This window comes from Allobosea sp. OK403 (assembly GCF_900113835.1).
Lineage (GTDB): Bacteria > Pseudomonadota > Alphaproteobacteria > Rhizobiales > Beijerinckiaceae > Allobosea.
Genome location: NZ_FOQV01000013.1, coordinates 1 through 115,343, shown reverse-complemented (window position 1 = coordinate 115,343; position 115,343 = coordinate 1). Strand labels below are relative to the sequence as shown.

The following is a 115,343-nucleotide window of genomic DNA, read 5'->3' as shown; positions in this document are numbered from 1 at the left end:
CTGCGGATCCGAACACGACGGCTACGAGGAAGCCGAGGGCCACGAGTTCAACGCCATCTTCGACTATGTGGGCGAAGCCTATCGTGCGACAACGCCTCGGCTATCCGGACCTCGCCCGGGCCTTCGCGCTCGAAGGCGGCCTCTGAGACAGGCAACCCCGCCCTCACCGGGCGGGGTTTTCTTTTGGCCGATTGACCAATTCCCACCCAAGACTTTGCGCACACGCAACCGTTGGACAGAGCGGCAATGCCGCCGGGGCCTCCCGATTCATACGCGCTCCGCAGCCGACCGACACGGTCGTCTGACTTGCCTACCGGCACCTCGATATGCCGATTCAGCGATGTCGCTCACGCGGCTCCAGGACCACCGATTCACCCTGTCGCGATGGCCTGACGGCCGCCCCTCGAATGCATCAATCCGTTCGCCAGTCCGCTGTGATTCACCGCGGATTCAGCGCTACGGATTCATGCCCGACGACGAGGGGCTTTCGCCCGGAGGGACATACGATCCCCCACCTACGCTAGGTCCCCATTTCCCGGGCTCACTTTCAGCGCCTACCGGCCCCGTCGTTTCAGCGTGGATTCAACCAGCGGACATACGATCCCCCACCTACCTTATGTCCGCATTTTCAGGCTTTGATTCACGCCCAATTCGGGGCCGTTTTCCACCCCGGCTTTTACGAGGTGGACATACGATCCCCTACCTACCTTATGTCCACCTTTTCCAGGGTTCGCTGAAGAGCTGACCTCAAGACGGAAACAGCTATGGGCCCAATACCGTAAACGTTACGCGTTCCGCGTATCCTTTACAGCCTTCGGCTTTGGGCTCTGCGAGGCTTATCCTTCCCAAAATGGGAAGGATGGAAAAACCGGGGATGAGCCCCGTTTTCCCACCCAATCAAGTCTGTCCTGCCACCGCGTTTTTCGTCGGCCCGGAAAAATTTCCGGCCTCGGAAAAAGTGCGTTCTCAGGCTCGACGGGGTTGCGTTCCGGGGGCGCGCCGGACGCCTTTCCCAAGGCCATTGTGGCCACCTTGGAAAAATCGGAATGGTATCTCCGCGCGCCCCGAAGGAGGGTCGCACAGGCAGCCGGCGGCGGCCTGTGTGCGGAGGTCAGAAAACATCCCGATATGTCGCTGGCCGGTTCGGATCACGATGCTCTCGGCCAAGGCCAAGAGGTCTCTCCGGCTCAGCGTCAAGGTATCCCGCGCGCCCCTCTCACGAGAGGCGCACAACGCGGCAAAGCCTTGTCGTGGCGGGTTGCCAGGTTGGCCGCTTCCTATGGCTACTGCAGCCAAAAAAGGCCCAGGAAACCTGAGCCTTAATCGTTGCAATCACGGTCTGGATTGCATCAGCGCAAGGTATGTCCGGTCTCATCGATGAGCTTGGAAGTTCCGAGACGGGTGATGGAGAACGGCCCAGCGAGTCATGATTAGTGGGTTCTTAATCATGACCGCATGCGGAAACGCGATACTCTACAGGCAGCTTTGGAGGCGATCGGATTCGAGTTTTAATTGAAGCATTGCTGAGAATCCGGATTCGCTTTCAGGCCATTGCATGCTCGATCTCGACGACATCGCCGCCAGGAAGCGCATCGCAGCCGAGCAGCGCGCTACAAAGTCCCGCGCGACACGGGAGAGCAAGCGCGCGCAGCGCGAGCTCGAAGCTGATCGAGAGCGCGAGATCGATGCGGGAGAGCGTGCGGCTGCTCGTGCTCTTCATCGGGTCAACGCCCTTGAGCAACAGGCGCAGCGGCGGATGACGGACGTCTCCCGCGGTGGATCTGGCGTTGCCGACATAGCCCGTATTTTGGCCAAACCCGGCGTTCGGACCGCAAGCGGCCTACAGAGCCAGAAGGCACAAAAGCAGACAACCAGGCCGCAGGGTCAGAGCGGCGCAGTCTCCTTCCACTTCTCGGTCACGACCTTCTCCAAGGGCGGCCAACTTGCTGACGTCCTAAAAGGGCGCAAGAGCGCCTCGGCAGCCCTCAGCGGTGGCGGCAAGCATCAGCGCTATATCGACCGCGAGGACGCCGTCGAGGTCGTCCAGTCAAAGGCGATGCAGGGCTACATCGACGAGCCATCGAAGCTCGAACAGGTTGTCAGCGCTGGCATGGAGGTCTCCTCCTTCGGCAATATCGGTGCGACCAAGGAGGAGCGTGATGCCTTCTGGGACGCTGTCGATGATGCCGAGGATGCTCCTCGGAAAACCAAGGTCATCTTGGATCCCGAAAAATACCCTGCGGTATGGGTTCGCCTTCGTAATATGACCCGACACCCGTCTGCGCTTCCTCCGACGCTCTCGTTAGCCCTGACCACGAACCAGGCGATCTCGGAGACCGTTACGGAGGCCGAAGGCCTCAAGCTCATCGATATCTTTCAGAAGGCCGGCTTCACGAAGATATCTGCCGAGCAGAGTGTCGACGATCTGCCCGATGCGCCCATCGCCTTCCTGGTTGGGCGCGGGGGCCGCGTCCAGACGCGCCTCGTCATCGAACTCCCCCACGAGATGACGCCGGTGCAGCGCCTCGTGCTGACGAAGGACTTCTGCAAGTCGTACGAGGGTCACGGCCTCCCCTACTGGGCGGCCATCCACGCTCCGAACAAGCACAACGATAGCCGCAACTATCATGTGCACATCAATCTCTACGATCGCCCCGCCAAGAAGATCGAGCATCCAGAGAAACCAGGCTCAGGCGAGATGATTTGGGACTTCACCTACACCAAGGAGAACCGGGACAAGCACCGGAATAAATGGACCTCTCGCCCATTCCAGCAGAAGAAGCTCCTTGCGATCGGTCAGGAGAAAACCTGGATCCGGACCGAGCGCGCGCGCTTCGCCAAGCTCGCCAATCAGCACTTGGCTGCTGCGGGGGCTGAGAAGCGCCTCGACCCGCGGACCTATGTGGAGATGGGTGTTCCTGAAAAAGCTCGCGAGCGCGTCAATCCGGCTTCCTATGCCCGCGAGCGCAAAGGACTGGAGACGACGCAGGGCCTGAAGCTTGCCGACCAGCAATGGGCGACCAATCTTCAATCCGTTGCTGCAATCGCCAAGGCGGATGCCTCATATGAGGCCTATCGCCGAGCCTGGCTGGCGAAGGCACTGGCTCCACAGCATGGGCGTCAGGCTGCCGAAGCGCGCCTTGCGAACAAGACCGCCAATGAAATCGTCCGCCTTTCGGCTCGGAAGGCCGAACTCGTCAACGAGCGCAATGCTATCTCGCACGTGTCGGCAAAACTGGAGTCACGTTCACGCCTCAAGACCCGGAAGAGCCGCGACGATGCCGATGAGGCTGCCATTGCTGTCGCCGGCGAAATGAAGCAGGCGGTCGACGACGTCGATAATCGGATCCGGCTACTTCTCGGGCAGATCCAGAAAGCCGAGCGGCTGCTCGTCAAAGCGAAGAAGCTCGATGACGCGACCATTCGCGCTGAAAACTACGCCGCCCTGAACAAGGCCATGCGCGGCATGACCGAGCGCCTCACGGCCGAGCCTGCCATCGTCGTGCCGGAGGAAGCCAAGGTCCAGGGCCGCACGGCTACGACCAACCGGACATCGCCATCACGCGCTGTCCAAGCCGAACGGGGTAGGCGCTCCTCTGACCTTATCAACCAGGTCCGAGATACGGCAAAGGCCATCGCGGCCGAAAGAGCGGCAAGCTACTCCAAACCGCCAGCAGCGCCGACCGAGCCCGCAAAGCCACTCGAGGCGCCCATGTCGGCGGCTGTCGAGCCGCGCGCCCTCGCAAAGGAGCCGCAGCCAGGGACACCCGTGGCATCCAATCCGACGAGGCCGAAGCAGCTCACCGACGAGGAATTGCGCAGGAACGAGGCCGAGCGCATCGCTCGGTTGCAGAAGCGCTTGGCGATCGCACGGCAGCGCGGACGCGGTGGCCCGGAACGCTAGAAACGGTAGGCCTTGGCATCGAATCCCGCCAGCCGTTTCAGGTCTTATCGTCGTTGTCCGGCTCTGGCCGCACGAGGTCGAGGAAGCTTATCCCGAGCGATTGGGCGATCTCCGACAGGGTGCCGATCGTCGGATTGCGGCGTCCAGCTTCCAGGCCACTGAGGTATTGTTGACTAAAACCCGAAAGGCGTTCGACGTCTTCCTGGGTGAAGCCCTTCTCGCGTCGAATTCTGGCGAAATTTTTGCCCACCACCTTGCGCATATCCATGCGCGACCATCGGAATTTTCCGAGTTTGAGTTTATCAACTATAGTATGTAGACGGGGCTCTTCCGAAACGATCTGGATCGAAACGTTGAATTGCTTTGTTTGGTGCGTGCCCGGGTTTCCCGAAATTTCTCTGAATGTGGAGATTAACTGGGCTTTTGGGGACACATACGACGTGGTGATGAAGGCGTGGGGAGAAGCAGAAGAACGTGATGCGTGGCAAAGAGCGTTTGACCTTTGGTGTGGCTCCTGGGATCAGAATCCTCGCTTCACAAGAGGAAATGTGAGGACGAGGCGCACTCAGGCTCACGTCGTTCTGGTGGGCGCTCCGTCAGTTCTTGGCCTTCTAAAGGAATGGATGGGGCTCGATGGCCTGCACGTTGCTCATGGGTTAGACGCCCGCGTAGCAGATTTGGAAAAGCAAGTTTTTCGTCTTCGAGAACAGGCTATCCACGTCCAACAACAGCACCGCTCAACGGCGCGTACTCAGAAACCTAGGCCGGAGGATTTGGCACAGCTTGCTAGGATTTTCCGCCTCTATCCAAACTTGCCAGTGGAGTTGCGATTGTTTGAATAGGAACGATGACGAGGCCGCAACGCGATCAAGCCTGGGCCCTCGCTAGAGGCCGCCGATCTGAAGAAGTGGAGCGATATCCATGGTTGAAATCTCAGATGCCGAAATCGACGCGGCCCTGAAGCGCGGTCGGACTGCACATATGCATGAACCTCGAGCTGCATCCGCGCGATACGATCGTCTTTCTGGTCGCATTGTGGTGGATCTGGCCAACGGCTGCACCTTCGCCTTTTCAATCTGCCTAGTTCCGAGACTGAACAGCGCTACCGACGAGAAGATCGCTGCCGTCGAGCTCCTGGGAGCTGGGTATGGCTTACATTGGGAGGCGCTGGACCTCGATCTGTCGTTGCCGGGACTGATGGCCGGCAGATTGGGCACCGAGGCAGAGACGGCTCGGCTTGCCGGCCAAGCGACAGCCGCAAAAGCTTCCAGCGGCCCGTCTCGCGGCACGCCCGTTCTGTAGCGTTGAGGCAGATTGCAACGCCGGTCGGATCGTCGGCTTGAAGGGCGGCGTGTTCCAGAGCGCCAGCGACTCGAAGCGGGCATCGCGGATTCGAGGGGTTTCGAGCTTTGGCGGGGTGCGGCCTCAGCGTTTGTCATCGTCCCCTCCCCTCCCCTCCCCCTCTTCCCCTTTCGGATCGGGGTCAGCGGTCTCACCGAAACAAGCTGGATCCGAGCCCTCGCCGACGAGCCATTGGTTTGGTGGGCCTTTCCTCCTCGATGTTGATCTCGGTCAGCGCGAAATTGGCCGGCGGGATGGACAACCGCAGCTGGCGCCTAAGCAGGTAACCGGCGTCTCACGCGCCGCGATCAGCAAGATCGAGCGCACGGAGATCAGACGAGAGCGCGACGTGCGTCCAGATGGGCGATGACCTCGATAAGCCCGGTCACAGTCTGCAGCTTCTCGATGGGCCGGGCATTGAGGAAGGTGTTCGGACTGGCGAGCCAGCTTTCCGAGCGACGCCAACGCCTCCACAAGGCGGATTGGCTTCTGCGTAGACCGCGAATGCTGTTCTCGACATCGAGCAGCTTGGCCTGAAGGAAGCGCCGGCCGCTCAGCAGTGCCCTGATCTTCTGGCTGGCCAGCGTCTTGACGTGGACCGGGCGGTGGAGCCCGACCCGCATCATCTGGGCGATGCCGCGTGCATCGTTGCGGTCAGTCTTGTTCGGCGAGGCGCTCAACGCCGCCTGGGCATGGCGGGTCTCGATACAGATCACCGGAAAGCCGGCTTTGGCCAGTCCGGCATAGAGCCATTGGCAAAGCGGGCCGGCTTCCAGGCCGACCCGAGAATAGCGGTCACTGCACGCTGACAGGAACGCGGCAATCGCCTCCGGCGAGCTATCCGTCTTGCCTTCACGGACAATCGTCCCGCCTGCGTCCATCAGGCAGCCGCTTGTCGTCTTCACCGAAACGTCCAAACCAACAAAGCACTTCATCGCTCTTCTCCCTGATCCGCTGGGCTGGATCGGTGGAGCCTAGAACCCATCGGCCACCGCCGCACCGCACCGCATCCGCGACGCGAGCCCAATGGCCCAACCTTTTTGGTGAGTATGCCCTCGGAGTGATCGCGGGGCGACATTGCGACCGTTGTCTGCAGACAACACCACCCCGGGGACGTTAGGAATTTGTTAACCTTAAATTTCTTGCCACCAAAGCAGAATCATGGCGTCTTCCTGAGACGGAAAGAGAGCGTCTGACGTTCGTAATCCGTCTTGAGTGAGAACTGACATGACCACCGCGGCTCCTTTAGCACAAATCGAACTCGCATCGTCGCGGGTGTCCCGGCATGCCGCGGCGTTGTCGAACCAATTGCGCTCGCTAGGCACATCGCTCTTTCCTCCGTCTGCACGTAAATCGCTACGGTCCTTTACCTCGGGCGAAGTCTCACGGATCGTTGGAGTGTCGGACGGCTATCTCAGGCAGTTGTCGATTGATGGCCTCGGCCCTTCCCCTGCGATCGGGTCGGCTGGCCGCAGATCCTACACTCTTGGCCAAATTAACGAGTTGCGCGGCTATCTGAGCTCGGCGCGTCCGCGCGAGGCCCTCCAATTCTCGCCCGGTCGGCGAAACGGCGAAAAGCTACAGATTATCACTGTCGCGAATTTTAAAGGCGGTTCGGCCAAAACAACGACGGCGCTTTATTTGACGCAGTTTCTCGCACTCCAAGGGTTCAGGGTGCTAGCGATTGATCTCGACCCCCAGGCTTCTCTGTCGGCGATGTTCGGTTACCAGCCTGAGTTCGACATTCCCGAGAACGCGACGCTCTATGGAGCGATTCGATACGATGATCAGCGCAGGCCGATGCAAGAGGTCGTCCGCGAGACATATTTTGAAGGTGTCGGGCTCGTGCCTGGCAATTTGGAGCTCATGGAGTTCGAGCATCATACACCGCGCGCCATGCTCGATCGTGGTGTGAGAGGTCATGAGCTTTTTTTTCGCAGAGTCGCCGGCGCAATCGATCAGGTCGCGGATCAGTTTGATGTTGTCGTCATCGATTGCCCGCCACAACTCGGCTATCTGACCATGGGTGCGCTAAACGCTGCAACTGCGATGCTGGTAACGATCCATCCTCAGATGGTCGACGTCGCGTCGATGAGCCAATTCTTGCTGATGACGTCCGATTTGATGGCGATCATCGAGAACGCTGGCGGACGACTCGACTATGATTTCATCCGCTATGTTGTGACGCGGCATGACCCGAATGACGTACCGGAGTCACAGATCGTCGCGCTGCTGCGAAATCTATTCGGTGATGATGTGCTCAAGGCAACGGCTTGGAAATCGACAGCGATCGCCAATTCTGGCCTTACCAAGCAGTCGCTCTACGAACTCGACCGCGGCTCTGTCGGTCGCGCAGCTTATGACCGCGCGCTGGAATCAGTTGATGCAGTGAACGCTGAGATCGCCACCCTCATAAAGGAGGTCTGGGGCCGATGAACAAGCGCGCTGACACGATCAAGTCGCTTTTCGCTAGCACCCCCTCGCCCGTGTTGTCTGCAGACAACACGGCGTCAGCGCTGCCACGCGTTGCTTCTGGTTCGATCCGCTCGTTGCAAAACACGTTCTCCGACGTCGAGCGCGAGAACGAAGAGCTTCGCCGACGTATTGGCGTGGGGCAGACGATCGTTGAAATCGACCCTGAGCTGATCACCCCTTCGCCTTTTCGCGACCGGTTTGACGATCAGGATACCCAGTCGTTCGAAGCGCTGAAGGAATCGATCCGCGAACAAGGGCAAGCTGTGCCGGTCCTTTTGCGCGAGGAGCCTGCCAATTCAGGCCGTTACCAAATCGCGTACGGGCATCGGCGGGTGCGAGCCGTGCGCGAACTAGGCCTTCCCGTGAAGGCCGTCGTTCGGCTTTTGTCGGATGCGGACCTCGCCGTTGCACAGGGCCTCGAGAACGCTGCGCGGGAGGACTTAACCTTCATCGAACGCGCTGCTTTTGCCTTGCGGCTTGAGGAAGCGGGCCACGATCGGCTCGTCACTCAACGAGCTCTGGCAATAGACCGGGCGGAGGCATCGAAACTTATCGCTGTCGCTCGCAACATACCTGCCGATCTGGTGGATGCGATCGGTCGAGCGCCCGGAATTGGACGAGGGCGATGGCTTGCACTTGTCGATGCGCTGTCCGGCTCAGGTGCAGAAAAGCGCGTTGCGCAAAAGATCGCAGAGACGGGATTCAGGAATCTACCGTCAAACGATCGCTTTCTGACAGTTCTTGCCGCCGCCCTGGCTAAAATGAACCAACCGCGCACTGGCGGAGAAGCATACCGGGTTGTGGCCGTGGCCGACATCGAGGTGGCACGCGTAGCGACCTCAAAAACCCGTACCGTTATTTCGATTGGGCATGATGCAAATGGTGATGCCTTTGCCGCCTTCGTCGAAGAGAAGCTTCCAGAAATGTTCGCGGCTTTCAAGGCGAACCGTTCAGGATGACACCGCAGAGCCATTGGCTCTGCCCTCTGCAACCACCGAAGGACTAGGCATCGGCGAAAGAAAAAAGGCCCCCGAAACGGAGTTCCGGAAGCCCTTCTCTTAGTGTGGCAACTCTGAGAATCGCACTTCCTCGAATCACCGTCAAGAGTCTCGTGTGAGATTCAGCGCCGTTTCGGCGAGCAGGATTTCTTTGCCCAAAACAAGGCAAGGATCATGGAATCACACTCTCCAACGACGCCCTTTGGGCGGCGATCGCTGACGCTTGCCCATGTTGCAAGCCAGGCGAACGCGAAAGAACGTGCGCCTGAGAAGGCGGTTCATAAATGGAACATCTTCCGGGCGATCTGCACGGCAAAGGCTCGTATCGGTGTAACCGAGCGGGCGCTGGCGGTTTTGGATGCTCTCCTGACGTTCCACCCGGAAACCGTGCTGACGGGCGAGGGGTTGATCGTCTTCCCGTCAAACCAGCAGCTCTGCCTGAGGGCGCACGGCATGCCGCCGGCGACGCTGCGGCGCCATCTGGCGGTCCTGGTCGATTGTGGGCTGGTCATCCGTCGCGATAGCCCCAACGGCAAGCGCTATGCGCGCAAGGACAGGGCAGGGGAGATCGAGGTCGCGTTTGGCTTTGATCTGTCGCCGCTTGTCGTTCGCGCCGAGGAATTCGAGGCTTGGGCTGAGCAGGTCCAACTCGAGGAGCGAGCGCTGAAGCTGGTGCGTGAGAAGATCACCATCTGCCGGCGTGACATCGCCAAGATGATTGCGACCGGCCTGGAGGAGGGCGTCTCGACCCACCGGGGAGGGCAGGGCCCGGCCGACTGGATGGAGATCCACACGCTCTATCGAGGCATTGTCGGCCGGATTCCGCGCTCTGCAACGCGCCAGGTCCTGGAGCCGATCGCCGAAGATCTGTCACTGCTGGCTGATGAAGTGCTCATCCTGTTGGAAGATCACATTAAAACTCAAAATATGAGCGGCAATGAGTCTCATTCTGAGCGTCACATACAGAATTCAAATCCAGACTCCCTTACTGATCTTGAACCTCGCTTTCCAGAAAGCAGGGGGGTGATCGTCGAGCTCGAGCCTGAGCCCGCGAGGATGCCGGAACGGACCTACCCGTTGGGGATGGTGCTCGACGCCTGTCCCGATATTATCGATTACAGCCGCGGGGGGATCCTGAACTGGCGTGACTTGGCCGCGACGGTTGCTGTGGTTCGGCCGATGTTGGGAATAAGCCCGAGCGCCTGGGCCGATGCACTGGGAGCGCTCGGTGAGATCGAAGCCTCTATCGTGGTGGCGGCTATTCTACAACGCGGGGAGGCAATCAGCAGCGCCGGTGGCTATTTGCGCAGCCTGACGCGGCGCGCTGAAGCGGGCGAGTTTTCGCTCGGGCCGATGCTGATGGCGCTGATCGGCAGCCGCAAGCGCGAGAAACAGCGAGCGTGAGCCAGGTGAAGGTGACTCCATCCATAAGGCGAGGACCTGCTGACCCGTCAACAGCATGGGATCTGACGCGGTCGTTATGTCGTGGGGGCTGGGTTCCGGGACACATCAACTATGTGAATCGACACCGGCTGATTGATTCAAGCTATGCGTTGGACCGATCCTGTCGCGGTGCGCCAGATGTCGTGCATGAACAGCGCGCGAGAGACCGAGCCCGGAAAGCTGCAAATGCTGGTGCTGGAGCGCCGGGATGATAGCTGCAATTTGGCCCGCTTCTACGTGCTGGCGATCGAGCCGACGCTGTTTGGCGACACTGCCTTGATCCGCGAATGGGGGCGCATTGGCGCCAACGGCCGGCGCCGCCTCGATCTTCACGCCGATCATGAAACGGCGGCTGAAGCACTCGACGTCTGGCTGACGCGCAAAGCAGCGCGCGGCTACCGGCTCCGCTGTCCATAGCCGGTAAGAGCAGGGGAGGGGCCTGGTTTTGGACCGGCGACCGGGGAATGCTTGCTCTCTGGCCAGTTTCAGCTATTCGGGGCGCGCTTTCCCCCTGAATCAACGAGGTTTTCGATGACCAAGAACGAACTCATTGCGGCTGTCGCCGAAGGCACGGGCAAGACCAAGGCTGATGTCGGCGCTATCCTGGCGTCCGTTGCAGAGGTCACGGCCAAGGTCTTGAAGGAAGGTGGCGATGTCACCCTTGGCGGTATCGGCAAGCTCGCTGTCGCCAAGCGCGATGCACGCCAGGCTCGCAATCCTTCGACTGGCGCGATGATCGACGTTCCGGCCAAGACCGTCGTCAAGTTCAAGGTCGCTAAGGATCTCGCCGAGACAGTTGCTTGATCCTGATTGCTGCCGAGTGGAGGTGCCGTTCCCGATGATCTTATCGCCAGAGCTGCACCTCTTCAGCTCTTATCGCAAACCGAAATCAAATAGAATTTGCTGACTATTGGAGATAGTTCTGCAATTGAGGGATGGTCTCACTCTTTCCTCCTGGAGAGCGGAATGTCTGGCAACAAGGCCGAGCTTCTCGAACTGACGACATCGGTCGTTGCAGCCTATGTCTCAAATAACGACGTTCAACCATCAGACCTCGTTGGCCTGATCGCGAGCACCCATTCCGCACTAGCAAAGCTTGGCACCGAGTCGGAGCCTGCTCCTGCGGTCGCCGTTCCCCTAGTTCCAGCTGTCCCGATCCGAAAATCGGTCACGCCTGATGCGATCATCTGCCTTGAAGACGGCAAGAAGTTCAAATCCCTGAAGCGTCACCTGAGCACATCCTTTGGCATGACGCCCGAGCAGTATCGCCTGAAGTGGGGCTTGCCTGTCGACTACCCGATGGTGGCTCCCGCCTATGCCGAAGCGCGTTCCGCTCTCGCCAAGTCGATGGGCCTTGGGCGCAAGGCTGCGCTGGGCGCTAAAAAGAAGCCCGCAGCGCGCGCGAAAGCGGTCCGCGTCAAAAGCTAGGCTCAGCCTGTAGGCATGAGAGAGCGGCGGGAGAGGGGCGTTCTACGAGCGCTTTGGTCGGTGGGTAGAGCCCGGCGGCCTTCGTCAGATTGACCCGGAAATACTCGCGGGGGCGTTGGTCGCGCCGGGTCATTTCGGCGCTGACGTGACCCAGTTGCTTTTGGACATCGCGCTCGCCTACCTCGGCCGGGTGCGCGCTCGGCGCGCAATGAGCGTCCGGGCAACTTCGCCGCACGTTCGCCTTCAAAGAGATCGCCGCGAACGCCGTGCGCATTGCAGGTGGCAGTCGCGGCGCCAGAGGCTTGGGCCGTGACGTTGAGCCCGACAATCTGCGGATCCGGGGGAAGGGGAGTTCGCCCTTCGCGTCGGCGCCAGGCGCAAAAATGCTTCCAGTCGGAGGTATCGCTTCTCGACCATATCAAGGGGATGATCGCGAGGCGCGCATCGACAGCGATGCAGGTCAGACCGCTCTCGCCGAAGCATTGTGCGTCGGGCGCCAGCGACGCGCCGGGGAGGATCGGCCGCCTCGGCACAGGCGAGTTCCTCGCTCTCGAACCGGAGGTGATGATATGTGGCTGATGCCGCTTAGCGTCACTGTGACGGTGAGAAAAACCCGGACAGCCTGGCAAGCCGCTGTCCGGGTCCAGATTCTAATCTAAGTCGCTAAAGGGCGGCGGCTGTTGACGCATCCGCGGTCCACTTCGACAAATTAGCGCTTGGTGGCCCGATCTGCAAGTTCGGACGGAAAGTTGTGACGATCGCATCTGGCTACCTACCGTTGCGTTAGGTAAAGCTTCCTGACCCGCTCGATGACGAGTGGCTTAGGAGAGCGATATGCACAAACTGCTTCTGGTCAGCGCTGCCTACCTCGCGCTGGCGGCGTGTACTTCAACCGGCGCGCCGAGCCCGAGCCCGAGCACCGCCAGTATGAACGTAGCGTTCAAATGGTGCGGCGCGTCGCCGGAGTTCACCATCGGAAATGTCCCGGCCGCGACCAGGTCGCTCAACTTCCGCATGCTCGATCGCATGGCGCCGTCCTATCAGCACGGCGGCGGCACCGTGCCCTACACCGGGAAGGGCAGCGCCTCGGTCCCATGTGGCGCGCTGACCGGAGGCTACAACGGGCCGAGCCCGCCGCCGCCCCAGGTTCACGAATACGAGTGGACCGTGACCGCACTCGATTCCAGCGGGGTCACGCTCGCCGTTGGCAAGGCGATGCGGAAGTTCCCTGAATAGAGGCACGCAATGGCTCGACAGCCCTGTCAGGGGGCTGCCGAGCCGCTCGTCGATGCCGCGCTATTCGCGGATGTCGTCTTGGACTCAGGTCTCCGGGGGCTGAGGCGCCACCAAGCCCAAGCGGCGTCCCTGATCCAGCAGAGATTTCACTGAAGAGGCGGCCCACTGTCGCCCGCCGCGAGGTGTGCGTTCTCGCATCCGCTCGCGGATGGATAACGGGCCAAGCTCGACTTGCGCTATCATCAACAGTGATCAGCATCTCTCGCTTTTCTTTGCAAAAAGCGCGCGCCATAGTCCGTCGGTTGGGTTGATTAGGGGGCGGCTATGAATCAGCTTCGCGTGTCTGAGGCTGTCGAGGCAGCCGCAAAGGCTCTGCACGAGTCTGTTCGTGATCCTCATCAGTTCCGGTGGGAGACAATGACTGAACATTGGCGTGTCGAAATGCGCGCCTATGTTCGCCCGTGCGTCCTGGCTGCGCTGAAGGCGTCAGATGAATTCGCTGCGCGCCCCACCAATCGGCGTGTGCTTGGGACGCGGCCGCGTCTGGAGATGGTTTCGCGCTGAAGGCTTGGTCCGGAAGATTTGGCGCTTGCCAGGCCGGTCCGGTGACCGCCTCAATCAGGTTTCCGGTCTTTGCGTGCCTTTGGCAGGATTGCTGCTGCTGCCTCGCGCTCTTGCGTCTCTTTTTGCAGGCGCAGTTCTCTCAGGCGGGCTGTGTTGGTATCTCGTGCCTGGGCGATCGTGTCGCTTTCGGACAGGATGCGCTCGCGAACCATCGACTGCGTCTGCGTTCTCAGAAACGCATTATCGGCGTCGATCCGCTGCTTCGACTTTTCATTCATGCGGGAACCTTCGAGTCATTGCTATGGTCGCGTCGACGAGCGAGGCACCAGCTCGACGAGGATAGACTGTTTCACGACCCCACGTCCCGTTGCTTGGTTAGATAGACGCGGAGGTCGAGTGCGACGGCGTCTTGCCGCTGGTTGTGCGGTGGAACTGTTGATAGGAGCCGGAAGCGGCGCTAACGGGGAGACCATGCCTCATCGCTTGTCGCGTACTGCCCGAAATGTCCTGTTACACGGTCGCTACGCCCATATGGGCGGCCGGAGCTTGAGCCAGCGCGCCGTAAAACTCAGCCTGATCGCGGCAGCTTATTCCGCGGCCGAACTGCTGGCTGAGCCAGGGATCGGTCCGTCGCGCGCGCTCGAGATCGAGACGTGGCTGAAAGAGCAGGGCTGGACGTTTCGCTTGTCTACGTCGCATGCCGCCGACCTGCGAACGGGGCAAGATGAGACCGCAAGCGAATAGCCGAGACCGGATCTCGCTCCCCGCAGTCGTCTGACCCGAGCGACATCGGCTGCAAACGCCACGCGGCTGGCCTCAGCAGCTGACGATGGCAGCGGACGAGACCGGCCCGAAGTGCTGGCAGGTCGCGTCCGCCCTCCGCCAAGCTGCAAGGGGATCGCCTTAGATCGCCAGCCGCGCGGCTTTTCCGAGCGCCTGGTCGGCATCGTTATAGTAGCGCGCGGCTTGCTGGACCGAGCGGTGCTGGGACTGGCGCATGGCTGCGGGCAGGGCAACGCCGTTGCGCGCTGCCTCGGTCAGATAGCCCGAGCGCAGGCCATGCGCGGAAAACGCGACCGGATCGAGCCCGGCCAGGGCGCAGCGGCGTTTTAGGATCAGGTTGATCGCCTGGGGCGTGAGCGCCCGGTCGTCGATCGCCTCCCAGCGGTCGATCGCCCGAAACACCGCGCCCTTGCTGATGGCGGCGCGCTCGAGCCATTCGCGCAGAGCCTCGACGGGAGGCCCTATCAGCAGCACCCGGGCATCGTCGTCGGCTTGGCTGTTTTTGGTTCGGCCGAGCGCGATCGCCATGCAGGGCAGGCGCGCGGAGTTTGGATCATCCGGATCGAGCGGCACATCCGCCTCAAGGGTGAGCTGCTCGAGGCGTAACCGGGCGACCTCGCTGCGCCGGCGTCCGCCCGAGGCGAAGGCAACAAGCAGGATGGCGAGATCGCGTGTGTCGGCGAGACGGTCCGACTGGCAGGTCGCGATCAATCGGTCCAGAATGTCGCGCGTGACCGCGCGCTTGCTTTTGCGTCGGCGCGGTTTTGCACTCGCCCTGACCGCCAGGCGCACGCTGGTGCGGATCGCTGGCGTGCCGAGCGGGCTCTCAAGCCCTTTCCAGCGATGCAGCGTCGCCCAATGCGCCAGGCGGCGTTTGACCGTCGAACTCGCATGGGGACCTGCGCTGCGCAAATGGTCGCCGGCACGCAAAACCTCATCGACCTCGGCTGGCATGCCGTGAGCAGGATCGCTTTCGCGTTGGGCCGGATCCCAGAGATGATGGGCGACGAATTTCAACACCAGCGCTTCGGGCGCCGGCCAGGGCAGGGCAGAGCCCGTCGAAGCGAGTGACCAGGCTTCGAGATAGGCCAGGTCCGAGGCCAGCGCGCGCAGCGAGTTTTCGCCCATGCCCTCCCTGGCCAGGTGCCGAAGCGTCGCGACATCGTCGTCGGTCAGGATGTGCGCCAGCTTGTCTCGGCGCTCGAGCGGCAAAATCCCGGCGAGTGCGTCGAGCTGCAGGGCGCGCCGCGTTTCTGTCTCGGTCGAGAGCAGGGCGATCGAGGTCACGGGCGCTCCTGGTGCGGCTCACATGGGCCGATTTCGTCGACCAAAGGCCCGGCTGACGTCGCCGGCGGCGTTTTGGAGCGCCAGAATCGCCGATTTCGGATCGCATGTCCATCACTATCGATAAGAGGTAATTATCGATAGTGATATGCACGTTCCAGCGGGTGTCGATGTGAAACAAGCCAATTGCTATTTGACTTGGCTATGATAGATTTATAGGCGTGAATTTAACTCGCTATGACATATCGCGCAGCGAGCGCCAGGCGCTGATTTCGGACTGCGCTACAGCCTCCGAAGCCGCGGCGATCGCGCTCGCCCGCTGCGACGAGCGCCTGGCGCGGGCCGAGCCCGTCCTGGCCGAAGGGGCGCGCCAGCGTGGCCACGCCTTTGAAGCCCAAGCCCTGATCGGGCTCAGCGGCGGCCTGTGCCCGCTCGAGGATCTCGTCCTGCACGACGCCGGCATGGATGTGCGCAGCCCGACGCGCGAGATCGCCCGCGCCGCCGCCATTTTTGACGAGCGCCGGCGTCTGGCCCGGCGCGAGCCAGGCGAGATTCTGAACCCGATTGCCCTGCGGCTGCGGCTCGGGATCGAAGGACTAGAGAAACCGGACCAGACGGACAGGGCGACGATCCCGTTGGTGCTCGCGAAACAGGTCGCGGCGTCCTGGGACCGGATTGGACGGGGCGACGAGGAAGACCAGGTCGATGACGATGACCTGGACCTGGAGGACGAGCGTGATCATGGCGATCCGGCCTTCGCCGAAATCGATGCATTGCTGGTGCGGACGCGAAAAAAGCTCGACGCCTGGAACGATTTGTCCTCCGACGCGGGCCGCAAAAACCTGATTTTGCGCGATCCAGCCTATGACGCCGCCGGGAGGTTTGAGGGCTGGCTCGCCATTCTGGAGGAGGGGAGGGGGCTGCCGGCGACCCTCGCGGCCGCGCTCGCGCTCGATGCCTGGCTTTGGCTCGAACCCTCCGAACGCGCGGGCGAGCTCGGCTTTGCGCTGGCCGCGACCCTGTTGCGTCAACGCGGGCTGGCGGCTGCGCATCTGCCGGCGCTTGGGCTTGGGCTGAGACGGGAAAAGTTTCGGTGGAGCCCGCATCAGGCGCTCACTGTCCGGATCGCGGGGCTGCTCGGCGCCCTCAGTGAGGCCGCGACATTTGGCCAGACGGATCTCGATCGGCTGTCGCTGGCGCGGACCCTCATGATGCGGAGGTGTGTCAATAGAAGGGGGAATTCGAAACTGGCGGAGCTGGTCGACCTGTTCGTGTCGTCGCCGCTGGTCACGGTGCAATGGGCGGCGGCGCGGCTGCAGGTCACGCCGCAGGCGGTCGAGGCGATGCTGAAGGAGCTTGGCGGCAGCCTGCCGCGCGAACTCACCGGCCGAAAGCGCTATCGGGCCTGGGGAATTATATAGATTGTCCACCTGCTTCTATGGCGGGGAGACGGCGGCTCATCATGCTGCCAGTAGAGAAGGGCCGGTTTCTGTTCCTGCGTTGCGCGGCAATAGCTTCTTGCTTCGTCTGGGCGCTGCGAGCCTCCCCACAACTCAAGCCGCAGCCATTCATAACGACCTGCTTCAATGGCTCAAGGAGCTTCAGGCCGCGGGATGGAGGCCAGACGGCCCAGGGCAACGAGTGCCGGCCCCTTAGAGTCCGTCGCCAACCGATCACCGCTACACGCATGTGAATGTTCGCTTCCTGGCAACCGCGCGATGTCCGCTTTTGGCGCGATGCCGAAGCTCCGCGCACTGGTGAGCAGGGAGGCCCGCTACGACATTTCTGCCATTGCCACGCGTGTTGCTCCTTTCATACCATCTACTGGTTGCCTTTGGACGATCGACGAGCACGGCGTGAGGTACTTTTCCATACATCTGATCTTCGTAGGCGCTCTGCTCTCAGCTGGAACTCAGCACGCTGCAGGGCAGGATGCTGCCCTCAAAGCGGTGCAGCGGCAATTGATTGCGAAGGGTTATAAGCTCGGAACACCAGACGGGTTCATAGGCAAGCGTACGGAGGAGGCCCTCCGGAACTTTCAGCGCGATCGAGGGCTTGAGCAAACTGGGCGCCTGAATCGCGACACAGTCTCAGCGCTGCGAGACGTTTCACCGGCGCCACCACCGATGATGACGCCTTCTCCGGAAACCGTGCCGGCCCAGGTGGTGACGCCACCAGCGCCATCATCGTCGAACTCTATTGATAGCCTTTCGTCTCTGCCGGCTCCTGCGCCTATGCCTGCTCCCCCAACGGCCGACGACGTCGCGAGACCGTCCTTCAGCTCGAGGAGCGTGGCGGGGAAATCAACAGGCATTCCGCTTCCCGGTTGGGGGTGGTGGTTGGTCAGCGGACTCGCGGGAGCGATTATTGTACACCTCCGACGGCTCTCACAGAGGCCAATTTCCGCTGTTCAATTGACGGCGACCAGTGTGCCTCTGAACGAGAACGCATCGAAGCTTCCGGCCCATCCGGAAAGTCCCGCTGTCGCTGTCGCCTTTAATCCGTTGAGGCCGGCTGTCTCGCCCACCGATCAGCGCTCCACACGACCATCTTCGAAGATCGCTTCCCATGTCTCGGTCAGCAACAACGCAGCCGTGGCTTCAGTATCGGCTCATAGGGTACCGGAATTCTATATATCCCCGATCATCGACGCCCCAACCCGCCAGGGATCGGGAAGCGCCCCAGGAGGAGCTGGATTGGGAGGCGCCAAGGGGCAGGCTCATGATGGTACGGCTTGGCTCCACCCTGGCAAGGAGGTGTGGGTCAAGGATATCGCGATCCGTGGCGGCTTGTTTTATCTGGGCGAAAAGCTTGGGACCGAAACGTGGAGCGAGGAGAACTGCCTTGTTCGCCCCTCGCTCCCAGTCGCCAAGCCTGGAAAGGCCTCGGCGATCGAGTCCGGTTACCACCGGCACTATTCTCATGCCCCTCCAGAGGTACGGCGTGCTTATCTGGAATGGCTTGCGTCTGGACGCGATGATCCAACGACGCCGGCAGGCTTGGTCGCGCTGTATTTCTTCGGGCTCGAGTATCGGATGTTTCGGGATGTGCCCGGAGAGGAGGCACCGGCGCTTGTCGCGGAAGTCGAACGCTTGCGGCAAGTGTATGGTGGCGAAGACTGGCTTTGCAGCTATTTCGATGCATTTCTCGTCGCTGCCCGCGTTGGACTGCGGGGTGCGCCAGTGCCCATTCTGGCGCATGAGCGGGCGAGCTACCTCTACGAAATCCCCTTCGACCTGCGTATGCATCTCGGAGCCAAGATCGCCGCCAAGCAGCCCTTCGATGCCGACGACGCCCTGCTCTGGATCGCCAATGTGCCCGACGTCCATCTTCGGACGCCGGCTCTGCGCTGCCGGGATGAGTTCAAGGTGTTGTGGACGGTTCGCTTCGGCGAACTCTATCCGGGCGGGCTCAGGGTCAAAGCTCCCAAGAGGAGGCTGAAACTCCTCTACCAGGCGGCAAGCGGCACCTTCGAAACGTCGATTACCGGCCCTCATGAAGCGCTTCCTGATATCGTCGCTGTGTCGGGGCCCATCGCCAAGCTGCGCGAACTCGTCGATGCCTGCACGACTGAGCTTGAGCCCTTCAGCCGTTTGATTGGCCGCAGGCCACTGGCGAGGGACAGCTCTCTCGCCCTCCTGCTGCTGCCGGAGCCACTCCGCAAACCTGCATTGAAGGGCAAACTTTCAGAGGGCGTCGACCGGCTGGCCGGTCCCGCACGGGGCGCCATTGTGCCCTACCGGGAACTCCTGTCGCTGATAGATTCCGAGCTCGCGGCCTCGGACAAGCCGCACGCTGCCATACAGGATCAGGTGGCACGAATCCTGGGTGAGCTTGATTTCGCGGTCGAGCCCGATCGCCGCTACGGTGGACGCGCCGTCGACGCTACCACCCACGTCGCTCTATTCAGCGCCATCGGCGGGGCGGCGGTCGACCCCGACAGCGGTGCCTATCAGAGCATGCGAATTCTGGTTGAGGTCGCGGTGCTCGCTGCCGCGTCCGATGGCGACATAACCGACGATGAGATCGCGGCGATCAGGAGAACCATCGAACGACAGGGGCTGACGCAGGCCGAGAAGCTGCGCCTGATCGCCTTTGCAGCTTCGTTGCGTCTAGATCGTCCCAAGCAGCAAAATGTACTGCGAAAGCTACAGGAGCGTCCGAAGACAGAACGCGCGGTCATCGCCCAGTGTGCTCTTGCGACCGTGATGAGCGACGGTATCGCGTCTGCCGCAGAGGTCCGATTCCTTGAGCAGCTCTACCGTGCGCTGGGCCTTTCGACCGACGATGTCTACGGCGCAATCCACCGTTTCTCACCGGATGGCCACACGCCGACGAGGCCCATTTCGAACAGCACAGGCGAACGGACGGAAAGCAAGGTTGCGGTCGACCCCGAGCGCCTGCGAAAGCTCCGACAGGAGACGCAGGAGGTATCGCGACTGCTGTCGGATATCTTCGTCGAAGACAGCGTCGATGAACCGTCGAAGACCGCCGCCGTCGAGGCCTCGGCCTATGCTGGCCTCGATCAGGCTCACGCCGCCCTGCTGGACGCGATCGACGAGGCCGATGGAGGGTTGTCCAGGCCTGCCTATGACGAGTTGGCGCGCCGGCTTGGGCTGCTGCCCGACGGCGCCATCGAGACGCTCAACGACTGGGCCTTCGACCGCTTCGACGAGACTCTGATCGAGACCGATGTCGAGATCATGATCGTTCCCCATCTGCGCGCGAACCTGCGCGAGGCCAAGGTATCCCTGCGATGACGAGCGCTCCTCCACCTATCCGTCCCAAGGATCGCGACGGTATCCTCCAGGCGCTGGCCGCCGGCGTCGTGCCGCGTGCGGGTCTCCGCCACATCCAGGTCGGGCGCGCCGGCGAGATCGGCGTGCTGGTCAAGGACATCGACCGCATCGCGGATGGCGGCGCAGCGATCCGCTTCGTGATCGGCGAGTATGGAGCGGGCAAGACGTTCTTCATGAACCTCGTTCGGCTGATCGCGCTCGAGAGGCGGCTGATCACGATCCATGCCGATCTCGCCCCGGATCGCCGGCTCCATGCCAGCGCCGGCCAGGCGCGCGGGCTCTATGCCGAGGCCGTCCGCAACATGGCCACCCGGACCAAGCCCGACGGCGGCGCGCTCGCCAGCGTCGTCGAGCGCTTCGTCACCGAGGCCGTGAAGGAGGCGCAGGCCGCGAACCGCCCGGTCGAGACCGTCATCGACCAGCGGCTCGCCCATCTGCAGGAGGAGGTCGGCGGCTACGACTATGCGGTGGTGCTGAAGGCTTATTGGCGCGGCAGCGAAGCCGGCGATGAAGGGTTGAAGGCGGCCGCGCTGCGCTGGCTGCGGGCTGAGTACACGACCAAGACCGAGGCGCGCCAAGCGCTCGGCGTCCGCACTATCATCGACGACGACAACGTCTACGACGCGCTAAAGCTGCTGGCAGCCTTCGTGCGCCTATCTGGATATGCCGGGCTGCTCGTGGCGTTCGACGAACTCGTCAACCTCTACAAGCTGCAGAACGCCCAAGCCCGCAGCCAGAACTACGAACAGATCCTGCGCATCCTGAACGATGTGCTGCAAGGCAATGTGCAAGGGCTCGGCTTCATGCTGGGCGGAACGCCGGAGTTCCTGCTCGATACGCGCCGCGGCCTCTATAGTTACGAGGCCCTGCAGAGCCGGCTGTCCGAGAACGCCTTCGCGCGCAACGGTCTCGTCGATCTGTCCGGCCCGGTCGTCCGGCTGTCGGCGCTGACGCCGGAGGATCTGCACATCCTTCTGTCCAACATCCGCCACGTCGTCGCGGGCGGTAATCCGGCGACGAACATCGTTCCCGACGAGGCGCTCGACGCCTTCATGCATCACTGCGCGCAGCGGATCGGCGAGGCTTATTTCCGTACGCCTCGGAACACGATCAAGGCCTTCGTCCAGCTCCTGGCGGTGCTGGAGCAAAACTCAACGGCCGATTGGCGAGAGCTGCTCGGCCATGTCGAGGTGGCGCGGGATGACGGCGCCGCCGCCTCTAGCGAGGCGGCGGACGTCGGCGCTGGAGATGACGATCTGGCCACGATCAGGTTCTGAGGCCGTGGACGCCTATGACCGCCTCGATCCGCAAATCCGGCGCTGGATCCGCGAGCAGGGCTGGGCCGGCCTGAGGGATATCCAGGCGGACGCGATTGGCGCGATCATGGAGGGTGATGGCGACGTCGTGATTTCGGCCGCGACCGCCGCCGGCAAGACCGAAGCTGCATTCCTTCCGATCCTCACATTGGTCAATGGGCGGAAACCCGCAGGATTATCTGTTCTATATGTCGGCCCACTCAAGGCGCTGATTAACGACCAGTTCAAGCGCCTCGACGAACTCTGCGAGCGCATGGAAGTACCCGTCGTGCGCTGGCATGGCGACGCGCCGCAATCCGCCAAGTCCCGGACGCTGAAGCAGCCCTCCGGGATCGCGCTGATCACGCCCGAATCGATCGAGGCGATGCTTATCCGACGTCCGAGCGACGCGGTCAGGTTGTTGAGTGAGCTCGATTTCATCGTCGTCGACGAGCTTCACTACTTCATGGCCGGCGCGCGCGGTCTGCATCTGGCGTCGCTCCTCAAGCGCATCGACGCCATGGCGACGAGGCCGGTGCGTCGGGTAGGCCTGTCGGCCACGATCGGAGACCTCGATGCTGCGCGAGCCTGGTTGCGGCCGGGCGCACCGGAACGCGTAACCCTCGTCGAGAGCAGGGGACGTAGTGGCGAGCTCCAGCTTCAGATTAGGGGCTATGTCGATCATGGCGATCCGCCCAGCGAAGACCCTGATGGTGATGAAGTCCATGGCGAGGGCCCTGTAGAGGGCGAGGGCGCAGAGGAGGCTGATGACGAGCAGGTCGCTCGTCCAATGCCACCGCCGCCGGTCAACGCTCGCATCGCCGACCATCTGTTCGCGACGCTCAGGGGGCAGAACAATCTGGTCTTTGCCCCCGCGCGCAATCTCGTCGAGACCCTCGCAGACGGCCTGCGATCACGCTCAGAAGATGCGGGCCTGCCCAACGAATTCTTCCCCCATCACGGCAGCCTGTCGAAGGATCTCAGGGAGCCACTGGAAATCCGCCTCAAGGAGGAGCACCTGCCGACGACGGCCGTCTGCACCTCGACGCTGGAGCTCGGGATCGACATCGGTTCGATCGCGTCCGTTGCTCAGATCGGCGCGCCGCGTTCGATTGCGGCGCTTCGCCAGCGCCTGGGCCGCACGGGGAGGAGGGAAGGGTCTCCTTCGGTGTTGAGAATCTATGTCAGCGAAGCCGCCATCGAAGACACGACCTCGATGCTGGACCGGCTCCGTCCCGGCATCGTGCGCGGCGTGGCCGCGATCCGCTTGCTCGCGAAGCGCTTCGTCGAGCCGCCGGCCGCCAGTGCAGAACTCGCCACCGGCCTGCTCCATCAGACGCTGTCGATCATCGCCGAGAAGGGGGGAGCGCGGGCCGATGCGATCTTCAGGACGCTGTCTGGTCCGGGGCCTTTCGCGTCGGTGACGAGCGCCGACTTCGTCGCGCTCGTCAGGCATGTCGCGAGCAAGGAGGTCCGACTCGTCGAGCAGGCTTCCGATGGAACCCTGATGCTTGGCGAGCGAGGCGAGCCGCTCGTCCAGGCGAAGGAGTTCTATGCCCTGTTCGAGAGCGGCCCCGAATGGAAGCTCGTCGTCGGGGCGAAACCTCTCGGCACGATCCCGCTCACCAATGTTGTGGCCGTCGGCAATCTGGTTGTGTTCGCCGGCCGCCGCTGGCAGATCGAAGGCGTCGATGAACGGCGCAAAGTGCTTCAGGTCGTGCCGCACAAGGGCGGGCGCGTCCCAATGTTTGACCGCAGGCAAAGCGAGGCCAGCCACGATGTGCTGGTTGCTGAAATGAGAGAGGTCTACCGGAGCGACGATATACCCGCTTTCCTCGATGCCACCGCTAAAGAGCTTCTGGCGGAAGGCCGACAGGCTTATCGGCTGCTGAAACTGGATGTCGTATCTACGGGATCCGATGGCAGCGACCTGAATCTGTTCCTGTGGCGCGGCACCGAGTTTTCGGCGGTTTTCGCCGTGGTTCTCGCGATGGTGGGGCTGAATGCCGAGCCTCACGATTTTGGTGTGACGATCGCAGACGCAACCGAAGCGAGGCTTGACGCGGCTCTCGCGAAACTGCGTAGCCTGCCTATGGCCGAATGGGACCGATTACCGGACTTCATAACAAACATCCAAGCCGGCAAGTTCGACGAAGATGTGCCTATCGAGCTTCTCAAACGGTTTTGGCTTCGCCGGAACAAGGCCCTGATCGATGATGTTCGAACTAGCCTCAGGTCCTGGACGAGCCATGGGCGAGGGTAGGAGCGTGACAGCCTGATCGACCTATCAAGCCGCCGCACATGGATTATTTGTTCAGACGGATGCGTAACTCGATCTCGGTCAAGCAGGGCACGAACACTCTTCTGGTTACGGGCTCGAGCGCGCTCTTCGGAAAAAAGTTGAACTCTGCCAGAGCTGGCGGCGCGTCGAGACGGCGGAAGTAGATCGGCCGGTCGCTGTCAATTTCAAGTTCCGTCGCCAACCCGAAATGCAGCACGGTCGGGTCCTCGAGGGTCACCGCATGGATAAGCGCGCCGATCGCGAGGAGTTCAATGTTCCGCACGAAGAGAGGAAGCCAACCATCCCGCTCAAACTCTGAGCGCCGGTTCCTGAGCTTTGGTCGGCCCTCGGCGTTGAAAGGGGAGTATTTTTTCGACGCATCGGTGCATGGATGCTTCGTCCACGGCGGGCCGAACTGTTCGAAATAGGCTCCCCCGCCATTGCGCGGCGCCACGAAGAAAACGCGGGCGTAACAATGAGGACAACTCGCATTCGGCCCGGATGCTCGCCGTCGAGCGACAGTCGGACTCCATCGGCCCCACCTTGGCACACGATCGGAGGCCAAGCGGCCGCCTTTGAAGCCGCACTGGCAGTCGGGAGGATGGTTGTGTCCATTGCAAGCCATGGCGGCTTCCTCTGCCGGAAGTGCAACGTGGGATTTATCTGCGAAAGCGTCACAGCTTTTTGGATCGCGTCATCCTTGCGGTGCGAGATGCGCCTAAAGAATGTTCGGAACGCCGCAGCCCACCTAAACCAAGGCCGCCTTGGCGGGTTCCTCAAGCGCATTGCGGATCTTCGCGGTCGCGTTACGCCGGTTCTTGTAATTTGCCTGAAAAGTGTCGAGCGTCTGTATGTCCGCAAGCATTTCCTTGGGATTCGGGACGGGGATGTCTCGGCCGGCGGGCATGTCGTGGCCGGATCGCTCCGAGACGTGTTTCATAGCAAAGAAGATTGCCTTGTAGTCCTCATCGGACACGATGACGCCGCTGAGCCGCTTCGTCATGACGTCGGGCACCAGGCGCTCGACAGTCTTGTTCAGCACTACCTCCTCGATACTCCGCTCCCACGTCTCCCGTAGATCGGAGTAGAAATCCTTGGCTTGGCGCCGGTACATGTCGGAGGTGAAATCGGTCGCCCCTGAGAGTTGCTTGGCCCTGGCTCGAAGGTCCGTGATCCGAACGCTGACGCTTCGGGCGAGCCACGGTTCCGTGTCCTCCTCGACCACACCAAATCCCTGGGCCTCTGTCTTCCTGATGACCATTTTGATCAATGGCGCCGCATCGCCGACCTTCGCAGCTTGGGCGACGACCTCGTTGAAAAATACGAGACTGTGAGTGAAGACGATTACCTGTCGCCCCTTGGCAGCCTCGTGCACAAGCCGTTCGGCGACGAGCCGGATCCTGCGCTGATCCAGCGACGACACGGGGTCATCCACGACCAAACCATAGCCTTCACCTTCGTCAGCGATTTCCGCGAGAAAGCACGCGAGGGCCAGCGCCCGCTGCTCACCCTCACTGAGAATCTGATTGTTTGCGATCTTATCGATGCCCTGCAAGCTGACCGAGAAACGGCTTTGACCTTGTTCGCTGGTGTCGCTGACTCGGAAAGGAATGTGGTCGAGGTCGAGCTTTGTGATCTCAGCCTGAATGCGGTTCTGCAGGCTCTCAGTCACCAGTTTGCGACGAAGGGCGCTGATCTGAAGAGAGATTGCTCTGGTTTGCACCTGCGCCTGGCAGGCCTTTGTCGCCGCGAGCTCCTGAAGCTCGGCGAGGCGCTGAAGCACAGTAGGGAGATCATGTTGGAGTTTGGCGCGGTCCTTCAACGAGGCGATTCGAGCGCGATCCGCGTCGAGCGCCGCAGCGTGCGTCGCGCTTGCCTCCAGCTGTATCGCCTCGGCGCCAAGTTTTTCGACATCGGCGGACAGAGTTGGTCGCAGAGACGATGGCAGCGGAGCCAGTTCTTGATCGTCTTTGGCAATGCTTGCGAGGAGACTGCTGCGCCGCGCTGTATAGGCTGTGAGGGCAGCTTCAATCCGGATCAGCAAGCTAGCACGCTGAGCGTCCAGCCCTGCGTAGGCGGTTAGAGTTCCGGTCACAACGTCAGTTGTTGGAACGGTCAAGGTTTCCAGCGTTTCCCTGGCCTTTCCGAGCGCGTCTCGCGCAGCGTCCGCGCGCTTTGCCGCTTCGCTTTGAACGAACGCGTTGAACCGAGCCATACGTTTCGCGGCCTCGTGGACGAGTGGCTCCTGGCATAAGGGGCAGGGTGTACCGACCTGGTCGGAAATCCTATCAACAGGCCCGCCGGAAAGGACGGCAAAATCGCGAGCGGCTTCATAGAGTAGGCGCCACGCTTCGCCTCCGACGTGCTTCAAAGGCTCTGCTGCAAACTGCTGGTTTGCCGCCAGTCCGGCCGCCGCGGCTGTCGTGCTGGCGTTTTGCGCCAAGCTCGCTAGTTGCTTTGCGACATCGTCCGACAATCCCTCTTCAAGAGCCTTCAGCACGTCGTTGAGACGGGTCAGGATCTGCACCGTGCGCCGGCGGGTCGCAGCCTGCGCCACGGGATCCTGTGCAAGCTTCCGCTCAAGCCCCCTTAACTCTTCCAGTTCCGCTTCGCTCAGGCCGGCCAGCTTTTCGAGTTCTGATTTTTTCGGAAGCGTCTGGGACTTCGCCTCGAGCTGAGCCAACAGCTTTTGCGTCGTCCCACCCGGCGCGTAGCCAGCAGGTAGGGGCGTCTTGAGGCGCTTTTCAATCGAGGTCTGCTGGGTCGTAAATTCGGCGCCAAAGGCACTGCACAACTGCCCATGGTGCTCAAGAACTGCGATCTCAACGGGAAGGTACGCTATGCGGTTTTGTTGGTCGACGTAGAGGCGAGCATTGCGACTGTCGAAGACCGAAATCTGCTTCAAGGCCCCCGGTGGCTTGGTGTCCGGCGCCCAATCTAATTCCGTAAGGGCGGCGTCTCCAAGCTGGAAACGAAGCCTGACTTGCATTGGACCGTCAGGCTTGGCCTTGAACACATCACCCTTGAGCTCGTCGATCGATAGGCTGCGGCAGAGGCGTTTCGCAATGCGTGCATAACCACTCTTCCCACTGCCATTTTCACCAAAGATGAGCGTGATTCCGCGCGGCGCGAAGCGCAGCTGTTGGTCTTTGGCCAAGCGATCGATATTTTGCAGCGGTCCGATTGATGCCAGCACTGCGCGGGGGCCGGCATCAGCGCATTGGGAAAGGTGTTCCGGCGCGATCGGTTCACAGTTGGGCGCTGTTCCCGTTCCGCTAGCCGCATGCTTGAGCCGCTCTAGGATTGCAGCGCGATCTTCCTCCCCAACGATAAACTCGGCCGTCGTAGCGATTCGGCGCAACGCGTCACGCGCCCAGCTGGGCTGGTTTGCCGCCCATTCGATCAGGTTTACGTCCGCCATAGCCCCCCACAGTCGCCGTTGTAACTCGGCAGAGTTTTCTGGAGCTTAGCCGTGTGGAGTGTGTCCGTCACGCGGCCAGGTTGTCGACGGTTGAGATAGTTGGTGGGGGCCTGAATGAGTTAGGGTTGTTGGTGTCGACGCTGCGGCGGACCGTCCGTGACGATCGAGTTGCTTAAAGCCTTGGCGCTCGGCGAAGCGATGGCCGAGACCTGATGGCAGCGAAAGTCTGCTGAATTACAGTTTGGGCGCCCACTTGGCGATTTCAGCCAGGATGCCGTCGAAGGCCGGCTGGCCGCGGAAATAGAGCGCGCCCGACGCGGCATAGGCCTTCTGCAGGGTGGCGCGGGTCGCGGGGTCGCTCAGGACGAAGGCCTCGTTCTCGATGATCACCGGGTTGTCCGCCTTGGGAAAGCGCTTTGCCTTATGGTGGAGGTAGTCCTGCGTGCCGACGAACGCCTGCACGGTCGGGTCCTGGAGCAGGGAATAGACGTCGTAGTAGTGGCGCATGAAGTTGGGCGGGAACGCGCCGGTCTCTTGCTGCTGGCGGAACTTGGTCGAGATCGCCTGCAGCTTTTCAACGAGCGTATGGCCTGGGTGGTAGCAGGCGACGCCCCGGGCGCGGTTGTCGATGATCTCGACCCGGCTGGCGGCGAAGTCATAGGCCCACGAGCTGATGTCTCGCGCCTCGTTGGGCGCAACATCGTCGAAGCCGACTTCGAGCAAGACCCCGTCCTTAAGGCCCTCGATCGATCCATTGATGCTGGCATAGGTCAGGCGAATGCCCGCGCTGCGATATTGGCGGGGGTCATCGAACGCCGCGTCCCGCTCGACGGATGTGATCCCGTCGATGGCGATGGTCTGCGCCAGGCGATCATAGAAATCCTTGCGGCTTCGGACGTGGGCCGGTTTGTCGTGGTTGCGGCCGATCATCACCGCTGGATTGGCGGGAGGCTCGATGCGGATGTCGATGTCTTCCGAGAACCGGCTGATCAGACCATAGCCCTTGGACAGCGACGTGCCGCCCTTCAGCTCGAACGTCATGCCAAGTTGCTGCAGGCCGTAAAGGCTCTGCATGATCCAATAGTCCTTCTCGACCAAGGCCGGCGCGATGCCCTGGTCGTCGGCGACGATCCGGATCAGGTCGGCGAACTGTGGATGATTGTGTAGGAAATCACGCGGCATCCTGGGTCCCCACCTCGGCCAGAGCGCGGGCGAAGAACTTCTTGGCCCGCTCGGAGCCGTAGGACTGCGCGGCCTTCTTCACCCGGGCTCGGTCACTGGCAGCCAGGCGCGCCTTGACGCGCTCGAGCACCTCTTCGGCGCTCTCTCCGAGCTGGTCGAGGTTGTTGACCAGATCGACCATCAGAAACTCAGCGGTGAGCTTCTTCGGGAAGGCGGGCTTCATCCGAAAATCATATGTGCGTCCGCCCAGCGCGAACTTGCCATGGCGCTTGTGGTTATAAACCACGGTCTTGTTGTGGAGCTGGGTCGTGCCGACGCCGAGCGCATTGTAGGCGTTCGGCGAGGCCAGCAGGAACGGGCCGCCTTTAAGGAAGGTGGCCACGAGGATGTCGTCTTGGGGAGGCGCCTTTCCGAAGACGGTCTCTTTGGGCGCGTAGTAGAGGCCGCCGGCGAGCTTGGTGAGGACGCCGGCCTGCACCGCTTCCTTGAGGTGACGATCCACCGCCGTCGACCATTGGACCAGATCCGCCCGGCGGTAGGTCTGCCCGGGTCGGAGCTTGGCCTTGAACTGATCGAACTTGCTCATGGCTACAATCTAGGCCTCCGCGGTCAATTTGCAAGGAATGTCATTAAAAATCCATGCAAAGACCGATGAGGCTGCCGTGTGGTGAGAGAGGTCTTCGCGACGATCAGCCGTGGCGCGTATACCGGGCTCGCCGCCCAGCCTGAGAAGGACGGCGAGATCCTGATCGCGCTCGCAGCCGGCGGTGGGTCAAATGAAGTCGCGGAGCTATCGAAAGGCACACGCTTCCAGCTCTATCTCGCGCTGCGCGTCGCCGGATATTACGAATTCGTCGCCTCTCGGCAGCCGGTTCCGTTCATTGCCGACGACATCATGGAGACCTTTGATGATTTCCGGGCCGAGGAGGCGTTCCGGCTCTTCGGTGAGATGGGGCAGGTGATCTACCTGACGCATCATCCGCATCTTTGCGAGATCGCGCGGCGGGTGTGCCCGGGTGCTAGGATTCATGAACTGACTGCACGCCTGCAACGATAGTAAGATTGCTTGCGCACGTCCGGATCTGGACGCTAATCACATGCACTTCCTTGCAGAGCCCGTCTCTGCTTCGGCGCCGTGTGTTAGCGTCTGCCATCTTCTTAGACCCAGGAATCCGAATGTCCGAGAATCATGAAGAGCTACTGGAACTGACAGCTTCTATCGTCGCGGCCTATGTGAGCCACAATAATGTTCCTGCCATAGACGTAATCGGCCTCATCGCCAGCACTCATTCCGCGCTGGCGAAGCTCGGCAGCGCGCCGGCCGCCGCGCCGGCTGAGCCGCTCGTGCCCGCTGTCTCGATCAAGAAATCGATCACCCCGGACTTCCTGATTTGCCTGGAAGATGGCCAGAAATTCAAATCGCTGAAGCGTCATATCGGGAATAAATATGGGCTGACGCCGCAAGAGTACCGCGTAAAATGGGGCTTGCCAGCCGACTACCCGATGGTCGCTCCCAGCTATGCCGAGGCGCGGTCAGTATTGGCAAAATCGATTGGGCTTGGGCGCAAGCCAGCGGCGGCCCCAGTCCCGGCCCCCGAGCCGGTTAAGCCAACCAGAGCGAAGCGTGTGACGAAGGCCAAGGCGCCAGTTTAACGGGCCCTATGCCGCCGCTTTGTCGCGAGCGCATTGCGCTCGCGACCGGGCCCTAATGCCATTTCATCCAATTCGATCCGCGCCCCGATCGCGCGGGATTGGACGGCTCACCGCCAATGCGCTCTCTGAACCATGCAGCGACCGCCGCGACGATATGAGGGGCGTCTAGTGAAGCCAGCAGCCAAGGCTATTCCCGCGGGAGGCATCGCGGCCGATCTGATCGCTGTTCTGGTCGCCGTGACGAATGGCGCGCCTCTGGCCCTCACCATCCAGGACGGGAACGCGCTGCCGTCTGGACCGTTCGAGCTCGGTCACCGCTCGCTGCAAACCGGCCTGCGCGCCTGGGTCGAGGAGCAGACCCATCACCCCCTCGGCTATGTCGAGCAGCTCTATACATTTGCCGATCGCGACAGGGCCGAAAGCGAAGCCGCGCAGCGCGTGATCTCGATCAGCTATCTCGGCCTGACCCGCGAGGCGCAGCGCGATGGCGTGCGGGAAGCAGGATGGCGCGACTGGTACGACTACTTTCCCTGGGAGGATCATCGCACCGGCGCGCCGTCACTGATCGCCGATCTCTTGACGCCGAGATTGCGCGAATGGGCGCAGGCAGCCGGCGGGGCGGGCCTGCGCGAGGAGCGTTGGCGCCGCGTCGCCTTCGCCTTCGGGCTCGAGGGCAGCAGCTGGAACGAGGAGTTCGTCCTGCAGCGCTATGAATTGCTCTACGAAGCCGCGATTGTTCCGGAGGGACTGGGCGAAGGGCTGGCGGGCGGCAGGTCTCCCGTGCCGGGTCGCGCCATGGCGGCCGATCATCGCCGCATCCTCGCCACGGGTATCGCGCGGCTGCGTGCCAAGATCAAATATCGCCCGGTGGTTTTCGAGCTGATGCAGCCGGCCTTCACGCTGCTGCAGCTCCAGCGCACGGTCGAGGCCCTGGCGGGCCGGCTGGTGCACAAGCAGAATTTCCGGCGGCTGATCGAGCAGCAGGAGCTGGTCGAGGAAACGGGCGCGACCGCATCCGATACCGGCGGCCGGCCGGCCAAGCTGTTCCGGTTCCGCTACGCGGTACTCGCCGAGCGCGCCGCCGCCGGCACGAAGCTTCCGCTCATTCGCGCTTGACAAGCCTTATGCTCAGGGTAAGCATATGCTCATCTTATGCTCAATTGGAGTATATACGATGGCCGCGCATTCCACCGCCCTGTCGCGCACTGCCCCCCTGTATGACCGCGTTCGCCGGGTCATCCCGGCCGTCGAATGGCCCGCCTTCGCCGACGATGTCGACGCCATCCTAGAACTGAAGCGCAGCCGCAACGCCGTCATCCTGGCGCATAACTACCAGACGCCGGAGATCTTCCACTGCGTCGCCGATCTGGTCGGCGACAGCCTTGCGCTCGCGCGCAAGGCCATGGCGGTCGAGGCCGATGTGATCGTGCTCGCCGGCGTCCATTTCATGGCAGAGACGGCCAAGTTGCTGAACCCGGACAAGACCGTACTGATCCCGGATCTTGAAGCGGGCTGCTCGCTTGCGGATTCGATCACTGCCGCGGATGTGCGCCTGATGCGCCAGCGCTATCCCGGCGTTCCGATCGTGACCTATGTCAACACCTCCGCCGCGGTGAAGGCGGAATCCGACATCTGCTGCACCTCGGGCAATGCGCGGGCGGTGGTGGAATCGCTCGGAGTCGGGCGCGTGATCATGCTTCCGGACGAGTATCTGGCGCAGAACATCGCCGCCGAGACCGATGTCGAGATCATAGCCTGGAGAGGCCATTGCGAAGTGCATGAGCGCTTCACGCCCGAGGACATCCGGCAATTGCGCGAGGACCATCCGGGCGTGATCGTCCTGGCCCATCCCGAATGTCCGCCGGAGGTGGTCGCCGTGGCCGATTTTTCCGGCTCGACGGCGGCCATGTCGGACTATGTCGCGGCGCGGAAGCCGCCGCGCGTCGTGCTGATGACGGAGTGCTCGATGAGCGACAATGTCGCCGTGCTGCACCCCGAGGTCGACTTCATCCGCCCCTGCAATCTCTGCCCGCATATGAAGCGGATCACCCTCAAGAACATCCGCCGCGCGTTGGAGGAGAACCGGCACGTCGTCTCGATCGATCCGGCCATCGCCAAAGGCGCGCGCCGGGCGGTTGAGCGGATGCTGGCGGTATGATGCCGCGTCCGCACGATCTGCAGGACCGCCCCGTCATCATCGGCGGCGGCCTTGCGGGGCTGTTGACGGCGCTGCATCTGGCCCCGGAGCCTGTGTTGCTTCTGTCGAAAGCGCCGCTGGAAACTGAGGCATCGAGCGCCTGGGCGCAGGGCGGCCTTGCGGCCAGCATGGGTGACGACGACAGCCCCGCTCTGCATCGCGCCGACACGCTTGCCGCGGGTGACGGGCTCTGCGACGGCGCCATCGCTGGCCAGGTCGTGCAGGCTGCGCCTGCGGCGATCGAGGCTCTGGTGCGATACGGCGTCAGGTTCGATCGCGCGCCGGACGGAGCGCTGCGTCTTGGACTGGAGGCCGCCCATAGCCGCCGTCGCATCATCCATGCGGCCGGCGACGGCACAGGCCGCGAGCTCATGCGCGCTTTGGCGCAGGCCGCGCGGCTGACGCCGTCGATCACGATCCTGGAGGGCGTCGAGGCGCGCCGGCTGCTGGTCGAGGACAATGCGGTCGTCGGCGTGCTCGGCTGCGACGCGTTGAACCGGCCGATCATGCTCGGCACGTGCCGCGTGGTCATCGCCACGGGCGGCATCGGCGGCTTGTTTCGCGACAGCACCAATCCGGCTGGTTCGTTCGGGCAGGGGCTGGCCCTTGCGGCGCGGGCTGGTGCTGAACTCGCCGATCTCGAATTCGTTCAGTTCCATCCGACCGCGCTCGACGGTCCGGTTCGCCCGATGAAGCTGGTCAGCGAAGCGGTGCGCGGCGAAGGCGCGACGCTGATCGATGAGGCGGGCGATCGCTTCATGGCGAATGAGCCGGGCGCGGAACTCGCCGCCCGCGACGTCGTGGCGCGCCGTGTCTGGCGCCATCTCGACGACGGCCATCGCGTCTTCCTCGATGCGCGCCAGGCGCTCGGCAGCGGCTTTGCGCGACGCTTCCCGGCGATCGCGGCCTTCTGCGGGGCGGCGGGTATCGACCCGGCGACGCAGCCGATCCCGATCCGGCCGGCGGCGCATTATCACATGGGCGGCATCGCCGTGGATGCTTCCGGCCGCAGTTCCGTCGCGGGGCTCTGGGCCTGTGGCGAGGTGGCCTGTACCGGTCTGCACGGCGCCAACCGACTGGCCAGCAATTCGCTCACCGAAGCCGCCGTTTGCGCCGCCTGGGTCGCAGAGAGCGTCGGCGGGGCGGCTGCACACCGTCCCCGCCGGATCGTCACGCCCGTTCTTGCGCCGTCTCCCGATCCGTCGCGCGTGCGGCCGATCCTGTCGAACGGTCTCGGTGTGCTGCGTGATCGTGCCGGGCTCGAAGATGCCGCGCGAGCGCTGCTGCCGCTCGCTGCGTGTCAGGGGCCCGCCGCCGATCCCGCCGCGATCGGCCTGATGATGGCGATCGCGGCGCTGCGGCGCGAGGAGAGCCGGGGCGCTCATCACCGGACCGATTTTCCGCAGCGTGCCGCAATTGGCCTGCGCGCGACCTTGCGCCTCGACGAGGCACTCGCGGCGGCGCACGCGATCGCGACGCCAGCCATTCCGCTCGCACGGAGAGCCTGAACCGTGAGCCTTTCACCGCTTTACGCGGTTATGCTCGAGCTACTCAATCGGTAGTAGTTGGCGTGCAGCGTTGAGATGCTGCTCAAGCGCTTCGATGCTCGCCATGACATCGTCGAAGGCAGGCGGTGTTCCGAAGATCATGGCGGACATACGATCATAGTCGGTAGCCAGATTCTTGCGCATGGCTTCGGTCGGTACGAGCCGATAACTGCCTGGCACGGCGCGATCATACCGATGGTCGGGCGCGCGAAACATCAGCTCCTTATGTCGTCGGGCGGCTTCGGCGAGGTCGAGCATGGATGCGGTTGCGGCACCATAGTCGGGATGTGTCCAGATCTGGTGTACGTCATAGTAGTGGCGCGAGTATCGATTGAGATCGGGAGCCTTCCGCTCCGGGCTTGCCTCAAGCCTTCGCTTCTCGGTCATCTCGGTCATTGCATGGAGGATCAAGACCTTCTCCCAAAAAGTCCGTTCGGGCTTGACCGTGGTCACGCCGCGGACAGTGAGATCGAGTCCTGGTTTCATCTCCGATGCGATGTAGGGCACGATCTCCCGAGGCTCCGCGGGAAGTGGATCGGGACGCGCGCCGCCTTCGATGCGCACCGCTGCCTCGACATAGCCGCCACTGGTGTCGAATACGCTCGTGCAGCCGACGACCAGAATGTCGAGCGCTTCCCCGTAGGCCTTGCCGAGACTGGTCCCGCCCTTGGGGCGAGCCGATATCCTGACGATCCACTCCGTCCCGAGCTTCGCAACGCAATGGCTGATGCCGCGCCTAGCGCGTTACAGCGTGCTGCATCCGGATGTCGACATCCGCTTGAACGCTTCGGTCGATCGCGTCGATCTCACCTCGGGAGAGGCGGATTTCGACATCCGATACGGGACGGTTTTTCCGGACTCCGGCGTCGAGGTCGTCTCGTTCCCCGAGGAGACGATCATCGTGCTTGCCGCGCCCGAGGTCGCCAACGGCGCGAGGCCGATCAGGCGCATCGGCGACCTGCGCGAGCACACCCTGATTTTTTCGGAGGTCAACCTCGTCAGCTGGCGGCGCTGGCTCGACGAGATGGGCGGGCCCGATGTCCCGATCGGGAGAGGTCCGCGTTTCGACCGGACCTTCATGGCGATCGGTGCGACGGTCGATGGTATCGGCGTCGGCCTGGAGAGCCGATTGATGATCCAACGCGAACTCGATACCGGTCGCCTCGTCCTTCCCTTTGCGATGCGCGGGGTCAAACTAACCTGCCACCATCTCCTCTTCCTGAAATCCAAGGCGAACGTGCCGAAGATCAAAGCCTTCCGCGAATGGCTCGCGGAGCAGCTCGCGGCGTCGGAGATGTGAGCAGCGCTCCGACAGGGCCAAGGGAAAGACGCTGTCAGCTGTCGGCGATGAAGCGCGGACGACGCTCCAGACTCGTCCGAGTGCTGGATCTGTCGGCCGTTATAGCTGCTTGTGCGCAGCCGATGGTTGTCTGAAGAAGACGGTAGTCACCTGTCGCCGACAGGAAGGCCGAGGCGCGCTTGACCCGCAATCGCAGCGCAATCGCGGGTCAGAACGGGCCATTGCTGGTATTATGCGGCAAGCTGCTGCACGTGGGGCCTCTGTGGCGACCAAAGTGGCTCGGGCTCTCGCGTAATAGCCCAGTCAGCCATCACCGACTGCGCCTGCGATAACCTTCGCGCTAGTTAAGTCGGAAGCCGAACGGGAGAAAATGCTTGGTGGTGCTCATGCCGAGCGAGCGAGATCTCATTCGATAATGGGGTAACATCAAACATCATGCCGTCAAAGGATTGCTGTCGGTCTGACAGCGCATCGACTAGGCTAGATCTTGATGAAGTTGTGCGACGACAAAGAACCGAAGGGCAGTGATGCCAGCGGTCCGCCGACGTCGAGAGACCCGAGATCAACCGGGAAGAAACCGATGGCTTCAATGATCTTGCGGACCTCGGCCTTTGCGGCGATGTCGTCGCCGGAATAAAACAGCACCCGCTGGCCACCAGCCACTTCTGGCTCGAGGAGTACCTCGACGCCGTTATGGTTGAACGCCTTTACGACCCGCGCACCCGGCACGTACTGCTTGACGATCTCGCTTGAGTATCTTCCCCTCAGATCAACCGCTTTGATGCCGTAGGCCGCCAGCGGATTGTTAGGATCTTTCGCATCGGGCGAGTCCGGATCAAGGAATTCGACCGGATTGGTGCCATCGATAACGATCCGCCCGTTCCAGGACGGCAGGTTGCTCAACACCTTCTCGGCATCAGTCCAGCGTATGGCCGCAAGAACGATATCCGCACCTGCAGCCTCTTCGACCGTGCCCGCCTTGATGGATGGGCCGATTTCCTGCACGAGCGATGCCAGCGACTCTGGCCCGCGTTTGTTAGAAATTGTGGCCGATATCCCTTTTTTGGCGAGAGCGCGTGCGAAGTTCGAGCCGAGAGCGCCGGAACCGATAATCCCAATTGTCATGTTGTACTCCTGTTTTGTACGGGGGCTTCGAAAGTGGAAACCGCCAGCATCCCCGGAACCGAGCGGCATTTCGCGTCATCGTGGCGCAAACCTACATAAATCGTCGATGTGTCAATGCTATAACAACATTTATTTGCAAATGAATCACCAGGTGAGTGGGATGGAAAACTTCCCCAGCCTTGCCACCTCCGCTGCCATGTCCGCGACGGTGGTCTTCGCGAGTTCATTCTCCATGGCTTTGCGGGCCCTAGCCAACGGGGGCTGGATCGCCTCAAGAATGTTGCCGCCGACTGCGCAATTCTCACAGGGCGGTGTGCGGTGCATCGAGAATAACTCGGTGTCCTCAACTGCTCGATAAACATCGAGCAGCCGAATCTTCGCGGCCGGTTTTGCCAGCAAGGCCCCCCCTCCAGCTCCAAGCTGCGAATGTGTCAGTCCAGCATTATTCAGACGGGATAGGAGTCCCCGGATAACGACCGCGCCGGTATTCGCAGAATAAGCCAGATCCTCAGAACGCAACGGCTTGCCGTCGCTCACGGCAAGACCGGTCAGGATATGGACGGCAACGGCAAAGCGAGTGCTTGTTGGCATGGCATTATCCGTTGATGTGTCGACATCGCTATTACACACTAGCCCCCCTGTCAACAGGCGATCTGTCCCGTACCTCGTTTGAGCACTGCTTGAGCCGATCGATCATCCAACGGCCGGCAGGTCCAGGAGGCGCATCGATCCGGTAGACCGCTGAAATCGGAAGCTGAAGTCCTCCCGGTGGGACATCCTGGATCGAAAGTTCGACGAGCCGTCCCTCGGCCATGTCCTTCGCGACGGCGTGGAGCGGCATGCCACCCCACCCCAGCCCGCTGAGCAGAAAGGCGTGCTTTGCAAAAAGGTCCGCCAATCGCCAAGTCAGCGGCGACATAACGCCGAAATCCCGGCCCGCTGAAAGGTCGGTTCGATCCGTCAGCACCAGTTGAACGTGTCGCGCCAGCTCTTCACGGGGAATGATGCCATTATGGCCCGCAAGCGGATGGGTGGCAGCGGCAACCATCACAAAGCCAACGCCGGTTACGCGCTCCGCCAGAAGCCCTGCAGGCAGTGTGGGCAAGGAGCCGACGAGGCCGAAGCTTGCGCGGCCATCCATCACGAGCTGCACGGTACTACCCAGAGCCTCGACATAAAGGCGTAGAGGCGTAGTAGGGAATTGTCCCTGAAATGCGTGAGCCGCCTCGGCTATCGCCGTAATCGGGACGAAGACGTCGATCACCGCAGCAAGTTCTGCCTCCAGCCCGCCTGAAATCCCCTTCGCGCGGGCCTTCATGCAGTCGACCCCTGCAACGACAGATCGTGCGTCGGCAAGAAGGACGCGCCCCTCCGTCGTCAGCTGCGGATAGCGAGCTCTGCGATCAAACAACATGACCGCAAGCTGCGCCTCAAGATTGGCGATGCTTTCGCTGACGGCGGACTGCGTCCGCTTCAGGTACCGGCCTGCGGCGGAGAAGCTGCCTTCGTCAGCCGCGGCAACAAAGGTCCGCAATTGATCGAGAGATACACCGTCTAGCACGTCTTCATCCTCATATCGGGCGAGCCTATGGTTCCGATCAAGAAATACAGGCTTTCCTGTTTATTCAAGTGTGCTGAGTGCCATGGCGTCGCAGCCGACATTTCCGATCCCGAAGCATGGGCGGCGAGCGCGCGTGCGGCCGAGGCATCGTTCGGTGAAGTTGATATCGTCGTCAACAATGCAGCCTTCTATCCGACCACACGATCGATTACCTCTATTTTGAAGCCTGGCGCAAAACGATGTCCGTCAATCTCGCTGCTCTTTTTGGTCAGCCGAGCAATTTGCTCCGGCGACGCGACGCGGCGCGGCGATTTCGATTTCGATTTCGCGACGCCAGTTGAACGCAAACGCGACTTGGTTGCAAAGGTGCGGAGCGACCATCCGATATAGTCGTTCTGATACCCCTGAAAAGAGCTTCCGCCAGACGGCTTCCGCCCCGACTTCGGCGAAATTAACCCATCGACCAATCCGATACTTTGTATCGTAATATACCGGCTTTCCCAAGAATGCGTGCGCGTGGCACTTAGCTTCCCATGTTCCGCGCGATCAAGGAACCGCTTTTCCCGCACCGTTCAAGCCCCTGGGATCAGGCGGCCGGAGGACAGCTCATGATGACAATTCTGCATATCGTTCCAGCATTGTAATGTATATTCTCCGATACTCGTAGAGCTGAATAGTGGAGCAGGAGATTATTTTGGATAATAAGAAGCAACGTATGGCGGCGGTGACGGGAGCTGGCAGCGGACTCGGGCGAGATATTGCGCTAGGTCTTGCGGCCAGAAACTATCGCGTTTTTGGAACGGCGCTCACTCCAGATGAGATCGAAGACCTCAAGCGAGCGTCTAGTGGGGCGGTAACGCTGACCATCTGTGACATTACGGACGCGATCGGGGTCAAGAATTGGGCCCGTGAGGTTGCGACCCACACCCAAGGCAGTCTCAATCTTCTTATCAACAATGCCGGAATCCTGACCCCTGGCCCTCTTGAAATCCTGCCGCTTGATGCTGTCCGGCGCGAGTTCGAGGTTAATGTGTTCGGTGCCTTGTCCGTTATGAACGCGTTTCTTCCAGCACTCCGGAGGGCGCGCGGACGCATCGTCCAGATCAGTTCCTTTACCGCCAGCTTGCCGCTTCCTTTTAATGGAGCTTCGGGCGCATCGAAAGCAGCCACCGAGGTGTTTGCAGCTGTTTACCGGGCCGAGTTGAAACATCTCGGCGTCGATGTCGTGGTCGTTCCGGCAGGCATCATGAGGACTGGCGGACCGGCGAAAACTGATGCAGCTGTTGAGCGAATTGCAGACGGCATGACGCCGGAACAACGTGAATTGTACGGGCGAACATTCGCAATCTTCGCGAAGGGTCTCAACGCCATGCAGAAAGGTGGACTTGATTCTGCCTCTGCCGCGAGACGGGTCATTGAAATAGCTGAACAGGTGCCTGCGCCAAGCCGCGCTCCTGTCGGCGAAGACGCGGAAGAGATACTCCGGTTCGTTCGTGAAAAATCCGACGCCGAACAGGATGCGCTCCGCCTCAAACTTGTCGGGCTGAGCTAATTGAAGACCAAAAATCACATTCAACCAGCAGGAGTGATCCATGATCGAGCTTGTCGACCCCAATGACAGCCGTGCTGTCCGCAACAAGAACAACATCCTTCGATTTTATGATCTGGTGATTAACCAGAAGAAGTCGGAAGAATCCATTGCCTCATTTATGACTCCTGGCTATATCCAACACAATCCGTTGGTTGCTGATGGCGCTGAAGCGTTGGGAAAGTTCTTCGGCCAGGTCAACAAGGAGCGGGCCATGGCCCGCGCCGTCGTCTACAAGATCATCGCGGTCGGCGACTATGTGTTTGCTCACGTGAATTTCTTGAACCTGTTCAACGACGATCCGGAAGATGCAGGGATCGCTGGTGTCGATATCTACAAGATGGATTCCGAAGGACGGGCCATCGAGCATTGGGATACGCTGCAGCCGGTTGGTGACCCGAAGAATTCGGCCCCATGGCTTGCTCCCAATATCCCGCGCGCTAATCCAAACGGCATGTTCTAACCTCCATTACGCAGTGCTGGCAGGCGGCCGCGGCCCAAGTCATTGAAATATCGCATAGCTCCGTCGGCTAGGCTGATATGTGCGAATTTTCTCAGGGCCACATCCGCCTTGCCCGATTTTGTGCCGATGTGCTCGGCCTGTCTCCCGTTGCCGGCAAATCGGTTGTGGCTAAGTTCGAAGGCGAACAGGCAGATAATCGCATTCGAGAGAGTGGCGACCGTCGGCACGATACTGCATGTCCTGCCGTAGTGGAGCGCCCGTTTTCCCGCGGCGTTCGGTGCGATCCGCGCTGGCCGATGGAGCTGCTGGCGGGCTGATTTATCGATTCGTGCAATCGCCGGCGGCCTGCCTCGACACCGCAGCCGAAGTCGACGTCATAGGCATGTCTTTAACGCATTGAGTGGACGCACTCAGTCAACGCATCAACGTCACGCCGTCAGATCAGGCAAGACGGGAATAGGCCTGGCCGCTGCTGCTCAGCGTCCAGGCCTCCCTGGATGAAGGCGTGCAGCGATCGCGAACCCGACTTGGCCGCAGAGGGTGCTCAGCAACCAGCCGATGCAGCTTTCGTGGCAAGTGCGCTGGAGCAGTTCGAATGAGCCGCCGCAAGGGTGCCTTCGTTTGGTTGTGATCCATGCATCGGATTTGCCGATGGATAGTATCGCAATATACCGGCTTTCCCAGGATGCGCGCGAATGGCATTTATCGATGCATGTTCAGCGTGATCAAGAATTTCTTTTCCAGCATCGTTAAAGCCCCCGTGATCGGGCGGCCGGAGGATCAGCCCGTGACGACCATCCTGCATATCGATTCCAGCATTCTTGGCGGCTATTCGGTGAGTCGCACGCTTACGGCCGACATCGTTGCCAAGCAGCAGGCGCTGTATCCCGGCGCGCGTGTCATCCGGCGCGATCTGGTGGTCGATGCGGCGATGCATCTTTCGGACGCCCATATGGCCGTTTTTCAAGGTGGCGAAGTCGGCAATGCTTCGCTCGGCCAGGACCTGGCCACCGGCGGCGCCTATATCGATGATCTCTTCGCCGCCGATATCATCGTCATCGGCGCGCCGATGTACAATTTCGCGATCCCGACTCAATTGAAGGGTTGGATTGACCGTGTCTGCGTTGCTGGCCGCACCTTCCAGTACGGCGCCAATGGTCCTGAAGGACTGGTGACCGGCAAAAAGGTCTTCGTGGCATCGGCTCGAGGCGGCGTCTACACGGGTGACAGCCCGGCGGCCGGCCTCGATTATCAGGAAACCTACCTGAGCGCCGTCCTCGGCTTTATCGGCCTGACCGACGTCACGGTCATTCGCGCGGAAGGCCTTGCCCTGGGCGAGGAAGCCAAGGCCGCTGCCATCGCTGGTGCGAAGGCGGATATCGACAAGATCGCCGCCTGAGCTTCTCCTGGCCCCTTCCTTTCGTGAAGCGAAAATCCCGATGAACCAATACGCGTTAGCCGCAGTCCTTGGCCGCCTTCTTATGGCAATCCTGTTCATCCTGAGCGGCGTGGGCAAGATGGCCGCTCCCGCAGCGACGCAAGGCTACATCGCCTCGCTCGGCCTGCCTTCTCCTCTGCTTGCCCTGGTGATCGCCATCGCCGTCGAGTTGGGCGGCGGCATTCTCCTGGCCATCGGATATCGCACGCGGATCGTGAGCCTAGGTTTGGTTGCCTTCACGGTCGCCACGGCGCTGCTGTTCCACAATAACCTCGCCGACCAGATGCAGATGATCCAGTTCCTGAAGAACCTCGCCATTACTGGCGGTCTTCTTCAGATTGCGGCTTTCGGCGCCGGTCCGCTCAGCCTCGACGGGCGTCGTTTCGTCGCGGCCTGAGCGAATGGCCAAAACGCTGGCCTACGGTTGGGCTGTTCCAGCCCGATCGGGGCCGGCCGATTCCTTTGGATCCTGCAGAGTAGTGGCAGCGTAATGACGATCGAAATCGGTATAGATAGCTTTGCAGCGACGATTCCAGATCCCGATACGGGTCGAACCGTCTCGGCCACGGAACGGATGAAGGCATTGCTGGCCGAGGTCGAAACCGCCGACCGCGTCGGGTTAGACGTGTTCGGCATCGGCGAACACCACCGCAGCGAATTCCTCGACTCCGCACCTGCGGTCATCCTGGCTGCGGCTGCGGCTCTCACCAAGCGGATTCGCCTTACCAGCGCCGTGACGGTGCTGAGCGCGGCCGATCCGGTCCGCGTCTTCCAGGACTTCGCGACCATCGACCTGATTTCCGCCGGGCGCGCCGAGATCGTCGTCGGCCGCGGCTCCTTCGGTGAAGCTTACCCGCTGTTCGGCTTCGCAATGCAGGATTATGACGCGCTCTTTGCCGAGAAGCTCGATCTGCTGTTGAAGCTCCGCGACGATGTCGAAGTGACTTGGAGGGGGCGGTTCCGTCATCCGCTGAGCGGCCAAGGCGTGTTTCCAAGACCGCATCAGGAGAAGATTCCAATCTGGCTCGGCGTCGGCGGAACGCCGCAATCCTTCGCGCGCGCCGGCAAGCTCGGCCTGCCGCTCATGGTGGCGATCATCGGAGGAAGCTTCGATCGGTTCCGCCCCTTGGTGGATCTCTACCGCGAAGAGGGTCGACGGGCAGGCTATGCGCCGGAGGCACTCAAGGTCGGTGTCCATGCGATGGGTTTCGTCGGCGATACGGATCTTGCCGCGAGGAATGCCTTCTTCCCCGGTTGGGCCCATATGTTCACCGAGATCGGGCGCGAGCGTGGCTGGTCGCGAGCGACGCGGGCCCAGTTCGATGCGATGTGCGGGCCTGGAGGCGCCTTCCTGATTGGCTCGCCGGAGACGGTCAGGGACAAAATCCTCGCTGCAAACGAGGCTTTGGGAGGGCTCTCCCGCATCACCTTCCAGATGAGCTCGGCCATGCTGGAAACCCAGGCCATGCAGCGATCGATCGAACTGCTCGGTACCGAAGTCGCCCCTGAGGTGAAAGCGGCGTTGGGTCAGGCGATCGAGCACGACCTGGCAGATTGATCTCTCATATACGACAGATGTTCGCATAGCAGCCGCAGGCGATGTTCAAGAATTTTGGACGCAGCTGGAACTCCGTGATTCTCATGACGACGCTCGCCTCCTGCAACGTCTGCATCCCGACGAAACGTTGACAACGTCGCCTTACGCGCCGCGGCGCGCTATGCTGCAGCGCAACAGAGAACGAGGTTACAGATGCGCCTTCCCCTGATCGATCCCGCCGACCTTACGCTAGAGCAGAAGCCGCTCTATGAGGACATGCGAAAGGGCATTGCCTCGAACTTCAATGCTTTCAAGGTTGAGGCAGAGAATGGCGCGCTGATGGGTCCGTGGAATCCCTGGCTCCATGAGCCCGGCATCGGCAAGGCGATCTGGGGCTTGACGCTGGCGATGACCGCCAATGCCACCCTTCCCGACAATGTCCGCCAGATCGCGATTTTGGTGGTGGGCGCGCGGTTCGATGCTGCCTACGAGCTCTATGCCCATATAGCGGTGGCCGAGCGCGAGGGCATGAAGCTGGAGCGGTTGGCGACGCTGGTCGCCGACCTGAAGCCCGCCGATCTCGCCCCCGATGAAAGCGTGGCGTTCGACGTCTCCTACGCGCTCGTGCGCGGCGGCGTCCTGCCGGAGCCGCTCTATCGTCTCTCCATCGCGACCTTCGGGCAGAAGGGTACCAACGAGCTGATCTATCTCGTGGGCCTTTATGCGCTGGTCTCGACGACCCTGAACGGCTTCAACGTACCGGTGCCGGAACGTGAGTAGCCGCAAGGGCCGCGCCTCGCGCGAAGCGCACCGTTCCTGCGCCACGGCCTTCGCCAGCATTGCTTTGGTGCTGCAGGGCGGCGGCGCGCTGGGCGCCTATCAGGCCGGCGTCTACGAGGCCTTGGCCGAACGCGGCATCGAACCGACCTGGGTCTCGGGCATCTCGATTGGCGCCATCAATGCCGCTATCATCGCTGGCAATGCACCGGCCGATCGGGTCGGTAAGCTGCGCGCCTTCTGGGAACTTGTCAGCGACGACCGCGGATGGAGCGAAGGCCTGGCGCGGTTCTGGCCGGGCGACATGCACCGCGGGATGATCAACCAGATCGCAGCCGCAAGCATCATTGCGCGCGGCGTGCCGGGATTCTTCACGCCGCAGATACCTCCGCCTTATCTGGCCCCGGCAGGGAGCGCGGCCGCGACGAGCTGGTACGAGACCGCCGCGCTCAAGCAGACGCTGGAGACACTGGTCGATTTCGATAGGATCAAGGCGCGCGAGATGCGCTTCAGCGTCGGCGCGGTGAATGTCCGCAGCGGCAATTTTGCCTATTTCGACAATGCCGACGACATCATTCGAGCCGAGCACATCATGGCCAGCGGCGCGCTGCCGCCGGGCTTTCCAGCCGTCGAGATCGATGGCGAACATTATTGGGATGGTGGCCTGGTTTCGAATACGCCGCTGGAATGGGTGCTGTCGGCACAATCGCAACTCGACACGCTGGTGCTGCAGATCGACCTCTGGAGCGCGCGCGGCCAGTTGCCGCGCGACCTCAACGAGGTCGCGATCCGGATGAAGGATGTGCAGTTCTCAAGTCGGACGCGCGCGGCCACGAACGAATTCCGCGAGATCCAGAAGCTGCGCGCAGCCTTCAGCGAACTGCATGCCTTGTTGCCCGACGATCTGAAGGCAACGCCGCAGGCCAGGCTCCTGGCCGAGCACTCCGACCCGGCGCTCTACAACATCGTCCAACTCGTCTATGCGCCGCCGGCCTATGAAGGCCAGTCGAAGGACTACGAGTTTTCGCGCGGGACCATGGAAGACCATTGGCGCGCCGGCTATCGCGACGCCTGCCTCTCGCTCGACCATCCGGAGGTTACCGCTCTGCCGACCGGCGCCGAGAGCGTCCAGGTCTTCGATTTCACCAGCATCGTCCACAAGGACAACGAACCATGACCCTCAACGACAAGGTCGCCGTCATCACCGGCGCCGCCAGCGGCATCGGCAAGGACATCGCCAAGGTCTTCTTCGCGGCGGGCGGCAAGGTCGCCATAGCCGATCTGAACATCGATGCCGCCACCGCCACCGCAGCCGAGCTCGACCCCACGGGCGCCCGCGCCATCGGCGTCGCGATGAACGTCACCGATGAGGCGCAGGTCGATAACGGGATGGCATCGGTCGTCGCCAAGCTCGGCGGCATCGACATTTTGGTCTCCAATGCCGGCATCCAGACGGTGGGGCCGATCGACCAGTTCGCCTTCGCCGACTGGAAGAAGCTGCTCGCCATCCATCTCGACGGTGCCTTCCTGACCACCCGCGCGGCGCTGCGCCAGATGTATGCGCAGGGACGCGGCGGCAGCGTGATCTACATGGGCTCGGTCCATTCCAAGGAGGCCTCAATGCTAAAGGCGCCTTATGTCACCGCCAAGCACGGGCTGATCGGCTTGGCCAAGGTCGTGGCCAAGGAGGGCGCCAAGCATGGCGTGCGTGCCAACGTCATCTGCCCTGGCTTCGTACGCACGCCGCTGGTCGAAAAGCAGATCCCCGAGCAGGCCAGGGCGCTGGGTATCAGCGAAGAGGACGTCATCAAGACCGTCATGCTGAAAGAGACTGTCGACGGCGAGTTCACCACGGTCGACGATGTCGCGCAGACCGCGCTCTTCCTGGCCTCCTTCCCGACCAATGCCCTGACCGGGCAGTCGATCGTTGTCAGCCATGGCTGGTTCATGCAGTAGCGCGCGTCCGGACAATCTCTTCCGATTGGTGTCGGCTGACGACAGACGGCCGTCAGCCCTGAACGCGAAACCTTTATGCGCCGAAGCGCATTTCCGGCAGGCCCTTTATGCCGAGGCCGTAAATCGCGAAGAGGCTGCCACGCAGCACGCCGTCGCCGGGGAAGCGCGGCAAAGGCGGTTTCGCCATCGAAGTGACGAACAGGATGTCGAGATCGGGGCCGCCGAACATCACGCTAGTAACCTTTTTGACCGGCATCTCGATGATGCGATCGACGCGCCCGTCGGGCGCATAGCGTACCAGTCTTCCATCATACACCAGCGCATTCCACACGAACCCCTCGGCATCGACGGTCGAGCCGTCGGCGGCCCCGCCCTTCGAGGTGTCGACCTTGGCGAAGACGCGACGGTTCGAGACGCCGCCTGTGTCCAGATCGTAGTCATAGGCCCAGATCTCGCCCGCCCAGGTATCCTGAAAATAGAAGGTCCGTCCGTCCGGGCTCCAGCAGGGCCCGTTCGAGCAGACGATGCCGGTGTCAAGCCTGGAAACCTTGAAATCCGTGGAGAGGCTGTAGAGCGCGCCGTTGGCGCCTTCTTCCTGCGTGTCCATCGAGCCGGCGACGAACCGGCCGCGTTTGTCGACCTTGCCGTCGTTTAGGCGGTTGGCGGGCTGGCCGGGTTCGGGATCGTGCAGGAGCGTTACCTCACCGGAGCGGAAGTCCAGAAGATGGAAGCCGCGCTGCAGAGAGACCACCGCCCCTTGGCCATCCTTGCGCAGCGCCATCGAGCCGATCTTTTGGGGCACGTCCCAAGCACGGATTTCACGGCCGTCGACGGTCGAGCGGAAGACGCGGCCATCCATCGAGTCGATCCAGTAGAGCCGCTGCTGCTCGACATCCCAGAGCGGGCCTTCGCCGAGTGTTGTCTTGACGTCGATCAGAACCTCGATGCGCATGATGCTCTCTCTTGTTCGTTTCTTTGTGGGTGCGTCAGAATGCGACCTTGTCGCCGCCCTTGAGACCCAGCATGTCGCGCGCCTCGTCGGGGCTGGCGATCTCGAGCCCGAGTCCTTCTAGGATCAGGCGCACCCGTGTGACCTGCTCGGCGTTGGTCTGGGCATAGCGGCCGGGTCCGAGCCAGAGGCTGTCTTCCAGCCCGACGCGGACATGGCCGCCTTGGGCCGCTGCGATCGCGGCGATATTCATCTGATTGCGGCCTGCGCCCAGCACGGACCAACGATACTGGTCGCCGAAGAGCCTGTCGGCGGTGCGCTTCATGTGGGCGATGTCGTCGGGGTGGCCGCCGATGCCGCCCTGAAGCCCGAATACAGTTTGGATGAACAGGGGAGCCTGCACCAGACCGCGGTCGAAGAAGTATTTCAGGTTGTAGAGGTGAGCGGTGTCGTAACACTCGAACTCGAAGCGGGTGCCGTTGCCGGCGCAGGTCGTCAAGATGTGCTCGATCTGTCCGAAACTGTTGCGGAAGATGATCTCCTTGTTGGCGAGATAGGTCCGCTCCCAATCGTGCTTGAGGTCCTTGAAGCGGTCCAGCATCCCGAATAGGCCGAAATTCATCGAGCCGAGATTGAGCGAGGCGAGCTCCGGCTTGAAGGTCGCCGCCGGCTTGACGCGCTCCTCGATCGTCATGGTTGGGGCGCCGCCGGTCGTGATGTTGATCACGCAGTCACTGCGCTGGCGGATGATCGGCAGGAAGCGGGCGAAGGCCTCGGGCGTCTGGTCTGGCGCTCCGGTCTGCGGATCGCGCGCATGGAGGTGGACGATCGCGGCGCCTGCTTCGGCGGCGCCGATCGCCGCATCGGCGATCTCCTCGTGCGTCACTGGCAGAAAGGGCGACATCGAGGGCGTATGGATCGCACCCGTGACGGCGCAGGAGATGATGACCTTGCGGGTCGTCGCCATGGCGTACTCCTTATTCTCCCAAATCGCGTGCGGCTGCACGCTTGTGCGCGAGAAGCGCCATCAATCTGCGATCGCGCCAAAGTTGACGTTCGACCAGCTGGTCGCGGTCGAGACGTTCCGCGCGTTGGGTCTCGATGGCATCCATCACCGGGCCGGTCCAGTCGCTGCGACGCGTCACGCTAGCGGCGATGCCTGCATAGATCGGCTGATAGCGCGCAGCATAATCGCGCACGCCACCGGGCGCGTTGAGGTCGATGGTTTCGAAGGGGCCCATGAAGGACCAGCGCAAAGCCAGTCCTTCGCGCAGGCCGATATCGATGGCCTCGACATCGGCGATGCCGTCTTCGACAAGGCGGAAAGCCTCGTCCAGCAAGGCTCCCTGCATGCGGTTCATGATATAGCCGTCGATCTCGCGCTTCATGAGAAGCGGCCTTTGTCCGCAGCCGCGCATGAAATCGGCGGCGGCTTTCACCGTTTCGGGCGCGGTCCATGGCGAGGGACAGACCTCCACCGCCGGCACGAGATAAGGTGGGTTGATCGGGTGGCAAACGAGGCAGCGGGCCCTTCCGGGCACCGCTTCCATGAAGTGCGATGGCAGGATCGCCGAGGTCGAGCTTGCCAGGACGGCGCCAGCGGGCGCGAGCCGGTCGATCTCGGCGAAGACGGTACGTTTGCCTTCCACCGTTTCGGGCGTGCTTTCCTGGACATAGCCGGCGCCCGACAGGGCGTCGGCGAGATCCTCCACTGGATGCAGTCTGGCAAACACTTCGTCGGGGGTCTGACCTCCGAGAAGTTCATGCGCGGCGAGTTCCGGCAAGATCGACCGGGCGAAACCGAGAGCGGCCACGGCCGCCGCCGGGGCGCGGTCCCAAAGCCGAACCTCATGGCCGGCGCGGGCGAAGCTGATCGCCCAAGAGCGGCCGATCAGGCCGGAACCGATGATGGTGGTAATCATAGCGACTCCAGATTGCCGTCGATGGGAAAGGATTGGCCGGAGAGGTTGTTGCCGGCGGGGGTCAGCAGGAACAACGTCATCGCCGCGACATCCTCCGGATCGGTCATGCGCCGCAGCGAGATACGCGAGACATATTGTGCCTTCATCTCTTCGAAAGAAACGCCGACCTGCGCCGCGCGATCGCGGATCACGCCATCCATGCGCGGCCCCCGGATGATGCCGGGCAGGATAGCGTTGACGCGGATGTTCGACGGTCCGAGTTCCTTGGCGAGGCTCTGAGTCAAGCCGATCACGCCCCATTTCGCCGCCGAATATGGGGTCCGGAAGGCGTAGCCGAAGCGCCCGGCCGACGAGGACATGTTGACGATCGCACCCCCGCCCGCCGCCTTCAGCAGCGGCACGGCCAGCCGCGAGCAAAGGAACTGGCCGGTGAGGCAGATGTCCAGCGTGCGGCGCCAGTCAGCCGGAGAGATGTCCTCGACGCCGCCGGTGGGGCCGGCGATGCCGGCGTTGTTGATCAGCGCGTCGAGACCGCCCAACGTCTTGTGTACATCATCGAAAAGGCGCGCGACGTCGTCCTCGCTGGAGACATCGCAGCGGCTTGCGCCATGGCCAGGGTGGGCGGCGCGGAAATCGGCGAGGTGCTCTTCCGAGATATCGCAGACATGCAGGCGGGCCCCGTTCTCGATCAGCAGGTCGGCAATGGCGCGGCCGATCCCGGATGCGCCGGCCGTAACCAGCACGCGCAGGCCATGTTCGAGGGCAAGTGCGGGCATCGCGTTCTCCTTCTCAGCTCGATTTTTCGCGCAGCGCGACGACGGCGCCGAGCACCACGACGCCATAGAGGATCGCGCGGGTGGCGTAGGGCAGGGTGGTGCCCGCCAACAGGGTCTGGAGCGCGGTCAGCAGCAATACGCCGCCGATCATGCCGGCATAGGAGCCGCGTCCGCCGGTGATCAGCGCGCCGCCGACGACCACGACAGCGATCGAGGGCAGCAGGTAGTCGTCGCCCATGCCGAGGCTGCCCTGGCCGGAGAAGCCCGCGAGCAGGATCCCGACCAGCGCGGCGCATACGCCCGACAGCATGTAGACCCGCAGCAGCGTGGCCTTCACCGGGACGCCCGACAGTTCTGCCGGGCGCTCGCCATTGCCGATGGCGTAGACGCGCCGGCCAAACGCGGTGCGCCCGAGCAGCACGACGGCTCCTGCCACGAAGAGCAGCAGGAACGGCACGATCGGCGTGACGCCGAGCACCCGCCCGGTCATGAACCAGCGCAATGCAGGGGCTGCAAAGCCGTTCGGGGTACCTCCGGAATAGACCAGCGCGATGCCCTGCAGGATGCCGTTCATGGCTAGGGTCATCACGATCGGCGACAGGCCTAGCGCGACGATGCCTAGTCCGTTGACGAGGCCGACCAGCGCGCCGAGGCCCAGCACGACCGGCACGGCATAGATCAGCGCGGCATCCGAGCCCTTGAGCAGGCCCGCGCAGAGGATGCCGCACAGGCCGATGGTCCAGGGCAACGACAGGTCGAGACCGCCGGTCAGGATCACGGTCCCTTGCCCCAGCGCGAGGATTGCGAGGAAGCAGCCAAGCACGATCAGCGAGTCGTAATAGGGCCAGGACAGGATGGCGTTGCCGAGCACGATCTGCGTTGCGACCAGCACGGCGACGAAACAGAGATATGCCGGCGCCCCGTTGCGAAGTGCCTCGGCGTTGCGACGCCAGAATGGCGGCGTGTCCAGGGCTGGGGAGGGGGCCGGCAGGGCGAGGCGCGTCGTCGGCAGGTCGAGCTGGCGCGGTAGCGTTCCGGCGCGGCGCGCCGCCGCACGGCGCAGGCCGGTGCGCAGCGTCCGGGCCAGCACGGAAGAACTGGACAACGAGGCGCCCAGCACCGCCAAGATAAGGATCGCGCCTTCGACTATCGAGGAATAGAAGGCGGGCACGTTGAGCACGAGTAAGATGTTGACGACGAGCATCAGCACATAGGCGCCGAAGATGGTGCCGACAGGTCCGCCGCGCCCGCCGCCCAGCTGCGTACCGCCCAGGACTACCGCGGCGAACATCTGCAGCAGCATGGGGTTGCCGACGAGCGGGTCGCCGGAGCCGGTCTGGGCGCTGATGAAGACGCCGGCGAGGCCGTAGAATGCGCCAGCCAGGACATAGGCGAAGAATTCGTGAAGGCGCACGGACAGCCCCGAAGCGCGCGCGGCCTCGCGGTCGGAGCCGACGGCAAGCAGCGCCTTGCCGAAGACGGTGTTACGCAGCGCAAGCCACAGCCCGACCAGCGCCAGCAGCAGCAGCACCGGCATCGGCAGGACGCCGGGGATGGCGTCGCCGATTAGCAGTTGCGCAAAACCGGGAGGAATCTCGCCGCCCGGCTTGTCCATGACGAGCAGGGTCACACCCTGCAAGATGAACATCGTGGCGAGGGTCACCACGATCGGCTGCAGGCGCAAGCCAGCGATGAACAAGCCGTTGAAGGCGCCCGTCGCCGCCCCGATGCCGATGCCTGCAAGGGTCCACAGAACGATACTGGCGGGATCGCTCTGCATGTGCCCTGCAAGCGTGACGTTGACGAGCGAGATCACGGCTGCCGCCGAAAGGTCGAAGCCACCAGTCAGGATGACTATGGTCTGGCCGGTAGCGGCGATGGCGAGCGTCGCGCCGCCAGCCGCGAGTGTGCCGATCTCGTAATAGCCGAGCGTGCCGCCACTCAGGATCTTGACGATGCCCAGGCACAGGCAAAAGGCCGCGACGGCGATAAAGGGGCCGCGGCGGCGTTCGAACCATGTTCGCACCAGAGAGTGCTCGGACTGGCGATGGGCAGGGACTGCCAAGGCGCTCATGACATGGACTCGTCCGCCGGCATGAGACGCTCTGTGTGCGTCCCCAGAGTCGCGCGCAGAATGGCGTCTTCCGTGATGGCTTCGCCATCGAGCGCGGCGGCGACCTTGCCCTCGTAGAGCACAAGCACGCGGTCGCAGAGGTGGTCGAGCTCGGGGATTTCGGTCGAGTGGAACAGGATGGAGCCGCCGGCGGCCGTGAATTCGCGCATCAATGCGTAGATCTCGTTTTTGGTTCCAACATCGATGCCGCGCGTGGGGTCGAACAGGAGCAGGATGCGGCTTTCGGCGACGAGCCATTTCGCCACGGCGATCTTCTGCTGGTTGCCGCCCGAAAACGCCTTCACCGGCGTCCAGAGCGCGCGCATCTGCACACCGAGGCGGGCAAAGCTGCGCGCGACGTCTCGCGTCTCGCGACCGCTCTCGACAAGGCCGAAACGGGTGTAGCGATCGATCACCGGCAGCGAGACGTTCTGGCGACCGTCGAGCTTCAGGAACAGCGCCTCTGTCTTGCGGTCTTCCGGGACGAGGCCGATGCCGATGCGCGCGTCCAATGCGTCGCGCGGCGAGGCGAAGGTGACGGGTTTGCCGTCGATCCTGATGTCGCCGCTGCTTTGTGCCATGCCGAACAGGGCCGAGAAGAGATCGAGCTGGCCCATGCCCTGCAACCCGGCCACGCCGAGGATCTCGCCGCGCCTGAGCCCGAAGGACACGTCGGCCAAGCGCGTGCCGGCCGACAGCTTCTCCACGGCCAGCACCGGCTTCTCGGAGAGGGTGGTGCGCGGCGGGCGCGGCGGGAAGGAATGGCCGCCTGCTCCGCCCGCAATAAGGCCGATCAACGCCTCGTCGCTGACCTGCGAGAGCGGCTGCGTCGCCACATGACGGCCGCCGCGTAGCACGGTGACACGGTCGCAGAAGGCCCGCACCTCGCGCATCCGGTGCGAGATGAAGACGGTCGTCACGCCCTTGGCCTTCTGGCGTGCGATGATCTCGCCGAGCCAGTCGATGTCGCGCCCCGACAAGGTCGAGGTCGGCTCGTCCAGCAGCAGGATGCGCGGCTCCCGGAAGAGCGCGCGGGCGATCTCGATCTTCTGGCGTTCGTTGAGGTCGAGGTCGCGTATCTCGGAATTTGGATGGATCGCGGCGAGATCCAGCGCCTGCAGATGGGCTTCAACCCGATGCCGGGCTTCATGGCGGCGGATGAGGCCGAGCGCGCCGTGCGGCGGATTGGGCAGCAGCATGTTGTCGAGGACTGTCAGGTCGCCGACGAGGCTCATCTCTTGGAAGGCGGTGCGAATGCCGCAGGCATGGGCGGCGCGCGGCGAATCGAGATGCGCAGGCTTGCCAAAAATCGAGATGCCGCCCGTCGTCGGCAGGATCAGCCCCGAAAGCAGCTTGACCAGCGTAGACTTGCCGGCGCCATTCTCGCCAAGCAGGGCATGGGTGTTGCCGGCCAGGATGTCGAAGCCGACATCGTTCACGGCTATGGTGGGGCCATAGATCTTGCGGATACCTCGCGCGGAGATAGCCACCTTCGCGCCGTCGCCGATCGTGTCCTGATGAAGCACAGCTTCGTCCTTCGCTGGCCGGGCACGCAACACAGGGCCGCTATCCGCAAGGACGGCGGCCCTGTGGGCGCAATCAGTTCTCGGGTTGGCCGACGAGAGCGGCGTCGAGGCCGATCTCGGGCGTGTCGTTGGAGAAGATCGAGGCGAACCAGCCCGGATTGGTGACGATCGAGGGCTTGAAGGCGTTGCAGCCGGCCTTCATTTCCGCCCAGGTGCCTTCCTGGCACAGCTTGATCGTCTCGTTGGTGACGACCGGCAGCGGCAGGACGATCTTCTTGGGAACGTCCTTGCCCTCAAGCTTCTGCACAGCGAGCTTGAGCGCCAGCGCGCCGGAATAGGGCGGGGAGGCATAGGAAATGCGTGGCGCCGCCATCGGCTTATACGCGCCGTTTGCACCCTCGACCTCGGTGCCCACCGGCAGCATCTGAATGCGCCCGCCATTGGAGCCTTCGCCGGCGCAGGGCTTCAGCTTCTCCTCGGCGATCGCGGCTTCGAGTTGCATGGCATTGGCGGTGTAACAACCGACCTGCATCCATAGCCCGTCGATCTGGTCCCATTTGCGGGTGGCCAGGATTTTGGACAACTCGGTGCGTGCAACCGCCTGGCTCCACATGCCGACGGCCTCGTTGACGATCTTGATGCCGGGGTTCTTGGCGAAGACCTCCTTGGCCGCCTTTGTTCTCAGCGTATCGACCGAGGTGCCGGGCACGCCGGTGATCGCGATGATGTTGCCCTTGCCGTTAAGTTTCTTCACCAGCCATTCGGCGGTGATCCGGCCGGCCTCTTCCTGGTCGATCGCGATGTTGTAGGCGCAGGGCTCGGTGATCTCGCCATCATAGGCGATGACGATCACCCCCTTTTCGCAGGCGTTCTTGACCGCCGCGTTGAGCGCTGTCGGCGAGATCGGGTAGATCACGATTGCCTTGGCGCCTGCCTGGACCATGGCGTTGATCTGCTGGATCTGCCTCTGCGCATTGGGGCCCGCGACCTGGACCTGGAGATCGACCTTGTCGGCCAGCGTCTTCGACGCCGCCATGGCTTTGATCATGTTGGCAGCCTCGCCCTGCCAGTCATTGCCGATATAGCTCATCGACAGATAGATCTTGTGCTTGGATTGGGCCTGGGCGCCTGGCGTCAGTGCCGCGCACAGAGCGAGGCCCGCAGCTGCGCCGAAAAACAGCTTCCTGCTGAACATATTGTATCCCTCCCTAGGACGACGGCCTTATGGCTCGTTGTTGCCCGCTCTAGACGGGCAGCACCTCTCTGGTGCGTTAATTTGATCAAAGATCATAAATCGTAGATCGACGCAACTATGATTTCATATCGCGTGGCGAACCGGTATAGGATCGCACCGACGCCATGTATGGAATGAGATCGATGAGCCTGGAGCGCACCCATCAGGACCTACCCTACTCGCCCGTGTCGCGGGCGACGATCCAGGAGCATGTCTATGCCAGGCTGCGCGATCTGATTGTTAGTGGTGGGATCGAGCCGGGGCGGACGGTGACGGTCAGCAGCCTGTCGGAAGCTTTCGGCGTCAGCGCCATGCCGGTGCGCGAAGCTCTTCACCGGCTGGTTGCCGAGAAGGCGTTGACAGTTGTGGCCGGGCGCTCCGTTGGCATTCCGCCGCTAACAGCCGAACGTCTCGAGGATCTGCGCCGTGTCAGGAGCGAGGTCGAGGGCACGGCGACGCAATGGGCGACGCAATTGATGTCCCCCGCTGATCTTTCTCATCTGTCAGAGTTGATCGCGCAAATGGACGCAGCGAGGTTGGAGCGTGACAGGGCGCGGTACATGCCCGCCAATCGCGATTTCCATTTCACGGTTTACCGAGCCGCTGGCTCCGAGGCGCTGCTGGGGATCATCGGATCGCTGTGGCTGCAGATCGGACCTTATTTCAATTTGCTCAAGGCGACAGACGATTGGTGGAGCTCCAATCGCCATCATAAGGCGATGCATAAGGCGCTGGCGCGCAAGGATGGCGTCGCGGCTCGCGATGCCTTGCAGGCCGACATCGACGGAGCCGCCACGGCACTTCTTGGATTGCTTGCGACGGAGGTGTCCCGGGGGAGCCGCCGCGGTCGGCGCGGAGGCTGAGAGCGCTGATCGGTACGCGGTGTCGGCACATCGAACAGCGCGATCGAGAGCGAACGCCGGACTATCCGCGTCTCAAGCCTTCGCGCAATAGCGCAAGGGTCGCCGGCATGAAGCTGCTGACCGAATGCCTGCGGCGATGCGCAGCCGACGGGGGTCAATCCATGACAACCACGATTTTGCCGAGAGCCTCACGCGCCGCCAGCATTTGCAGAGCCTGCGGAGCCTCCTCCAAAGTCAAGCGGTTTGAGATGGCCGGCTTGATGGTGCCTGCGATGTAGAAATCGACAAGTTCTCGGGTATTGACGTTGTTCCCTTCCGGATCGCGCGTCGTGAAAGATCCGTAGAAAACGCCGACCAGCTGACACGATTTTAGGAGAGGTAGGTTCATCGGAATCTTCGCGATGCCCGCAGGGAACCCGACTATCAAAAAGCGCCCGCCCCAGGAGATCGCGCGGAGGGCCGCTTCGGTGTAATCGCCTCCGACCGGATCGTATATGATGTCAGCTCCGTTCGGCCCGCAGGCCTGTTTGAAAAGATTGGCCATTGCCTTCGAGCCGGCGCTGTCGAAGGGGCCTCTCGGATAGACGATGCAATTGTCCGCGCCGTGGGAGATGACGAAGGCGGCTTTCTCTGGTGACGAGACGGCGCCTATGACGCGCGCGCCCATCGCCTTTCCCAGTTCCACCGCGGCAATCCCGGTTCCGCCCGAGGCTCCGAGAACCAGCAGTGTTTCGCCGGCGCGCAATACCGCCCGGTCCTTCAATGCATGATATGATGTCCCATAGGTCATCAGGAAGGACGCCGCCTCGTCGAAGGGCATGGTGTCGGGGATTCGCACGCAACTCTTGGCAGGCAAGGCGAGCTTCTCTGCCATTCCTCCATGAGTCGTGAAGCCGATGACCCGGTCGCCAATGCGGAAATCGGCGACGCCATCGCCCAAAGCTTCAACTGTGCCCGAAACCTCTGAGCCTGGAGAGAAGGGGCGCTCCGGCTTGAACTGGTACAAATCCTGAATGATCAAAGTATCAGGATAATTGAGCCCGCAGGCCCTGACGTCGATCAGAACTTCTCCTGTTTTCGGTATCGGCCTTGGCATCTCTTCAAGTGTCAGAGTTTCAGGGCCGCCGGCAGTTCGGCTGATTACGGCTCTCATGGTTCCATTTTCTTTCATGGTCTGTTTTCTCTTGATCTGTGTATAATTCTTGAATATTATTTCTGAAATTTATCTTCCAATAATATTGGGTTGTGATAAATTATATTAAACAAAAGGCTGTCTAATAACTTAAACTAAAAACTGACAATAAAACAATGTGTACTATACGGCAGCGCTCGATTTCTCGTAATGACCTATACGAGATCTATCCATATCCCGTCCTTTGGTGACGAGGTCTCGTCGCCCCAGCCAGTCATTTTTCACCCTAGCATTATTCAATCTTGTCAGGCAACATGGTGACCTGAATTCGCGCCGCCGCATTCTTAAGCGGTCTGCGCTCCTACTGGTGATGGGACGGATTGGTCTCGGCGACGCTCATCTTGAAAGGTTCGCCATGAACTATCCGGTCGGCAGCAGCAGCGTATCGGGATAGCGCGGGCGTCGGCAACGAACCGCCGGTTCGTCATCTCTGACGAGGCTGCGTCCGCGCTGGCCGTTCTCGTTCACGCCCAGAGCATAAACCTATTTCGAACGGCCAGGCGGCAACCTTAAAAATGAGGACAAGAAAATGACTATGTCGATGCTTGACTTGATTGGGATCGATCCGGAATGGGAAGGAAGGACACAGGTCGACGATTCATGGCTGCGACGAACCCAGGAGGCGCCTATCGATCCGGGCCTCACCATCATCGATCCCCATCATCATCTGTGGAACCACTCGAAAAATCGCTATCTCGCCGAAGAATTTCGGCGCGATCTCGCGGATGGCCACCGGGTCAGGGCCACAGTTCATGTCGAGGCCTCATCGCATTTCACGAGGAGCGGCCCGCCCCATCTCCGCCCTGTGGGCGAAACGCAGTTCGTGGCCGAAATCGGTGAGAGCTTGAAGCGAAGCAACCCGGCCGGCCCCGAGGTGGGCGCGGGCATCGTCGCTTTCACGGATTTGACAAAGGGTGATGTCGTCGACGAGGTGCTCCAGGCGCATATCGAGGCCGGGCGGGGGCGGATGCGCGGGATCCGCAATACATCGATCTGGGACGAGAATCCAAACCTCCAGGACACCAGATGCCTGTCGCCTCGCGGACTGCTCGGGACCGACCGCTTCCGCGAGGGCTTCAGCCGTCTTGCGGCCTACGGTCTGTCCTACGATGCCTGGCTCTATCACCCTCAGCTGGACGAATTGGCTGACCTGGCTGACACCTTTCCGGAAACGACGATCATCGTCGATCATCTGGGCGCACCATTGATGATCGAGCAGTACGCCCTGCGCAAGGATGAGGTATTCAGACAATGGTCCGCAAGCATGCGCGATTTGGCGCGGCGTCCCAATATTTTCATGAAGATCAGCGGTCTTGGTATGCGTTATGGCGGCTTCGGCTTGCGCGATCATCCGGCCCCAGTCCCATCGGCGACGCTGGCCGACCTGTGGGGGCCTTTCATCGATGTTGCGATTGACGTGTTTGGGCCTGGGCGGAGCATGTTCGCCAGCAACTTCCCGGTCGACAAGGGCGGGTGCAGCTATCGGATGCTGTGGAACGCATTCAAGCGCGCCACAGCATCGCTGTCGGAGGATGAACGCGCGGATCTTTTCCGTCGGACGGCTGCCCGCGTCTATCGCCTGGAGGGTTTCGCGTAAATCGAGCCGCTCCTGCCGTCACATGATCGCCCGCAGCGGCAAGCCGATGGCTGGTCGGCTCTTCATTCAAAATTTCAACAAATGCCCGCCCGGAATTTTTGCTTGGCGGACTTGGAATGATGATGTGTCGATAAAGAATAGCGATATGAAGACACCAGCAACGCACAAATCGGTGAACCAGCGATAGACCGTGCCGCGCGGTGGCAGGTCGTTTGGCCGAAGCCGCCAGGAAATGCCCCCGCGCATCACATAGAAGATGGCGTTGACGATCTCGCCCAGCGGCCAGGTCCGTGGCCGGCCCGTCGTTCTTGCTGCCGGCAGGTGCGACTCGACAAGCCGCCACTCCGCATCCGTTAGATCGGTTTCGTATCGAAGCCCCGCGCGACTATGCTGTCGGCGAGTGGTTGGGGTCTACATCGCTTGTTCCAAGTTGGCCTGAACAACCCCTTGGAATCGCGCGATCCTCAACCACTCAACTCTTTCGGGACGGGCTCTAAGCCCGAGCGTGCCGGCCGCCGTCGACCGTATAGAACGTTCCATTGACGTAACTTGCCTCATCCGAGGCTAGAAAGCACACGACAGCTGCTACCTCTTCGGGCCGACCATAGCGTCGAGCGGGCAGCGTTTGTGTCCGTGTGGCTTCGCTAAGGCCCTGTTCGGCATCCTGTCTATCGATCATAGGACTGCGGATGGGCCCGGGATTGACGCAGTTTACGCGAACTCCAGACGGGCCGCTTTCTACTGCTGCAACACGCGTCAGCCCGATGACCCCATGCTTGGAGGCGCAATAAGCCCCAAGTCCGGGCGAGCCCATCAGCCCGCCACCACTGCTGGACGTATTGATGATGCTTCCTGCGCCCTGTCCGATCATAACCGGCAGAACGTACTTAAGACCTAGGAAGACACCTTCTAAATTCACCGAAAGAACTTTACGAAATTCTTCGATAGTCACTTCATGGAGTGGCTTAACGGGGCCTTCGATACCCGCGTTATTGAAAAATATATCAATCTTGCCTCCAAATGCATCCAGCGCATTATTGACGTAAGTGCGCACTGAAATATCATCTGATACGTCGGCTTCCAGAATGACCAATCGATCTAGCATCTCTGGATCTAATAGCCTGGAATAGTCTACGTTTTTTTGATCAACGGCGACTACTTTGGCGCCTCGCTCTAGCATTTTTTGGACTGTGGCTATGCCGATTGCGCCAGCAGCCCCGGTAACAACCGCGACCTTATCTTCCAGATTTGCGTTAGACATCATCGTTACCTAAGTTGTCGGCGGGCCCGGGCCCATGCGTTTGCTGTGTCAAATCTCAGCGAATGGGAGGAGCGTATTGGAGTCCGCCATTACTCCAAAGCGCGTTCAAACCGCGAGGAATATTGAGTTTGGCCGAATTTTCTCCCAAATTCCTAGAGTAGATGTCGCCATAGTTCCCGACCTTGGTGACGATCCGTTTAACCCAGCCGTTGCTAATTCCGATAGATTCTCCGAATTTCCCTTCGATGCCAAGCAGACGTTTAATTTCTGGATTGTCGGTCTTTTCCATCGCTGTGACATTGCTTTGCGACACGCTGAGTATCTCCGCGTTGACAAGCGCATAGCCAACCCAGCGGACGACGTCGAACCATCCGGAGTCACCTCGCCTAACGGCTGGGGCAAAGGGCTCCCGGGAAATGATGCCAGGCAAGATCACGTGATCGTCGGGCTTAGAGAGTTGCAGGCGCGCGCCGTACAGGCCTGCGTTTTCTGTCGTAAAGGCATCGCATCTGCCAGACTCATATGCGGCGATGGCCTCGGCTGGTGTCGAATATGCGATTATGTCATATTTCATATTGTGAGCTCTAAAGTAGTCAGCCACATTGAGCTCTGTTGTTGTTCCTTGACTCACACAAATGCTCGCGCCGTTTAGCGCTCCGATTGAATTGATATTAAGCTTTTTAGCGACCATGAACGCTTGGCCGTCATAGTAGTTGATGTCTGTGAAAATAATGCCAATGCTGATGTCGCGTGACATCGTCCAGGTTGTCGTCCTGCTGAGAACATCGATCTCACCGGATTGCAGGGCTGTGAAGCGCTGCGCAGCCGTCAGCGGCGTAAATTTGACCTTCTCGGGATCATCGAAAATCGCAGCAGCGATCGCCCGGCAAAAATCGACATCGAAGCCCGTCCAGCGACCTTCAGCATTAGTAATGCTGAAGCCAGGCTGGCTTGTCGAGACCCCGCAATTCAAATGTCCGCGCTGCTGAATGTTTTCGAGTGTGCCGGCTTGCGCCGTGCCAACAAGTGGTCCGAGCAGGAGCCCAATCGATAGAAGCGCAGCTTTGTACTTTCGCAAGACGTTTCTCCGCTTTTCGTTACTAAGGTTTTCAGTGATTGCTCAAGACATGGAGGTCCGGACGAAACTCAGAAATGCGACACGCCCTATTGAGGGCGCGCGCTGGTCTCTAAAGCTCATGAAAATTGCACCAGCGATTTCACTGCCCTCTTTGTAGGCAAAGAGCCGCTTGGGTCAATCATAAAAATGAAGCGCTTCATATTAATGATGGCGCCGGCTTTCAGAAGGGAATGGGGCCTGTGCGTCGATCAGAGTAGGCGATCTAGGTGTCGGGCCTATAAAATGATCGGGATCGCCAGTCTGGTGGTTTGCGACTTCCGGGAAGAAGCGCGAATGAATCGAGATCAATTCTGGCTCACGGGCACGCAATTCGCGCGGATAGAGTCGCATCTGCCGACGGACGCGCGCGGCATGCCGCGTGTCGTTGACCGCCGCGTGATCAGCGCATCGCGCATGTCCTGAAATCGGGCGGGCGCTGGGTCGATGAGCGCCTGACTATGGGCGAGCGCTAGCAGGCGGTGAAACCAGACGCTGAGTGGCGTTGCGGTTTTGGCGACCGCCGGCAACGCCGCTCGGGCGCCTTGCGTGACCAGCTAACACAGCTATTTGCTGCAGCGCTTGATGATCCCAAGCGACTTCGGTTTGCCGCTTGTTGTCGCCTGCCTGTGTACTAGCCCAAGCCAAGCGGAGCGGCAGCGGGTGAATGTGCGCTCGTCACCGATAGCAACCACCAAATCGGTCGCGCCAGTGCTGTCTGAGAAATCATGCAGTATCAGTCATTTCGAGCGTAGACCCGGCATTTGTCTGATTTCAAACAGTGACGCAATAATTTCTAAACACAGTTCGCAGCATCAAGTTTTGCCGGGAGATCGCTGCGGCCTCCCCACTCTTCCCAGGAACCATCATAGATTGCAACTCTTTCACCACCCATAATCTCGCAAGCAAGATCGATAATGCAAGCCGTAATACCCGACCCACATGTGGCTATAACGGGTTTAGAGAAGTCAATTCCATGGCGGGTGAATACTGCGCGCATATCGGCGGGGTTTCGAAAAAAATTATTCTCGTCGCGTAAAAGCCGCTGCGAAAGATTTATAGACCCTGGAATATGTCCGGGGCGCACATTGGGATAGCGGAACGACGTATCGCCGTTGAATTGCTCTGGCGGGCGGGCATCTACTACCTGCGCCGTTCCCATCCGAAGCGCCATAGCCACTTCGCTGCTGTCAACGGTCGCCGGCTGCGAAGTCGGCAGTCTCCAATTTTGACGCTGTCTCGCTTTTGCAGTTCCGCTTTCAATTGGTCCATTGGCGGCCTTCCAAGCGGGTAGCCCGCCATCAAGTACCGCCACCCCTTTATGCCCAAATCCCTTGAACATCCACCAAGCTCGGGCGGCAGTATAGAGGCCAGCATTATCGTAAATCACGAGCATGGCATCCTGCCGAATACCTAAGTCCCCACAGAGCTTTGCAAAAAGTGCTGGCTCGGGGACCATGCGATGCGGCGGCGCGAAGCTCGGCGCTGCTATTTTCTCGGCATCGAAGTGGATTGCGCCGGGGATATGCTCTTCCAAGAAGACTTCATAATGCGGACGCTGACGATCGGTCATCTCCCAGGACGTATCGATGATCTGGAGGTCCTGATCGCCGCTATGGCGCATAAGCCAATCAGTGGAAACGATGGGTTGAGGCAAGTCCTGCATTCTGGAAGCTTCCTTGTGGTTGTTCCGCTATGGGATTCACGTTGCCCGCTTTTACAACTCCGAACCGATAACGCCGTCATTTTGGGATCTGATAACAGATTCGAAGTTCGAAAAGCCGGCGCTGGGATTGTTCGCCCTGACAGTCTCCGTATGCCCATCGCCGGAATCATGGGGAAGAAGTCAATAGTATGAAAATTAGTATGCTTGGCTTTGTCGGCCGAAAGCGTATCTATAACGTCGGAACAAGCGGTTCCACCATGATTTCAACTCAAAATATTATCGGTAGTCAAAATCATTGATAGGCGCGTCGCAGGGCAGTTACGGCACATAGTCCAAATCGCGTAGATATAAACACAGAATCGACCTTACGGCATTCAAGGCGCGCCTCCAACGTCAGGCGCGCGTACCGTATTTCACCGAGATACCCCTTAGTTGAAAGATCCTCAGAAAACTTGATTTATGACTATAACCCAGCGCCGTCACGGGCAAGCGAAAAATGAAGCGCTTCAATTCCATCAGGCTGAGAATAGCCCAGTCTAATCGCCTTGGCCGATGGCGAACGCGGGGGGGGGGGGCATTTCGTCGGCGAGGTAAGCGCAGCGGGTTGTTCAGATGGCATCGTATGGCGTTCGATGCTTCGACAAAGCCGTCTTTAGAGCCTGCCCAGGCTAGCACGCACGACCAGTCGGGTTTCCATGGGTAGCTCGTCGGCGAGTTCCGCGCCTTCAATCATGGCGACAACCTTGCGTGCCGCGCGTACGCCAATTTCGACGGTGGGCACGTGTATCGTCGTGAGCTTTGGCTCCACCAGACCGGCCAGCTCAATATCGTCTGTCCCGGTTATCGACAAGTCTTCAGGCACTCGAATACCTTGCGACCGACATTCATCGATAGCACCCACGGCATTCAGGTCAGTGCCGCAAATCAGTACTGTTGGGCGATCCTTGCCGCTCAGGATGTGGCGGACGGCTTGCCGGCCCCCTTCGAAATTAAACGGCTGCTCAACGATCCATTCGGATCGCAATTCCAAACCCGCAACTTTCAGAGCCGCACGCGTCCCAGCGATTCGCGCGCGCACGCGGTCGTTCCCATTGGCGATACCGCTGCACAACGCTATCCGAGTGTGCCCATAACTCGCCACTAGGCTAGCCATCTCGTAGGCCGCTTCATAGTACGAAAAGCCAATGCTTTGTGCGCGTTTGCTCTCGTTGAACGACCAGGTGAGCACATAGGGGAGTTCGTATTTCCTTGCTAATTCAAACACCTCATCGGAGTGCTCGCTGCCGACCAGTACGATCGCATCGACTCCACGCTCCACGATTGCCCGCAGCACATCGCCTTCCCGTTCCGGTTTGTAATCGTGGCTGGCGATCAACAATTGATAGCCCAATTCCCAAAGGGTTCGCTGCAGGGCATGAATGGAGACCGCGAAGATCGGGTTGTCGAGCGTCGGATAAATGGCTGCCACAGTCCTTGTTCGACGGGACGCCAATGCTTGAGCTGCGCCGCTCCTGATATATCCCAACTGCTCCACGGCGCGACGCACGCGTTCGAGCGTACCCGGTTTAACTTGGGCGGGGATCGACAACGCCCTGGATGCGCTGCCTAGAGAAACTCCGGCAAGGCGGGCAACATCCTCAAGAGTGGGACGGCTTGTAGGCGGCATGTTGCTCCAGACAATGTTGGGTTGGTGCACAAATGTATATCTGGCTAAACATTCATTGAAAGTATCGCATCTTCGAGAATCAGATCGGCACTTTTAAGTGCGAGCATCATAATAACAGCCTGAATAGTGCCAGATAGCTTCACGTCCAACCGCGGCTCTGCCGAACGAGAAACGTCTTCGGCGATCCCGTCGTCGCCACAGCGCTGCTAGGCCGCCTTCTACACCACGCCGCCGTCGGTCTTTCGCCGCACGTGGTTGTCAAGCACTATCGCCTATCACCCTGGGATTCTACGCCGGATCATCCGTCCGAAAAGGACGTTTTCGCCGAACATCCGGCGCGGCGGTGCCCTGCCTTAGGAGCCTTATCCGGTCGCTCAAGCCATTTTTGACGTGGCCCGAGGAGGCCGCTCAATCACCAAGATAGAGTGCGAGCCGCTTGGCCGCGTTCTTCAGATGCGTCTCGGCTGCGTCTCGGGCGGCTTTTTTGTCCCGGTTGGCGATGGCATCGAAAATCGCCCTGTGCTCGCCCTGCACCATCTGGGCCATTCCCGCCAGGCGGGCGGTGTTGGCACGGGCGGCCCGGATGAATTTCCGCACCCGGCGGTCAAGAAATTCCGACAAGTCACGGAAAAATGGGTTTCCCGCAGCATCGATAATGGCGCGGTGGAACGCGACGTCGTCATCAACGCCCGACTCACCGCGATCAATGGCTGCCTGCATGGCAGCGACAGTCGCCTCGATCACGAGCAGGTCCGCCTCGCTGCGCCGCTCGGCCGCGTGCTCGGTAGCGGAAGCCTCGACTGCCATCAGCAATTCGATGATGTTGCGCAACTCGTCCTTGTTCGAGAAGTCCGCCCCATCGAGCCGGAAGACCGGGCTCGCCCCCGGTTCGGCGACGAAGGCGCCGGCGCCCTGGCGCGATATCACCAACCCGTCATGCTTCAGGCGCCCCACGGCCTCTCTTACGATCGATCGGCTGACGCCATAGGTAATGGCGATCTGCTGTTCCGTTGGCAGGCGGTCTCCCGGCTGGAGGCGTCCGGAGGCGATCTCTTCGCGCAGGCGTGAGGCCAACGTGTCCGCGAGCGAAGGCGATCGGTTGAGGACATCCCGGGCCGGCTCTGACTGAATCTTGGTTGCGGTCAATGAACGGGTTCCGCTAGAGCTTCGGTTGAATGACGGATTGCCAAAATGCGTAGCCGAGGATGTCCATCCGAGATGGCACGATGAATCTTCTCTGACTCTGCCCACCAAATTTGACAGAATCAATTACTCAGACAACCAATTTGCCTGACAAGCGCTCGAATGTCATCATCCTTGCGTGACGGATCAGGCTTCGATTTGAACTGAATCACTACGTTTAACGGGTTGAGTCCGGTCGCCGGCTAATCCTCCTGTGGTTGGTCCATTTCGAGAATGCGCGATCTAACTTCGGGCGGGATGGCAATCTTCTCGCCCGTTGAATTCAGCATAAGCACGGCAAGAGCATCGCCCCTGCCGACGCAACCATGGTGCCAGACTGCATATCGCATGCGAAAACTGGTGCGTCGCATGCTGACAACTGCGGCAGTCGCAACGATCTCGTCGCCATAGCCAAGCGCCCTGTCGTAGTTGAAGCTTATGCTTTTCAAGACCGGGCCGGGCGAGTCGAACGCGAGGGGCGGCAAGCCTACGGCTTCCAGGTATCTGTTCCGTGCCTCTTCACACCATGCGAGATGGGTTCGGTGATTGACGTGGCCAAATGCATCGAGATCACGCCACTGAGCGGTCATGATCACGCCGAAGCGCCAACCGGTTTCAATCGCGTGTGTTTCGAACAACTCATTAGGTATAAGCGGCATATGAGAGCCTTCTATTCATTCGGGCAGCCATCTATTATGAATATAAATTGCATACTCGTGATGTTTCGGTCTGAAGCAACGATTCGTATTCAATCGTGCTTCATGTGTTTCAAATTCAGAGCCAGCCGCCCGCAACATCGATGACTCGGCCTGTAATAAGCGCGGCAGCGACCGATTTTTGGAAACGGCATGTAGCCGCTACCTCTTCACGAGCCGCCTCAAAGGCCCGGATCGTCGATATATCGTCCGTTGCCGCGCTTACCTAGAGCCCCATCGTCGGCCATTCAATCGAGGATCATCGCAACAATTTAGCGCAAGCCAACTTGTCAGGCAACCGGGTTTGCAGTAGAGATTTCCGAAATGCGTTGACCCGATCAGGGGCGACAGCGGGAACCGCCGGGGAGGGCCAGTCGTGCAATTCTGGATAGGATCCGTCGCCGGGCGCGCGCTCATATCGATCCCGTTCGACGCGGCAACTTGGCTGCGTGTCGTAAGGCATGGAGCGAAATCATGTGGCGCAGCCATCTCCGATAAGATGCTCGGTCTCGGGCGCCTGTGAGTTCGACATGGCTATGTTCGAAAGATGCGGTTCCGTCGGCGGCGTCTTTGGGGGCGCAAAGGGCTATTCATCTCAACAAGCCAACGAATTTTCATGAGTGGTCGCCGGGAGATGAGAGAATTCAGCTAGAGCAAGATCTCATTGGGATGCAATCAATATGTTGAAATATTTTGCAGACACACGAATAAATTGCTTTGGACTATAATACAGTGAGCAAGGTTGTTATAACCGGAAGTACGAAAATATTCGCAATATTGGCGGATCCTGTCATTCATGTCAAAACTCCCCAGGGTATCAACGACCTGCTGAGGCGGCGTGGATATGACGGCGTCATGATACCCATTCACGTGCAGTCTCGTGACCTGTCGACGGTGCTCGACGGGATCCGAAACTGGAAAAACCTGGCTGGGTTCATCGTGACCGTGCCGCACAAAACGTCGATCATCCCGCTGCTGGACGAGGTCACCGAAGCGGCGCGCATCGTAGGAGCGGTCAATGCGGTCCGCCGCGATGACGGGGGGCGCCTCATTGGACATATACTCGATGGTGCAGGGTTTGTGGCTGGCCTTCGACAGGAGGGCATCAGCATCGAGGGCCGCAGCGTCTACCTGGCTGGCGCGGGGGGAGCAGCGAGCGCGATCGCCTTCGCGTTGGCGCAGGCGGGCGTTGCTCGGCTGACGATCGCCAATCGAACCCTGGAGCGCTGCAGTGACCTTGTCGCGCGATTGCGCCAGGTTCATCACGACGTTCGCTCTGAGGTCGGCTCGATCGACCCGGCAGGGCACGATATCGTCGTCAACGCCACGTCGATGGGGCTCAAAGAGAACGATCCGTTCCCCTTGGACGTCGCCCGTTTGATGCCTAACCAGATCGTAGCCGAGATCATCATGCAGCCGGAGGTAACGCCCCTGCTGGCTGCCGCGGCAAAAGCTGGCTGCCGCACCCATCCGGGCTGGCCGATGCTGCAATGCCAATTGAAACTCATGGCCGACTGGATGGGGGCGAACCCCGAGCGCGTCGATGATAGCGCGGTTCCGGCGAGCCGGAAGCGCGAGAATATCTGAACATGATGGAATTTGATTTCGTGATCGTTGGGGGCGGGACTGCAGGCTGCGCCCTTGCTAACCGTCTCAGCGAGGATGGTCGCCATACCGTCCTTCTGATCGAGGCGGGTGGGCGCGACAACGGCTTCTGGATCTCGATCCCCGCCGGGTTCAGCAAATTGCTGGCCGGCCACCGCTACAATTGGCGTTTTCACACCGAGCCCGAAAAAGGCACCTACGACCGGGAGATCGTCGTTCCTCGCGGCAAGGGGCTGGGCGGTTCGACACTGATCAACGGCATGATCTTCGTTCGTGGCCAGCCGCAGGATTTCGATACCTGGGCACAAAGCGGGAATCGCGGCTGGGGCTGGGACGACGTTCTTCCCTATTTTCGTAAACTCGAAACATTCGAGGGTGGCGAGGATCGTTTGCGCGGGCGCGACGGTCCTGTGCACATCACGCGCGTTGCCGAACGTCATCCTTTGGCGGACGCCTTCATCGAAGCTGGTAAGCAGGCCGGGTATCCGGAAAACCCAGACTACAACGGAGCGACACAGGAAGGCTTCGGCTTCTACCAGGTCAATCAGAAGAACGGGCGGCGCTGGAGCGCGGCCGACGCCTATCTGAAGCCGGCGCTCGGCAGGAAAAACCTCGCTGTCTGGACTGAAGCGCATGTTCTGCGCATCGAACTCAAGGACAAAAGGGCAGCGGGCGTCTGGGTTCGCCGGGCGGGTGTGGAAAGCTATGTCGGTGCGCGTGCCGAGGTCATCGTGGCGGCCGGCGCGGTCCAGTCCCCACATCTTCTCGAGCTGTCCGGAATCGGGCGGCCCGATATTCTCCAAGGTGTCGGGATCGACGTCAGGCACGCTCTGCCGGGGGTCGGCAGGAACTACCGCGATCATTTCGCGACGCGTATGAATTGGCGCGTCAAGCTTCCCATAACCCTCAACGAGCAGACGCGCGGATGGCGGCTAGGGTTGGCGGTCGCGCAGTACTTCGCAAGACGGACGGGAATCCTGACACTTGGGACCGGGCTTGCTCACGGCTTCGTCAAAACGCGCCCCGAACTTCTCGAACCCGATGTCCAGTATTTCTTTATGCATGCGAGTTACGCCAATGCGGCGGATCGCTCTCTTGACCGAGAGCCGGGGATGACCGTCGGCGTCACGCAGTTGCGGCCGGAGTCGCGCGGCTTCATCCATGTGAAATCGCAGGATCCCATGGTGGCTCCATCCATCAGTCCGAACTTTCTGGACGTCGGCACCGACCAGGACGCTATCGTCGACGGAATGAGGATTGCGCGATGCGTCCTGGAACAGCCAGCGATGGATCGCTTCAGGGCGTTCGAGCTCAATCCCGGCGAGCATGTTCGCAGTCGGGAAGAATGGCTGGATTTTGCTCGACGGACGGGCCAGACGATCTACCATCCGGTTGGAACCTGCAGCATGGGGCAAGGTCCCGAAGCAGTCGTCGATGAGCGGCTGCGCGTGCGCGGTCTTGACGGATTGCGGGTGATCGATGCCGCTATAATGCCCACTGAGGTCTCAGGCAATACTCAAGCAGCGGTCATGATGATTGCCGAGAAGGGCGCCGATCTCGTCCTTGCCGATCATCGCGCGTAAATCGAATGCTGCCAGCTCATAGTTCTATCGATATCGCGTCAGTTCATGGCTGTTCATTCCAGCTTTATCGGCACGGAAAATCATCGTTCGTCGGCCCGATAGCTGGGATCATGAGATTGTAGTCACCCACGTCGGTAAACCGCCTGCACGCGTCCACGACACGGTAAATCTGATATCCATGAAACAGCGCGATCTCTCCTGTCCGAAAACCCAGTTGGCCGCGGTTCTCAAAGGAATCCCAGCGTGATCCCGCGCCTTGCGGGCGCGCCGGCTTCCGCTCCCCTCTATGCAGCATTTCTGGCAGAGCTTCGGGCGCGCGGCTTCCAAGGCGAGCTTTCCGATGGCATCGCTGATCGAACGGTCCTGGCTACCGACAACTCGATCTACCATGTCACGCCAGAGGCCATCGCATTCCCGTGCGGCACCGACGACCTGCTGCGCATTGTTTGCGTGGCTGGGGAGGAAAGGTTCCGGGACATCAGGCTCGCGCCCCGCGGCGGGGGCACAGGCACCAATGCTCAATCCCTGACGGATGGCCTGGTCGTAGACGTCTCTCGACATATGACCCGCATTCTCGACATCGACATCGACAATCGGCGGGTTCGTGTTCAGGCGGGTGTCGTCAAGGATCAGCTCAACGCCGCACTCAAGCCCTACGGCTTGTTCTTCGCACCGGAACTGTCGACGTCGAACCGCGCAACCATCGGCGGTATGATCAACACGGATGCGTGCGGCCAGGGGTCCTGCCTTTACGGCAAAACGCGCGACCATGTGCTGGCCCTCACGACTGTGCTGCTCGATGGCACGGTCTGGACGTCGCGACCGATGACCGACGAACAACTTTCCGTGGTGGCGGCACGTCCGGATCGCATCGGAGCCATTCACGAACTCATCGACCGGATTCAGCGCGAGAAGCGATTGCTTATCTCTGCGCGCTTCCCACGGCTGAACCGCAGTCTGACCGGATATGACCTCGCCAACATTCGAACTGCCGACGGGCGGTTCGATTTGAACGCCATCCTCTGCGGCGCAGAGGGCACGCTTGGCTTTGTGGCGGAGGCCGAGCTGAATGTGCTGCCGATCCCGAATTACGCGGCGCTGATCACGATTCGCTACGGAAGCTTCGATTCCGCACTGCGGGATGCGCGGGGAATCATCGATTTTCAGCCTGCCTCTATCGAGACGGTCGATTCGAAGGTCTTGGCACTCGCCCGCAACGACATCGTCTGGCAGGATGTCCAGGAGTTCTTTCCCGACGATCCGGAAGGCCCAGCCGAAGGCATCAATCTCGTCGAATTTCTCGCCGACGATTTGGCCGCCCTGGAAAGCCAGATCCAGCGAGCGCTGGCGAAGCTCGAAAGAGAAGGCCGCATCAACGGCCGTCGCGGCTTTACCGTGGCCCGCAATGAAGGGGATCGCCGGCTTCCTGCAGAAGGAAGGCCGCTGTTGCCTTCCTCTATAAGCGGGCGCTCCCAAGACGACCTGCGCCCCGCTGAAGATGGCAACGGCTCCCAAGGAAGGGCAATCGAGGTTCCGTCAGGTTCCGCACGGGCCGTGGAGCGCATCTGGTCCATGCGGAAGAAGGCCGTCGGCCTGCTCGGGAACATGCAGGGCAGGCGCCGGCCGATTCCGTTCGTCGAGGATACGGCGGTGCCGCCTGAGCACCTTGCCGACTACATCGCGGAATTTCGCGCGGCGCTGGATCGGCGGGGGCTTGCTTATGGCATGTTCGGCCATGTCGACGCCGGCGTTCTCCATGTTCGCCCGGCGATCGACATGACCGATCCGAAGCAGGAATTCCTCATTCGCGACATCACCGATGAAGTCGCTGCGCTGACCCGAAAATACGGGGGCGTGCTTTGGGGAGAACATGGGAAGGGCGTGCGTTCTGAATATGCGCCGGCTTTTTTCGGGCCGCTCTATCCATGCCTGCAAGAGATCAAAGCCGCTTTCGATCCTCGCAATCAGCTCAACCCCGGCAAGATCGCGGCGCCGGCGGGCGGCGCGCTTCTGCGGATCGACGAGGTTCCAACCCGTGGCGCTCGCGAGCGCGTCATCGCGCCGGCCATCGCCGAGGCCTATGACAACGCGCTTTACTGCAACGGAAACGGCGCCTGCTACAACTGGGATCCCGACGATGCGATGTGTCCTTCCTGGAAGGAGACCAGAGAGCGTCGGCATTCGCCCAAAGGGCGCGCTCAGCTCATGCGCGAATGGCTTCGGCAGCTCGCCATGGCAGGCGTCGATCCTGTCGATGAAGCCAAACGACTGCGCCGCGGACAATGGCACAGACTGCCGAACCGGATTCGCAACAGCTGGGCGCGGCGCGGCGGGGAGGCCGACTTCTCGCATGACGTGAAGGAGGCGATGGACGGTTGCCTTGCGTGCAAATCCTGCGTTGGCCAGTGTCCGGTCAAGGTCAACGTGCCGGCGTTCCGGTCAAAATTCCTGCAACTATACTACGGTCGATACTTGCGTCCCGCGCGGGATTATCTTGTAGGTTCGATCGAACATCTCGTGCCCTGGGCCGCGCGAACGCCAGGCCTCTATAATGCGGTCACGCACAGCAGGCCGGGCCGAGCCCTGTTGCGCACGATTGGGCTTGTCGCCACCCCGTCATTGTCCAAACTCGACATCAAAGCCGAAATCAGAGCCCGGGGCGTCGCATTTGCCACGTCCGAGGCCCTGTCTGCCCTGACGGCGGACGAGAAGGCCGGGAGCGTCGTCATCGTGCAGGACGCATTCACGAGCTTCTACGAGACACCGCTGCTCCTGGATCTGATCGACTTCATTCAGGCACTCGGTTATCGGCCTTTCCTTGCCCCTTATCGTCCCAACGGCAAGGCGCTTTACGTGCATGGCTTTCTGAAAGCGTTCGGGGACGTGGCCATGGCCAATTCGGCCATGTTGGCCGAGCTGTCTGCCGGCGGCGTGGCGCTCGTCGGGCTAGATCCTTCGATCACGCTCACCTACCGCTCCGAGTATGCAGGGGTGGTGAACGATGCAGAACGCCCGCGCGTGCTGCTCGTGCAGGAGTGGCTGGCAGGGCGTCTGAACGCGCGTGCCGCCGTCGATGGCGAAGAGTATCTTTTGCTCCCGCATTGTACGGAGAGGACCAACGCGCCTGTCGCATTGAGAGACTGGGAGACCGTTTTTGCCAAGCTTGGACTGAGATTGCGAATCGCACCGTCGGGCTGTTGTGGGATGGCAGGAACCTGGGGGCACGAAGCCGAGCACCGGGATGCCTCGACGCGCATCTATGCCCAAAGCTGGGCACGTCACGTTGCTGGAGCCGTTGCGAGCGGGCGCCTCATGGCCGATGGTTACTCGTGCCGCTCACAAGCGGCGCTCATCGACGGTGCTCGGCTCCCGCATCCCGTGCAGGTTCTCCTGGCAAAGCTCACAGCCGGGCAGGACGGACGTGCTACCCCATCCTGAGCTCGGCCTTGGGCGTTTGCGGTCGTCCAATCTGTCCGGCCTGCTGCCGGTAATGTGGACGCCGCGTCCGGTGCGGTTTGGATGCAGGAAACCGATTTACACCGGCATAATGGCGCTCAACTGGTTGCGGAGATTGGCGGCCAACGACATCAGCCGTGGCGCAACTTCATCTTCAATCTGGTTGGGACTTAAACGGAAGACAGGGACGCGGCAGTTCATGCCGAAGCAATCTCCATTGGCGTTGCGCACCAGCGGGACGCCAACGGAATGCGTGCCAGGGGTCCAGGTACCCTTCGCGATGGAAAAGCCGCGGCTACGGCAATCCGCGACGCCTTGCATGAAGGCGTCAGAGTATTTCGCCCAGAGGTCGGGAGAATGGCGCTTCATCTCGTGGATCTTCGCTTTCAGTTCCTCATCGGTCAGCTGGGAGCAAAGTGCATGGCCGATGGTCGTCGGCACGAGAGGGCCTATCGTTCCGAGATCGGGAGAGCCCCAGATGTTCTCGTTCACGCGCGAGGTTTCAAGATAGACGAGATTGGTGCGATCGATCGTGCCGATCGAGACCGTGCAGCCGAGATCCTGCGCCAGCTTCTGCATCGAGGGGCGCGCGATCTGCAGCAACTTCAGATTCGCCAGCAGCGGATTGATCAGCACCAGTGCCCGCCAGCTCAGCCTGAACTTGGATTTCTCCTGCTTCAGGTAGCCCATTTTTGCCAGTGTGTAAGTCAATCTGGCGACCGTCGAGCGATTAATGCCTGATTGAATCGCGATTTCACCGTTGCTCATGGATGGTCGGTTGGGACGAAACGACTCCAGGACAGAAAGCCCTTTGACAAGAGTCGTCGCGATATCCGGGTCATGAGCGAATTCCTCCAAGACATCCTCCTTATTTAGAATCTTTATTTTAGTAGCGCCGATTCATATAGATTTATACTGTTTCCGACAATCGCATCCAATATCAAGGCCCCTAACATAACGGCTCCGCCGCAGCTCGAGGCTTGTCTCACTCCCATCAAAATGTCAAGATAATCAACAAAAGTATTAGTCGATGATCATTTGGTTGACTCCTGCCGCTCCTCCGCGCTTATCATGTGGAACTGGCGTTTCCCCTACGCCCACATCACATCACGGAGACGATCCCGATGAGCAACGTGATCGACATGGAGATCAGCCTGCCGCGCAGCGAGGCTAATCCAGATCTTGAACGCATCTCGAACGGCCGCCCCGGGACGCCTTTCGCGCAGTCCCTGCCGAGGCCCGAGGGCTATGGCTTCGACAACTACATCAACGTTTTTAAGGGCAAGGCGGCCGCGGCTGCTGAGCCGAGCGTGGCTGACGATGGCGGCTTGGCGCGGCTGGTGGAAGACATGGACCGCGCAGGCATATCCAAGGGCCTGCTCGTCGGTGCGGAGAACAGCGCGACAGGCAAGATCCACAGCGCGCATCCCGGCCGTTTCTTCCTGTTCACGACCTTCAATCCCCTGGACGGCATGCGCGCCGTCCGCGAGTTCGAGCGCCTGGTCAAGGAAGAGGGTGCAAATGGTCTGCGCCTGTCGGCGTTATATAATGGCGTGCCTGCCAATGACCGGCGCTATTACCCGCTCTATGCCAAATGCGTCGAACTGGACGTCCCGGTCCGCATCTACACTTCGATGAACTACGCAAACGATCGGCCCTACGACCTTGGTCACCCCCGTTATCTCGATGACGTCGCGGTGGACTTTCCCGAATTGAGGATCGTGGCGGGACTCGCCGGATGGCCCTGGGTGAACGACATGGTCGGGCTGCTTCGACGCCATCCGCGCCTTTATGTCGATACGGCCGCTCACCACCCGCGTTACTTCGGTCAGCCGGGTTCCGGATGGGAGCAGTTCCTGCAGTTCGGCAACACGCTGCTGCAGGACAAGGTGATGGTTGGGCTGTCGCGCTATCTCTTCGCCACGTCGTTCGAGAGCATCATCGACGACTACAAGCGACTGCCCCTCAAGGAGAAGGTCATCGAGAAGTGGCTTTCGGGTAACGCATCCGAGTTCTTCCGACTGAACTAGGGACGCGGTCCGATGCTGAGGTTCGTCGGCCGGCGGGCGCTCTACGCAGTGCCCCTGATCCTGGTGGTCATCATTCTGATGTTCTCCATGCTTCATCTGATTCCCGGCGATCCGGTGCAGGCGCTGGTCGGCGATTACCCTGTGCCTCCGGCCTATCGGCAGGCGATCGAAGAGAAATATCGGCTCAACGATCCGTTCCTTGTCCAAGTTTCGAACTATCTGATCAATGTCGCAAAAGGCGATTTCGGCTTTTCCTATCAGAACCAACGCGCAGTTCTCGACCTCATTCTCGAGCGGGCGCCGCGGACGATCCTGTTGGCCTCGGTCAGCTTCGCCCTTGCGATCCCGCTCGGCATGGCGATCGGCGTCGCGGCCGGAACGACGCGCAGCGCCGGTACGGACAAGTTCTGGACCACGACCACGCTGATCGTCTACGCGGTCCCGACATTCTGGCTCGGCCAGCTGCTCGTCATGTTTTTTGCGCTGCATCTGGGCTGGTTGCCGACCCAGGGGATCGGTCCGATGGTCAGCCGCGCACAGGGGTTCGCGTGGCTTTTGGAAAAGCTGCGTTATCTGGCATTGCCGGTCCTGGCCTTCGGCATCCACGAAGGCATGCGCGTCGCGCGGATCATGCGCGCCAGCGTCATCGACACGATCTCGCAGGGCTACATCATTACCGCGCGCGCCAAGGGCCTGACCCGCGGCCAGATCATTCGCAGGCATGTGCTGCGCAATTCGAGCCTGCCATTGGTCACCATCGCCGGCTATGCCTTCGGCTCCGCGCTCGGCGGGGCGGTTTTCCTTGAAACTGTTTTCACGTGGCCTGGGCTGGGTTTGCTGCTGGTCGATTCGATCAGGCTGCGGGACAACATGATGGTGATCGGCGTCGTCATCTTTTCCGCGCTGGCCGTCGTCGCGATGAATTTGATCGTCGATCTCCTCTACGCGGCGCTCGACCCGCGCATCAGAACAGTGCGCTGAGGTCGCGGTCATGTCGGATTCAAAAGCAACAGCACCAGCAGTCGCCGGCAAAGGCATCGTTCCGGGAAGCTGGCAAGCTCATTTCGCCAATATCGTGGGCACGCGCCATGGCGCTCTGGGCGCGGGCATCCTGCTCGTTCTGGTGGTCATGGCGATCACCGCGCCCCTCATCGCACCGTACCCTCCGCTGGAGCAGACGCCGGTCAGCCTTGCGCCTCCCTCGTGGCCATTCCCGTTCGGCACCGACAATACCGGCCGCGACCTGTTCTCGCTGATCTTGTACGGGAGCCAATCATCCCTGCTGGTCGGGCTGGGAGCCGCATTGGCCGCGCTGCTGGTGGGCGGGACGCTGGGTATCCTGGCTGGGTACTTCCAAGGTCCTGTCGAGGCCGTGCTGATGCGGCTCATCGAGCTCTTCCAGACGCTTCCCGTCATCATTCTCGTTCTGTGCGCCGTCGCGTTGTTCGGCTCGAACTTCTGGCTGCTGATCGCCGCCGTTGCGCTGGCGATCTGGCCTATGGAGGCGCGCCTCGTCTATGGGCAGTACATCAAGCTGCGCGAGCGGGAGTTCATTGCCGCGGCCCGCGTCGCCGATCTTTCGACCGCGCACATCATGTTTCGCGAGATCCTTCCCAACGCGATCCAGCCCATCATCGTGCAGGTGGCGCTCGACGCGAGCATCGCCATCCTGATCGAGGCCGGACTGGGCTTTCTCGGCCTGTCGGACCCCAGCAGGGTCAGCTGGGGGCGGCTGTTGTTCGTTGCCCAGGACTACATGGACAGTGCCTGGTGGATGAGCCTGTTTCCGGGCGCCGCCATCTGCATCACCGTCGTCGGGCTCAATCTTTTCGCCGATGGCCTCAACGAGATCATCGATCCCCGCAGCACGAGCGGCATGGGCGGATTGCAATGAGCGGCGTGCAGCGGGATCGATCCGAGGCCGGGACGACCGACGCGCCGGAAGCGCCCGACGCCGCTGCTCCGGTGCTGCTCGATGTCGGCTGCCTGAAGGTTCATCTGCGTCTGGGCCACGCGGTCATACGTGCCGTCGACGGCGTCGATTTCCAGGTTCGACAAGGCGAATGCGTCGGGATCGTCGGCGAGTCGGGATCGGGAAAAAGCACGCTGGCACGTGGCATCACGCGGCTGATGCCGAATGTGAAGATTGCCGAGCTCAGCGGCAATCTGCGCTTCGAAGGGCGCGACATTCTGAATATGGGCGACAGGGAGCTACGGACGCTGAGGCGAGGGCGCGGCTTCTCCATGATCTTCCAGGATCCGCTCGGCTATCTCAACCCGACGCAGCGCGTCGGCCGCCAGATCGGGGAAGCGCTCTCGCAGGATGCGACGACCGGCTCGTACGAGAGCCGCGTGTGGGCCCTGCTCGACGAGGTCGGGCTCCCGGACCCGAAGAACATCGCCCGGCGCTATCCCCACGAATTGTCGGGCGGCATGCGGCAGCGCGTGATGATCGCAATCGCGCTGGCCAGCGACCCCAAGCTTCTCTTCGCCGACGAGCCGACCACGGCGCTCGACGCGACGGTGCAGCTGCAGGTTCTGCAGACGCTTCATCGCCTGCACCGCGAACGCAACATGGCGATGGCGATCATCACGCACGATCTCGGAGTCGTCGCCGAACTCTGCGACCGCGTCTATGTGATGCACACCGGCAAGGTCGTCGAGAGCGCTACGACGGTCGAGCTGTTCGAGAACCCCCAGCATCCCTATTCGGCGCGGTTGATCGATTTGAGCACGCGCCGGATTTCGCAGGAGCACAGGTCATGACCGCTCCCGTGACCGCGCCGATCTTGCGTCTGCTCGGCGCCGAACAGGTTTACACCAGCCGCAACGCCAATGGCCCGGGATGGACCACCGTCCGCGCCGTCGATTCCGTCGATCTCGATGTCAACGAAGGCGAGACGCTCGCGATCGTGGGCGAGTCCGGGTCTGGCAAGAGCACGCTGGCGAAGCTGATGCTGATGCTGAACAAGCCGACGGCCGGCAAAGTGCAATTCCGCGGAACGGAGCTGGGATCGCTCGGACGCGACCGCAGGCAGCAGTTCCGGCGCGAGATCCAGGCCGTCTTCCAGGATCCGGCCTCATCCCTGAACCCGCGCATGACGATCGAGCGCATTCTGGGCTATATCGTCCGGCGTCATGCTTTGTGTCCCGCCGGGGAGACACGCGCCTTTCTCGCCGCGCAACTTGCATCTGTAGGCCTTGCTCCGCCGGAGCAATATCTGGAGCGCTATCCGCATCAGCTCTCCGGCGGCCAGCAGCAACGCGTCGCGATCGCCCGCGCAATGATGCTACGGCCGAAGATCATTATCGCAGACGAGCCGCTGTCGAGCCTCGACGTCTCCGTACAGGCGCAGGTTCTCGAGCTGATGAAGACCCTGCACGAAGCGACGAATGTCGGCTTCGTGGTGATCAGTCATGATCTCGGCGCCATGCAGGCGATCGCCGACCGGACCGCGGTCATGTATCGCGGCCGCGTCGTGGAGATCGGGCCATCGATCTACACCGAGCCTTTCCACCCCTATACGAAGTTGCTGCTCGACGCCCGGCTTTCACTCGACCCCCGTCGCAGTCGCATTCGACGTCTCGATACGACGCTGCCGCGAGCCACTCCGCCCGAGGCTTTGAAGGGCGGCTGTCGCTTCCGACACCGCTGCGCCGACTCGGTCGATATCTGCGCCACGCGCGAGCCGACGCTGAGGCCGGTGGGACCGCGCGGCGCCCAGGCTGCCTGTCACCGCGCCGAAGAGGTCAATGCCAAGGCGTCCCATGCGGCTGGCGCGAATGCTGCCGGGCGGGCGGCGATATGAACCGATCTGAAACCAAAGGGAGATTGAACGTGGCCTACACGAATAAACTCAATCATGCGCGGACGACCCTGAAGACGAGCGCGCTTTCACTCCTGGCGGGTACGATCAGCTTGTGCGCCATATCGGCCGCGCTTGCTGACGACGGGACGCCAGTCAAGGGCGGCACGGTCATCGCGACGCTGAATGCGACGACGATACCCAACCTGAATACGCAGATGACCTCGGCCGTTCCACCGCTCCACGCTGCCGATGTCTGGGCCGACGGCCTGATGACTTATGATAGCGGAGGCAACCGCCTGCCGCGTCTCGCGACGCGTTGGGAGATCTCCGACGACGGCAAGACCTACACCTTTCACATCCGCGAAGGCGTCAAATGGTCGGACGGCAAGCCGTTCAGCGCAGTCGATGTGGCCTTCACGCTCGAGGCTTTCGGAAAGTTCAATACTTATCTGACAAAGCTGATCCCGCTTATCGAGAAGGTGTCAGCACCAGACGAAAAAACTTTCGTCCTTCAGCTCAAGCAGCCGCTGACCGCTACGCTCGACCTCTTCGACAAGGAGGTGTTTCCGCTCATGCCGAAGCACATCTACGAAGGCAAGGACGTAGCCACGCACCCCGCCAATCTGGCGCCCGTAGGTCTTGGGCCCTTTAAATTCGACAAGTGGGTGAGCGGCCAGTCGATCACCTTCGTCCGCAATCCCTATTATTGGGAAGCGCCCAAACCCTATCTCGACTCCGTGGTCTTCGCGTTGATTCCGAATGCTCAGCAGCGCCTCAATGCTCTCATCAACGGCGAGGTCAACTGGTTCCGTCCAGAAGTGGTGCAGGTGCCTGCGACCCAGCAAGCGGCGAAGAAAGGCACGATCCGCGTGGTGCAGATCATGACCAATGCGCCCGAGACCGCGGTCATCGACTTCAACCTGCGACGCGCGCCGATGAACAATGTGAAGGTGCGGCAGGCGCTCTTCCATGCCATCGATCGTCAGCGGATCGTCCGGGACGTCTATCAAGGGCTCGCCGAAACCGCCAAGAGCGCCATCCCGACGCAATTCAAGAACCTGCACGACACATCGATCAACTACGACACGATGTATGGATATGACATCAAGCGTGCGGGCACGCTCCTTGACGAAGCCGGCTATCCTCTCAAGGATGGCAAGCGCTTCCAGATCGAGCTCGCCTTGCCCGCGGTCGCTCCCTACGACGCCCTAGCGCAGGTCGTGCAGGCGCAATGGACCGCGCTCGGCATCGATGTGAAGCTGAGCGCGCTCGACCAGCAGATCTGGATCAACAAGGTCTATACCCAACATGATTTCGACGCATCGATCATTGCGCTGACGGGGCGCTCCAATCCCGTGCTGGGCGTCGATCGCAGTTTTGTCTGCAACCAGTCCAGCGTCCCCTATGCGAACCCGACCGGCTACTGCAATCCTGAGTTCGACAAGGTGGCGAGCCTGGCTTCGGCGGTGCCCCTGGACCAGCAGAAGGCCCACTACAAGACCTATGCCGAGATCATCGCCCGCGATCTGAACCAGATCGCGCTGACGAACGCGCAAGCGTTCGAGGCTGTGACGACCAACTTCAAGAACTTGGACGCGCAGTTCAATTTCTCGTTCAACACGCATCCGAACTGGGCGGAAGCCTGGCTCCCGAAAGACAAGCAGTAAGCTTTCAGAGCAGACATGAGCGCGTGCAGCCGCCCAAGGCGGCTGCACGGCCCCTCCTATTTTCGAAGGACAAGGCCTTGCATATCAACGTCACTCCCATGGTCCAGCCCCGTTCGGTGGCAGTTGTCGGCGCGTCCGCCAAGCGCATCACGCAGGGCAATGTCGTCATCAGCAACCTGAAGTCATGGGGCTACAAGGGCGCGATCCTGCCGATCCATCCGCAGGCCGACCAGATCGATGGGCTACCGGCTTTCAATTCGGCTGCGGACATCCGCGGCGACACCGACCTCGCGATCGTCGCGATTCCGGCTGCGCAGGTGTCCGGTGTGCTTCGCGATCTCGAGGCGAGTTCCGTGCGCTCGGCGATCGTGTTCTCGAACGGGTTTTCCGATGAGGAGGAGCGGGCGCTGCGCGCGTTCGGCGCCGATAGCCGCCTCATAGTGCACGGCCCCAACTGCATGGGCCTGGTCAATTTCACCGACTCCATTCCGCTTTATCCGTCGCGGCCGTCGTTGCGGCTCAAGCCCGGCAAGGTCGCGCTGATCGCCCAGTCGGGGTCTGCGGCGATTTCGGTCATGAACTCCACCGTCATCGGCCTTTCCAAGGTCGTGACGGTTGGCAGCGAGTTTCATGTCGCAGCCGCCGACTACATCCGCTGGCTGGCGGATGACGATGAAACGACGGTGATCGGCGTCGTCGCGGAATCGATCAAATCGCCCCTGGCATTGGCGGAGGCTGCGGAGTGCGTCCACGCGGCGGGTAAGTCGCTTGTGATGCTGAAAGTGGGGCGCTCGGCGGTCGGGGTCGCCGCGACGCAGGCCCATACAGGTGCATTGGTCAGCGATCGCGACGCATATGACAGCTTCTTTCGGGAGACCAATATCGCGACGGTGTCGGACTATGACGAGCTCATCGCCGCGCTCGAATGCTCCGCCTCCGCAGGCCGGATGGTGCAGGGAGCAAGCTTGGGAATCGTCGGCATCTCCGGCGGCCAGACCGCACTCGCATGCGACATCGCGGAGGCGCAAGGCGTAGCCGTCGCAGCGTTTGCCGACGATACCAGGTCGCGCCTGCGTGCTGCGCTGCCTGGGATCGACGGAAACAATCCGGTTGATTTCGGGGCCACGGTCATCGTGGAGGATCGCAATATGCCCGAAGCGATGCAGGCGGTCATCGCCGACGAGGCCGTGGGTGCCGTCGTCGTTCTTCAGGACATGCAGGAAAGCCTGAATCCCGCGACCCTCAAGAACTATATGAGCGTGCTGGACGTCTATGCGGCAGCGGGCAAGGCGAGCGAGAAGCCTCTGATCGTGATCTCGCCGACCTCCGAAAACGTCGATCCCGGTGTTCGCGCCATGCTCGCCGACCATGGCGTTCCGCTGATCCGGGGACTTCATGCCGGGCTTCGTGCGGTCGGCAACCTTGCCCTCGGCAAGCCTGGCCCGGCGGGTGCCTGGGCGCGCCAGCGCCGCGATGCGTCCGCGCCCCTCGACGAGGTGGTCGTGGCGTTGAGGCGCGATATCGAGCTCTGCTCGGGTGCACTCGAGCCAGAACTGTCTTTCCGGCTTCTGCGCGCTTACGGAATCCCGCTGGTGAAGTCGATTGTCGTCAAGGATGCCGGCGAGGCCGTCGCCCGCATGAGCGAGATCGGATTTCCGATGGTGGTCAAGGTCGCGTCGCGCGATGTCCAGCACCGTTCCGACGTGGGCGGGGTGGTGCTCGGCGTCCGCGACGAGACATCTTTGGGCGACGCGATCAAAAGCATCGCAGGCAACATTGCCGCGGCTCGCCCCGAGGCCACGATCGATGGCTACGAGTTGCAGGAGGAGCTTGTCGACGGCGTCGAGGCCATGGCGGGGTTCACGGCAGCGCCGCCGTTCGGCCCGATGATCGTTCTGGGAAGTGGCGGCACGCTGGTCGAGTTGATGGCCGACCGCGCGGCAGCCCTTGCGCCGCTCACCCATGAGCAGGCAGGGGCGATGCTGCGCCAGACAAAGCTCGACCGGATGCTGGCCGGCTATCGCAACCTGATGCCCCGCACCGACACGAGCCAATTGATTGAGCTCGCGGTGAAGCTGTCGCAGCTCGCAAGCGATTTCGACGGCGTTCTGGCCGCCTGCGATCTCAACCCCGTGCTCATCCGCAAGGGCTCTGGGGACGTTCGCGTCGTCGATGCACTCTTCGTCTGCGCAAGATAGGGAAAAGCGGTTTCCTCCCGATCCGTCGACTCTACAGCGCCGGCCTCAACCCGCGTCGCTGGATTGCAACAATCGGACGCTATTGTATCTCCCAGGCGTAGGGAAGTGCGGGGCCTATTTCAGGCCGATTTGCAAGTTTCTGCCGCCATTTATAACAGCGTTTTAAGATCTTTTGAATCAAAGCCTTTCAAACTAGCGTCATCTCTTTGACGTATTTTCATTACCCAACCTGGATCACTTATCAGTGCGCGCCCAACGGCGATGAGGTCGAATTCATTGCGTTCCATACGCTGAATCAACCTATCGATACCGACACTAATCGAACTCTCTCCTGCAAATGCGGCGACAAATTCGCCCGACAGCCCCACTGATCCAACGCTGATGGTTGTGGCGCCAGTCAACTTCTTTGCCCATCCAGCAAAATTTAGGCCGTTTCGCCCATCGACCTCCGGAAATTCCGGCTCCCAGAAACGCCGTTGAGAGCAATGCAAAATATTGACCCCGGACTCTACAAGCGGCTGGAGCCATTTGGACATTTCATTCGGGGTGGAGACGAGGCGCGCGTTGAAGTCTTGTTGTTTCCATTGGCTAACACGAAGAATGATAGGAAAGTCTTGTCCGACCGCGGCACGAACCGCTGCTATCACTTCCCGCGCAAAGCGAGAGCGCTCAGCTGTTGTTGTGCCACCATATCGGTCCGTGCGCTGATTGGTGCCGGCCCAGAAGAACTGATCAATGAGATAGCCATGGGCACCATGCAATTCCAGCGTGTCGAAGCCCAAGTTTTTGGCCGCCATGGCAGCCTTGACATACGCCTCAATCGTGTCGGCGATGGCCTCCTCACTCATTTGTTCGCCGCGGGCGCGGCCGGGCGCCTCCAGGCCGGACGGGCTTTCTATTGGTCCATCCGGCTGCCAATCGGTTAGCGAGGTTGTGCTCGCTCCCGTATGCCAAAGCTGGGGCCCCATCCGGCCCCCTCCAGCGTGAACCGCATCGATCACCTTCTTCCATCCCGAAAGCGGTCCCTCTCCGTGAAAAAAGGGAACTCCAGGATCATTGCGAGACGCGGGTCGATCGACGACCGTGCCCTCGGAAATTATCAAGCCTACGCCGCCTTCTGCCCGCCTGCGATAGTAATTCGCGTTGATGTCATCTGGGACACCATCTTGCGCAAGAGCGCGGGTCATGGGGGCCATGACGATGCGATTGGGAAGCGTCATCGAGCCAATGGCCAGCGGCTCGAAAAGGATCTCACGATTCATTTGGCCTCTACCCGTCATCAGATGTCGATCGTTGCCGAGGCGACAGCCTCTCTAAGGAAGGTCACCGCATTTGCGATGGCCTCACGGCCCTCAGGAAGCTCGGCGTGGAACATGTGCCAAACGTGGAACATGCCCGGCCACACCTCCAACGAGACGCGAACCCGGTTTTCACCCAAGTGCGACGCGAGACGAATGGCGTCGCTCAGCATCAGCTCGCCCTCGCCGATCTGTACTAAGATCGGCGGTAGACCGCGCACATCGGCGAAGACGGGGGACGCCTCGGGGCTGTTCCGGAGCGCGCCACCAAGGAAGGTCCTAGCCATCAAGTCTAGACCCGCCTTGGTGTTCAACTTGTCCAGGCCCTCTCGGTTGAACATCGAAGCACCGGTGTGCTCAAGGTTCGCCCAAGGGGATAGTGCGGCTCCACCAGCCGGTAGTGGTATGCCGGCATCTCGGGCCATGACCATCACCGAAACGACCATCGCCCCGCCAGCAGAGTCCCCGGCGAACGTCACCGATTTTGGGTTCTGCCCCTGCTCGATCAGCCAACGGTAGGCAGCAAACGTGTCCTCGATCGGAATTGGGAATGTATGCTCCGGAGCGAGCCTATAATCCGGCAGGTAAACCCGCGCTTTCAAAGCCTTTGCGAATGCGGCCGCTAGTCCGTGATACCCCTCGGGTCCGCCCACGATGTACGCCCCGCCATGGATATAAAACAGCACGCGGTCGCCATCGATATCCCGCGGGGTAATCAGCGTCGCGGGAACTCCACCCATGTCAATCTGCTCGATCCGCACATCCGCCGGTGTCGGATGCTCGGCCATCTTGGTGATGTAGGATTTCCGGATTTGGCCAATCGTTACATCCTTGTTCTCGCCAAGAATGACAGGACCAAGGTCCTGGAGGCTTTCAGCCCATTGGGCGAGGCGATGCGTCACGATGTCGTTGAAGGCCATGATCTCACTCCTGATGCCGTTGATGTGCTCAGGCCGTCAATATACGCTGCCGATTGGCGACAGCGCGTCAACACTGCGGAGAGGGACGCGGCGGGTGGCACCAAATAACTTTAGCGATATCGTGACATTCGTAGCGGCCGCTGAGGCGGGGAGCTTTGTCGGAGCAGCTCGCCTTCGTTCAATGACTCGCTCAGGAATTGCCAAAAGCGTTGCTCGGCTTGAGGACCGCCTAGGAGTTCGCCTCTTCAATCGCACCACGCGAAGCCTGGGGCTAACGGATGATGGCCGCATTTTTCTAGATCGCTGCACCCGCATCCTGAGCGATCTTGAGGAGGCCGAGCAATCACTCTCTCTTGGCGGCGGGGAGCCACAGGGCATGTTCCGTTTAACGGCGCCGGCGACGTTCGGGCGTGTCATTATCCTCCCGCTGCTTAGTGAGTTTCTGAATTCTGCACCGAAACTTCGAGCGGAGGTCAGCCTTACAGACAGAATCAATGATATTATTGAAGACGGGTATGATTTGGCGATCCGGATTGGTGATGTTCGCGAGAACGGCAGTCTGATCGCACGTGCAATCGCCAAGCAGCATGATGTCGTGGTGGCTAGTCCGGTTTACCTTTCGGACAGACCACGGCCTCAGCACCCTGACGACTTAGTGGGTCATAGCTGCCTAGGATACGTCAGTGCCGGGCAATCACGTCCTTGGCGCTTCATTGTCGATGGGGAGCCGATCCTTGTAAGACCGCATGCGCGCCTGTCGCTTGATGGTGGAGAGGCGTTGCGAGATGCCGCGATATCGGGAGCAGGTCTCGCGTTTCTCCCAGGCTACGCTGTTAGAAAAGACATCGAGGAAGGCCGCCTTATACCTTTACTCGAGGAGTATGCGGCGGACCCGGTACCCATCACTGCGTTGTATCCCACCCGTCGGCACCTAGCACCAAAGGTGCGGCAGTTCATAGATCTGCTTGCCAGTCGGCTCTAGTTGTCGGGAACCATCGACATCGACTCCACTCGGGCGCTGGCAATATGACGCCCGTCGAATTCGCCTCAAATCCACGCTGGAAAACATGCCACCGAAGGTCACAAACGAAACTCAAGGTTCTCCGTGAGGCCGGCAGAGAAAAGGGGCTCAAGCCAAGGGAACGACGGTACCAAACAGAGCAATTCTACTTTTGATCCTCACGTATAAGGTCGGAAGCTTTCTCCGCAATCATCAGCACGGCTGCCATGGTGTTTCCGGAGATTTGAGTTGGCATGATAGACGCGTCGACAACACGAACCCCTGTAATCCCACGAACCTTTAGGCGACTGTCGACAACCGCATCCGCCCGACTGCCCATTCGGCGAGTACCAACCGGGTGGTAAATGGTCTGCCCGTTGGACCGGGTGAACGATATGACCGCCTCAAGCTGATGGACAAGGCGGCCTATCTCGACTTCGTCGTCGAGATCATCCGTCGCCGCGACGGTCCCCAGGGCTTCGAGGTGCTGCCGCGCCGTTGGGTCATTGAGCGGACCTTCGGATGGATGACACGCCGGCGCCGGCTCGTGCGCGGCTGACGTCTCAAAGGCCATGATCCTCGTCGCCATGGGCGGAAATCTCACCCGCAGAAACGCTCATCCGTGAATTTCCAAATGGGCTCTAAGCGATGATCTGAAATCGCTCACATGACGAGCCTGCGGCGGCATTCATCTCAACCACCCCACTACAAAGAGTATCTGTCTAGGCCAAGTCGATATATCTCATTGGCTGTTCGACTAAAGAGCCTATGCTTGTCTTCCTGACTGTAATCTTTCGCCAATCGCTTGAACGCATTCCAGAGAACGGGATAGCTGACGAAGCCTTTGTCGACGGGAAAATTGCTTTCGAACATGCATTTCGCGGGGCCAAATCTGCCGATGCAGTGATCTACGAACGGCGACCAGATCTCGGCCAGGTATTCAGAAGACGGTGGCAATGGTCGCTGATCGAGTTCAAACCCACAGTTCCGCATCGCCAACCCTCCGAGTTTGACCGACACGTTGGGGCATGCGGCCAAGCGGTCGATCGACCTCTTCCAGTCGGCCAGGACTTCTGCTCTCTTATGTTTGAAGCGGCCGACACCCAGCGGTGTTCCAGCGTGATTGAGAACGATAGGGGTGTCGGGAAACGCCTCGGCCAAATCCGTCAGTTCGTCCAGTTGCGGATGATAAAGGAAGGCCTCGAACGTGAGATCATGTTGGGCGAGATGTGAAAAGCCTTGTCGAAATGCTGGATCGGCCATCATGTTCGGAGTGGCCTGGCTGGCGATGCCACGTATGGATACATCTTCGTCCCATGCTGTAATGTGCCGAATTGCTTTGAGCCTGCCGTTCCCCGCGGCGACCGCTGCTTTGAGGACGTCCTCGACATCGCTGCCAAGGCGCAGATCCACGAAGCCGGTGATGCCTGCGCAGACACGCGCGGGGCCATAAATTCCGCTTGCGCTCATCGCGCTGACACCATTGACGAACTCGATCTCCCCGATCGGACGAAGCGCCTGGGGACCGTCACTCCGGTACATCGCGTAGGCTTGGGCATAGACGGTCGCCACGATGTTGTGTCCCGTGTTCAGATCGGCCATGAGTTCGTCGAACATGTACCGGGCCCCTGCAAGATCCCATAGATGGTGATGCGGATCGATGATCGGCAGATCGGGCTCGAGCGGCGCTTCCTTGATGAGGGAGAGCCACTCCGGCCTGACAACCGGATATCGCGGCACTGTCGGGACAATTGTTTCGGCCGTCATAAATAATCCAATCGCTGCGAAGAGAATTTAAGTCTATTGACTAACTATATTGAGTCATCTTATCTCGGAAAAGATGATAGATGAGTGTTGCCGCTTTGAAAAAACGTGCCTCAAACAAGCTAATCTCGCCAAATCTTAGCGGGAAAGCACTAGATTGCGATGGCGGTCTGACAAGATACTTGCAAAATTGATGAAATTTTAGAATCTGTGGTCAGGTAAACCAATGGCCCCGCATTACTGATCTGAGCATATCCGATGCCCATTCGCTACTCGTTAGAGCTTCGAGCGCGTGAACGAGGAGGCCGGCGCGAAGATTATGCACAATGCAACAAACTCAAGCCAGCGTGTAGGCCGTCTTGACCGTCGTATACATCTCCCTGGCGTAGGCGCCCTGCTCGCGGGGGCCGTAGCTCGAGCCCTTCCGGCCGCCGAAGGGCACGTGGTAATCGACACCTGCGGTTGCGAGGTTGACCATCACCATGCCGGCCTCGGCATTGCGCTTAAAATGCGTCGCATGCTTCAGCGAGGTCGTGCAGATGCCTGAGGACAGTCCGAAATCGGTGTCGTTGGCGACGCTGAGCGCCTCCTCGTAGTCCTTGACGCGGATGATGTTAGCGACGGGACCGAAGACCTCCTCGCGCGAGATGCGCATGGCGTTCGTTGTCTCGGTGAAGAGTGCGGGCTGAAGATAGAAGCCGGGGGTCTCGCGGTTCAGGAGTTCGCCGCCGAAGGCGAGCTTGCCGCCCTCATCCTTGGCGATCTGGATGTATTTCAGATCCTGGTCGAGCTGGCTCTGATCGACGACCGGGCCGATATGGGTGCCCGCCTTCAAAGCGTCGTCAATCGTGAGCCCCTTCAGGCGCTCGATGCAGGCCTCGACGAAGCGGTCATGGATGCCGGCCTGGACGATCAAGCGCGAGGAGGCCGTGCAGCGCTGGCCGGCCGAGAAGAAGGCGCCGGTGACGGCGGCCTCGACGGCGATCTTGAGATCGGCGTCGTCCAGCACGACGAGCGGGTTCTTGCCGCCCATCTCGAGCTGGACCTTTTTCATCGGCGAGGAGGCGATGCAGGCCTCTGCGACCTTGCGGCCGGTCGAGACCGAACCGGTGAAAGAGATCGCGTGGACGTCCTTGTGCTGCAGCAGCGCCTGGCCGACGACCGAGCCGCGCCCCATGACGAGGTTGAGCACGCCTTTGGGCAGGCCGGCACGCTGGAGAATGTCGACCAGCGCCCAGGCCGAGCCCGGCACCAGATCGGCCGGCTTGATAACGACGCAATTGCCAAAGGCCAGTGCCGGCGCGATCTTCCAGGCCGGGATCGCGATCGGGAAGTTCCAAGGCGTGATCATGCCGAAGATGCCGACCGGCTCGCGGGTGATCCCCACCCCGACGCCCGGGCGCACGGAGGGCAGCATCTCTCCGGTCAGGCGAAGGCACTCGCCGGCGAAGAAAGCGAAGACCTGGCCGGCGCGGCCGGCCTCGCCGATGCCCTCGGCCAGGGTCTTGCCCTCCTCGCGCGAGAGCAGGCGGCCGAGTTCTTCCTTGCGAGCGAGAAGCTCGTCGGAGGCCTTCTTCAGGATCTCGTAGCGGTCCTGAGGGCCGGACCGGCTCCAGGCCGGGAAAGCGGCCTTCGCGGCAGCGACCGCATCGTTGAGCTGGTCGACCGAGCCTTGCGCGTACTCGCCGACGACGTCGTTGGTGTTCGACGGGTTGATGTTCCGCGAGGCGTTACCCGAAGCGGCCCACTCGCCGGCGATCAAGTTCTTGAAAATCGATGTCATAGGCTGTCCCAATTAGCGCGCGAAGCGAATTCCATAACTCTGGCTAGGCCATGCAGTGCCCGAAATGCGATACTCGAACACTAAGCATCGTGTAGACCACCGAACTCGAAATGGGGGCCGGGTGATCATCGAAGCTGTATTCATCGCCAGACAGCATCCACCCTGTCGAACGCTCCCATCAGCGAATCGTTTTCAGCCGAATTCAGAAGTGATTTCGAGATTTTGCCGGACGATGTTCGCGGGAAATCCGTCACATACGCGTAATACCTCGGCACCTTGAAAGGAGCGAGCATGCCGCGACAATGCGCTTCAATTCGCTCTATCGAACAATCATTCTGCGAAAAACCGGGCTTCAGCTGAACGACGATCTTCACCTCCTCCCCACGACGCGCGTCGGGAACGGGTACAGCCGCTACATCCGCAACCTCCGGAAGCATCTGCACCACGCTTTCAACTTCACGCGCGGAGATATTTTCGCTGCTGCGGCGGATCATTTCCTTGATGCGCCCAACAATATAGTAATAACCGTGCTCGTCCCGCCGAAACAGATCGCCAGTGCGGAACCATTCTTGATTGAAGGCTTTCTCGGTCGCCTCCGCCTTGTTCCAATATCCTTTAAGGATTGAACGACCGGAAATCTCGAGCTCGCCGACTTCGTCGTGCGCCATTTCCTGCCCGTCCGCGCCGCAGATCCGGGCGCCTCGCCATGGCGTGGGAACGCCGCAGGAACCCTTGCCGATCATATCGAAGGCATCGAACGGCATGGCCGTTCCCATCCCAATTTCGGTCATTCCGAAGATGTCACGGCCGATCACATTAAAGCGCGTCTGAAAGGCAAGCTCCGCATCACCCCGCCATCCGGATATGAAAGCATGCTTCAGATGCGTCGCTCCATCATCGGCGGCTTCCGGCTGTTGCATCGCCAGCTTTGGAAATTGGCACCACTCGATCCGGTAGGTCTTCAGCCACGGAATGTATTTCGACAATGACGGCTTCTTGGCGCAATATACGACCGCACCGGACCACAGAGCCTTAAGAAAGTGCCATTGTGGATCCATGTAAAACCAAGGCTGGGCCGTCAGCAAACGCGACGATGCCTGGTTGTCCACGGCGAGGGCCGTTCGGGAAATCACGAGCCAATAATCGTGAGTCAGCATGCATCCTTTCGGAAAGCCTGTCGTTCCGGACGTATATTGAATGTTCAACAGATCGTCCCGCTTTACGGGCTCTACCGGTCTGTGAACCGAGCTGCCTGCCGAAACGAGATCATTCCAGCGTCGCATGCCTTGTGGGGCTGATGGGCCGAGCACGATAATCCTGTCGTCGCCCAGATCTGCGGGCCGTTCCGTGCACTGCCCCAGAATAGGTAGAAATTCGTCCTCAATGATCAAGGTTGATGCGCCGGAGTCGTTGAGAACATAGCTCAATTCCCTCGCGGTATAGCTCGGGTTGATCGGCACGATCACCGCGCCTATACGAGCGATGGCAACCCAACTGATAGGAAACTCCGCCCGATTCCCGAGCATCACGCCGATGCGATCGCCTTTCCGGATGCCAAGTCGTTCAAGACTGTTGGCGAGCTGGCATGTCAGATCTCGAAGGGTCGCATACGTCAAGGTCACGTCGTCATCGAAGAACACAAGAGCCGGGCGCTCGGCATAGCGATCGGCCGCGTCGTCCAGGAGCACAGGCACCGTCTCAGGTAACGTACATTGCTCGACCAGGCGCATGCGCTCCTGCCATCGTGTCAATACGGCGTCAGACATCGGATGTTCCTGTATTTGCGCACATTATATGCATTGGATCGACATTCCACTCAGTCGGAGATAGCGTACATCGCGATTCTGGACGCATAATCTTCCTCGATTGAGGCTATTGTTGCCTTGCTGCGTAAAGTGTCGTTCGCTGGAAAAGAGCGACCAACCTGCTTCCGTTGGCAATCAAGGCCGTATCGCAGTCAAAATACTCTCCGCCATTTCGTTCATAGGAATTAGTCACGATCGACGACGTCGAAAGCACGTCGCCGGCATAAGCCAAGGAAAGGTGCTGAGCGCGCGCCGCGACATAGATCGACGGCGTCGGATACGTGTAGCTCGCCACCTCATCGCGAAGCGCTACCCGCAAGAGCCGTGCGGCAGGCACGATCTTTCTGGATGCGTAGCCTGGCCAGACTTCTTGGAACTGCGCCACCGCCTCCTGATGCTCTTCATCATCGAGGACGAGGCCAAGCGTGAAAAGTCGCTTCCCAACAGTCATTTCCCCTCGCGCGATAATTGGCTTTGCGCCGGGCAGCGGGATAACCGGGAATTCGACTACATCAGGCGGCGGGCTGACGCATTTTGGCAAGCCAATTGAACCCTTAGCGACGACATCTCCGGCTTCGTTTGCGATGGCGATATCCACCCGCGCTCCGACATCATCGTCGATCATGCCAGATGCCGAGAGCAGGAGTGTCTGTCCGTGATATACCGGGCGCCTGCTACGGGAGGATATCGTGCCGGCGATCAGCCAATCTTCTCCCCATTGCTCTAACGCGATCTGGCTCATGAACCCATACAGGTGGTCGCCCGGTATCAGTGCCGACTCGAACCCATATCTGTTTGCGGTTGCATCGTCGTGTATCGAGCCTTGATACCTTGGCGACTGCCTAAGAACAGCTTTGAAGTGTCTTTGGAGTGGAAACGTCAGCGACACGTACATTCCCTATCTAAATGGACCCTTGGGTGCCGTGACCTGAGCTCAGTGACCAAGACCACCAAGTTCCCGGTCACTCGCCCTTTGGCGTAAGAACTCCGCAACGAGCATTCCAGCCGTTGTCGCGACGATCAGCACCGTGGCAACGGAAGCAATCACGGGACTGATATCCAGGCGCATGTTCGCCCACAGCCGCATCGGGAGGGTTTCATTGCCGCTCATCAAAAACAGCGCCACCGTCAGTTCATCGAAAGACGTGAAGAAGGCGATGATGGCGCCCGCGATGATGCTGGGACGAAGCGAGGGCAGGGTGATGGAGAAAAACGTCCGCACCGGCGTTGCGCCATGAATCCGGGCGGCACGCTCGATCGCAATATCGAGTTGCTGAACCTGAGCAAGAACGATCAGGACGACGAAAGGCAGGCCCATCGTTGCGTGCGCACCGATCAGAACAGCCTCATTTCCCAATATGTTGAACCTGAGCGCGATCACGAAGATACCAAGCGCCATGAAGATATGGGGTATGACGACCGGTGAGCCTATGATCGTCAGCAGCGGGCCCTTCAGGTGAGCAACCCCACGGTCGATGGCGAGTGCCGTGATCGTGCCCACTGACGTTGCCAGCAGCGATGAAAAGAGAGCGACACGCAGCGACAGCAGCGTCGCGTCTCGCCACTGCTCGTCAAGCAGATAGGCCCAGTACCACCTCAACCCCAGATTGGTCGGAGGAAAGCGCAGGAATTCGTTATTCGAAAAAGATATCGGAACTGCGATAAAGAGCGGCAGAATCAGGAAAGCGGCGGCCACCCAAAAAAATATGCTCAACGCCTTGCTGGTTTTCATGTCTCTACACCAATTTTCGGGCGATGAGTGAACCCATCTTCTTGATGAAAATCACGCCGATCAAAGCCGAGGCGAGAAGCGCGATGCCAAGGGCGGCGGCGAAACCCGGATTCATGCGCTCGACATGGAACGTGATGAGGTTGCCGAGCATGATGTCCTGCCGCCCACCGACCAGGGCCGGAGTGACGAAGAACCCGGTGGACATCATGAAGACGATGGCGGCTCCAGTGCTCGTGCCCTGGATGCTGAGGGGGAGGAACACCCGACGCATGGCCTGCCCGGGCCGCGCACCCAAGACACGAGCAGCCCTGATCAAATCCGGATCGACGTCCTTCATGGCGCTGTATGAATTGAACACCTGGATCGGCAGCATGATCTGCACCATGGCGATGTAAACAGCACCGGTCGTATACATCATTTTCAAAGGCGTATCGATGAGAGAGATGCTCATCAGAACGTTGTTTACGATACCCTCTCGACCAATCAGAACGATCCAGACATAGGAACGGATAAGCGCGCTCATCCACATCGGGATGAGGAATAGATACAGAAGCCAGACCTGGGTCTTCGGGGGCTGTTGAGAAATATAGTAGGCGATCGGATATCCGATCAGGGCACACAGGAATGCGACGACCAACGCAACGGTGATGGTCCTGGCCAGAACTTGAAAATAAGCGGTCCGTTCCCAGAGAGCGATAAAATGCTTCGCCGAAAATTCCGGATCGAACGCGCTGCTTAAAAGCGTATCGACGCTTGGCACAACCAGAAATGTTGCAATAAGCGCCAATCCCGGCAGTAGAAGAAGAGAACCGAATCTTTGCATTGCACCACTCGAGTTGGAGTGCAGAGGGCACGAATGCCCTCCGCGTGAGGTGACGTCAGGAAATAACCCATTCAAGGAAGCGTTCGCGAATCTTGTCGCCCCGGGCGGAGTACCAGAAGCCTTCGTCGGCGATATACATGATCTCCGGATTCGGAGGCGTGGTGGGCAGGAGGGCCTGCAGCTTTGCGGGGAGCTTGTCGAAAGCGCCCGGAATGGCCGCGGGATAGGGAACCGTCTCAACATATTTCGCGGCAAGTTCGGGATTGGTCGCGCGGATCCGCAGCCACTCATGCGCTTCCTTGACGTTCTTCGACCCCTTCAAGATGCCATGATAGGTGATGTGGAACGCGCCGCCTGCCCACGCAATCTTGGTGGGAATGCCTGAATCGGTCAGCTTCTGAAGGCGTCCGTTGAACATCGGCGAATAATAGACTTCGCCGTCCGACATGAGCTGGACAGCCTGGGCTCCGCTTTCCCACCAGGCGTTGATATGCGGTTTGATCTTGTCCATTTTCGCGAAGGCGCGATTGACGCCTTCGTCCGTGGCGAGCAGCTCATAGACCTTATCCTTCGGCGCTCCGTCGGCGATAAGGGCGAATTCCAGGTTGTGATTTGCCTGGCGCCGCATAGCACGCGGGCCTGGGAAGGTCTTCACGTCCCAGAAATCGGCCCAACTGGTCATTTCTTTGCCAGCCGGCAGTTTGTCGATGCGTTGGGTCAGGGCCGTAGCCCAAACCAGCACCAGGACGGCGTTGGGGCGCTTGGCGTATGCGGGAAGAATATTCTTGGGATCAACGATCGAGTAATCGATCTTCTCCAGAAGATCGAGATCCATTGCGGGATAGGTCTGCGAATTGATTTCCGTAACGTCCCAGATCACACGCTTGGACGTGACCTGAGCCCTAAGCTGCTCCAGGACGCCGCTGTCAGCGACGACGACCTTGATATTATAGCCTTTCTCGGCCGTCAGCGTCTTCGCATACAGCTCCGTCTCGATCTCCTTTACGACGCCCCCGGGCAGCGCAACCGTGAGCTCCCCCTTGGACTGGGCATACGCGACCGAACCCGGCAGAGCAGAAGCGGCCGCAGCCGAGCCAAGCATGCCTACGACATTACGTCTTGTTACGATTTCACCAGTCATTTTACGTTCCCCTTATCTTGAGTTTAATTGGACAATACGACAGCATCACTCATATCGAAGCCGACCTTCAACTTACTCCCTCTTTCAGTATGCTGATCATTAATTGCACCTGCGGTTCTGGCAACAAGCGGCTGACCCGTTGCTGCCGTTAAACTCAACTCGGTGCTTTCGCCGAGAAACAAGACTTGGTCGATCTCGCAATCGAAAACAACGTCGGCCTGCTCAGCAGTCACTCCCAGTCGCAGTCTTTCCGGCCTGACACTCAAGAGCTGAGGAAGCTCCTTTCCAGCCGTTTCATCTGAGGGCTGCAGCAGGCCGGCCCCACGAACGCCGTGCCGCAGAAGCGCGGCGTCGATAAAATTGGTCTGTCCGATAAACTCCGCGACGTAACGGTTGTTGGGACGGTCGTAGATGTTTCGCGGCGTATCGATCTGGACAATTTTGCCATTGCCCATCACGGCGATACGATCGGACATCGCCAACGCTTCGCCCTGGTCGTGCGTCACGAATAAAATCGTGCATCCAAGCTGGCTGTGGTAGCGCTTGATTTCCAACCGCATCGCCTCTCGTAGCTTGAGATCCAACGCAGAGAGAGGCTCATCCATCAACAAGACCGGCGGTTCGAACACGACCGCGCGGGCGAACGCGACACGCTGACGTTGACCCCCCGAGAGTTCTTTCGGCATTCTGCCGGCGAAGTCAGAAAGTCTGACCATACCTAAAGCGTCTTCGACGCGCCTTGCTATTTCGGATCGACTATATTTTCTGAGCTTCAGCGGAAACGCGACATTATCGAACACGTTCATATGCGGAAACAGCGAATAGCCTTGGAAGACCATTCCGATCCCGCGCTCTTCGGGGGCCAGCTTCGCCACGCTTTTATCGTCGATGGCGATATCGCCGCTGGAAATCTCGACAAAACCGGCAAGCGCATTCAATGCGGTCGTCTTCCCGGATCCGCTCGGCCCTAGCAGAGTCACGAACTCGCCGGCCTTGACGTCGAGATTGAAGTCCGAAAGTACGGTCGTGGACCCGTATTGTTTCGAGACGTCGCTGAATCGGACTGCGGCTCTGTTTGTCATCGTCGTTCCATGGTGCGTTGCCTGATGGGCCGGCTGCTGCAGCTTTTCGATGCCCGAATAAATGCGTGGTCAAAACGTCGGAGCTGGCGAAATCGGGCCCTGCGAAAACTACTTGTCGAACATCGCGTCGCGAAACTTCATGGCCGCCCTCGGTCCTTCCTGAAGAACTTTTTCCTTGAAGCCATCCCGGGTGGGGTCGGGCATCTGCGTGAGCACGGTCAGCATGTCGGGCCAGCTGTTGATGTGAGGCACCATGCCCTGGGTCTCATAGGCCCTGTTCAGCCCTTGCTTGTTGATCCACAGGGCTCCCTTCGGCATGCGCCTCAAGCGCTCGACGCAGCTGTCGGTCGCCTCGGAAAGCTGATCGTCCGGCACCACCTTTGTCGCCAGCCCGACCTCATATGCCTCCCGAGCGGAGAAGTGCTCACCCAAGAGTATGATCTGCTTGGCCTTCTTGTGGCTCATCATCCACGGGAACATGTTGAACGCCGGGCCGCCGCCATACAAGATTTCGGGAACGCCGAATTTGCAGGTTTCCGTTGCGATCGTGATGTCGGTCGGCAGAACCAACTCCAGGGCACCGCCCAGACAGTACCCGTGAACGGCTGCGACTACAGGCTTGCGACAGTTCCAGATCGCCCAACGGGCCCCGTTCGCATCGAGGTGTTGACTGGTGAGGCGTTGCTCCATGGTCCGGTTGGACATCTGCGCCTTAAGGTCATAGCCAGACGAAAAGGCTCGGCCATTGCCCTTGATCAGAACCACGGACACCGCGTCATCCGTGCTGGCAGCCGTCACCTGATCGCGAATATGGCGATAGATCGGAGTCGTCAGGGCATTAAGCCGCTCGGGGCGATTGAATGTCAGCGTGAGCACGCCGTTCTCGATCGTCGTAATGGGCAGGTCGGTATCCATTAGGCCACCTCTGTGGTTTCGATCGCGGCGTCCACCGCGATGAGGTCACCGCCGACGATCATGACGGGATTGCATTCGATTGCGGTCAGCCGATCTGCGGCCAGCGCCCGATCCAGCGCGTTCAACAGCGCGGCAATTTTGGCGGGGGCCACTGCCGGCTCCCCCCGAAACTCGGTCCACATCGACTTGCTCTGCAAACGCTCCAGACAGGCCGCGACACGCGCCGGCGTCGCCGGCAGCAGACATATGGCGGTGTCGTTGACAGCTTCAGCATAGACTCCGCCGAATCCGACCAACCCAATGGCACCCATCAGCGAATCCTTGCGCACGCCGACGAAGAGTTCACGCCTCTTTCCGAGATCTTCCGAAACCAAAAAGCCGTCCTGACGGCCTGCGCCGAGCGCGGCTGTTACATGTCCGGTCATCGTTGTCGCAGCTTCGCTGACCGCAGCCGAACTGCTGAGGCCAACCGCAACGCCTCCGACATCGCTCTTATGCATGACGCCCGGGAGGACGGCCTTGAGCACGACCGGGAAGCCGATCCGCTTGGCGGCGACAGCGGCCTCGTCCCCGGTCTGGCATAGCTCCAGTTTGGGGAAGCGAATGCCGAAACCGGATAGATAGGCGACCGCCGTCGCCTCGGTAATGCCCGTGCCGTGCAAGGCCGGATTGGCCGAAGTCTCCGCAGGGCCGTCAACCTTGGCATCGGTGTCGGCAGCCTTCGTCAAAAGCTGGTTACGCTCGTAAAGCGCGGCCAGTCCCAATGCTGCGAGGTGGATATTGGGGTAGCAAGGGATGCCGGCATTACGAAGCGCCGAATAGGCCGGATCTCTCCGGTATGCGTATGGCGTGTAAAAGATTACCGGCAGCCCACTGCGGGCCTGAACATGTCCGATTACGGGCCCGGCACTCTCATAGGTGTGCACAGCATCCGCCGGCGGCTTCCCGTTACGGTAAAATCCGTACAGCCCATAGTTGATGAAGCCGTCGAAGTTGGGATCGTGAGCGAGGACCAGTTCAGTCATTTGCGCGAAGCGCGTCGGATCCTTCGTAAACCCGCCCGTCATATCGACGGGGTTCCGCTTTGGCGCATAGGACGGCAACCTTTTGCCGTACTCTGCCTGAAGCTCGCTGTTGAATTCCGGGACCGTCAAGCCGGCGAGCTCCACCTCGTCCGTCGAAACGGTGGAATGCCCCCCGCCTGACCCGACGATTGCGACTCGGCGGCCCTTCATCGGAGGACAACGATAAAGTACTTCAGCGATAGGAAGCAGATGCTCAAGGTGAGCAACTTCAATCACGCCGCAGTCTTTGAACAGCGCAGAATAGACCTTCGACGCCGAAGACATTGCCGCAGTATGCGACTGCGCTGCGCGCATCCCGCCGACAGTCCGGCCGCCCTTCAGGGCAACGATGGGTTTCCGTCGGCTGACGTCGCGGCACACCGACACGAAGCGGGGCCCGTGACCGTCGGGTAGACCCTCCAGATAGAGCGCGATGACTTTCGTGTTGTCGTCCTGGCCAAGATACTCGATATGATCATGGATTGGGATGTCGGCCTGGTTCCCGACGCCGACAAAAGCAGAGAATCCGATATCGATCGTTTTGGCTTGATCCCAGAGGGTTATGCCGACATTGCCGCTCTGTGAGATGAGACCGATCGGACCTTGAGGGATGTCGGGAATACCCGTCAAATTGATGCCGTTGGGAAGATAGAAATACCCTGGACAGTTCGGCCCGACCACCCTCATCCCGTTTGCATTGCAAGCCTCGACAAGCTTGCGCTGAAGATCGGCGCCCGACGGATCCATCTCCGCAAAGCCCGAGGTGAAGATGACTGCGGCCGGGACGCCCCGGGCCGCGACTTGCGGCAGGATATCCAACGTTTTTCCTGCCGCCACCATATTAAAAGCGAGATCAATTCCCTCGGGCAGCGCGGCAGCGCTGTCATACATTTCACAACCCTGAAACTGCCCACGCTCGCGCCCGAGAAGCGAAATCTTGCCTTTATACCCCTGATTGAGCAGCTCCCTGAGAAAAATAGCGGGCTCTTTGCTCTCATCCCTTGAGAATCCCACGATCACAATGTGACCTGGATTGTACAAGGCGTGGAGGTTTTTCTGCGACGAATTCAAGGTAGTCTCCATGTAAAACCAGCTCGGTCAATGCATATCGACCAAGTCATCAATAACAACGGCGCCCTTGAAACGCATGCTGTCGCAAGCCTGGGCAGTCACTGAATCGACGCCGATGTCCTCGTTTTCCGTGCCGTCGCCAAGCCGCCGCCCCATCGCCTCTAAAAAGGTGACAGGTTATAACACTAAGCAGGTTGCCTGACAAGTCTGAGTGCACCGCATTTTACCGAGAACATGACGACGGCACCGACCGTCGGGAGCGCGCCGACAAGCGCCCTGCGCGAATTCCCCGTCCCTAACCCAGAAGCGATCCCGATTGATCGGCGCCGCCTTCCGGGCCATGAATTACGCTTGGCCGGCGAAGCAAACGAATTTAGAGAGTCAGACCTCTATCAGACGATCATGGATCAAGACCATTTTCCAGACGTGACGTCGAAAGTACCCGTTACGGACGTCCCCTGGCCGTCGAGCAACAGTTTCTTGGCAATCTTATTGGAGCTGGTCCGCGGAAATTCGCTGAAAAACTGGAAGTATCTGGGAAGCTTATACCTCGCCAGAAGATGGCTACAATGTGCAATTATGCTGGCCGGCGTCACGGTATCGGGGCTTTCGTCTTCTTTTAGAATAATAAAAGCCTTAACTTCTTCGCCTCTCATAGGATCGGCCACAGGACCAACAGCAACTTCTTCGATCTCGGCAATCGTTGCGAGCGCAGCCTCGACCTCAGTGGCCGATATGTTTTCGGAGCTGCGTCGGATGATATCCTTGATGCGACTATGAAAGTAATAGAAGCCATTCTCATCCTGGCGGAACAAGTCGCCGGTTTTGAACCACTTTCCCGTGAAAGCGTCCCTGTTGGCCTCCGGTCGACCGATATACTCTTTTACGATCCCCATTCCGCTGACGTATAGCTCCCCGATCTCGCCAGTGGCGACCGGATTGCCGCTCTCATCCGCGATCATGCAATCGCGGAAAGGGGCTACGACACCACATGAGCCACTGCCCACCATTTCGACCGCTTCTTTCGGCATGACGATTGCCAGTCCGATTTCCGTCATCCCGTAATGCTCGCGAATGACAGCGTTGAAGCGGGCTTCAGCGGCCCGGTGAAGCCGCGGATTGATGTTCGAGGCACCGAGTACTTTAAGATTGTTTTTCCCATCGGTTTCACCGGGCGTCGTCATGCTCATCGCATTGTTAACCCATCCAAAATCGATGTTATTGTCCTGCCATCTCTTCATAAAGCGCGTGAGGCTCGCGCGCGGTGAAACGCAGACTGCCGCCCCCAAATAGCAGGCGAACGCGAACCGCCAGAGCGGGCCCATGTAATGGAACGGGGCGTCACTTTGAATGCGCGTTACGTCAGGCCACAGCTTGGCCATGACCTTTCCTTTGACAACCCAATACGAATGGGGAAGGACGCACCCCTTGGGAAATCCCGTGGATCCCGACGTATAGAGAATGTTGATGGGATCTTCGAGTGCAATTGACGCAAACTCGGGAATATCTTTGGCGAATTCGAGCAGTTTATTCCAGGTTTCGCTCGACTCTAAGTTTTCTTCCCAAACAACTACGTTTTTAGAATCGACAGTCGAACCAATAACGCCGGAACTCTTCAAATTATCCAGAAAATCAGATGCTACAAGGACGTAATCCGCTTTGCCATCTGTTAGCGTGTATTTGAGTTCATTCGGAGTATAACTGGGATTGATTCCGATCGAAACCGCACCGAGCTTGGCTAGCGCTACCCAGGCCGCGAGATGCTCCGGCGCCGTCGGCATGATCAAGCCTACATGCGAGCCTTTACGGACACCCATGTGAGCAAACGCACTGGCCGATTTCGCGACGAGGTCAGCTAAATCGGCGTAGGTAAGGGCGCTGGACGGACTGTCCACAGGTATCCAGGCTGGCTTTGTCGCATAAGCCCTGACTGCATTGTCGAACACCTCACCAAAATTACTTGAAAGCGTCTCGCTCTCAATCTCTCTACAAAGAATTTGGAAATTAGAAGCAGATGTCATAGCCAAGACAACTTCCGAAGATGGGAGATTGCAAGTAATTGGCAGTCAAGCCACGGCGATATCTTCTTTTTTGCGGACGACGACGACGATGATCGCCTCCGCAACGATTTCCGGGGGGGCGCAGATCGTACCAGGCGGCTTGTCGGACTCGCCTGGCCCCGGCGCCCGGATATGGCGCAACGCCACAACGCCCATGCGGCGTGACCTCGTCCCGCGCGAGACCACTCGAGCCTGAAACTCGATATAGTCCCCGATATGCACCGATTTTTTGAACTGCGCGTTTTCGTACGCAGCCAAGAGGCTACCGTCTTGATCTTCGCGAAGCGTGATCTGCGTGACGCAATCGGCGAAAAAGCCCATGAGCCGAGCGGCTGGGATGATGACGCTGCGATAGGTTGTATCTTGAGCGCTCATTCTTACTCGCAGTGTGGCTTCGGGCTCAGTTTGCTCTTGTGGCTGCATTGGTTCGCTCTTCACGTTCAAAGGCTGATGGCCGCGGCAAAAAAATCTCTGTACACGCGAGTGTAGATGTTAACAGGTTGCCTGACAAGTGTCGAAGCGTTTTTTGCTAACGGGTGCCCGGTTAAATCCCAATCGGGGTTCAAAAAATTTTAGCTGCGATACCCGGAGATATCCCGGGTTGGCTCAATTAGAAATGTCGCAGGGCGCGACGGAGCCGCCGACCAACTCGATCATCTGTCGCCGGAACTCCGGCGGATAAGCACTTCGAAAACGCGGCATCGTCTAATCCAGAGAATGACGTCAAGGGTGTCTTCGAAACCGGGTCTACTCCAGACGATGCCGAAATCCAGATCAACTTCGCCTACTGAAACCCTGACGAGGGCATCCTCAACGCCAAACAGGACACTGCTTCAACAGCCTGCCTGGAGGAATGCCATGAGTTGCAATGAAGAGTGAAATGAGAGATGGGCGAAGCCCGCCGGGCCCCCGTCATCCTGTTTCCAAGAGCATTTTGGATTCCGAGGCGAGCTTTGTCCAAGCCCAAAAATAACTTGTCTGGCAACCGGGTTGTCACTAATCTCCGATGGCGGATTGCCCGGAGGGGCCACGACAGTGAGATTGCCAAGCAAGCGGATGCATTTTTCACGGCAATTATACGCAGTGTGCGGATGGAGGGGCCTTGGGCTCCACCCTGTATCGCGCCGCTGCGCGGTTGCCTGCTTGGCCGACTGGAACGCCGACGCGGCCGGTTCCTATACTAAGGCCTCTTGGCCGCAAGCACGGGCAGAACTCTTACATCTCTCATACTTCAATGGTGCGAGGCCCCTCTTGTCCGTCGATACGACGTTGCGATCGAGGCCACGGAAACGTTCGACGGGACGCCGCCAAAATAGGCGGATGTCAACCGACCTCAGTCCGCGAGCCGACGGAAATCTCAAGATCGCTGTCACTACAAATCCATACCACCGTTGCGTTCTCCCTGCTCGTACTGACAACGGCATGGCCCATTCGACTGTCAAAATAGATGCAGTCGCCTTCGTTGAGCGTGGCAGGCTCGTAAAATTCAGTGTGAACCTCAACGCATCCGGCAAGGACGAGAAGAAACTCCTCTCCTTCGTGTCGGACCCAGCCCGAAAATTCGCTGAGAGTCCGAGCGGTTATTTCAGCGCGGAATGGGAGGAAACGTTTTCGGACAAGCTCCGTACACAAAAGCTCATGCTGATAGGTGCGGCCAGGAAACACGCGCCCTTCTCCACGACGGGTGATGGTACGGCGACCGAACGCATCCGACGATCCACGGTTGTCGAAAAACTCGACAATATCGAGTTCAAGTCCACGTGCGACCTTCTGCAGGATATCGAAGGTTGGGGACATAAGCCCATTCTCGATTTTCGAGAGCGTGGAACGGGCGACCCCTGTCGCTTTGCTCGCTTGTTCAAGAGTCCAGCTCTTTGCGAGCCTCACCTGCTTCAATTTAGGTCCGAGCTCTATGTCGCCAGAGCCGGCGTCGGGCAGCAAAATCGAACCGTTTTGCTGGGGAGGCTTAGCTTCAAAGCTCTCGCCATCGGGAATTATGAGAGGCGTAGTGCTCGTGGCAGATTTCCGGGGCCTCGGCTTTCGGGCGGCGCCTTCTACAGCATCGGTCATGTCGGAATTTGCCGTCCTTATAATTCCCCGTTCGCGGACGGGCGGTTCGCGAACGCGGATTTGCCAACACCGCCGGTCTTCACAGCCACTCCAGCCCGGAATTGAGCCAAAAAAGAGCTTCGGCGAATCCGACGGAAGATAATCCCGAGCGACCATTCCAGCAAGCGCGTGTCGGGGAATTTGTTCAAGATAGGAAACATATTTTCCGAATGGAAAATATGTTGCATATAGGCGACGAAGGTTCTGGCCTCTATTGAAGCCGACAGCCGCCGACCCAAGGTCGGGCCACTTGACAGGATCGGGTCCAAGCCAATGCAGGAAATGATGGCAAGCGAGGCACTTCTGGCGACGCATTTGCTCGCTAGGCTTTTCCAGCTTCACGACCGCAAGGACTTTGAAGCCGAGGTCGCCTGCTTCACCGACGGTGGTAGCTGGAAACTGAAGTCCGATTTATTGCTGGAAGGCAGGGCGGCCATTCTTGGTCGCGTATCGGGTCGCTCCGCGACGCTTGAGACCATCCACGTCGTAAGCAACGTTGTCGTGGAATCGAACGCGTCCGAATGTCTGCGGGCGTCATTTTACCTGAAGGTCTACGCGAGCGATCCCGGGGAGGTCAGGCGGCCGGCTCCTCTTCAAGCCTACGGCATCGTTCTTGGACGAGTCGAAATCGCCCGGGACGCCTCGGAATTGTGGGCCATTCAGCTTCTTGATACCAGCAATTGGGCCATGACGGCGGACGCGGCAAAAGCCGGCTGACGCGGCTCGAAATCGGGCGGGCCTGGCAGTCTTTCGGCTACGATTTTAAGCAGATGGCGCCATTATCGCCACGAAATCTTGAATCTCCATAAAATAGACGGCTGTGTCTGCAACTGCATCTACATAACGGAGGGTGCTATGACGTTCTTAAAGCCTGAACTGAAGCTAACGCGCCGCTCGCTGATGGCTGGAGTAGCTGCATCGGTCGTTGTCAGCCCGATGGTCATCAGCTCGCAGCGCGCGCGCGCGGCGGATGACCAGCTCATCGTTGCCAGCTTCGGGGGTGGCTGGGCAGCCTCGATGACCGAGGCTTTTCACAAGCCTTTCACTGAAGCAACGGGCATCAAGGTGGTCGTTACAGATGGCGCTGACCTTGCGAAGGCCAAGGCGCAGGTCCATGCTGGCAATATCGAATGGGATATCGTCGAACTCGCTACCGGCTGGCTTTCCGCTGGCGCGAGAGAAAATCTTTGGGAGAAGATCGACCCTACCATCGTCGATACGTCAGATGCTGTCCCGGGCACCCAACACGAAAACGCAATCGGACATTGCACTTACTCGAGCGGCCTGGCTTGGAATGCTGCCAAATTCGCCGACGGCAAACATCCAACCGACTGGCAAGGTTTCTGGGATGTGAAAGCCTTTCCTGGGCGGCGTGGTTTGCTTACTCGCGTCACCAGCAATCTTGAATTCGCCTTGATGGCGGACGGCGTCGATCCAAAAAAGCTTTACCCACTGGATGTCGAGAGAGCCTTCAAGTCGCTCGATAAAATCAAACCCCATGTGACAAACTGGATCGGAGCGATGCCGCAGACGGTAAGCCTGCTCCAAAATAACGAGTGTGATTTCGTTAGTTCGGCCGCAGGGCGCATTTTCATCGCCAAAAAACAAGGAATTCCGCTGGGATATTCGAATGAGGGCGTGCTTATCGAGACGGGGCGTGTCGCGGTGCTCAAGGGGACGAAGAAGCGGGATCTCGCAATGAAGCATCTGGCCTTCATGATGCGCCCGGATCGCCAAGCTCACTTTGCAACCCTGACGGGCTATCCTCCCGTGAAGCTTGAAGGGATCCGATTAATGTCTCCCGAACTCAAGAGTCAGTCACCCGATCCCGCCAGTCCCAAAAACGCTCTGAACGACGAGTTCTGGTGGGAGCCAAACCTCCTAGCTCTGACAAAGCGTTTCAAGGAGTGGCAGCTCGTTTGAGTTGCGGCGCGGGGTGACCGGGATGACCGAGCAATACAGAGATGTGCGAGGCGAGCCGGCAATCGCGGTCCGCTCATGGCCTTCTGGCTCCATCGGCCCGTCTCGTTCTCTTTTGCCATTCGTCATCCCGGCCACAATCTTCACGATGGCAATTTTTCTCGCGCCTCTGTGGAGCGTGCTACGCCAGAGTCTTTTCGACCCAAATTTCACCTTGAATGGATATAGTGAAATAATTGAGAGTCATTTATTCATAAAAATACTATATAATACATTACAGATTAGCTTAACAGCGGCCTTTGTCACGCTCATTGTTGGATATCCGATAGCATACCATCTATCACGGCAGTCACCACGGCGCCGTGCTCTATTGTTAATACTCGTAATGCTTCCATTTTGGACAAGTATTCTAGTAAAAAGCTACGCATTCATGGTTATATTAGGTCAAGATGGCATAATCAATACCGTATTATATTCTGTTGGCCTGCCCAAAATTCAGTTGCTTTATAATCGGACCGGTGTGATCATCGGAACTGTACATTTTCTAGTGCCCTTCGTACTTTTTCCTATCATGACAAGCCTACTAGGGCAGAATCCGGATCTGGCGCGGGCCGCACAGATCATGGGCGCGAGCCGGTTGCGCATTTTTCTTAGAATAACTTTGCCTCTGAGCCTTCCAGGAGTGGCAGCCGGGGGCCTCCTTGCCCTCGTTCAAACATTTGGCTTCTTCATCACCACCGCTCTCCTAGGGGGGCGCGGTGACCTGATGATGGCTAACCTCATCGATCTCTACACACGAGAGATCCTGAATTGGAACCTCGCCTCGGCTGTCGCCGTCACGCTTCTTGCTCTCTCGGGCGGCATTATCTTTGCGCTCGGTCGAGTCCGCGGCGGCATGAGCGCATTTGGACAAGCGGCGTAGCTATGGCTCACATTGAACCACAGGTCGGGGCGGGGCGTTCAATTACTGAGCGTGTTCCAACTTTTCTTGCTTGGATGGGCTACGTTTTTTTGATCCTGCCCACTTTAATTGTCGTCCCGTTGTCATTCAATGCCGGGACGGAGCTAAGCTTTCCCCCGACATCCTTCTCACTTGCGCAGTACCGTACATACTTCTTCGAGTCGAACTGGTGGGAGGCGACAGTCTTAAGCTTCTGGGTTGGGATAGCAACGATGATGCTATCGCTTGTGCTCGGCGTGCCTGCTGCCTATGCGCTCGTTCGGGCAGATTTCCCGGGCAAGAAGATTCTGACTTTATTTTTGTTGAGTCCAATACTCGTCCCGGTGATCGTTGTCGCATTAGGGGTGTACCTCTATTTCGCTTCTATCGGCATAAAGGGCGTCGCATTGCCGATCGTGCTTGGGCACACGCTAATTGCGATGCCTTTCGTCGTAATCACCGCCATGGCGGGCATGCAGAACGTAGACCGTAACCTGGAAGTGGCCTCGCAGATCATGGGTGCCGGACGATTGCTTATATTCTACAAGGTCACCCTGCCACTGCTTCGGCCGGCGATCGTTGCAGGCGCTCTATTCTCGTTCTTGATCTCGTTTGACGAAGTCGTAATTGCTTATTTTGTCGGGAGGGCCGGTTTTTCGACATTGCCCGTCAAGATGTTTGGAAGTATTCAATGGGAGATTTCGCCGGTTATCGCCGCGATTTCGACTCTTCTCACCCTTCTATCACTTGGTGTGTGCCTACTTGTCGCTGCTACCGCGAAAGACGAGTGACATGACGCGCATCGACCAGCGCGCAAGCAATCGCGTGCCAATAGAGGAAGCAGTATGACGATGATCCGGCTGGAAGGAGTTTCCAAGCGTTACGGTGCAGTCGTGGCGCTCGACAAGAGCGACCTTGCCGTAGACAAGGGCGAGTTTGTCACGCTTTTGGGCTCGAGCGGATCGGGGAAGACGACACTTCTCAATGTTATTGCAGGTATGATCGCTCCAACGACAGGGCGCGTTTTGGTCGATGGGGAGGATATTACGAGTCTTCCGCCTAATCGGCGCAATCTCGGCATGGTCTTTCAAAATTATGCTTTGCTGCCGCATATGACCATCTTCGAGAATATCGCCTTCCCGCTCCGTATTCGCGGCGTGTCCAATGCTGAAATCCGGAAGCGTGTCATGGACGTTCTGGATATCATTCGTCTGCCACAAATCGCGCAACGAAAGCCGCGGGAATTGTCCGGTGGTCAGCAGCAGCGAGTGTCGCTTGCACGCTGCATTGTTTACAATCCCTCTTTGATCCTGATGGACGAACCTCTGGGGGCACTTGATCGACGGCTCCGAGAGCAAATGCAGGTCGAGATAAAGAAAATCCAGACAGAATCGGGCATTACTATGCTCTACGTTACTCACGATCAGGAGGAAGCGCTTAGCATGTCTGACCGCATCGTGCTGATGGATAACGGCAAGATCCTGCAGATAGGGTCACCTTCGGATCTTTATTTCCGGCCAAAATCGCTTTTTGCGGCAACCTTTCTTGGAATGTCGAACATCTTGCGGGGGCGCTTCACGACTGCCTCCGGTGGTGGAATCTGCCTACCAGGCGGCGAGGAGATCCGTCTGTCGTCGGAAACGCCTATGACGGGGGAAATTGGTTGCGCCATGGTCCGTCCCGAGAACGTCAAACTCGCGGGACCGGACGCTCAGCCAAATACCAACGAGGTCGTCGGGGAGCTTGTGATGTCTGTCATGCTGGGCGGCATTACAAACCATCATGTGGAACTCGCGGACGGCACGCGTTTGATCGCACAGGAACAGACGCGGATTGATCGAGCTCCCCCTTTAAGGGGCGAGCGGATACGGCTGCGTTGGGAGGCATCCGACACAATCGGACTGCCCGAATAGCCATCTCGATCAGGCAGCCGTCCCACGGTGCTCAACTCTCAGTCGGAGCAGCATCAGGGCACGACAATCTGCGCCTTGTTTTGATTACGTCTTAAAGGAATTAAGCAAATGCAAATGGAAGCTTTGGCCGGATTGAAGGTATTGGACCTGTCGCGTGTACTGGCGGGCCCAAACTGCACTCAGATCTTTGCAGATTTTGGTGCGGAAGTCTGGAAGATCGAAGCGCTGTCTGGGGACGAGTCGCGTACTTGGGGCTCAGGCGGCTTTGCTACGGTGAACCGTGGTAAAAAAAGCGTAGTGATCAACCTGGCCGAGCCTCGAGGCCAGGATATTGTCCGCAGTTTGGCCAAACTGGCTGACATCGCCGTCGAGAATTTCAAAGTCGGAAATCTCGCTCGCTTCGGTATCGATTTTCCTGCGCTTATGAAACTAAACGACCGTCTCATAGCGGTATCCGTAACGGGCTTTGGTCAAACGGGTCCTTACAAGGACGGGCCGGGCTATGACATGGTCCTGCAGGCCGCTACGGGGCTGATGAGCGTTACTGGATATCCTGATCGTCCCCCGGTTAGACTTGGTGCTCCGGTCAACGATATCATGCTGGGGCTGAATGCGGCGATCGCGGCGCTGGTTGCCCTTCAGGAGCGCCATCGGAGTGGTAAGGGGCAATATATCGACGTTTCCTTGTTTGATGTAGGAATGGCGGCGCTCCTCGGGGTGGGGGCCGATTACCTGAACGATGGCATCGTTCCGTCCCGTCTCGGCAGCGCGCATCCGAGCCATGCGCCTGTCGAACCATTTGATGCTGCCGATGGAGCACTGCTGATTGCGATCGGCACCGACGCCCAGTTCGAGCGTCTCTGCAAGGCGATTGACTTGCCGGAACTAGCGAAGGATGGACGCTTCAGCCGAAACGAAATGCGCTATAAAAATCGTGAAGCGTTAGCGGAAATACTCCGAGATATTCTCAAGACACGCACGCGCGCGGAGTGGCAAGAGCGGTTCCTAGCTTACACCATTCCGGCGGGACCGTTGAACGATGTGCCCCAAGCCTTCGACGATCCGCAGGCAAAAGCCCGGAACGTGGTTTGGACGATCCAGGGTGAGAACGGTCCTCTTCATACGCTGGCAAATCCGGTGCAGCATATGAGCCGCACGCCGCCAAAGCCTGCAAACGCTCCGCGTCTGGGAGAGAACACAGCGGAAATCCTTCGTTCCGTCCTATCGATGAAGGAAGAAGACATAGCGGTGTTGGTGCGGGATGGCGTTATCGGAGTGGCCGCCGCATGAAGCGACGAGCACGAGCGGCAGGGGCAGGGGCATGAGCATCTCTGCCGCGGATTTCCGACGGACTCTCCCGCACAGCGCACTCGATATTCTGAGCGACATCCAGATGATCGTGCGCGAAGGGAGCCGGTGAGAGCGGCTCAAGATGGCACTGTTTTTGAATCGGCGGCTTGGTGCGCATTGGATCTGATCACCGCACGAGAGGCTATTCGCAGGATGGATGATCATCCTGAAAGGAGCCGGGCCGGCGCAATCTTGGCGCCCCGGCAACAATCTTCAACTGCCTGATTGCGGCATGTGAGTAAGACAAAATCTGAAAGCCAAATATTCCATACGGGCTAACGCAAAAAGGAAATGGCCATGTCGACGCGACCTTTTGAACTGCTAGGCGCCCCTCGGAGCCGACTTTCCACAACTCGGCGACAGATCCTAGTTGGTTCGGCAGCGGCCTTAGCTAGCCCTTTTATAATGGGTGCGACGAAACCCGGTGCCAAAGTGGTTGTAGCAAATTGGGGGGTAGGCTTCGTCGACGCCCAGAGGCGGGCGTTTTTTGACCCGTTCGAGAAGGAAACGGGGATTAAGGTTTTAATCGGCGGGACGCCAGATTTAGCTAAATTCAAGGCTCAGTTGGCGAGTGGAACCACTGATATAGATCTGTCCGATCTCGCGACCGGTTGGATCGGGCCCGCAGAAGCTGCCGGCCTCTTTGCTAAAATAGATCGCAATATCGTGGATGTCAGTGGCCTCCCCTCCGACGCGGTCCGGGAAAATGCGCTGAGCTATTTCACGGGCGGCGGCGGACTAGCTTTCAGCACCGACCGCTACGGTCAGTCCAAGCCAGCGCCAACTATCTGGGAAGATTTTTGGAATGTTTCGAGATTTCCGGGTCGACGAGCCCTCTATGCGCGCCCCGTCGACACCCTCGAGATCGCGTTGCTGGCTGACGGAGTCAAGCCGAGAGAGCTCTACCCGCTCGACGTCGAGCGCGCATTCAGATCACTGGATAAGATCAAGCCACATATCAAAACCTGGTACACGACCGGTGCGCAGCCTCCTCAACTGATCCAGTCCAACGATATCGATTTCGCACATGCTTTCCACAATCGTGTATTCAGCGCGGTCTCGGCCGGCGCCAAGATCGCGGTCTCTCCCCATCAGAACCTGCTCGCCCGTGTTTGGACGGCACCCTTGGCCAAATCGCCCAACCCTGAAGAGGCGCAGCGGCTGTTGGCGTTCATGCTAAGGCCCGACCGGCAGGCGGAGTGGGCCAAGCTTCAGGCGGTCGTACCCGCAGTGCCCGCTGCCATGCCTTTGGTAGACCCAAATGTGATGAAGAGCCTTCCAGATCCGGCAGCTCCGGACACGATCATGTCAGATATCAGTTGGTGGGGGCCGCGCCTGGACGATCTAAATGCTCGCTTCAAGGAGTGGCTTATCACATGATCACGACGGCAACAGGTCAACGAACGTCAGATGTGGTATCAAGTCCCAAACCACGCCCATTCGCGCCGTTTATCTGGCCTGCCGTCGCTGTCATATTGCTTGTGTTGACCTGGCCAATCGTTGCGACGATCGTCCAAGCGTTCACCTTCAAAGGACAATTCGGTGTGGATCATATTCCTCCGGTTCTGAATAGCCGGCTTTTTCGAGTTGCATTCTGGAATACAATTATTTTCGGGCTACAGTCCGCATTCATCGCCGCTATTGTTGCGTACCCGCTAGCTGTATATGCCAGTACACTCGGTCAGATCGGTAGGTCTGTCGTTATGATTCTTGTGTTATTGCCATTTTGGACTAGTATTCTGGTAAAAAGCTTCTCACTTATCGTTATTCTTGGCGATCAGGGCATTGTCCGCAACGCTATTTCAGCTCTTGTCGGTTCAGGAAATGCCCCGACGCTGATTATGAACCATGTGGGCGTCGTTATTGCAATGGTTCACGCATTCATCCCCTATCTGTTCTTCCCTATACTAGCAAATCTGTTAAACCAGGACAAGCGCCTTCGCCATGCAGCGTTTGCGATGGGCGCGAGCAGATTTCGAGCATTCTGGAGCGTTACTTTCCCTCTAAGTTTCCCGAGTGTCTGTGTAGGTATCGTTTTGAGTTTTATTTTGTCGTTAGGCTATTTTGTAACGCCGCAACTCGTCGGAGGGCGTAGCGACATAACGCTTGGTGTGCTCATAGATTATTACACTCGAGAAACATTAAATTGGTCCGCAGCCTCTTTATCAGCTATTGTCCTGTTGCTGACTGGAATTATCTGCATCCTTGCAATGAGTCTAATTCCCAATGCAGGCAGCTTACCCCTCCGTGAGCGGCGCTAATGTCAACAAAGCTCTTCAAGGCGAGTTGGACCACAACGCTCTTCTCTTGGTCGGTGCTCGCTTTCCTTTTACTGCCGACACTGATCGTCATCCCGTTATCTTTTGGGGACCCAGTCGAGCTCGTATTCCCTCCACCTGTTTGGAGCGTTCGCATATACAACCAGCTATGGGCTGACGCTGCCTGGCTCAATTCAGCCACGCTAAGTCTCCGGATCGGCCTAGCGAGCACGGTTTTGGCAACCTGTATCGCAGTGCCCGCAGCCTATGGGCTGTATCGGTCCTCGTCTGCCATTCGCCAGCTGGTCTATGGGCTGTTCATGACGCCGGCTGTCGTCCCGGTAGTTGTTTTGGCACTCGGAATCTACCTGTACTTTGTCCGCATCGGGCTCGTGGGGAGAGAGGTTGGACTTGTTGTCGCTCACGCGGTCTATGCGTTTCCGTTTGTATTTGCCGCAGTACTTTCTGGTATGAAAGACGTCGATCAAAATCTGGAACGAGCTGCGCATGTCATGGGAGCGAGTCACTTCTATGCGTTCATTCATATCGTTCTGCCCCTGCTTGCTCGTTCAATTACCGCTGGAGCCCTTTTTGCGTTCTTGATGTCGTTTGACGAGACGGTGATCGCGTATTTTCTCGCAAGCACTGAGATGACGACATTGCCGGTTCGTATGTTCCAGAGCGTTCGCTGGGACAGCACACCAATACTGGCGGCTGTTTCGACCTTATTGACAGTTTTGTCATTCGCCATATGCATGGTCGCAGGTATTGGCCTTGCTAGAAAAAGCAAACCGTCATGATGTCGCATTGCGTCGGTGGACACTGATGAGCCTGAACGATGATCAGACGTTCCGGCAGCGTCACGTTTTACACGCTCTTCTCCGGACAGCGCATAAGCTGCGGCAGATTTCGTATCCTTCGTACATGTTAGAGATGGGCCGCCATAATATGTCGAACTTGTTAGTTGATCGAGTATCAAAAAAATATGGGACTGTGACTGCGCTTCATGAAACGTCACTGTCCGTCGACGCCGGCGAATTTCTTACGCTTCTCGGGCCTAGCGGGTCGGGTAAATCGACTTTGCTGAATCTGATCTGCGGACTGATAGACCCATCTTCTGGCAGGATTCTCATTGATGACCGAGACGTGACTAGGGAGGCGATGAACAAGCGCGGACTCGGGATGGTTTTTCAAAATTATGCGTTGTTTCCGCATATGGACGTGCGCGCCAATGTTTCTTTTCCATTGAAAGTACGTAAATTTGCATCTCAGGAGATCAAGAAGCGAGTTGATGATGCGCTCGGAGCAGTGCAACTTCTTCACCTGGCTGATAGAAAGCCAGCAAATATTTCTGGCGGACAACAACAGCGTGTTTCTCTGGCTCGCGCGTTGGTATATCAGCCTAAATTGATCCTTTTAGATGAACCTCTCGGTGCATTGGATAAGAATCTGCGCGCTGATATGCAGTATCACATTAAACAATTGCAAAGAGAGCGTGGTATCACGATGATATATGTTACGCACGACCAGGAAGAAGCGCTGAGTATGTCGGACAGGGTCGCTATATTAAGCGATGGTCGTATACAACAAATTGGCACTCCAAGCGAGATTTATTTCAATCCAACAAGTTTATTTTGCGCAAAATTTCTTGGCGAGGCTAATATATTTTCTGGCTTCGTTCAATCCTCTGCCGAAGGAACAAATGTAGATATCGATGGAAACCTGCTTCCTGCGTCGCCGGGTCCACTAAAAGATGGCGATCCTGCCGATCTTATCGTCAGGCCTGAGAATATCATTGTTTCACACGATCCACGGCGGGGCTTCATCCAAGCCTTCGTCAAAGAGTTGGCAATGGTGGGCTCAACGGTAAAAATTCGCGCGACGGCTCGGCTGTCTGAGGAGCGTGCCCAGGAGATTACAATACAAACACTCAATCGGCCCCATATGCCGTCGTTTGAAGGCACCTTTTGGTTCGGTTGGAATCGGGAAGACGCGACAGTCATACCCGCACTCCAGCTCCCGCTGGCGTCGCACCAAGATCAGCCGGGACGGTGAGAATTGCGATGCCACAAATACAGCGTTCAATCCGGGCGGACTCTATTACCCCTCATAGCATTTGATAATAAGGATGAGAATCCTGGTGCCGGCGAAGCGGGTTGTCGACCATAATGTGAAGATCCCCGTCAAGGCGGACGGTTCGGGCGTCGAGCTCGCTAACGTCGAGATGTCGATGAATCCCTTCGACGAGATCGCGGTCGAAGAGGCGCTACGTTTGCGCGAGGCCGGCAAGGTGACCGAGGTCGTGGTGGTCTCGATAGGCCCGGCCCAGGCCGCCGAGACTATCCGCACCAGCCTTGCCATGGGCGCCGATCGCGGCATCCTGGTGAAGTTCGACGGCACGTCGAGCCGCTCGCCGTCGCTAAACTCCTTAAGAAGCTGCTTGAACAACGGCTCGACAACCTTGGGCATCCCGCCATGTCGACGATGTCGCCGTGGCCTTTGCCGAGTTGAGGATAGTGGCGCGGCGCGCCGGATGGCCTATGTAAACGACATGGTCGGACGGCTATGCTGATGGGAGCTGGCATCACAGCCACAACACCTGCCGGCGTAGCGCCAGATCCTGGCTGAGGGCGCGCGAGGGGCCGGTGTGGACGACCGTGCCGCGCTCCAGCACGACGGTGCGGTCAGACAGCGCCAAAGCGAGATCGAGATGATGGTCGACGATCACGATCGCGATCTCCTGTCTCAGCTTGTCGAAGGCCTCGAACAATTCCTCGACGACGGCCGGCGCCAGGCCCTCGAAGGGCTCGTCCAACAGCAGCACGCGGGTGTCGCCGGAGAGAGCGCGCGCTACCGCCACCATCTGCTGTTCGCCGCCCGAGAGGTAATCGGCCGGGGAATGCCAGCGCTGCTTGATGCGCGGGAAGAAGGCGAAGATCTTGTCGTCGTCCCAATGCGAACCATTGCCGGTCAGGCGCTTGAGCCGGCCAAGTTCCATATTGTCCTTGACGCTCATGCCGGCAAAAAGCCCGCGTCCTTGCGGTACATAGGCGATGCCGGCGCGGGCGATCACGGCTGGCGGCTGCCTGGCGATATCGGAGCCTGCCAGCGTGATCGTGCCGGCCGCGGGCGGGGCGATGCCGGTGATGGTCTTGAGCAGGGTCGATTTGCCGGCGCCGTTGCGGCCCAAGAGTGCAACGATTTCGTTCTCATGCACGTCGAGAGCGACCTGCCGCAGGATATGGCTCTTGCCGTAATAGGTGTCGACGCCGTCGAGCCCGAGCAGTACGGCTTCGCGCGCGGCGCTCTCGCGCGGCTTTTCGGCGAGTGCATGGGCGCCCGAGCCGATATAGACCTCCTGCACGCGCGGCGATGACCGCGCATCCTCGACGGTGCCGTCGACCAGCACCGAGCCCTCGTTCATCACCGTGACATGGTCGGCAATGGCGAAGACGCGGTCGATATCGTGCTCGACCAGCAGCACGGGCAAATCGGTCGAGATCGACTTGATCAGATTGCCGACGCGTTCGCGTTCGGCGGCGGCCAGGCCGGCCAAGGGCTCGTCGAGCAGTAGCACGCGCGGCTTGGTCGCCAGCGCCAGCGACATGTCGAGCAGGCGCTGGCCGCCATAGCTGAGCGAACCTGCTTCCGCGCCCTCGATGCCGCGCAGGCCCATGGTGTCGATGACCTGGCTGGTCTCGTCATTGACCTGCGCCAGCGAGGCGGCGGCGCGCCAGGGCGCGAAGCGTTCGCCTGAGCGCGCCTGCACGGCAAGCCGAACGTTCTCCGCGACCGTGAGCGTCGGGAACAGGTTGGTGATCTGGAAGGCGCGGCCGATGCCGGCCTGGGTGATCGCCTCCGGCGAGAGCCCGGCGATCTGGCGCTCGCGCAAGCGGACCTCGCCGCGATCGGGCTTGAACAGGCCCGAGATCAGGTTGAAGGCGGTGGTCTTGCCGGCGCCGTTGGGGCCGATCAGCGCATGCAGGCGGCGGTCCTGCATCGTGATATCGACGCCCTCGACGGCCTTGATGCCGCCAAAGCTCTTGGCGAGGCCGGTTGCGCGCAGGATCGGCCCATCGACGCTGTCGACGGGTTTCATGAAGGCCGGCAGCGTCACCGCGCCGGCCTGGCGGGCCGACATCGCCGCGTCGCCATCAAGCTGCTTGCGGAAGGGGCGCAGCAGGCGCTCTCCGACGCCGACGAGACCGGTCGGGGAGAAGACGATGAAGGCGACGAAGAGCAGGCCGAACCAGAACAGCCAGTTCTCGGTCGCGCTCGAGAGGTAGTCGCGGAAGATGACGAAGAAGAGCGCGCCCAGCGCCGGCCCGAGGAAGGAGCGCATGCCGCCGATGACGACCATGGCCAGCAATTCGCCGGAGAAGGCGACCGAGATCGGGTCGGCCGAGGTCATGCGGTTGTTGAACAGCAGGAGCGAGCCGGCAAGCCCGGTCAGCCCGGCCGAGAGCGTGAAGGCCGCGAGCTTGTAGCGGTCGGTCGCATAGCCGAGGAAGCGGGCTCGCTGCTCGTTTTCGCGGATCGCGACCAGCACGGTGCCGACCGGCGAGCGCTGGAAGCGCCAGAGCGCGAAGACCACCGCCATGCCGATGGTGGCGACGAGCATGTAGAAGGGCAGGGCCGCCTCGAAATCGATGCCGAGAAAGAGCGGACGCTTGATGCCGCCCAGGCCATCCTCGCCGCCTGTCACCGCTGTCCAG

General features: G+C 60.1%; 96 protein-coding genes and 9 pseudogenes. 57 read left to right on the top strand and 48 right to left on the bottom strand.

Annotated features, from left to right (window positions below; translation table 11 throughout):
- The first annotated feature begins 1,555 nt into the window (after positions 1–1,555).
- On the top strand, positions 1,556–3,904 hold the full coding sequence (locus tag BMZ97_RS27270) for a MobA/MobL family protein (RefSeq protein ID WP_092177366.1): 2,349 nt from the start codon (positions 1,556–1,558) through the stop codon (positions 3,902–3,904).
- Between the two features lie 37 nt (positions 3,905–3,941).
- On the opposite strand, the gene BMZ97_RS27265 is transcribed toward BMZ97_RS27270, so the two are convergent.
- Positions 3,942–4,172: a helix-turn-helix domain-containing protein gene (locus tag BMZ97_RS27265; protein ID WP_092177364.1), complete on the bottom strand. Its 231-nt coding sequence runs from the start codon at positions 4,170–4,172 to the stop codon at positions 3,942–3,944.
- Between the two features lie 653 nt (positions 4,173–4,825).
- Here BMZ97_RS27265 and BMZ97_RS27260 point away from each other — a divergent pair.
- Entirely contained in the window at positions 4,826–5,206 is a 381-nt protein-coding gene (locus BMZ97_RS27260; RefSeq protein WP_092177362.1) for a DUF2442 domain-containing protein, read from the top strand.
- A 371-nt stretch (positions 5,207–5,577) separates the two neighbouring features.
- Here BMZ97_RS27260 and BMZ97_RS31665 read toward each other — a convergent pair whose 3' ends face one another.
- Complete coding sequence (locus BMZ97_RS31665; protein ID WP_244546630.1) at positions 5,578–5,721, bottom strand: MbcA/ParS/Xre antitoxin family protein; 144 nt, start codon at positions 5,719–5,721, stop codon at positions 5,578–5,580.
- Positions 5,722–5,730: 9 nt separating this feature from the next.
- Positions 5,731–6,180: pseudogene (locus BMZ97_RS27255) on the bottom strand (transposase); the annotation flags it as partial.
- 292 nt (positions 6,181–6,472) lie between these two features.
- Between BMZ97_RS27255 and repA the strand changes: the two are divergent.
- The 6 genes from repA (at position 6,473) to BMZ97_RS27225 (ending at position 11,589) form a co-directional block, all read left to right on the top strand.
- A complete protein-coding gene (gene repA, locus BMZ97_RS27250; RefSeq protein WP_092177359.1) occupies positions 6,473–7,681 on the top strand; it encodes a plasmid partitioning protein RepA in 1,209 nt (402 codons plus the stop codon).
- Positions 7,678–8,679, top strand: a complete 1,002-nt coding sequence (gene repB / locus BMZ97_RS27245) for a plasmid partitioning protein RepB (RefSeq protein WP_092177357.1) — start codon at positions 7,678–7,680, stop codon at positions 8,677–8,679. The genes repA and repB overlap by 4 nt, the downstream gene beginning before the upstream one ends.
- 213 nt (positions 8,680–8,892) lie before the next feature.
- A complete protein-coding gene (gene repC / locus BMZ97_RS27240; protein ID WP_092177355.1) occupies positions 8,893–10,122 on the top strand; it encodes a plasmid replication protein RepC in 1,230 nt (409 codons plus the stop codon).
- Between the two features lie 144 nt (positions 10,123–10,266).
- On the top strand, positions 10,267–10,578 hold the full coding sequence (locus BMZ97_RS27235; protein WP_244546628.1) for a WGR domain-containing protein: 312 nt from the start codon (positions 10,267–10,269) through the stop codon (positions 10,576–10,578).
- Positions 10,579–10,692: 114 nt separating this feature from the next.
- A complete protein-coding gene (locus BMZ97_RS27230; RefSeq protein ID WP_092177353.1) occupies positions 10,693–10,965 on the top strand; it encodes an HU family DNA-binding protein in 273 nt (90 codons plus the stop codon).
- A 162-nt stretch (positions 10,966–11,127) separates the two neighbouring features.
- Positions 11,128–11,589 carry a Ros/MucR family transcriptional regulator gene (locus BMZ97_RS27225; protein ID WP_092177351.1) on the top strand — a complete coding sequence of 154 codons (462 nt, stop codon included), beginning with the start codon at positions 11,128–11,130 and terminating at the stop codon, positions 11,587–11,589.
- 67 nt (positions 11,590–11,656) lie between these two features.
- Here the strand turns inward: BMZ97_RS27225 and BMZ97_RS31660 are convergent.
- Positions 11,657–11,855, bottom strand: a pseudogene (locus tag BMZ97_RS31660) (integrase); the annotation flags it as partial.
- 568 nt (positions 11,856–12,423) lie between these two features.
- On the opposite strand from BMZ97_RS31660, the gene BMZ97_RS27215 reads away from it, so the two are divergent.
- On the top strand, positions 12,424–12,825 hold the full coding sequence (locus BMZ97_RS27215) for a YbhB/YbcL family Raf kinase inhibitor-like protein (protein WP_244546627.1): 402 nt from the start codon (positions 12,424–12,426) through the stop codon (positions 12,823–12,825).
- 614 nt (positions 12,826–13,439) lie between these two features.
- Here BMZ97_RS27215 and BMZ97_RS27210 read toward each other — a convergent pair.
- Positions 13,440–13,667 (bottom strand): hypothetical protein, encoded by a 228-nt coding sequence (locus tag BMZ97_RS27210; RefSeq protein ID WP_092177349.1) that lies wholly within the window; start codon positions 13,665–13,667, stop codon positions 13,440–13,442.
- 268 nt (positions 13,668–13,935) lie between these two features.
- On the opposite strand from BMZ97_RS27210, the gene BMZ97_RS27205 reads away from it, so the two are divergent.
- Positions 13,936–14,133, top strand: a complete 198-nt coding sequence (locus BMZ97_RS27205; RefSeq protein WP_139221354.1) for a hypothetical protein — start codon at positions 13,936–13,938, stop codon at positions 14,131–14,133.
- Positions 14,134–14,292: 159 nt separating this feature from the next.
- On the opposite strand, the gene BMZ97_RS27200 is transcribed toward BMZ97_RS27205, so the two are convergent.
- Positions 14,293–15,459, bottom strand: a complete 1,167-nt coding sequence (locus tag BMZ97_RS27200) for a tyrosine-type recombinase/integrase (protein ID WP_092177345.1) — start codon at positions 15,457–15,459, stop codon at positions 14,293–14,295.
- Between the two features lie 218 nt (positions 15,460–15,677).
- On the opposite strand from BMZ97_RS27200, the gene BMZ97_RS27195 reads away from it, so the two are divergent.
- From BMZ97_RS27195 to BMZ97_RS27180, 4 genes are all read left to right on the top strand, one after another.
- Positions 15,678–16,877, top strand: a complete 1,200-nt coding sequence (locus BMZ97_RS27195) for an RHE_PE00001 family protein (RefSeq protein WP_092177343.1) — start codon at positions 15,678–15,680, stop codon at positions 16,875–16,877.
- 1,275 nt (positions 16,878–18,152) lie between these two features.
- The gene (locus tag BMZ97_RS27190; RefSeq protein ID WP_244546626.1) at positions 18,153–20,216 is read left to right on the top strand and encodes a tellurite resistance TerB family protein; all 2,064 of its coding nucleotides are present in this window, start codon (positions 18,153–18,155) and stop codon (positions 20,214–20,216) included.
- Complete coding sequence (locus BMZ97_RS27185; protein ID WP_092177339.1) at positions 20,213–21,532, top strand: ATP-binding protein; 1,320 nt, start codon at positions 20,213–20,215, stop codon at positions 21,530–21,532. Before BMZ97_RS27190 ends, BMZ97_RS27185 begins: the two co-directional genes overlap by 4 nt.
- Positions 21,533–21,536: 4 nt before the next feature.
- Positions 21,537–23,813 (top strand): DEAD/DEAH box helicase, encoded by a 2,277-nt coding sequence (locus BMZ97_RS27180; RefSeq protein WP_244546625.1) that lies wholly within the window; start codon positions 21,537–21,539, stop codon positions 23,811–23,813.
- Between the two features lie 43 nt (positions 23,814–23,856).
- On the opposite strand, the gene BMZ97_RS30990 is transcribed toward BMZ97_RS27180, so the two are convergent.
- The 4 genes from BMZ97_RS30990 to BMZ97_RS27160 all read right to left on the bottom strand — a co-directional run bounded on the left by BMZ97_RS30990 (position 23,857) and on the right by BMZ97_RS27160 (position 29,020).
- The gene (locus BMZ97_RS30990; protein ID WP_139221351.1) at positions 23,857–24,285 is read right to left on the bottom strand and encodes a hypothetical protein; all 429 of its coding nucleotides are present in this window, start codon (positions 24,283–24,285) and stop codon (positions 23,857–23,859) included.
- 294 nt (positions 24,286–24,579) lie between these two features.
- Positions 24,580–27,252: an AAA family ATPase gene (locus BMZ97_RS27170; RefSeq protein WP_092177335.1), complete on the bottom strand. Its 2,673-nt coding sequence runs from the start codon at positions 27,250–27,252 to the stop codon at positions 24,580–24,582.
- 234 nt (positions 27,253–27,486) lie between these two features.
- A complete protein-coding gene (locus tag BMZ97_RS27165) occupies positions 27,487–28,350 on the bottom strand; it encodes a nucleotidyl transferase AbiEii/AbiGii toxin family protein (RefSeq protein ID WP_244546624.1) in 864 nt (287 codons plus the stop codon).
- 73 nt (positions 28,351–28,423) lie between these two features.
- Positions 28,424–29,020: a hypothetical protein gene (locus BMZ97_RS27160; protein ID WP_175525763.1), complete on the bottom strand. Its 597-nt coding sequence runs from the start codon at positions 29,018–29,020 to the stop codon at positions 28,424–28,426.
- Between the two features lie 87 nt (positions 29,021–29,107).
- Here BMZ97_RS27160 and BMZ97_RS27155 point away from each other — a divergent pair.
- The 5 genes and pseudogenes from BMZ97_RS27155 to BMZ97_RS27135 all read left to right on the top strand — a co-directional run.
- A pseudogene (locus tag BMZ97_RS27155) lies at positions 29,108–29,491 on the top strand (hypothetical protein); the annotation flags it as partial.
- Between the two features lie 119 nt (positions 29,492–29,610).
- Positions 29,611–30,087, top strand: coding sequence for a Ros/MucR family transcriptional regulator (locus BMZ97_RS27150; protein WP_092177332.1), 477 nt, complete (start codon positions 29,611–29,613; stop codon positions 30,085–30,087).
- Positions 30,088–30,255: 168 nt separating this feature from the next.
- Complete coding sequence (locus BMZ97_RS27145) at positions 30,256–31,203, top strand: NUDIX hydrolase (protein ID WP_092177330.1); 948 nt, start codon at positions 30,256–30,258, stop codon at positions 31,201–31,203.
- A 58-nt stretch (positions 31,204–31,261) separates the two neighbouring features.
- Entirely contained in the window at positions 31,262–32,245 is a 984-nt protein-coding gene (gene nadA, locus BMZ97_RS27140; protein WP_092177328.1) for a quinolinate synthase NadA, read from the top strand.
- The gene (locus tag BMZ97_RS27135) at positions 32,242–33,792 is read left to right on the top strand and encodes an L-aspartate oxidase (protein ID WP_092177326.1); all 1,551 of its coding nucleotides are present in this window, start codon (positions 32,242–32,244) and stop codon (positions 33,790–33,792) included. The genes nadA and BMZ97_RS27135 overlap by 4 nt, the downstream gene beginning before the upstream one ends.
- A gap of 39 nt (positions 33,793–33,831) precedes the next feature.
- Here the strand turns inward: BMZ97_RS27135 and BMZ97_RS27130 are convergent.
- Positions 33,832–34,467 (bottom strand): annotated as a pseudogene (locus BMZ97_RS27130) (nucleotidyl transferase AbiEii/AbiGii toxin family protein); the annotation flags it as partial.
- A gap of 31 nt (positions 34,468–34,498) precedes the next feature.
- Between BMZ97_RS27130 and BMZ97_RS27125 the strand changes: the two are divergent.
- The gene (locus tag BMZ97_RS27125; RefSeq protein ID WP_175525762.1) at positions 34,499–35,131 is read left to right on the top strand and encodes a LysR substrate-binding domain-containing protein; all 633 of its coding nucleotides are present in this window, start codon (positions 34,499–34,501) and stop codon (positions 35,129–35,131) included.
- 480 nt (positions 35,132–35,611) lie between these two features.
- Here the strand turns inward: BMZ97_RS27125 and BMZ97_RS27120 are convergent, their stop codons facing one another.
- From BMZ97_RS27120 to BMZ97_RS27110, 3 genes are all read right to left on the bottom strand, one after another.
- Entirely contained in the window at positions 35,612–36,256 is a 645-nt protein-coding gene (locus BMZ97_RS27120) for an NADPH-dependent F420 reductase (protein WP_092177322.1), read from the bottom strand.
- A 144-nt stretch (positions 36,257–36,400) separates the two neighbouring features.
- Positions 36,401–36,847 carry an Rrf2 family transcriptional regulator gene (locus BMZ97_RS27115; protein WP_092177320.1) on the bottom strand — a complete coding sequence of 149 codons (447 nt, stop codon included), beginning with the start codon at positions 36,845–36,847 and terminating at the stop codon, positions 36,401–36,403.
- Positions 36,848–36,878: 31 nt separating this feature from the next.
- A complete protein-coding gene (locus BMZ97_RS27110; protein ID WP_092177318.1) occupies positions 36,879–37,817 on the bottom strand; it encodes a LysR family transcriptional regulator in 939 nt (312 codons plus the stop codon).
- 27 nt (positions 37,818–37,844) lie between these two features.
- Here BMZ97_RS27110 and BMZ97_RS30985 point away from each other — a divergent pair, with 27 nt between their 5' ends.
- The 3 genes from BMZ97_RS30985 to BMZ97_RS27100 all read left to right on the top strand — a co-directional run bounded on the left by BMZ97_RS30985 (position 37,845) and on the right by BMZ97_RS27100 (position 39,868).
- Complete coding sequence (locus BMZ97_RS30985) at positions 37,845–38,207, top strand: SDR family oxidoreductase (protein WP_139221350.1); 363 nt, start codon at positions 37,845–37,847, stop codon at positions 38,205–38,207.
- A 286-nt stretch (positions 38,208–38,493) separates the two neighbouring features.
- Positions 38,494–39,369, top strand: coding sequence for an SDR family NAD(P)-dependent oxidoreductase (locus tag BMZ97_RS27105; protein WP_244546623.1), 876 nt, complete (start codon positions 38,494–38,496; stop codon positions 39,367–39,369).
- 40 nt (positions 39,370–39,409) lie between these two features.
- Positions 39,410–39,868 (top strand): nuclear transport factor 2 family protein, encoded by a 459-nt coding sequence (locus BMZ97_RS27100; RefSeq protein ID WP_092177316.1) that lies wholly within the window; start codon positions 39,410–39,412, stop codon positions 39,866–39,868.
- Here the strand turns inward: BMZ97_RS27100 and BMZ97_RS30980 are convergent.
- The gene (locus BMZ97_RS30980; protein ID WP_139221349.1) at positions 39,865–40,095 is read right to left on the bottom strand and encodes a hypothetical protein; all 231 of its coding nucleotides are present in this window, start codon (positions 40,093–40,095) and stop codon (positions 39,865–39,867) included. The genes BMZ97_RS27100 and BMZ97_RS30980 overlap by 4 nt on opposite strands.
- 485 nt (positions 40,096–40,580) lie before the next feature.
- Between BMZ97_RS30980 and BMZ97_RS27095 the strand changes: the two genes are divergently transcribed.
- The 6 genes from BMZ97_RS27095 to BMZ97_RS27070 all read left to right on the top strand — a co-directional run bounded on the left by BMZ97_RS27095 (position 40,581) and on the right by BMZ97_RS27070 (position 45,576).
- Positions 40,581–41,267 (top strand): FMN-dependent NADH-azoreductase, encoded by a 687-nt coding sequence (locus BMZ97_RS27095; RefSeq protein WP_092177424.1) that lies wholly within the window; start codon positions 40,581–40,583, stop codon positions 41,265–41,267.
- A 40-nt stretch (positions 41,268–41,307) separates the two neighbouring features.
- Positions 41,308–41,703, top strand: a complete 396-nt coding sequence (locus BMZ97_RS27090; RefSeq protein WP_092177314.1) for a DoxX family protein — start codon at positions 41,308–41,310, stop codon at positions 41,701–41,703.
- Between the two features lie 99 nt (positions 41,704–41,802).
- Positions 41,803–42,864 carry an Atu2307/SP_0267 family LLM class monooxygenase gene (locus BMZ97_RS27085; protein WP_092177422.1) on the top strand — a complete coding sequence of 354 codons (1,062 nt, stop codon included), beginning with the start codon at positions 41,803–41,805 and terminating at the stop codon, positions 42,862–42,864.
- Between the two features lie 192 nt (positions 42,865–43,056).
- Positions 43,057–43,623 (top strand): carboxymuconolactone decarboxylase family protein, encoded by a 567-nt coding sequence (locus tag BMZ97_RS27080; RefSeq protein WP_092177312.1) that lies wholly within the window; start codon positions 43,057–43,059, stop codon positions 43,621–43,623.
- Positions 43,616–44,797 (top strand): patatin-like phospholipase family protein, encoded by a 1,182-nt coding sequence (locus tag BMZ97_RS27075; RefSeq protein ID WP_092177310.1) that lies wholly within the window; start codon positions 43,616–43,618, stop codon positions 44,795–44,797. The genes BMZ97_RS27080 and BMZ97_RS27075 overlap by 8 nt, the downstream gene beginning before the upstream one ends.
- Positions 44,794–45,576, top strand: coding sequence for a 3-hydroxybutyrate dehydrogenase (locus tag BMZ97_RS27070; protein ID WP_092177308.1), 783 nt, complete (start codon positions 44,794–44,796; stop codon positions 45,574–45,576). The genes BMZ97_RS27075 and BMZ97_RS27070 overlap by 4 nt, the downstream gene beginning before the upstream one ends.
- A gap of 73 nt (positions 45,577–45,649) precedes the next feature.
- On the opposite strand, the gene BMZ97_RS27065 is transcribed toward BMZ97_RS27070, so the two are convergent.
- From BMZ97_RS27065 to BMZ97_RS27035, 7 genes are all read right to left on the bottom strand, one after another.
- On the bottom strand, positions 45,650–46,528 hold the full coding sequence (locus BMZ97_RS27065; RefSeq protein WP_092177306.1) for an SMP-30/gluconolactonase/LRE family protein: 879 nt from the start codon (positions 46,526–46,528) through the stop codon (positions 45,650–45,652).
- 34 nt (positions 46,529–46,562) lie between these two features.
- Positions 46,563–47,492, bottom strand: a complete 930-nt coding sequence (locus tag BMZ97_RS27060) for a 3,5-dioxohexanoate:acetyl-CoA acetone transferase (protein ID WP_092177304.1) — start codon at positions 47,490–47,492, stop codon at positions 46,563–46,565.
- A 10-nt stretch (positions 47,493–47,502) separates the two neighbouring features.
- Complete coding sequence (locus BMZ97_RS27055) at positions 47,503–48,447, bottom strand: 3-hydroxyacyl-CoA dehydrogenase (protein ID WP_092177302.1); 945 nt, start codon at positions 48,445–48,447, stop codon at positions 47,503–47,505.
- Positions 48,444–49,223: an SDR family oxidoreductase gene (locus tag BMZ97_RS27050; protein ID WP_092177300.1), complete on the bottom strand. Its 780-nt coding sequence runs from the start codon at positions 49,221–49,223 to the stop codon at positions 48,444–48,446. Before BMZ97_RS27050 ends, BMZ97_RS27055 begins: the two co-directional genes overlap by 4 nt.
- A gap of 13 nt (positions 49,224–49,236) precedes the next feature.
- A complete protein-coding gene (locus tag BMZ97_RS27045; protein ID WP_092177298.1) occupies positions 49,237–51,297 on the bottom strand; it encodes an ABC transporter permease in 2,061 nt (686 codons plus the stop codon).
- Complete coding sequence (locus BMZ97_RS27040) at positions 51,294–52,862, bottom strand: sugar ABC transporter ATP-binding protein (protein WP_244546622.1); 1,569 nt, start codon at positions 52,860–52,862, stop codon at positions 51,294–51,296. The genes BMZ97_RS27045 and BMZ97_RS27040 overlap by 4 nt, the downstream gene beginning before the upstream one ends.
- Positions 52,863–52,935: 73 nt before the next feature.
- Complete coding sequence (locus BMZ97_RS27035) at positions 52,936–54,057, bottom strand: sugar ABC transporter substrate-binding protein (protein ID WP_092177296.1); 1,122 nt, start codon at positions 54,055–54,057, stop codon at positions 52,936–52,938.
- A gap of 182 nt (positions 54,058–54,239) precedes the next feature.
- On the opposite strand from BMZ97_RS27035, the gene BMZ97_RS27030 reads away from it, so the two are divergent.
- Entirely contained in the window at positions 54,240–54,959 is a 720-nt protein-coding gene (locus BMZ97_RS27030; RefSeq protein ID WP_092177294.1) for a GntR family transcriptional regulator, read from the top strand.
- Between the two features lie 154 nt (positions 54,960–55,113).
- Here the strand turns inward: BMZ97_RS27030 and BMZ97_RS27025 are convergent, their stop codons facing one another.
- Positions 55,114–56,112, bottom strand: a complete 999-nt coding sequence (locus BMZ97_RS27025) for a zinc-binding dehydrogenase (RefSeq protein WP_092177292.1) — start codon at positions 56,110–56,112, stop codon at positions 55,114–55,116.
- Between the two features lie 423 nt (positions 56,113–56,535).
- Between BMZ97_RS27025 and BMZ97_RS31840 the strand changes: the two genes are divergently transcribed.
- Both BMZ97_RS31840 and BMZ97_RS27020 read left to right on the top strand, forming a co-directional pair.
- Positions 56,536–56,664, top strand: a complete 129-nt coding sequence (locus tag BMZ97_RS31840) for a hypothetical protein (RefSeq protein WP_348272135.1) — start codon at positions 56,536–56,538, stop codon at positions 56,662–56,664.
- A gap of 22 nt (positions 56,665–56,686) precedes the next feature.
- The gene (locus BMZ97_RS27020; protein WP_175525761.1) at positions 56,687–57,748 is read left to right on the top strand and encodes an amidohydrolase family protein; all 1,062 of its coding nucleotides are present in this window, start codon (positions 56,687–56,689) and stop codon (positions 57,746–57,748) included.
- A gap of 66 nt (positions 57,749–57,814) precedes the next feature.
- On the opposite strand, the pseudogene BMZ97_RS27015 reads toward BMZ97_RS27020, so the two are convergent.
- From BMZ97_RS27015 to BMZ97_RS27005, 3 genes and pseudogenes are all read right to left on the bottom strand, one after another.
- Positions 57,815–58,165 (bottom strand): annotated as a pseudogene (locus BMZ97_RS27015) (transposase).
- Positions 58,166–58,241: 76 nt separating this feature from the next.
- A complete protein-coding gene (locus tag BMZ97_RS27010; protein ID WP_244546620.1) occupies positions 58,242–59,009 on the bottom strand; it encodes an SDR family NAD(P)-dependent oxidoreductase in 768 nt (255 codons plus the stop codon).
- A gap of 55 nt (positions 59,010–59,064) precedes the next feature.
- A complete protein-coding gene (locus BMZ97_RS27005) occupies positions 59,065–60,057 on the bottom strand; it encodes an amino acid ABC transporter substrate-binding protein (RefSeq protein WP_244546629.1) in 993 nt (330 codons plus the stop codon).
- Between the two features lie 363 nt (positions 60,058–60,420).
- Here BMZ97_RS27005 and BMZ97_RS27000 point away from each other — a divergent pair.
- A pseudogene (locus tag BMZ97_RS27000) lies at positions 60,421–60,572 on the top strand (IS5/IS1182 family transposase); the annotation flags it as partial.
- Between the two features lie 347 nt (positions 60,573–60,919).
- Here the strand turns inward: BMZ97_RS27000 and BMZ97_RS26995 are convergent.
- Together BMZ97_RS26995 and BMZ97_RS26990 are read right to left on the bottom strand one after the other, a co-directional pair.
- Complete coding sequence (locus tag BMZ97_RS26995) at positions 60,920–61,789, bottom strand: sulfurtransferase (protein WP_092177283.1); 870 nt, start codon at positions 61,787–61,789, stop codon at positions 60,920–60,922.
- Positions 61,790–62,441: 652 nt separating this feature from the next.
- The gene (locus BMZ97_RS26990; RefSeq protein WP_092177281.1) at positions 62,442–63,455 is read right to left on the bottom strand and encodes a LacI family DNA-binding transcriptional regulator; all 1,014 of its coding nucleotides are present in this window, start codon (positions 63,453–63,455) and stop codon (positions 62,442–62,444) included.
- A 141-nt stretch (positions 63,456–63,596) separates the two neighbouring features.
- Here BMZ97_RS26990 and BMZ97_RS31835 point away from each other — a divergent pair.
- A pseudogene (locus tag BMZ97_RS31835) lies at positions 63,597–63,691 on the top strand (ATP-binding protein); the annotation flags it as partial.
- A gap of 172 nt (positions 63,692–63,863) precedes the next feature.
- On the opposite strand, the gene BMZ97_RS26985 reads toward BMZ97_RS31835, so the two are convergent.
- Positions 63,864–64,601 (bottom strand): FadR/GntR family transcriptional regulator, encoded by a 738-nt coding sequence (locus BMZ97_RS26985; RefSeq protein ID WP_244546618.1) that lies wholly within the window; start codon positions 64,599–64,601, stop codon positions 63,864–63,866.
- A gap of 239 nt (positions 64,602–64,840) precedes the next feature.
- On the bottom strand, positions 64,841–65,296 hold the full coding sequence (locus tag BMZ97_RS26980; protein ID WP_092177279.1) for an acyl-CoA thioesterase: 456 nt from the start codon (positions 65,294–65,296) through the stop codon (positions 64,841–64,843).
- 768 nt (positions 65,297–66,064) lie between these two features.
- Here BMZ97_RS26980 and BMZ97_RS26975 point away from each other — a divergent pair.
- From BMZ97_RS26975 to BMZ97_RS26965, 3 genes are all read left to right on the top strand, one after another.
- Complete coding sequence (locus tag BMZ97_RS26975) at positions 66,065–66,919, top strand: shikimate dehydrogenase family protein (protein WP_092177416.1); 855 nt, start codon at positions 66,065–66,067, stop codon at positions 66,917–66,919.
- Positions 66,920–66,924: 5 nt separating this feature from the next.
- Positions 66,925–68,520 carry a GMC family oxidoreductase gene (locus tag BMZ97_RS26970; RefSeq protein WP_092177414.1) on the top strand — a complete coding sequence of 532 codons (1,596 nt, stop codon included), beginning with the start codon at positions 66,925–66,927 and terminating at the stop codon, positions 68,518–68,520.
- Positions 68,521–68,763: 243 nt separating this feature from the next.
- Entirely contained in the window at positions 68,764–71,958 is a 3,195-nt protein-coding gene (locus BMZ97_RS26965) for an FAD-binding and (Fe-S)-binding domain-containing protein (RefSeq protein WP_092177277.1), read from the top strand.
- 96 nt (positions 71,959–72,054) lie between these two features.
- Here BMZ97_RS26965 and BMZ97_RS26960 read toward each other — a convergent pair whose 3' ends face one another.
- Positions 72,055–72,834 (bottom strand): IclR family transcriptional regulator, encoded by a 780-nt coding sequence (locus BMZ97_RS26960; RefSeq protein WP_244546617.1) that lies wholly within the window; start codon positions 72,832–72,834, stop codon positions 72,055–72,057.
- Positions 72,835–73,100: 266 nt separating this feature from the next.
- On the opposite strand from BMZ97_RS26960, the gene BMZ97_RS26955 reads away from it, so the two are divergent.
- The 7 genes from BMZ97_RS26955 (at position 73,101) to BMZ97_RS26925 (ending at position 81,680) form a co-directional block, all read left to right on the top strand.
- Complete coding sequence (locus BMZ97_RS26955; protein ID WP_092177275.1) at positions 73,101–74,006, top strand: amidohydrolase family protein; 906 nt, start codon at positions 73,101–73,103, stop codon at positions 74,004–74,006.
- A 12-nt stretch (positions 74,007–74,018) separates the two neighbouring features.
- Positions 74,019–74,987, top strand: coding sequence for an ABC transporter permease (locus BMZ97_RS26950; RefSeq protein WP_092177273.1), 969 nt, complete (start codon positions 74,019–74,021; stop codon positions 74,985–74,987).
- A gap of 94 nt (positions 74,988–75,081) precedes the next feature.
- Positions 75,082–75,900 carry an ABC transporter permease gene (locus BMZ97_RS26945; protein WP_244546616.1) on the top strand — a complete coding sequence of 273 codons (819 nt, stop codon included), beginning with the start codon at positions 75,082–75,084 and terminating at the stop codon, positions 75,898–75,900.
- Complete coding sequence (locus BMZ97_RS26940; RefSeq protein ID WP_092177269.1) at positions 75,897–76,772, top strand: ABC transporter ATP-binding protein; 876 nt, start codon at positions 75,897–75,899, stop codon at positions 76,770–76,772. The genes BMZ97_RS26945 and BMZ97_RS26940 overlap by 4 nt, the downstream gene beginning before the upstream one ends.
- On the top strand, positions 76,769–77,815 hold the full coding sequence (locus BMZ97_RS26935) for an ABC transporter ATP-binding protein (protein WP_092177267.1): 1,047 nt from the start codon (positions 76,769–76,771) through the stop codon (positions 77,813–77,815). Before BMZ97_RS26940 ends, BMZ97_RS26935 begins: the two co-directional genes overlap by 4 nt.
- On the top strand, positions 77,812–79,482 hold the full coding sequence (locus BMZ97_RS26930) for an ABC transporter substrate-binding protein (RefSeq protein WP_092177265.1): 1,671 nt from the start codon (positions 77,812–77,814) through the stop codon (positions 79,480–79,482). The genes BMZ97_RS26935 and BMZ97_RS26930 overlap by 4 nt, the downstream gene beginning before the upstream one ends.
- Before the next feature lie 23 nt (positions 79,483–79,505).
- Positions 79,506–81,680 (top strand): acetate--CoA ligase family protein, encoded by a 2,175-nt coding sequence (locus tag BMZ97_RS26925; protein ID WP_244546615.1) that lies wholly within the window; start codon positions 79,506–79,508, stop codon positions 81,678–81,680.
- Positions 81,681–81,829: 149 nt separating this feature from the next.
- Here BMZ97_RS26925 and BMZ97_RS26920 read toward each other — a convergent pair whose 3' ends face one another.
- Together BMZ97_RS26920 and BMZ97_RS26915 are read right to left on the bottom strand one after the other, a co-directional pair.
- Complete coding sequence (locus BMZ97_RS26920; RefSeq protein ID WP_092177410.1) at positions 81,830–82,942, bottom strand: NADH:flavin oxidoreductase; 1,113 nt, start codon at positions 82,940–82,942, stop codon at positions 81,830–81,832.
- A gap of 17 nt (positions 82,943–82,959) precedes the next feature.
- Positions 82,960–83,898, bottom strand: coding sequence for an alpha/beta hydrolase (locus BMZ97_RS26915; RefSeq protein WP_092177263.1), 939 nt, complete (start codon positions 83,896–83,898; stop codon positions 82,960–82,962).
- Between BMZ97_RS26915 and BMZ97_RS26910 the strand changes: the two genes are divergently transcribed.
- Complete coding sequence (locus BMZ97_RS26910) at positions 83,882–84,880, top strand: LysR family transcriptional regulator (RefSeq protein WP_244546614.1); 999 nt, start codon at positions 83,882–83,884, stop codon at positions 84,878–84,880. The genes BMZ97_RS26915 and BMZ97_RS26910 overlap by 17 nt on opposite strands.
- Before the next feature lie 184 nt (positions 84,881–85,064).
- On the opposite strand, the gene BMZ97_RS26905 is transcribed toward BMZ97_RS26910, so the two are convergent.
- Positions 85,065–85,295: a GMC oxidoreductase gene (locus BMZ97_RS26905; protein WP_348272134.1), complete on the bottom strand. Its 231-nt coding sequence runs from the start codon at positions 85,293–85,295 to the stop codon at positions 85,065–85,067.
- On the opposite strand from BMZ97_RS26905, the pseudogene BMZ97_RS26900 reads away from it, so the two are divergent.
- A pseudogene (locus tag BMZ97_RS26900) lies at positions 85,293–85,524 on the top strand (transposase); the annotation flags it as partial. The gene BMZ97_RS26905 and the pseudogene BMZ97_RS26900 overlap by 3 nt on opposite strands.
- A 79-nt stretch (positions 85,525–85,603) precedes the next feature.
- On the opposite strand, the gene BMZ97_RS26895 reads toward BMZ97_RS26900, so the two are convergent.
- The 13 genes from BMZ97_RS26895 to BMZ97_RS26835 all read right to left on the bottom strand — a co-directional run bounded on the left by BMZ97_RS26895 (position 85,604) and on the right by BMZ97_RS26835 (position 102,208).
- Positions 85,604–86,665, bottom strand: a complete 1,062-nt coding sequence (locus tag BMZ97_RS26895; protein WP_092177259.1) for an amidohydrolase family protein — start codon at positions 86,663–86,665, stop codon at positions 85,604–85,606.
- 334 nt (positions 86,666–86,999) lie between these two features.
- The gene (locus BMZ97_RS26890; RefSeq protein ID WP_092177257.1) at positions 87,000–88,445 is read right to left on the bottom strand and encodes an aldehyde dehydrogenase family protein; all 1,446 of its coding nucleotides are present in this window, start codon (positions 88,443–88,445) and stop codon (positions 87,000–87,002) included.
- A 140-nt stretch (positions 88,446–88,585) separates the two neighbouring features.
- Positions 88,586–90,211: a class I adenylate-forming enzyme family protein gene (locus BMZ97_RS26885; protein WP_092177255.1), complete on the bottom strand. Its 1,626-nt coding sequence runs from the start codon at positions 90,209–90,211 to the stop codon at positions 88,586–88,588.
- 106 nt (positions 90,212–90,317) lie between these two features.
- Entirely contained in the window at positions 90,318–90,992 is a 675-nt protein-coding gene (locus BMZ97_RS26880) for a hypothetical protein (protein ID WP_139221348.1), read from the bottom strand.
- Positions 90,993–91,184: 192 nt separating this feature from the next.
- Complete coding sequence (locus tag BMZ97_RS26875; RefSeq protein WP_092177251.1) at positions 91,185–91,982, bottom strand: ABC transporter permease; 798 nt, start codon at positions 91,980–91,982, stop codon at positions 91,185–91,187.
- A 4-nt stretch (positions 91,983–91,986) separates the two neighbouring features.
- Positions 91,987–92,805, bottom strand: a complete 819-nt coding sequence (locus BMZ97_RS26870; protein WP_092177249.1) for an ABC transporter permease — start codon at positions 92,803–92,805, stop codon at positions 91,987–91,989.
- 55 nt (positions 92,806–92,860) lie between these two features.
- The gene (locus BMZ97_RS26865) at positions 92,861–93,946 is read right to left on the bottom strand and encodes an extracellular solute-binding protein (protein ID WP_092177247.1); all 1,086 of its coding nucleotides are present in this window, start codon (positions 93,944–93,946) and stop codon (positions 92,861–92,863) included.
- Positions 93,947–93,969: 23 nt separating this feature from the next.
- Positions 93,970–95,028, bottom strand: coding sequence for an ABC transporter ATP-binding protein (locus BMZ97_RS26860; protein WP_092177245.1), 1,059 nt, complete (start codon positions 95,026–95,028; stop codon positions 93,970–93,972).
- A 108-nt stretch (positions 95,029–95,136) separates the two neighbouring features.
- Complete coding sequence (locus BMZ97_RS26855) at positions 95,137–95,943, bottom strand: enoyl-CoA hydratase/isomerase family protein (protein ID WP_092177243.1); 807 nt, start codon at positions 95,941–95,943, stop codon at positions 95,137–95,139.
- The gene (locus BMZ97_RS26850; RefSeq protein WP_244546613.1) at positions 95,943–98,078 is read right to left on the bottom strand and encodes an acetate--CoA ligase family protein; all 2,136 of its coding nucleotides are present in this window, start codon (positions 98,076–98,078) and stop codon (positions 95,943–95,945) included. The genes BMZ97_RS26855 and BMZ97_RS26850 overlap by 1 nt, the downstream gene beginning before the upstream one ends.
- A 407-nt stretch (positions 98,079–98,485) precedes the next feature.
- Complete coding sequence (locus BMZ97_RS26845) at positions 98,486–100,099, bottom strand: class I adenylate-forming enzyme family protein (protein WP_092177239.1); 1,614 nt, start codon at positions 100,097–100,099, stop codon at positions 98,486–98,488.
- Positions 100,100–100,144: 45 nt separating this feature from the next.
- Positions 100,145–100,513, bottom strand: a complete 369-nt coding sequence (locus BMZ97_RS26840) for a hypothetical protein (RefSeq protein WP_244546612.1) — start codon at positions 100,511–100,513, stop codon at positions 100,145–100,147.
- A 948-nt stretch (positions 100,514–101,461) separates the two neighbouring features.
- On the bottom strand, positions 101,462–102,208 hold the full coding sequence (locus BMZ97_RS26835) for a helix-turn-helix domain-containing protein (RefSeq protein ID WP_092177237.1): 747 nt from the start codon (positions 102,206–102,208) through the stop codon (positions 101,462–101,464).
- Between the two features lie 312 nt (positions 102,209–102,520).
- On the opposite strand from BMZ97_RS26835, the gene BMZ97_RS26830 reads away from it, so the two are divergent.
- The 11 genes and pseudogenes from BMZ97_RS26830 to BMZ97_RS26780 form a co-directional block, all read left to right on the top strand.
- A complete protein-coding gene (locus BMZ97_RS26830) occupies positions 102,521–102,964 on the top strand; it encodes a nuclear transport factor 2 family protein (RefSeq protein ID WP_092177235.1) in 444 nt (147 codons plus the stop codon).
- A 138-nt stretch (positions 102,965–103,102) separates the two neighbouring features.
- Positions 103,103–104,170 (top strand): ABC transporter substrate-binding protein, encoded by a 1,068-nt coding sequence (locus tag BMZ97_RS26825; RefSeq protein WP_092177233.1) that lies wholly within the window; start codon positions 103,103–103,105, stop codon positions 104,168–104,170.
- 22 nt (positions 104,171–104,192) lie between these two features.
- Positions 104,193–105,089, top strand: coding sequence for an ABC transporter permease (locus tag BMZ97_RS26820; RefSeq protein WP_139221347.1), 897 nt, complete (start codon positions 104,193–104,195; stop codon positions 105,087–105,089).
- 2 nt (positions 105,090–105,091) lie between these two features.
- Positions 105,092–105,898, top strand: a complete 807-nt coding sequence (locus BMZ97_RS26815; RefSeq protein ID WP_092177229.1) for an ABC transporter permease — start codon at positions 105,092–105,094, stop codon at positions 105,896–105,898.
- A 54-nt stretch (positions 105,899–105,952) separates the two neighbouring features.
- A complete protein-coding gene (locus BMZ97_RS26810; protein WP_092177227.1) occupies positions 105,953–107,020 on the top strand; it encodes an ABC transporter ATP-binding protein in 1,068 nt (355 codons plus the stop codon).
- A gap of 108 nt (positions 107,021–107,128) precedes the next feature.
- The gene (locus tag BMZ97_RS26805) at positions 107,129–108,310 is read left to right on the top strand and encodes a CaiB/BaiF CoA transferase family protein (RefSeq protein ID WP_210188345.1); all 1,182 of its coding nucleotides are present in this window, start codon (positions 107,129–107,131) and stop codon (positions 108,308–108,310) included.
- 465 nt (positions 108,311–108,775) lie between these two features.
- Positions 108,776–109,750: an ABC transporter substrate-binding protein gene (locus BMZ97_RS26800; protein ID WP_175525760.1), complete on the top strand. Its 975-nt coding sequence runs from the start codon at positions 108,776–108,778 to the stop codon at positions 109,748–109,750.
- Positions 109,747–110,631 (top strand): ABC transporter permease, encoded by an 885-nt coding sequence (locus BMZ97_RS26795; RefSeq protein ID WP_092177223.1) that lies wholly within the window; start codon positions 109,747–109,749, stop codon positions 110,629–110,631. The genes BMZ97_RS26800 and BMZ97_RS26795 overlap by 4 nt, the downstream gene beginning before the upstream one ends.
- Complete coding sequence (locus BMZ97_RS26790) at positions 110,631–111,428, top strand: ABC transporter permease (protein ID WP_092177221.1); 798 nt, start codon at positions 110,631–110,633, stop codon at positions 111,426–111,428. The genes BMZ97_RS26795 and BMZ97_RS26790 overlap by 1 nt, the downstream gene beginning before the upstream one ends.
- 25 nt (positions 111,429–111,453) lie before the next feature.
- Complete coding sequence (locus BMZ97_RS26785; RefSeq protein WP_092177219.1) at positions 111,454–112,683, top strand: ABC transporter ATP-binding protein; 1,230 nt, start codon at positions 111,454–111,456, stop codon at positions 112,681–112,683.
- 73 nt (positions 112,684–112,756) lie between these two features.
- Positions 112,757–113,073 (top strand): annotated as a pseudogene (locus BMZ97_RS26780) (electron transfer flavoprotein subunit beta/FixA family protein); the annotation flags it as partial.
- A 139-nt stretch (positions 113,074–113,212) separates the two neighbouring features.
- On the opposite strand, the gene BMZ97_RS26775 reads toward BMZ97_RS26780, so the two are convergent.
- The coding region (locus BMZ97_RS26775; RefSeq protein WP_139221346.1) for a branched-chain amino acid ABC transporter ATP-binding protein/permease at positions 113,213–115,343 on the bottom strand (2,131 nt) is incomplete at its 5' end.

Coding starts and splice junctions, on each gene's coding strand:
- BMZ97_RS27270 (WP_092177366.1), top strand. CDS start 1,556: ATGCTCGATCTCGACGACATCGCCGCCAGGAAGCGCATCGCAGCCGAG.
- BMZ97_RS27265 (WP_092177364.1), bottom strand. CDS start 4,172: ATGGATATGCGCAAGGTGGTGGGCAAAAATTTCGCCAGAATTCGACGC.
- BMZ97_RS27260 (WP_092177362.1), top strand. CDS start 4,826: ATGGTTGAAATCTCAGATGCCGAAATCGACGCGGCCCTGAAGCGCGGT.
- repA (WP_092177359.1), top strand. CDS start 6,473: ATGACCACCGCGGCTCCTTTAGCACAAATCGAACTCGCATCGTCGCGG.
- repB (WP_092177357.1), top strand. CDS start 7,678: ATGAACAAGCGCGCTGACACGATCAAGTCGCTTTTCGCTAGCACCCCC.
- repC (WP_092177355.1), top strand. CDS start 8,893: ATGGAATCACACTCTCCAACGACGCCCTTTGGGCGGCGATCGCTGACG.
- BMZ97_RS27235 (WP_244546628.1), top strand. CDS start 10,267: ATGCGTTGGACCGATCCTGTCGCGGTGCGCCAGATGTCGTGCATGAAC.
- BMZ97_RS27230 (WP_092177353.1), top strand. CDS start 10,693: ATGACCAAGAACGAACTCATTGCGGCTGTCGCCGAAGGCACGGGCAAG.
- BMZ97_RS27225 (WP_092177351.1), top strand. CDS start 11,128: ATGTCTGGCAACAAGGCCGAGCTTCTCGAACTGACGACATCGGTCGTT.
- BMZ97_RS27215 (WP_244546627.1), top strand. CDS start 12,424: ATGCACAAACTGCTTCTGGTCAGCGCTGCCTACCTCGCGCTGGCGGCG.
- BMZ97_RS27210 (WP_092177349.1), bottom strand. CDS start 13,667: ATGAATGAAAAGTCGAAGCAGCGGATCGACGCCGATAATGCGTTTCTG.
- BMZ97_RS27185 (WP_092177339.1), top strand. CDS start 20,213: ATGACGAGCGCTCCTCCACCTATCCGTCCCAAGGATCGCGACGGTATC.
- BMZ97_RS27170 (WP_092177335.1), bottom strand. CDS start 27,252: ATGGCGGACGTAAACCTGATCGAATGGGCGGCAAACCAGCCCAGCTGG.
- BMZ97_RS27160 (WP_175525763.1), bottom strand. CDS start 29,020: ATGAGCAAGTTCGATCAGTTCAAGGCCAAGCTCCGACCCGGGCAGACC.
- BMZ97_RS27150 (WP_092177332.1), top strand. CDS start 29,611: ATGTCCGAGAATCATGAAGAGCTACTGGAACTGACAGCTTCTATCGTC.
- nadA (WP_092177328.1), top strand. CDS start 31,262: ATGGCCGCGCATTCCACCGCCCTGTCGCGCACTGCCCCCCTGTATGAC.
- BMZ97_RS27135 (WP_092177326.1), top strand. CDS start 32,242: ATGATGCCGCGTCCGCACGATCTGCAGGACCGCCCCGTCATCATCGGC.
- BMZ97_RS27120 (WP_092177322.1), bottom strand. CDS start 36,256: ATGACAATTGGGATTATCGGTTCCGGCGCTCTCGGCTCGAACTTCGCA.
- BMZ97_RS27115 (WP_092177320.1), bottom strand. CDS start 36,847: ATGCCAACAAGCACTCGCTTTGCCGTTGCCGTCCATATCCTGACCGGT.
- BMZ97_RS30985 (WP_139221350.1), top strand. CDS start 37,845: ATGGTTCCGATCAAGAAATACAGGCTTTCCTGTTTATTCAAGTGTGCT.
- BMZ97_RS27100 (WP_092177316.1), top strand. CDS start 39,410: ATGATCGAGCTTGTCGACCCCAATGACAGCCGTGCTGTCCGCAACAAG.
- BMZ97_RS27095 (WP_092177424.1), top strand. CDS start 40,581: ATGTTCAGCGTGATCAAGAATTTCTTTTCCAGCATCGTTAAAGCCCCC.
- BMZ97_RS27090 (WP_092177314.1), top strand. CDS start 41,308: ATGAACCAATACGCGTTAGCCGCAGTCCTTGGCCGCCTTCTTATGGCA.
- BMZ97_RS27080 (WP_092177312.1), top strand. CDS start 43,057: ATGCGCCTTCCCCTGATCGATCCCGCCGACCTTACGCTAGAGCAGAAG.
- BMZ97_RS27070 (WP_092177308.1), top strand. CDS start 44,794: ATGACCCTCAACGACAAGGTCGCCGTCATCACCGGCGCCGCCAGCGGC.
- BMZ97_RS27065 (WP_092177306.1), bottom strand. CDS start 46,528: ATGCGCATCGAGGTTCTGATCGACGTCAAGACAACACTCGGCGAAGGC.
- BMZ97_RS27060 (WP_092177304.1), bottom strand. CDS start 47,492: ATGGCGACGACCCGCAAGGTCATCATCTCCTGCGCCGTCACGGGTGCG.
- BMZ97_RS27055 (WP_092177302.1), bottom strand. CDS start 48,447: ATGATTACCACCATCATCGGTTCCGGCCTGATCGGCCGCTCTTGGGCG.
- BMZ97_RS27050 (WP_092177300.1), bottom strand. CDS start 49,223: ATGCCCGCACTTGCCCTCGAACATGGCCTGCGCGTGCTGGTTACGGCC.
- BMZ97_RS27045 (WP_092177298.1), bottom strand. CDS start 51,297: ATGAGCGCCTTGGCAGTCCCTGCCCATCGCCAGTCCGAGCACTCTCTG.
- BMZ97_RS27035 (WP_092177296.1), bottom strand. CDS start 54,057: ATGTTCAGCAGGAAGCTGTTTTTCGGCGCAGCTGCGGGCCTCGCTCTG.
- BMZ97_RS27030 (WP_092177294.1), top strand. CDS start 54,240: ATGAGCCTGGAGCGCACCCATCAGGACCTACCCTACTCGCCCGTGTCG.
- BMZ97_RS27025 (WP_092177292.1), bottom strand. CDS start 56,112: ATGAGAGCCGTAATCAGCCGAACTGCCGGCGGCCCTGAAACTCTGACA.
- BMZ97_RS27020 (WP_175525761.1), top strand. CDS start 56,687: ATGTCGATGCTTGACTTGATTGGGATCGATCCGGAATGGGAAGGAAGG.
- BMZ97_RS27010 (WP_244546620.1), bottom strand. CDS start 59,009: ATGTCTAACGCAAATCTGGAAGATAAGGTCGCGGTTGTTACCGGGGCT.
- BMZ97_RS26995 (WP_092177283.1), bottom strand. CDS start 61,789: ATGCAGGACTTGCCTCAACCCATCGTTTCCACTGATTGGCTTATGCGC.
- BMZ97_RS26990 (WP_092177281.1), bottom strand. CDS start 63,455: ATGCCGCCTACAAGCCGTCCCACTCTTGAGGATGTTGCCCGCCTTGCC.
- BMZ97_RS26980 (WP_092177279.1), bottom strand. CDS start 65,296: ATGCCGCTTATACCTAATGAGTTGTTCGAAACACACGCGATTGAAACC.
- BMZ97_RS26970 (WP_092177414.1), top strand. CDS start 66,925: ATGGAATTTGATTTCGTGATCGTTGGGGGCGGGACTGCAGGCTGCGCC.
- BMZ97_RS26955 (WP_092177275.1), top strand. CDS start 73,101: ATGAGCAACGTGATCGACATGGAGATCAGCCTGCCGCGCAGCGAGGCT.
- BMZ97_RS26950 (WP_092177273.1), top strand. CDS start 74,019: ATGCTGAGGTTCGTCGGCCGGCGGGCGCTCTACGCAGTGCCCCTGATC.
- BMZ97_RS26940 (WP_092177269.1), top strand. CDS start 75,897: ATGAGCGGCGTGCAGCGGGATCGATCCGAGGCCGGGACGACCGACGCG.
- BMZ97_RS26935 (WP_092177267.1), top strand. CDS start 76,769: ATGACCGCTCCCGTGACCGCGCCGATCTTGCGTCTGCTCGGCGCCGAA.
- BMZ97_RS26930 (WP_092177265.1), top strand. CDS start 77,812: ATGAACCGATCTGAAACCAAAGGGAGATTGAACGTGGCCTACACGAAT.
- BMZ97_RS26920 (WP_092177410.1), bottom strand. CDS start 82,942: ATGAATCGTGAGATCCTTTTCGAGCCGCTGGCCATTGGCTCGATGACG.
- BMZ97_RS26910 (WP_244546614.1), top strand. CDS start 83,882: ATGTCGTTGAAGGCCATGATCTCACTCCTGATGCCGTTGATGTGCTCA.
- BMZ97_RS26915 (WP_092177263.1), bottom strand. CDS start 83,898: ATGGCCTTCAACGACATCGTGACGCATCGCCTCGCCCAATGGGCTGAA.
- BMZ97_RS26895 (WP_092177259.1), bottom strand. CDS start 86,665: ATGACGGCCGAAACAATTGTCCCGACAGTGCCGCGATATCCGGTTGTC.
- BMZ97_RS26890 (WP_092177257.1), bottom strand. CDS start 88,445: ATGACATCGATTTTCAAGAACTTGATCGCCGGCGAGTGGGCCGCTTCG.
- BMZ97_RS26885 (WP_092177255.1), bottom strand. CDS start 90,211: ATGTCTGACGCCGTATTGACACGATGGCAGGAGCGCATGCGCCTGGTC.
- BMZ97_RS26880 (WP_139221348.1), bottom strand. CDS start 90,992: ATGAGCCAGATCGCGTTAGAGCAATGGGGAGAAGATTGGCTGATCGCC.
- BMZ97_RS26875 (WP_092177251.1), bottom strand. CDS start 91,982: ATGAAAACCAGCAAGGCGTTGAGCATATTTTTTTGGGTGGCCGCCGCT.
- BMZ97_RS26870 (WP_092177249.1), bottom strand. CDS start 92,805: ATGCAAAGATTCGGTTCTCTTCTTCTACTGCCGGGATTGGCGCTTATT.
- BMZ97_RS26865 (WP_092177247.1), bottom strand. CDS start 93,946: ATGACTGGTGAAATCGTAACAAGACGTAATGTCGTAGGCATGCTTGGC.
- BMZ97_RS26860 (WP_092177245.1), bottom strand. CDS start 95,028: ATGACAAACAGAGCCGCAGTCCGATTCAGCGACGTCTCGAAACAATAC.
- BMZ97_RS26855 (WP_092177243.1), bottom strand. CDS start 95,943: ATGGATACCGACCTGCCCATTACGACGATCGAGAACGGCGTGCTCACG.
- BMZ97_RS26845 (WP_092177239.1), bottom strand. CDS start 100,099: ATGACATCTGCTTCTAATTTCCAAATTCTTTGTAGAGAGATTGAGAGC.
- BMZ97_RS26840 (WP_244546612.1), bottom strand. CDS start 100,513: ATGAGCGCTCAAGATACAACCTATCGCAGCGTCATCATCCCAGCCGCT.
- BMZ97_RS26835 (WP_092177237.1), bottom strand. CDS start 102,208: ATGACCGATGCTGTAGAAGGCGCCGCCCGAAAGCCGAGGCCCCGGAAA.
- BMZ97_RS26830 (WP_092177235.1), top strand. CDS start 102,521: ATGCAGGAAATGATGGCAAGCGAGGCACTTCTGGCGACGCATTTGCTC.
- BMZ97_RS26825 (WP_092177233.1), top strand. CDS start 103,103: ATGACGTTCTTAAAGCCTGAACTGAAGCTAACGCGCCGCTCGCTGATG.
- BMZ97_RS26820 (WP_139221347.1), top strand. CDS start 104,193: ATGACCGAGCAATACAGAGATGTGCGAGGCGAGCCGGCAATCGCGGTC.
- BMZ97_RS26815 (WP_092177229.1), top strand. CDS start 105,092: ATGGCTCACATTGAACCACAGGTCGGGGCGGGGCGTTCAATTACTGAG.
- BMZ97_RS26810 (WP_092177227.1), top strand. CDS start 105,953: ATGACGATGATCCGGCTGGAAGGAGTTTCCAAGCGTTACGGTGCAGTC.
- BMZ97_RS26805 (WP_210188345.1), top strand. CDS start 107,129: ATGCAAATGGAAGCTTTGGCCGGATTGAAGGTATTGGACCTGTCGCGT.
- BMZ97_RS26800 (WP_175525760.1), top strand. CDS start 108,776: ATGGGTGCGACGAAACCCGGTGCCAAAGTGGTTGTAGCAAATTGGGGG.
- BMZ97_RS26795 (WP_092177223.1), top strand. CDS start 109,747: ATGATCACGACGGCAACAGGTCAACGAACGTCAGATGTGGTATCAAGT.
- BMZ97_RS26790 (WP_092177221.1), top strand. CDS start 110,631: ATGTCAACAAAGCTCTTCAAGGCGAGTTGGACCACAACGCTCTTCTCT.
- BMZ97_RS26785 (WP_092177219.1), top strand. CDS start 111,454: ATGAGCCTGAACGATGATCAGACGTTCCGGCAGCGTCACGTTTTACAC.